Annotated in this window: 115 protein-coding genes and 1 pseudogene (1 of these 116 cut by a window edge); 45 read left to right on the top strand and 71 right to left on the bottom strand. The window is 71.4% G+C overall.

The genetic code is table 11. The annotated features are described in order from the left end of the window. Nucleotides 1-291: 291 nt before the first annotated feature. The 7 genes from ASF23_RS14090 to ASF23_RS14060 form a co-directional block, all read right to left on the bottom strand. Nucleotides 292-1,056 carry an alpha/beta fold hydrolase gene (locus tag ASF23_RS14090; protein WP_055954939.1) on the bottom strand — a complete coding sequence of 255 codons (765 nt, stop codon included), beginning with the start codon at nucleotides 1,054-1,056 and terminating at the stop codon, nucleotides 292-294. 40 nt (nucleotides 1,057-1,096) lie between these two features. Further along, nucleotides 1,097-1,666: a carboxymuconolactone decarboxylase family protein gene (locus tag ASF23_RS14085; protein WP_055954936.1), complete on the bottom strand. Its 570-nt coding sequence runs from the start codon at nucleotides 1,664-1,666 to the stop codon at nucleotides 1,097-1,099. Nucleotides 1,667-1,851: 185 nt separating this feature from the next. Next, nucleotides 1,852-2,334 carry a Fur family transcriptional regulator gene (locus ASF23_RS14080; RefSeq protein WP_055954933.1) on the bottom strand — a complete coding sequence of 161 codons (483 nt, stop codon included), beginning with the start codon at nucleotides 2,332-2,334 and terminating at the stop codon, nucleotides 1,852-1,854. Then, nucleotides 2,331-3,248 (bottom strand): metal ABC transporter permease, encoded by a 918-nt coding sequence (locus ASF23_RS14075; protein ID WP_055954930.1) that lies wholly within the window; start codon nucleotides 3,246-3,248, stop codon nucleotides 2,331-2,333. The genes ASF23_RS14080 and ASF23_RS14075 overlap by 4 nt, the downstream gene beginning before the upstream one ends. Then, nucleotides 3,248-4,093 (bottom strand): metal ABC transporter ATP-binding protein, encoded by an 846-nt coding sequence (locus ASF23_RS14070; RefSeq protein WP_055954927.1) that lies wholly within the window; start codon nucleotides 4,091-4,093, stop codon nucleotides 3,248-3,250. The genes ASF23_RS14075 and ASF23_RS14070 overlap by 1 nt, the downstream gene beginning before the upstream one ends. Beyond that, nucleotides 4,090-5,034, bottom strand: a complete 945-nt coding sequence (locus ASF23_RS14065) for a metal ABC transporter solute-binding protein, Zn/Mn family (protein WP_055954923.1) — start codon at nucleotides 5,032-5,034, stop codon at nucleotides 4,090-4,092. Before ASF23_RS14065 ends, ASF23_RS14070 begins: the two co-directional genes overlap by 4 nt. A gap of 61 nt (nucleotides 5,035-5,095) precedes the next feature. Continuing rightward, nucleotides 5,096-6,238 carry a globin domain-containing protein gene (locus ASF23_RS14060; protein ID WP_055955513.1) on the bottom strand — a complete coding sequence of 381 codons (1,143 nt, stop codon included), beginning with the start codon at nucleotides 6,236-6,238 and terminating at the stop codon, nucleotides 5,096-5,098. Between the two features lie 69 nt (nucleotides 6,239-6,307). Between ASF23_RS14060 and ASF23_RS14055 the strand changes: the two genes are divergently transcribed. Beyond that, the gene (locus tag ASF23_RS14055) at nucleotides 6,308-6,970 is read left to right on the top strand and encodes a helix-turn-helix transcriptional regulator (RefSeq protein ID WP_156364533.1); all 663 of its coding nucleotides are present in this window, start codon (nucleotides 6,308-6,310) and stop codon (nucleotides 6,968-6,970) included. An 80-nt stretch (nucleotides 6,971-7,050) separates the two neighbouring features. Here ASF23_RS14055 and ASF23_RS14050 read toward each other — a convergent pair whose 3' ends face one another. Next, nucleotides 7,051-8,310, bottom strand: coding sequence for a PTS transporter subunit EIIC (locus ASF23_RS14050; RefSeq protein ID WP_055954917.1), 1,260 nt, complete (start codon nucleotides 8,308-8,310; stop codon nucleotides 7,051-7,053). Nucleotides 8,311-8,511: 201 nt separating this feature from the next. Here ASF23_RS14050 and ASF23_RS14045 point away from each other — a divergent pair. Next, nucleotides 8,512-8,796, top strand: a pseudogene (locus ASF23_RS14045) (glucose PTS transporter subunit EIIB); the annotation flags it as partial. Beyond that, nucleotides 8,793-9,245: a PTS sugar transporter subunit IIA gene (locus tag ASF23_RS14040; protein ID WP_055954911.1), complete on the top strand. Its 453-nt coding sequence runs from the start codon at nucleotides 8,793-8,795 to the stop codon at nucleotides 9,243-9,245. The pseudogene ASF23_RS14045 and the gene ASF23_RS14040, both read left to right, overlap by 4 nt. A gap of 198 nt (nucleotides 9,246-9,443) precedes the next feature. Here ASF23_RS14040 and ASF23_RS14035 read toward each other — a convergent pair whose 3' ends face one another. Both ASF23_RS14035 and glgX read right to left on the bottom strand, forming a co-directional pair. Beyond that, the gene (locus ASF23_RS14035; protein WP_235510903.1) at nucleotides 9,444-10,211 is read right to left on the bottom strand and encodes a GntR family transcriptional regulator; all 768 of its coding nucleotides are present in this window, start codon (nucleotides 10,209-10,211) and stop codon (nucleotides 9,444-9,446) included. 91 nt (nucleotides 10,212-10,302) lie between these two features. Then, on the bottom strand, nucleotides 10,303-12,324 hold the full coding sequence (glgX, locus tag ASF23_RS14030) for a glycogen debranching protein GlgX (RefSeq protein WP_055954907.1): 2,022 nt from the start codon (nucleotides 12,322-12,324) through the stop codon (nucleotides 10,303-10,305). Nucleotides 12,325-12,462: 138 nt separating this feature from the next. On the opposite strand from glgX, the gene ASF23_RS14025 reads away from it, so the two are divergent. Then, on the top strand, nucleotides 12,463-12,882 hold the full coding sequence (locus tag ASF23_RS14025) for a hypothetical protein (RefSeq protein WP_055954903.1): 420 nt from the start codon (nucleotides 12,463-12,465) through the stop codon (nucleotides 12,880-12,882). Nucleotides 12,883-12,922: 40 nt separating this feature from the next. On the opposite strand, the gene ASF23_RS14020 is transcribed toward ASF23_RS14025, so the two are convergent. The 6 genes from ASF23_RS14020 to ASF23_RS13995 form a co-directional block, all read right to left on the bottom strand. Then, on the bottom strand, nucleotides 12,923-13,180 hold the full coding sequence (locus ASF23_RS14020) for a type II toxin-antitoxin system RelE family toxin (RefSeq protein WP_055954900.1): 258 nt from the start codon (nucleotides 13,178-13,180) through the stop codon (nucleotides 12,923-12,925). Continuing rightward, nucleotides 13,177-13,446, bottom strand: a complete 270-nt coding sequence (locus tag ASF23_RS14015) for a type II toxin-antitoxin system Phd/YefM family antitoxin (RefSeq protein ID WP_055954897.1) — start codon at nucleotides 13,444-13,446, stop codon at nucleotides 13,177-13,179. Before ASF23_RS14015 ends, ASF23_RS14020 begins: the two co-directional genes overlap by 4 nt. 64 nt (nucleotides 13,447-13,510) lie before the next feature. Next, nucleotides 13,511-14,974, bottom strand: a complete 1,464-nt coding sequence (locus ASF23_RS14010; protein ID WP_055954896.1) for a dihydrolipoamide acetyltransferase family protein — start codon at nucleotides 14,972-14,974, stop codon at nucleotides 13,511-13,513. Nucleotides 14,975-15,060: 86 nt separating this feature from the next. Further along, on the bottom strand, nucleotides 15,061-16,020 hold the full coding sequence (locus ASF23_RS14005) for an alpha-ketoacid dehydrogenase subunit beta (protein ID WP_055955507.1): 960 nt from the start codon (nucleotides 16,018-16,020) through the stop codon (nucleotides 15,061-15,063). A gap of 164 nt (nucleotides 16,021-16,184) precedes the next feature. Next, a complete protein-coding gene (locus tag ASF23_RS14000) occupies nucleotides 16,185-17,351 on the bottom strand; it encodes a thiamine pyrophosphate-dependent dehydrogenase E1 component subunit alpha (protein WP_055954893.1) in 1,167 nt (388 codons plus the stop codon). Between the two features lie 29 nt (nucleotides 17,352-17,380). Continuing rightward, nucleotides 17,381-18,451, bottom strand: coding sequence for a histidinol-phosphate transaminase (locus ASF23_RS13995; protein ID WP_055954891.1), 1,071 nt, complete (start codon nucleotides 18,449-18,451; stop codon nucleotides 17,381-17,383). A gap of 32 nt (nucleotides 18,452-18,483) precedes the next feature. On the opposite strand from ASF23_RS13995, the gene ASF23_RS13990 reads away from it, so the two are divergent. Further along, nucleotides 18,484-18,882, top strand: coding sequence for a phage holin family protein (locus ASF23_RS13990; RefSeq protein WP_055954889.1), 399 nt, complete (start codon nucleotides 18,484-18,486; stop codon nucleotides 18,880-18,882). An 82-nt stretch (nucleotides 18,883-18,964) separates the two neighbouring features. Here the strand turns inward: ASF23_RS13990 and ASF23_RS13985 are convergent, their stop codons facing one another. Next, nucleotides 18,965-19,981 (bottom strand): Gfo/Idh/MocA family oxidoreductase, encoded by a 1,017-nt coding sequence (locus ASF23_RS13985; protein ID WP_055954885.1) that lies wholly within the window; start codon nucleotides 19,979-19,981, stop codon nucleotides 18,965-18,967. Between the two features lie 152 nt (nucleotides 19,982-20,133). On the opposite strand from ASF23_RS13985, the gene ASF23_RS13980 reads away from it, so the two are divergent. Both ASF23_RS13980 and purB read left to right on the top strand, forming a co-directional pair. Then, on the top strand, nucleotides 20,134-20,655 hold the full coding sequence (locus ASF23_RS13980; protein ID WP_055954883.1) for a low molecular weight protein-tyrosine-phosphatase: 522 nt from the start codon (nucleotides 20,134-20,136) through the stop codon (nucleotides 20,653-20,655). Continuing rightward, nucleotides 20,652-22,037, top strand: coding sequence for an adenylosuccinate lyase (gene purB, locus ASF23_RS13975; RefSeq protein WP_055954880.1), 1,386 nt, complete (start codon nucleotides 20,652-20,654; stop codon nucleotides 22,035-22,037). The genes ASF23_RS13980 and purB overlap by 4 nt, the downstream gene beginning before the upstream one ends. 180 nt (nucleotides 22,038-22,217) lie before the next feature. Here purB and ASF23_RS13970 read toward each other — a convergent pair whose 3' ends face one another. Next, nucleotides 22,218-23,135, bottom strand: a complete 918-nt coding sequence (locus ASF23_RS13970; RefSeq protein ID WP_055954877.1) for a LysR family transcriptional regulator — start codon at nucleotides 23,133-23,135, stop codon at nucleotides 22,218-22,220. 71 nt (nucleotides 23,136-23,206) lie between these two features. Between ASF23_RS13970 and ASF23_RS13965 the strand changes: the two genes are divergently transcribed. Further along, the gene (locus tag ASF23_RS13965) at nucleotides 23,207-24,166 is read left to right on the top strand and encodes an EamA family transporter (protein ID WP_055954874.1); all 960 of its coding nucleotides are present in this window, start codon (nucleotides 23,207-23,209) and stop codon (nucleotides 24,164-24,166) included. Here the strand turns inward: ASF23_RS13965 and ASF23_RS13960 are convergent. Further along, on the bottom strand, nucleotides 24,123-25,133 hold the full coding sequence (locus tag ASF23_RS13960; protein ID WP_055954871.1) for an epimerase: 1,011 nt from the start codon (nucleotides 25,131-25,133) through the stop codon (nucleotides 24,123-24,125). The genes ASF23_RS13965 and ASF23_RS13960 overlap by 44 nt on opposite strands. Nucleotides 25,134-25,310: 177 nt before the next feature. After that, nucleotides 25,311-26,234, bottom strand: a complete 924-nt coding sequence (locus tag ASF23_RS13955; RefSeq protein ID WP_055954868.1) for a siderophore-interacting protein — start codon at nucleotides 26,232-26,234, stop codon at nucleotides 25,311-25,313. Nucleotides 26,235-26,302: 68 nt separating this feature from the next. Here ASF23_RS13955 and ASF23_RS13950 point away from each other — a divergent pair, with 68 nt between their 5' ends. After that, on the top strand, nucleotides 26,303-27,217 hold the full coding sequence (locus ASF23_RS13950; protein WP_055954865.1) for a cation diffusion facilitator family transporter: 915 nt from the start codon (nucleotides 26,303-26,305) through the stop codon (nucleotides 27,215-27,217). Further along, nucleotides 27,214-27,669 carry a DUF6941 family protein gene (locus ASF23_RS13945; RefSeq protein WP_055954862.1) on the top strand — a complete coding sequence of 152 codons (456 nt, stop codon included), beginning with the start codon at nucleotides 27,214-27,216 and terminating at the stop codon, nucleotides 27,667-27,669. Before ASF23_RS13950 ends, ASF23_RS13945 begins: the two co-directional genes overlap by 4 nt. Before the next feature lie 51 nt (nucleotides 27,670-27,720). Here the strand turns inward: ASF23_RS13945 and ASF23_RS13940 are convergent, their stop codons facing one another. The 17 genes from ASF23_RS13940 to ASF23_RS13860 all read right to left on the bottom strand — a co-directional run bounded on the left by ASF23_RS13940 (nucleotide 27,721) and on the right by ASF23_RS13860 (nucleotide 41,371). Beyond that, nucleotides 27,721-28,134, bottom strand: coding sequence for a hypothetical protein (locus ASF23_RS13940; RefSeq protein WP_055954859.1), 414 nt, complete (start codon nucleotides 28,132-28,134; stop codon nucleotides 27,721-27,723). Continuing rightward, nucleotides 28,131-29,324 (bottom strand): Asp23/Gls24 family envelope stress response protein, encoded by a 1,194-nt coding sequence (locus ASF23_RS13935; protein ID WP_055954856.1) that lies wholly within the window; start codon nucleotides 29,322-29,324, stop codon nucleotides 28,131-28,133. Before ASF23_RS13935 ends, ASF23_RS13940 begins: the two co-directional genes overlap by 4 nt. A 112-nt stretch (nucleotides 29,325-29,436) precedes the next feature. Beyond that, nucleotides 29,437-29,610: a CsbD family protein gene (locus ASF23_RS13930; protein WP_055954852.1), complete on the bottom strand. Its 174-nt coding sequence runs from the start codon at nucleotides 29,608-29,610 to the stop codon at nucleotides 29,437-29,439. 68 nt (nucleotides 29,611-29,678) lie between these two features. Continuing rightward, nucleotides 29,679-30,242 (bottom strand): hypothetical protein, encoded by a 564-nt coding sequence (locus ASF23_RS18420; protein WP_055954849.1) that lies wholly within the window; start codon nucleotides 30,240-30,242, stop codon nucleotides 29,679-29,681. Beyond that, nucleotides 30,239-30,814, bottom strand: coding sequence for a DUF6286 domain-containing protein (locus ASF23_RS18415; protein WP_055954846.1), 576 nt, complete (start codon nucleotides 30,812-30,814; stop codon nucleotides 30,239-30,241). The genes ASF23_RS18420 and ASF23_RS18415 overlap by 4 nt, the downstream gene beginning before the upstream one ends. 14 nt (nucleotides 30,815-30,828) lie before the next feature. Next, nucleotides 30,829-31,143, bottom strand: coding sequence for a hypothetical protein (locus ASF23_RS13915; protein ID WP_055954843.1), 315 nt, complete (start codon nucleotides 31,141-31,143; stop codon nucleotides 30,829-30,831). Next, complete coding sequence (locus ASF23_RS13910; RefSeq protein WP_055954840.1) at nucleotides 31,140-31,331, bottom strand: DUF2273 domain-containing protein; 192 nt, start codon at nucleotides 31,329-31,331, stop codon at nucleotides 31,140-31,142. Before ASF23_RS13910 ends, ASF23_RS13915 begins: the two co-directional genes overlap by 4 nt. Then, nucleotides 31,328-31,783, bottom strand: a complete 456-nt coding sequence (locus ASF23_RS13905) for an Asp23/Gls24 family envelope stress response protein (RefSeq protein ID WP_055954837.1) — start codon at nucleotides 31,781-31,783, stop codon at nucleotides 31,328-31,330. Before ASF23_RS13905 ends, ASF23_RS13910 begins: the two co-directional genes overlap by 4 nt. A 299-nt stretch (nucleotides 31,784-32,082) precedes the next feature. Continuing rightward, complete coding sequence (locus ASF23_RS13900; RefSeq protein ID WP_055954834.1) at nucleotides 32,083-33,039, bottom strand: helix-turn-helix domain-containing protein; 957 nt, start codon at nucleotides 33,037-33,039, stop codon at nucleotides 32,083-32,085. A gap of 179 nt (nucleotides 33,040-33,218) precedes the next feature. After that, nucleotides 33,219-33,575 (bottom strand): YciI family protein, encoded by a 357-nt coding sequence (locus ASF23_RS13895; RefSeq protein WP_055954831.1) that lies wholly within the window; start codon nucleotides 33,573-33,575, stop codon nucleotides 33,219-33,221. A gap of 120 nt (nucleotides 33,576-33,695) precedes the next feature. Next, nucleotides 33,696-34,409 (bottom strand): hypothetical protein, encoded by a 714-nt coding sequence (locus ASF23_RS13890; protein WP_055954828.1) that lies wholly within the window; start codon nucleotides 34,407-34,409, stop codon nucleotides 33,696-33,698. Nucleotides 34,410-34,491: 82 nt separating this feature from the next. After that, nucleotides 34,492-35,940, bottom strand: coding sequence for an MFS transporter (locus ASF23_RS13885; protein WP_055954825.1), 1,449 nt, complete (start codon nucleotides 35,938-35,940; stop codon nucleotides 34,492-34,494). A 118-nt stretch (nucleotides 35,941-36,058) separates the two neighbouring features. Continuing rightward, nucleotides 36,059-36,313 (bottom strand): hypothetical protein, encoded by a 255-nt coding sequence (locus tag ASF23_RS13880; protein WP_055954822.1) that lies wholly within the window; start codon nucleotides 36,311-36,313, stop codon nucleotides 36,059-36,061. After that, nucleotides 36,310-36,951, bottom strand: coding sequence for an HdeD family acid-resistance protein (locus tag ASF23_RS13875; protein ID WP_055954819.1), 642 nt, complete (start codon nucleotides 36,949-36,951; stop codon nucleotides 36,310-36,312). The genes ASF23_RS13880 and ASF23_RS13875 overlap by 4 nt, the downstream gene beginning before the upstream one ends. A gap of 94 nt (nucleotides 36,952-37,045) precedes the next feature. Further along, entirely contained in the window at nucleotides 37,046-37,402 is a 357-nt protein-coding gene (locus ASF23_RS13870; protein WP_156364532.1) for a hypothetical protein, read from the bottom strand. A 224-nt stretch (nucleotides 37,403-37,626) separates the two neighbouring features. Continuing rightward, on the bottom strand, nucleotides 37,627-39,597 hold the full coding sequence (locus tag ASF23_RS13865) for a lectin-like domain-containing protein (protein ID WP_156364531.1): 1,971 nt from the start codon (nucleotides 39,595-39,597) through the stop codon (nucleotides 37,627-37,629). A 133-nt stretch (nucleotides 39,598-39,730) separates the two neighbouring features. Next, nucleotides 39,731-41,371 (bottom strand): glycoside hydrolase family 13 protein, encoded by a 1,641-nt coding sequence (locus ASF23_RS13860; RefSeq protein ID WP_055954810.1) that lies wholly within the window; start codon nucleotides 41,369-41,371, stop codon nucleotides 39,731-39,733. Nucleotides 41,372-41,664: 293 nt separating this feature from the next. On the opposite strand from ASF23_RS13860, the gene ASF23_RS13855 reads away from it, so the two are divergent. Both ASF23_RS13855 and ASF23_RS13850 read left to right on the top strand, forming a co-directional pair. Beyond that, nucleotides 41,665-42,183 (top strand): Dps family protein, encoded by a 519-nt coding sequence (locus ASF23_RS13855; protein ID WP_055954807.1) that lies wholly within the window; start codon nucleotides 41,665-41,667, stop codon nucleotides 42,181-42,183. Between the two features lie 2 nt (nucleotides 42,184-42,185). Next, nucleotides 42,186-43,397, top strand: coding sequence for an NAD(P)/FAD-dependent oxidoreductase (locus ASF23_RS13850; protein ID WP_055954804.1), 1,212 nt, complete (start codon nucleotides 42,186-42,188; stop codon nucleotides 43,395-43,397). 97 nt (nucleotides 43,398-43,494) lie between these two features. Here the strand turns inward: ASF23_RS13850 and ASF23_RS13845 are convergent, their stop codons facing one another. Further along, a complete protein-coding gene (locus ASF23_RS13845; RefSeq protein WP_055954801.1) occupies nucleotides 43,495-44,697 on the bottom strand; it encodes an alpha/beta fold hydrolase in 1,203 nt (400 codons plus the stop codon). A 76-nt stretch (nucleotides 44,698-44,773) separates the two neighbouring features. After that, entirely contained in the window at nucleotides 44,774-45,643 is an 870-nt protein-coding gene (locus ASF23_RS13840) for an SMP-30/gluconolactonase/LRE family protein (RefSeq protein ID WP_055954798.1), read from the bottom strand. A 192-nt stretch (nucleotides 45,644-45,835) separates the two neighbouring features. Between ASF23_RS13840 and ASF23_RS13835 the strand changes: the two genes are divergently transcribed. From ASF23_RS13835 to ASF23_RS13810, 6 genes are all read left to right on the top strand, one after another. Further along, nucleotides 45,836-46,681: a pentapeptide repeat-containing protein gene (locus tag ASF23_RS13835; protein ID WP_055954795.1), complete on the top strand. Its 846-nt coding sequence runs from the start codon at nucleotides 45,836-45,838 to the stop codon at nucleotides 46,679-46,681. 107 nt (nucleotides 46,682-46,788) lie between these two features. Then, on the top strand, nucleotides 46,789-47,472 hold the full coding sequence (locus tag ASF23_RS13830; protein ID WP_055954792.1) for a TMEM175 family protein: 684 nt from the start codon (nucleotides 46,789-46,791) through the stop codon (nucleotides 47,470-47,472). 8 nt (nucleotides 47,473-47,480) lie between these two features. Continuing rightward, a complete protein-coding gene (locus tag ASF23_RS13825; RefSeq protein WP_082474177.1) occupies nucleotides 47,481-49,409 on the top strand; it encodes a glycoside hydrolase family 15 protein in 1,929 nt (642 codons plus the stop codon). 72 nt (nucleotides 49,410-49,481) lie between these two features. Further along, the gene (locus ASF23_RS13820) at nucleotides 49,482-50,369 is read left to right on the top strand and encodes a hypothetical protein (RefSeq protein ID WP_055954789.1); all 888 of its coding nucleotides are present in this window, start codon (nucleotides 49,482-49,484) and stop codon (nucleotides 50,367-50,369) included. Next, nucleotides 50,369-51,154 (top strand): hypothetical protein, encoded by a 786-nt coding sequence (locus ASF23_RS18410; protein WP_156364530.1) that lies wholly within the window; start codon nucleotides 50,369-50,371, stop codon nucleotides 51,152-51,154. Before ASF23_RS13820 ends, ASF23_RS18410 begins: the two co-directional genes overlap by 1 nt. Before the next feature lie 151 nt (nucleotides 51,155-51,305). Beyond that, nucleotides 51,306-51,938: a J-domain-containing protein gene (locus ASF23_RS13810; RefSeq protein WP_055954783.1), complete on the top strand. Its 633-nt coding sequence runs from the start codon at nucleotides 51,306-51,308 to the stop codon at nucleotides 51,936-51,938. 171 nt (nucleotides 51,939-52,109) lie between these two features. Here the strand turns inward: ASF23_RS13810 and ASF23_RS13805 are convergent, their stop codons facing one another. Continuing rightward, nucleotides 52,110-53,120, bottom strand: a complete 1,011-nt coding sequence (locus ASF23_RS13805; RefSeq protein WP_055954780.1) for an aldo/keto reductase family protein — start codon at nucleotides 53,118-53,120, stop codon at nucleotides 52,110-52,112. Nucleotides 53,121-53,234: 114 nt separating this feature from the next. On the opposite strand from ASF23_RS13805, the gene ASF23_RS13800 reads away from it, so the two are divergent. From ASF23_RS13800 to ASF23_RS13765, 8 genes are all read left to right on the top strand, one after another. Next, nucleotides 53,235-55,694, top strand: a complete 2,460-nt coding sequence (locus tag ASF23_RS13800) for a phosphoketolase family protein (RefSeq protein ID WP_055954776.1) — start codon at nucleotides 53,235-53,237, stop codon at nucleotides 55,692-55,694. A gap of 84 nt (nucleotides 55,695-55,778) precedes the next feature. Then, the gene (locus ASF23_RS13795) at nucleotides 55,779-56,090 is read left to right on the top strand and encodes a DUF3253 domain-containing protein (protein WP_055954773.1); all 312 of its coding nucleotides are present in this window, start codon (nucleotides 55,779-55,781) and stop codon (nucleotides 56,088-56,090) included. A 183-nt stretch (nucleotides 56,091-56,273) separates the two neighbouring features. After that, nucleotides 56,274-56,543 (top strand): hypothetical protein, encoded by a 270-nt coding sequence (locus ASF23_RS13790; RefSeq protein ID WP_156364529.1) that lies wholly within the window; start codon nucleotides 56,274-56,276, stop codon nucleotides 56,541-56,543. Continuing rightward, nucleotides 56,540-56,899 (top strand): hypothetical protein, encoded by a 360-nt coding sequence (locus ASF23_RS13785; protein ID WP_055954769.1) that lies wholly within the window; start codon nucleotides 56,540-56,542, stop codon nucleotides 56,897-56,899. Before ASF23_RS13790 ends, ASF23_RS13785 begins: the two co-directional genes overlap by 4 nt. Before the next feature lie 28 nt (nucleotides 56,900-56,927). Continuing rightward, on the top strand, nucleotides 56,928-57,806 hold the full coding sequence (locus ASF23_RS13780; protein WP_055954766.1) for an aldo/keto reductase: 879 nt from the start codon (nucleotides 56,928-56,930) through the stop codon (nucleotides 57,804-57,806). Between the two features lie 133 nt (nucleotides 57,807-57,939). Then, nucleotides 57,940-58,623 carry a fumarylacetoacetate hydrolase family protein gene (locus ASF23_RS13775; protein ID WP_055954764.1) on the top strand — a complete coding sequence of 228 codons (684 nt, stop codon included), beginning with the start codon at nucleotides 57,940-57,942 and terminating at the stop codon, nucleotides 58,621-58,623. Between the two features lie 130 nt (nucleotides 58,624-58,753). Further along, nucleotides 58,754-59,713: a sugar phosphate isomerase/epimerase family protein gene (locus ASF23_RS13770; protein ID WP_055954761.1), complete on the top strand. Its 960-nt coding sequence runs from the start codon at nucleotides 58,754-58,756 to the stop codon at nucleotides 59,711-59,713. A 71-nt stretch (nucleotides 59,714-59,784) separates the two neighbouring features. Next, the gene (locus tag ASF23_RS13765; RefSeq protein WP_055954757.1) at nucleotides 59,785-59,997 is read left to right on the top strand and encodes a hypothetical protein; all 213 of its coding nucleotides are present in this window, start codon (nucleotides 59,785-59,787) and stop codon (nucleotides 59,995-59,997) included. Nucleotides 59,998-60,062: 65 nt separating this feature from the next. On the opposite strand, the gene ASF23_RS13760 is transcribed toward ASF23_RS13765, so the two are convergent. The 7 genes from ASF23_RS13760 to ASF23_RS13730 all read right to left on the bottom strand — a co-directional run bounded on the left by ASF23_RS13760 (nucleotide 60,063) and on the right by ASF23_RS13730 (nucleotide 67,491). Continuing rightward, on the bottom strand, nucleotides 60,063-60,401 hold the full coding sequence (locus tag ASF23_RS13760; RefSeq protein WP_055954754.1) for a hypothetical protein: 339 nt from the start codon (nucleotides 60,399-60,401) through the stop codon (nucleotides 60,063-60,065). Continuing rightward, complete coding sequence (locus ASF23_RS13755; protein WP_156364528.1) at nucleotides 60,398-61,036, bottom strand: hypothetical protein; 639 nt, start codon at nucleotides 61,034-61,036, stop codon at nucleotides 60,398-60,400. The genes ASF23_RS13760 and ASF23_RS13755 overlap by 4 nt, the downstream gene beginning before the upstream one ends. Continuing rightward, on the bottom strand, nucleotides 61,033-61,590 hold the full coding sequence (locus ASF23_RS13750) for an RNA polymerase sigma factor (RefSeq protein WP_055954748.1): 558 nt from the start codon (nucleotides 61,588-61,590) through the stop codon (nucleotides 61,033-61,035). Before ASF23_RS13750 ends, ASF23_RS13755 begins: the two co-directional genes overlap by 4 nt. Nucleotides 61,591-61,853: 263 nt before the next feature. Beyond that, a complete protein-coding gene (locus tag ASF23_RS13745; protein ID WP_055954745.1) occupies nucleotides 61,854-64,421 on the bottom strand; it encodes an ATP-dependent DNA ligase in 2,568 nt (855 codons plus the stop codon). 71 nt (nucleotides 64,422-64,492) lie between these two features. Next, a complete protein-coding gene (locus ASF23_RS13740) occupies nucleotides 64,493-65,383 on the bottom strand; it encodes an SDR family oxidoreductase (protein ID WP_055954742.1) in 891 nt (296 codons plus the stop codon). A gap of 180 nt (nucleotides 65,384-65,563) precedes the next feature. Continuing rightward, on the bottom strand, nucleotides 65,564-66,934 hold the full coding sequence (locus ASF23_RS13735; RefSeq protein WP_055954740.1) for an MFS transporter: 1,371 nt from the start codon (nucleotides 66,932-66,934) through the stop codon (nucleotides 65,564-65,566). Continuing rightward, nucleotides 66,931-67,491, bottom strand: a complete 561-nt coding sequence (locus tag ASF23_RS13730; protein WP_055954737.1) for a winged helix-turn-helix domain-containing protein — start codon at nucleotides 67,489-67,491, stop codon at nucleotides 66,931-66,933. The genes ASF23_RS13735 and ASF23_RS13730 overlap by 4 nt, the downstream gene beginning before the upstream one ends. Nucleotides 67,492-67,655: 164 nt before the next feature. Here ASF23_RS13730 and ku point away from each other — a divergent pair, with 164 nt between their 5' ends. Continuing rightward, entirely contained in the window at nucleotides 67,656-68,684 is a 1,029-nt protein-coding gene (ku, locus tag ASF23_RS13725) for a non-homologous end joining protein Ku (protein WP_055954735.1), read from the top strand. Nucleotides 68,685-68,726: 42 nt separating this feature from the next. On the opposite strand, the gene ASF23_RS13720 is transcribed toward ku, so the two are convergent. Then, a complete protein-coding gene (locus ASF23_RS13720; RefSeq protein WP_055954732.1) occupies nucleotides 68,727-69,410 on the bottom strand; it encodes a serine hydrolase in 684 nt (227 codons plus the stop codon). Nucleotides 69,411-69,513: 103 nt separating this feature from the next. Here ASF23_RS13720 and ASF23_RS13715 point away from each other — a divergent pair, with 103 nt between their 5' ends. Both ASF23_RS13715 and ASF23_RS13710 read left to right on the top strand, forming a co-directional pair. Then, nucleotides 69,514-70,023: an HAD hydrolase-like protein gene (locus tag ASF23_RS13715; RefSeq protein WP_055954729.1), complete on the top strand. Its 510-nt coding sequence runs from the start codon at nucleotides 69,514-69,516 to the stop codon at nucleotides 70,021-70,023. A 59-nt stretch (nucleotides 70,024-70,082) separates the two neighbouring features. Further along, entirely contained in the window at nucleotides 70,083-70,679 is a 597-nt protein-coding gene (locus tag ASF23_RS13710) for a hypothetical protein (protein ID WP_055954726.1), read from the top strand. 66 nt (nucleotides 70,680-70,745) lie between these two features. Here ASF23_RS13710 and ASF23_RS13705 read toward each other — a convergent pair whose 3' ends face one another. The 3 genes from ASF23_RS13705 to uriH are packed head-to-tail and all read right to left on the bottom strand — an operon-like array spanning nucleotide 70,746 to nucleotide 74,175. Beyond that, a complete protein-coding gene (locus ASF23_RS13705; protein ID WP_055954723.1) occupies nucleotides 70,746-71,681 on the bottom strand; it encodes a ribokinase in 936 nt (311 codons plus the stop codon). After that, on the bottom strand, nucleotides 71,678-73,195 hold the full coding sequence (uriT, locus tag ASF23_RS13700; RefSeq protein WP_082474173.1) for a uridine transporter UriT: 1,518 nt from the start codon (nucleotides 73,193-73,195) through the stop codon (nucleotides 71,678-71,680). The genes ASF23_RS13705 and uriT overlap by 4 nt, the downstream gene beginning before the upstream one ends. Next, complete coding sequence (uriH, locus tag ASF23_RS13695) at nucleotides 73,192-74,175, bottom strand: uridine-preferring nucleoside hydrolase UriH (RefSeq protein WP_055954720.1); 984 nt, start codon at nucleotides 74,173-74,175, stop codon at nucleotides 73,192-73,194. The genes uriT and uriH overlap by 4 nt, the downstream gene beginning before the upstream one ends. Before the next feature lie 164 nt (nucleotides 74,176-74,339). Between uriH and ASF23_RS13690 the strand changes: the two genes are divergently transcribed. Next, nucleotides 74,340-75,467 (top strand): LacI family DNA-binding transcriptional regulator, encoded by a 1,128-nt coding sequence (locus ASF23_RS13690; protein ID WP_235510901.1) that lies wholly within the window; start codon nucleotides 74,340-74,342, stop codon nucleotides 75,465-75,467. An 84-nt stretch (nucleotides 75,468-75,551) separates the two neighbouring features. Here the strand turns inward: ASF23_RS13690 and ASF23_RS13685 are convergent, their stop codons facing one another. After that, nucleotides 75,552-76,112 (bottom strand): hypothetical protein, encoded by a 561-nt coding sequence (locus ASF23_RS13685; RefSeq protein ID WP_055954717.1) that lies wholly within the window; start codon nucleotides 76,110-76,112, stop codon nucleotides 75,552-75,554. A 229-nt stretch (nucleotides 76,113-76,341) separates the two neighbouring features. On the opposite strand from ASF23_RS13685, the gene ASF23_RS13680 reads away from it, so the two are divergent. Then, on the top strand, nucleotides 76,342-76,842 hold the full coding sequence (locus ASF23_RS13680; protein ID WP_055954714.1) for a hypothetical protein: 501 nt from the start codon (nucleotides 76,342-76,344) through the stop codon (nucleotides 76,840-76,842). Here the strand turns inward: ASF23_RS13680 and ASF23_RS13675 are convergent. The 4 genes from ASF23_RS13675 to ASF23_RS13660 form a co-directional block, all read right to left on the bottom strand. Then, nucleotides 76,796-78,580 carry an MDR family MFS transporter gene (locus ASF23_RS13675; protein ID WP_055954712.1) on the bottom strand — a complete coding sequence of 595 codons (1,785 nt, stop codon included), beginning with the start codon at nucleotides 78,578-78,580 and terminating at the stop codon, nucleotides 76,796-76,798. The two genes, ASF23_RS13680 and ASF23_RS13675, sit on opposite strands and share 47 nt — an antisense overlap. Beyond that, on the bottom strand, nucleotides 78,577-79,242 hold the full coding sequence (locus tag ASF23_RS18585) for a TetR/AcrR family transcriptional regulator (RefSeq protein ID WP_055954710.1): 666 nt from the start codon (nucleotides 79,240-79,242) through the stop codon (nucleotides 78,577-78,579). Before ASF23_RS18585 ends, ASF23_RS13675 begins: the two co-directional genes overlap by 4 nt. Before the next feature lie 81 nt (nucleotides 79,243-79,323). Next, the gene (locus tag ASF23_RS13665) at nucleotides 79,324-79,836 is read right to left on the bottom strand and encodes a GNAT family N-acetyltransferase (protein WP_055954706.1); all 513 of its coding nucleotides are present in this window, start codon (nucleotides 79,834-79,836) and stop codon (nucleotides 79,324-79,326) included. A 163-nt stretch (nucleotides 79,837-79,999) separates the two neighbouring features. Further along, on the bottom strand, nucleotides 80,000-80,677 hold the full coding sequence (locus ASF23_RS13660) for an HAD family hydrolase (protein ID WP_055954703.1): 678 nt from the start codon (nucleotides 80,675-80,677) through the stop codon (nucleotides 80,000-80,002). 189 nt (nucleotides 80,678-80,866) lie between these two features. On the opposite strand from ASF23_RS13660, the gene ASF23_RS13655 reads away from it, so the two are divergent. Next, entirely contained in the window at nucleotides 80,867-81,091 is a 225-nt protein-coding gene (locus tag ASF23_RS13655) for a hypothetical protein (protein ID WP_055955497.1), read from the top strand. A gap of 72 nt (nucleotides 81,092-81,163) precedes the next feature. On the opposite strand, the gene ASF23_RS13650 is transcribed toward ASF23_RS13655, so the two are convergent. The 3 genes from ASF23_RS13650 to ASF23_RS13640 all read right to left on the bottom strand — a co-directional run bounded on the left by ASF23_RS13650 (nucleotide 81,164) and on the right by ASF23_RS13640 (nucleotide 84,178). Continuing rightward, the gene (locus ASF23_RS13650; RefSeq protein WP_055954700.1) at nucleotides 81,164-81,631 is read right to left on the bottom strand and encodes a MarR family winged helix-turn-helix transcriptional regulator; all 468 of its coding nucleotides are present in this window, start codon (nucleotides 81,629-81,631) and stop codon (nucleotides 81,164-81,166) included. A gap of 1 nt (nucleotide 81,632) precedes the next feature. After that, the gene (locus ASF23_RS13645) at nucleotides 81,633-83,333 is read right to left on the bottom strand and encodes an MDR family MFS transporter (RefSeq protein ID WP_082474218.1); all 1,701 of its coding nucleotides are present in this window, start codon (nucleotides 83,331-83,333) and stop codon (nucleotides 81,633-81,635) included. Nucleotides 83,334-83,560: 227 nt separating this feature from the next. Continuing rightward, nucleotides 83,561-84,178 carry a helix-turn-helix domain-containing protein gene (locus ASF23_RS13640; protein WP_055954695.1) on the bottom strand — a complete coding sequence of 206 codons (618 nt, stop codon included), beginning with the start codon at nucleotides 84,176-84,178 and terminating at the stop codon, nucleotides 83,561-83,563. Between the two features lie 68 nt (nucleotides 84,179-84,246). Here ASF23_RS13640 and ASF23_RS13635 point away from each other — a divergent pair, with 68 nt between their 5' ends. Next, a complete protein-coding gene (locus ASF23_RS13635; RefSeq protein WP_055954692.1) occupies nucleotides 84,247-85,248 on the top strand; it encodes an NAD(P)/FAD-dependent oxidoreductase in 1,002 nt (333 codons plus the stop codon). Between the two features lie 247 nt (nucleotides 85,249-85,495). On the opposite strand, the gene ASF23_RS13630 is transcribed toward ASF23_RS13635, so the two are convergent. From ASF23_RS13630 to ASF23_RS13595, 8 genes are all read right to left on the bottom strand, one after another. After that, complete coding sequence (locus ASF23_RS13630; RefSeq protein WP_055954689.1) at nucleotides 85,496-86,149, bottom strand: pentapeptide repeat-containing protein; 654 nt, start codon at nucleotides 86,147-86,149, stop codon at nucleotides 85,496-85,498. Between the two features lie 267 nt (nucleotides 86,150-86,416). Then, on the bottom strand, nucleotides 86,417-88,180 hold the full coding sequence (locus ASF23_RS13625) for a hypothetical protein (RefSeq protein ID WP_055954686.1): 1,764 nt from the start codon (nucleotides 88,178-88,180) through the stop codon (nucleotides 86,417-86,419). 237 nt (nucleotides 88,181-88,417) lie between these two features. After that, the gene (locus ASF23_RS13620; RefSeq protein WP_055954683.1) at nucleotides 88,418-89,434 is read right to left on the bottom strand and encodes an NAD-dependent epimerase/dehydratase family protein; all 1,017 of its coding nucleotides are present in this window, start codon (nucleotides 89,432-89,434) and stop codon (nucleotides 88,418-88,420) included. Further along, nucleotides 89,434-90,621 carry a zinc-dependent alcohol dehydrogenase gene (locus ASF23_RS13615; protein WP_055954679.1) on the bottom strand — a complete coding sequence of 396 codons (1,188 nt, stop codon included), beginning with the start codon at nucleotides 90,619-90,621 and terminating at the stop codon, nucleotides 89,434-89,436. Before ASF23_RS13615 ends, ASF23_RS13620 begins: the two co-directional genes overlap by 1 nt. A gap of 75 nt (nucleotides 90,622-90,696) precedes the next feature. Continuing rightward, entirely contained in the window at nucleotides 90,697-91,521 is an 825-nt protein-coding gene (locus ASF23_RS13610) for a sulfite exporter TauE/SafE family protein (RefSeq protein ID WP_055954676.1), read from the bottom strand. Between the two features lie 113 nt (nucleotides 91,522-91,634). Further along, the gene (locus ASF23_RS13605; RefSeq protein ID WP_055954673.1) at nucleotides 91,635-92,807 is read right to left on the bottom strand and encodes a peptidoglycan DD-metalloendopeptidase family protein; all 1,173 of its coding nucleotides are present in this window, start codon (nucleotides 92,805-92,807) and stop codon (nucleotides 91,635-91,637) included. Nucleotides 92,808-93,057: 250 nt separating this feature from the next. Beyond that, nucleotides 93,058-94,050 (bottom strand): DUF1648 domain-containing protein, encoded by a 993-nt coding sequence (locus ASF23_RS13600; RefSeq protein WP_055954671.1) that lies wholly within the window; start codon nucleotides 94,048-94,050, stop codon nucleotides 93,058-93,060. Continuing rightward, nucleotides 94,047-94,415 (bottom strand): GntR family transcriptional regulator, encoded by a 369-nt coding sequence (locus tag ASF23_RS13595; protein ID WP_055954668.1) that lies wholly within the window; start codon nucleotides 94,413-94,415, stop codon nucleotides 94,047-94,049. The genes ASF23_RS13600 and ASF23_RS13595 overlap by 4 nt, the downstream gene beginning before the upstream one ends. A gap of 171 nt (nucleotides 94,416-94,586) precedes the next feature. Here ASF23_RS13595 and mgrA point away from each other — a divergent pair, with 171 nt between their 5' ends. Continuing rightward, complete coding sequence (mgrA, locus tag ASF23_RS13590) at nucleotides 94,587-95,627, top strand: L-glyceraldehyde 3-phosphate reductase (protein ID WP_055954665.1); 1,041 nt, start codon at nucleotides 94,587-94,589, stop codon at nucleotides 95,625-95,627. Between the two features lie 263 nt (nucleotides 95,628-95,890). On the opposite strand, the gene ASF23_RS13585 is transcribed toward mgrA, so the two are convergent. Next, nucleotides 95,891-96,331, bottom strand: coding sequence for a hypothetical protein (locus tag ASF23_RS13585; RefSeq protein ID WP_055954660.1), 441 nt, complete (start codon nucleotides 96,329-96,331; stop codon nucleotides 95,891-95,893). 180 nt (nucleotides 96,332-96,511) lie between these two features. Between ASF23_RS13585 and ASF23_RS13580 the strand changes: the two genes are divergently transcribed. The 4 genes from ASF23_RS13580 (at nucleotide 96,512) to ASF23_RS13565 (ending at nucleotide 99,638) form a co-directional block, all read left to right on the top strand. Next, nucleotides 96,512-96,922, top strand: coding sequence for an ester cyclase (locus ASF23_RS13580; protein WP_055954657.1), 411 nt, complete (start codon nucleotides 96,512-96,514; stop codon nucleotides 96,920-96,922). 206 nt (nucleotides 96,923-97,128) lie between these two features. Then, nucleotides 97,129-98,163 (top strand): NAD(P)-dependent alcohol dehydrogenase, encoded by a 1,035-nt coding sequence (locus ASF23_RS13575; protein ID WP_055954654.1) that lies wholly within the window; start codon nucleotides 97,129-97,131, stop codon nucleotides 98,161-98,163. 70 nt (nucleotides 98,164-98,233) lie between these two features. After that, nucleotides 98,234-98,695 carry a MerR family transcriptional regulator gene (locus ASF23_RS13570; RefSeq protein WP_055954651.1) on the top strand — a complete coding sequence of 154 codons (462 nt, stop codon included), beginning with the start codon at nucleotides 98,234-98,236 and terminating at the stop codon, nucleotides 98,693-98,695. A gap of 115 nt (nucleotides 98,696-98,810) precedes the next feature. Continuing rightward, nucleotides 98,811-99,638: a hypothetical protein gene (locus ASF23_RS13565; protein WP_055954648.1), complete on the top strand. Its 828-nt coding sequence runs from the start codon at nucleotides 98,811-98,813 to the stop codon at nucleotides 99,636-99,638. 63 nt (nucleotides 99,639-99,701) lie between these two features. On the opposite strand, the gene ASF23_RS13560 is transcribed toward ASF23_RS13565, so the two are convergent. Both ASF23_RS13560 and ASF23_RS13555 read right to left on the bottom strand, forming a co-directional pair. After that, a complete protein-coding gene (locus ASF23_RS13560) occupies nucleotides 99,702-100,469 on the bottom strand; it encodes an SDR family NAD(P)-dependent oxidoreductase (RefSeq protein WP_055954645.1) in 768 nt (255 codons plus the stop codon). A 160-nt stretch (nucleotides 100,470-100,629) separates the two neighbouring features. Further along, a complete protein-coding gene (locus ASF23_RS13555; RefSeq protein ID WP_055954642.1) occupies nucleotides 100,630-101,208 on the bottom strand; it encodes a TetR/AcrR family transcriptional regulator C-terminal domain-containing protein in 579 nt (192 codons plus the stop codon). Nucleotides 101,209-101,282: 74 nt separating this feature from the next. Between ASF23_RS13555 and ASF23_RS13550 the strand changes: the two genes are divergently transcribed. Beyond that, nucleotides 101,283-102,551, top strand: coding sequence for an FAD-dependent monooxygenase (locus ASF23_RS13550; protein WP_055954639.1), 1,269 nt, complete (start codon nucleotides 101,283-101,285; stop codon nucleotides 102,549-102,551). On the opposite strand, the gene ASF23_RS13545 is transcribed toward ASF23_RS13550, so the two are convergent. Next, a complete protein-coding gene (locus ASF23_RS13545; RefSeq protein ID WP_055954636.1) occupies nucleotides 102,515-103,168 on the bottom strand; it encodes a hypothetical protein in 654 nt (217 codons plus the stop codon). The two genes, ASF23_RS13550 and ASF23_RS13545, sit on opposite strands and share 37 nt — an antisense overlap. A gap of 518 nt (nucleotides 103,169-103,686) precedes the next feature. On the opposite strand from ASF23_RS13545, the gene ASF23_RS13540 reads away from it, so the two are divergent. The 6 genes from ASF23_RS13540 to ASF23_RS13515 all read left to right on the top strand — a co-directional run. Further along, on the top strand, nucleotides 103,687-105,255 hold the full coding sequence (locus ASF23_RS13540) for an ABC transporter substrate-binding protein (protein ID WP_055954633.1): 1,569 nt from the start codon (nucleotides 103,687-103,689) through the stop codon (nucleotides 105,253-105,255). A 176-nt stretch (nucleotides 105,256-105,431) separates the two neighbouring features. Next, entirely contained in the window at nucleotides 105,432-106,391 is a 960-nt protein-coding gene (locus ASF23_RS13535) for an ABC transporter permease (RefSeq protein ID WP_055954630.1), read from the top strand. Then, on the top strand, nucleotides 106,388-107,272 hold the full coding sequence (locus tag ASF23_RS13530) for an ABC transporter permease (RefSeq protein ID WP_055954627.1): 885 nt from the start codon (nucleotides 106,388-106,390) through the stop codon (nucleotides 107,270-107,272). Before ASF23_RS13535 ends, ASF23_RS13530 begins: the two co-directional genes overlap by 4 nt. A gap of 2 nt (nucleotides 107,273-107,274) precedes the next feature. Next, nucleotides 107,275-108,282, top strand: a complete 1,008-nt coding sequence (locus ASF23_RS13525) for an ABC transporter ATP-binding protein (protein WP_055954624.1) — start codon at nucleotides 107,275-107,277, stop codon at nucleotides 108,280-108,282. Beyond that, on the top strand, nucleotides 108,279-109,577 hold the full coding sequence (locus ASF23_RS13520; protein ID WP_082474171.1) for an oligopeptide/dipeptide ABC transporter ATP-binding protein: 1,299 nt from the start codon (nucleotides 108,279-108,281) through the stop codon (nucleotides 109,575-109,577). The genes ASF23_RS13525 and ASF23_RS13520 overlap by 4 nt, the downstream gene beginning before the upstream one ends. Then, nucleotides 109,574-110,397, top strand: the 5' portion of a protein-coding gene (locus ASF23_RS13515; protein WP_055954621.1) for a M55 family metallopeptidase. It continues 10 nt past the right edge of the window; only the first 824 of its 834 coding nucleotides appear in the window; its start codon is at nucleotides 109,574-109,576; the stop codon falls past the right edge of the window. Before ASF23_RS13520 ends, ASF23_RS13515 begins: the two co-directional genes overlap by 4 nt.

Genomic DNA, 110,397 nt, shown 5'->3' with positions numbered 1-110,397 from the left:
ACCGTGCGGCCGATCGGCCACACCCAAGGTCACTTGCCTGGCACGCACGCGCCGTGGTCCGGTCCCGAGGGGCCGGAATGCTGGCGAGGGGGTGTGCGTGCCGCCCGACTGGCCGCGGCGGTTGCGACGGCGAGGGGGCTGAACAAACTGCTCCGTCACGCAGGCGTGACGGACCAAGGGTCAAGCGTACGCGACCCGGGGTGCTCAGGCAAGCGGGCGCGGGTGCTCGGGCAAGCGGACTCGGGTGCTCGGGCAAGCGGGCGCGGCGCTCCGGCGGGCGGACGCGGGTGCTCAGACCAGCGGACGCGGCGCCAGCGCATCCACGATCAGCGCGGCGAGCTCCTCCGGGCGCGTGAACATCGCCCAGTGACCCGTGTCGAGCCCGACGATGCGCAGGTCCTCGGTCGCCGCGAGCTCGGAGGCCCACCCGGCGCCCGAGCGGATCCCCTCGGACAGCTCGTCGGGGGACATCTCACTCGCGATGACCGTCGTGGGTATCGCGTGCCGTGCTGGATCCGTGAACCGGAACGACTGCACGGCGGTGCCCCCGGGAACGGGAACCGCACGCGCGGACATCGTCGCCCACAGCTCGTCGGTCATGTCCCGGAGCATCGCGTCGCCGAACCCCGAGCGGTCCGGCCACGGGATCTCGCCGTCCACGACCGGGAACTCGTCGTTGGTGTGGTCACCCTCGGGGAACGGTGCGCTGTCCACGTGGACGACGGCACCGATCCTCGACGCCCGGCGATCGGCCGCGACGGACACGACGGTCCCTGCGGCGGAGTGCCCCACGAGGGCGATCTGCGCTGACCCCGCCCCTGCCTCGGACGCCGCCCCCGCCTCGGACCCTGCCCCTGCCTCGAACGCCGCATCGATCCGGTCGACCACGGCCTGGACCCAGTCGTCGAAGCCGATGCCGGTGCGGTCGGCGGTGCGCGAGCCCTGCCCAGGCAGGCTGAGCGTCTCGACGTCGTGCCCGGCCTGCCGGACGATCGGCGCGACCGCGTCCCACGCACTCGCGTCGAGCCACATCCCCGGGACCATGATCACGTGCATGGCGGGCAGGCTACCCCCGGTGCGTCGCGGATGGCGAGGGTCAGTCTGCGTCTGCTGGCACCGGCACGTCGTAGGCGTTGAGGAGCATCGACACGACGGCGTACTGCCCGACGAGGTGGACGAGCTCCGCGGTGCCGTCGCGTCCGAACGCCTCGAGTGCGGCTCGGTAGAGGGCTCCCGGGACGGCTCCGCCTGCGTGGAGGACCGCCGCGAGGTCATGCGCAACGACCTCCTCGGCCGACAGGGTCGTCGGGCGCTGCCCTGCCACGAGCGCCGCGACCGCCTCCGGTGCGAGCCCCTTGTCGCCTGCGACTCGACTGTGCGCGTACAGCTCGTAGCGGGCGCCGAGTCGTGCGCCGATGGTCAGGATCGCGACCTCGCGGACCGATCCGGGCAGGGTGGCCTTCCCGACGAGCACGCGCATCCACTGGAGGATCGGCTCGTGGAGCTCCGGGAAGTGCAGCATCGGAGCGAACGGGCCGATGAGGGCACCGTCCTCGTCCTCCGATGTGAAGCCCCGCAACGACTGTCCGATGAGCTCGCGGAGCGCGGCGTCGAGGTCGCGGTTCGCTTCGGTCAGGTCGGCGGGCTTGATGGGTGGCGTGCGCACGGGGTGGTCCTCACGTGGTCGGGGCCGCTGGACGCAGCCGACCGACCGGACGCTACGCGCGCACCCCGCGATGCACCGGACACGAGCGCATTCCGGACGGGAGGCACGGGTCGGCCTGGCATCGTGCCTCCCGTCCGGCGGTCGCCCAGGGGTCGCATCTGCGACCCCTGGACACCCGATGGGTCTCAGATGTGCCCACTCGTCCGGTCCGGGTCCTCGTCCAGCGCACCCGCCGCAGCGCGCGCCGAGCAGGCCGCGCACTCGCCGAAGACGTCGACGACGTGGTTTGCCCGGGTGAACCCGTGCTCGGCCGCCACGCGGTGCGCCCACTCCTCGACCTCGTCCGCCTCGATCTCGACGGTGGTCCCGCAGATGCGGCAGATGAGGTGGTGGTGGTGCGTGCCGGGGGTGCAGGCGCGCCAGAGCGACTCGCCGTCCTGCTGGAGGGAGTCCGCGGACCCGTCGGACGCCAGGTCGGACAGGGCGCGGTAGACCGTCGCGAGACCGATCGACGACCCCTCGTCCCGCAGATGCGCGTGGAGGGCCTGCGCGCTGACGAAGCCCTCGGTGGAGCCGAGCGCCTCGCGGACGGCCTCACGCTGCCAGGTGTTGCGCTTCTTGCCTGCTCCGGCGGCTGCTCCCGCTCCGGCGGCTGCGACGGCGTTCATGCGCCGACCTCCTCGAGGTTCTCCGACCGGTGGTCCGCTCGGTCCGGACGGTGGGCGGTGCGGGTGCGACCCCGTGCCTCACGGCGGGAGCCCACGATGCGGCACACCACCCAGATGAGGAACGAGATCGTCGTGACGTACGGGCTGATCGGGAGCCCGCCGCCGAGTGCGAGCAGGATCCCGCCGACCACGCTCGTCACCGCGAACGCCATCGACAGCACCGGGACGAGCACGGGGTTCACCGTGAGCCGCAGTGCCGCAGCCGCCGGGGTGACGAGCAGCGACAGGACGAGGAGCGCCCCGACGATCTGCACGGACACGGCGGTCGCGAGCCCGAGGACGAGCATGAACACGATCGCGAGGGTCCGCACCGGGATGCCCGCGGCCGCCGCGACGTCGGGGTCGACACTCGCGAACATGAGCGGACGCCAGACGACGACGAGCGTCACGACGACGATCGCGGAGACGACCAGGAGGAACCCGAGCTGCGGGTTGTCGACCGAGACGATCTGACCGGTCAGCAGCCCGAACTTGTTCGCGGCCCGCCCGCGGTACAGCGCGAGACACAGGATGCCGAGCCCGAGGCCGAACGGCATGAGGACGGCGATGATCGAGTTCCGCTCGCGGGCCCTCGACCCGAGCACGCCGATGAGCAGCGCGGCGAGGAGCGAGCCGACGAGCGACCCGGTCACGACGTTCACGCCGAGCAGCAGTGCTGCCGATGCCCCGGCGAACGAGAGCTCGCTGATCCCGTGCACCGCGAAGGGCATGTTCCGGGTGATCACGAACGGGCCGATCAGTCCGCCGACGATCCCGAGCACGGCGCCCGCGATGATCGAGTTCTTGACGAGCGCGACGAGCTCGGGGAAGTCCTGGAACGAGAACACGGTGGACAGCAGGTGCTGCGGGTCCATCAGCGCACCAGCCCCTCGTCGTGCCGCCCGGACCCGTGCGGGTCGACGTCGTGGTGGTGGTGGTCGGCGTGGTCGTGTGCGTCGGCCGAGCCGACGATCACGATGCGGCCCATCGTCCGGACGACGTCGACCGGGGTCCCGTAGAGGTCGGAGAGCACGTCCGCCCGGAGCACCTCGTCCGGGGAGCCGATCCGGAAACGACCGCCGGCGATGTAGAGGACGCGGTCGACGACGTCGAGGATCGGGTTGACGTCGTGGGTGACGAACAGCACGGCGGCGTGCCGTTCCCGTCGCTGCCGGTCGATGAGTCCGGTGACCTCGCGCTGGTGTCGGAGATCGAGCGAGATGAGCGGTTCGTCGCAGAGGAGCAGCGCCGGGTCGGACGCGATCGCCTGGCCGACGCGGGCACGCTGCTGCTCGCCACCGGAGAGTTCCGCGACCGGGGCGTCGGCGAACGCGGCGGCCCCGACCTGGGCGACGAGCTCGTCGATCCGGGTGCGCTCCGCGGGTCGCTCGCGCCGGATGCCCCAGCGGTGGCCGGTGACGCCGAGGGCGATCATGTCGCGGGTGCGCATCGGTGTGCCGGACTCCATGAGGCGCTGCTGCGGGATGTACCCGATGCGCCGGTGACCGCGGGCGACGGGCTCGCCGAGGAACGACATGGTGCCGCTCGTCAGCTGCTGCTGCCCGAGGACCGTCCGCAGGAGGCTCGTCTTGCCGGCGCCGTTCGGCCCGAGGACGGCGACGAACTCCCCCGGGGCGACGTCGAGGTCGAGCCCGCGCCAGAGCTCCCGCGCGCCGTAGGCCAGACCCGCGTCGCGGAGCTCGAGCACGGCGTCGGTCACTTGGCGAGCGCCGCCGAGATGCGCGCGATGTTCTTCTGCTGCCACGAGATGTAATCCTCCCCCTTCGGGAGGGTCTCCGTGACACCGACCACCGGCACCCCGGCGGACTCCGCGGCACGCTGGACCTTCTCGGTCTCCGGGCTCGACGTCTGGTCGTTGTACGCCAGCAGCGTGACCGGGTCACTGCCCGAGAACAGGTTCAGCGTCTGGTTGAGCGCGGCCGGGGGAACGTCGTCCCCCTCCTCGATGGCCTCGGAGAACGCCTCCGGAGTCACGTTGTCGAGTCCGATCGCGTCGAACAGGTAGCCGGGCACGGGCTCGGTGTACGACACCCGGTCGCCCTTGTACTGCTCGGCGAGCGAGGACGTCGACGACTCGAGCTTCTGCAGCTGTGCCGTGAGCTTCGTCGCGTTCGTCGCGAACGTCGCACCGTCGGCGGTGTCCCGCTGCGTGAGCTCGGCCTGGATGCGCGCCACGAACTGGGTCATCGTCGGGTAGCTGTAGAACACGTGCTCGTTGAACTCGTCGTCGCCGGCCTTCTGCAGCCCCGACAGCTTGACGACGTTCACCAGGTCGGCGTCGGAGCCCGTCGACTTCATGAGGGTGTCGATGTAGGGGTCGTACCCGCCGCCGTTCTCGATGACGATGTCCGCCTTCGAGACGGCGAGCTGGGTGCGGGCGTCCGCCTCGAACGAGTGCGGGTCCTGGGACGGGTCGTCGAGGATGCTCGTGACGTCGACATGGGCGCCGCCGATGGTCTTGACGATGCCGCCGTAGACGTTCGTGGACGCGACGACCCGGATCGCGCCGCCCCCGCCCCCGCCCCCGTCACTCGAACCGGAACCGGAGCCGCCCGTGGCCGACGAGGTGGAGCAGCCGGAGAGGGCCATGGCTGCCGCGCCCACGATGAGCGGCACGGCGAGGAGGGAACGGGTTCGCATGTCCTCGACGCTAGCGCTTGTTGATAATGATTGTCAAAACCGGATCGGAGTCCATCGCGGTTCAGCTCGACTTGAGCCACGAGTCCGGCCCGAACACCTCGTACCGGATCCGCTCGTCCGGGATCCCCGTCGCCACGGCCTGGTGCCGGATCGCCTGCATGAACCCCACCGGGCCGCAGAGCAGCAGGTCGGCGTCCCGCGGCAGTGCGACCGACGACAGGTCCATCCGCGAGCGCGGCGGCTCGTCGTCGAACCAGGTCTCCAGGGACGCGTTCGGCAGGCGGTCGACGAGCCCGGCGATCGCGGTCGAGAAGGCCCACTCCGCACGCGAGCGCTCCGCGTGCAGCACCAGCACCTCGCGCTCGCTCTCCCTGGCGGCGAGCTGCTCCAGGAAGCTGAGTGCCGGCGTGCATCCGATGCCCGCGGTCGCGAGCACGAGCGGCGTGCTGCGGTCGTCGAGCGTGAGGTCGCCGTACGGGTTCGACAGGTCGACGAGCGCGCCGGGCTCGAGCGCGTGCAGGACCGGGGAGACCTCGCCGCCCTCGTCGAGCTTGACCGCCACGCGGCGGCCAGTCCCCGGTCCGAGGAGCGAGTACTGGCGCACCTGTCGCACGCCGTCGGGCATCGTCACCCGGACACCGACGTACTGCCCGGCCGACGCCGCCGTGATCGGCGTGTCGTCCGCGGGGTCGAAGGTGAACTCGCGGACCGTGGACGAGCGCGGTGTCGTCGCGGCGATCCGCCACGGCGTCCAGTGCGCGGAGTTCGCCTGCTGCCCGTACAGCGTTCGCTCGCGGGCCGTCAGGAGGTTCGCGAAGAGCCAGTACACCTCGGTCCAGGCGGCGACCACGGTGTCGGTCGCAGCGTCACCGAGGTCTGCCGCGATCGCCGCGAAGAGGTGCTCGTACACGATCGCGTACATCGGCTCGGTGACGCCGAGCGACGCGTGACGGCCGGCGATCCGGTTGACGAGGTCGACCGGGTGGTGACCGTCGAGCAGCGCGACCGCGAACGTGACGACGCTGCCGGCGAGCGCCGACGACTGCCGACCGGATGCCTGGGTCGACCGGTTGAACATCCCGTCGAGCAGCTCGGGGTGCGCGTCGAACAGCCTCCGGTAGAAGTCCGGGGTGATCGTCGGCATCCGGGCAGCGACGACGGGAGCGGTGGCCTCGACGACCGCTCGCGCGGACGCGGACAGCAGGTGCAGGGGGTAGGAACCGTGGTTGACCATGTGCTGAGATTAGGTGTTTCACCGCGGTATTCTGGATCGATGCCCCGTCAGAAAGACCCCTCGACCCTGGACCGACGTCGACGCGGCGTGTTCTCCCGACGCCGCGGCGAGATCCTCGCCTACCTGGTCGCGCACGGCCCGGCGACCGGGCAGTCCGTCGCGGACCACCTCGGTGTACACCGCAACTCCGCGCGGCAGCATCTCGACCGCCTGGTGGCCGAGCGCTTCGTCGTCGCGGTCGTCGAGCACCGCGGACTCCGCGGCCGCCCGCGCGTCCTGTACGGCATGGGGACCGCGCATGCGCCCGACGTGCTCGGACCGTCCGGTGTCCGTTCGGCGCTCGACATCGCCCGCGCGGCCGAGCGACGGGACGGCGGCGACCCGGACGTCGCGGGGTTCGCCCAGCGGGCCCTGGTGCTCGACCACCTCGACCGGCACGGATTCGAACCGGTCGCCGAGGACAGCGTCGCCGAGGACAGCGTCGCCGAGGACGGCGCGGGGCTGACCGTGCAGTGCCCCATCACGGCCACGTGGGCCGAGGTCGGGGACGACCTCTGCGCCGCGCACCTGTCCGTGCTCGAACGGGTCCTGTCCCAGGCGGACGGCCCGCACGCCACGCTCGCCGTCCACCCGCACGTCACGCCGGGCGTGTGTCGGCTCCGGTTCACGCCGACGACGGACGCCGACGACCCGGTCGCCTGATCGCCGACGGACAGACGGGCGGGAGGCGCGGTGCCAGCTGGCACCGCGCCTCCCGTCCGTCAGGTGGTCGCGTCCGCGACCTACGCCTTGGTCGCTGCCTCCACCGACTCCGCCGCGTCGTCGTCCTCGCGCCCGGGGGTCTTGAGGTTCCACTTCTTGATCACGAACGAGAACAGGAAGTAGTAGATCGCCGCGTAGGCGAGGCCGATCGGGATGAGCCAGATCGCCCCCTTCGCCTTGCCGAAGTTGAGGATGTAGTCGATCGCACCCGCGGAGAACGAGAAGCCGTCGTGGATGCCGAGCGCGTTCACGAGCGCGAGGGCCGTCCCGGTGAGCACCGCGTGCACGACGTAGAGGGGCCACGCGACGAACATGAACGAGTACTCGAGGGGCTCGGTGATGCCGGTCACGAACGAGGTGAGCGCCGCCGAGATCATGATCGAGCCGACGACCTTGCGGTTCTTCGGCTTCGCGTGGCGCCAGATCGCGAGGGCACCGGCGGGGAGCGCGAACATCATGATCGGGAAGAAGCCCGTCATGAAGGTGCCGGCCGTCGGGTCGCCGGCGAGGAAGCGGGCGATGTCGCCGGACACCACGCCGTTCGGTCCGTTGAAGCTGCCGAGCTGGAACCACGGGAAGAAGTTCAGGAGCTGGTGCAGACCGATCGGGATGAGGAGACGGTTCGCGGTGCCGAAGATCCCGCCACCGATCACGGGCTGGGCCGCGACCTGCTCACCCGCCCATGTCAGGGCGATGTCGAAGTAGCGGTACACGAAGGACATCAGCACCGCGATGACCAGTCCGGCGACGGCCGTGAGGATCGGGACCAGACGGCGCCCGGAGAAGAACCCGAGGAAGTCGGGCATCTTCGTCCGGTGGAACCGCTGCCAGAGCGTCGCCGCGACGAGACCCATCACGATGCCGCCCAGGACGCCGAAGTTGATGGTCGCCTGGTCGCCGTTCGCGTCCTTGACCCCGGCGAGCACGATCGGGGACATGATCGCGAACACCTGGTACATGACCATGTACCCGACGACCGCGGCGAGCGCCGTCGTGCCGTCGGACTTCTTCGCCCAGCCGATCGCGATGCCGACCGCGAAGAGCAGGGGCAGCCACGTGAAGATCGCGCCACCGGCGGCACCGATCACACCGGCACCGGTCTCGAAACCGGGGATCGCGCCGAGCAGGTCCGGCTGACCGATGCGGTTGAGGATCCCCGCGGCCGGCATGACGGCGATCGGCAGGAGCAGGCTCCGCCCGAGTCGCTGCGCGTTGGCGAAGAAGCGGCTCGGCTTCTTCTGGGGCTTGGCCGTGACGTCCGTGGCGGTCGTGGCGCTCATCGGGAGTCCTCTCGTCATTGGGTGGAGTCGTCGCTCCGGGGAGCATGGGTGCAGGCTTGGAGCCACGGGTCCTGATCGGTACTGTCCAGAGAACAGCGGTACTGTCCGGTCATGACCAGTCGGTAGTCTCCACAGACCGGACACGCATGTCAAACCTGCGCCGGACACCGCACCGGACACTGCACCGGCCACCGGTCGGACGAGACGCACCGGACACACCAGTCGCATCAACCAGGAGGAACCATGTCGAAGGCAGAGGACATCATCGCCGGACTCGGCGGAGTCGACAACATCGAGGAGGTCGAGGGCTGCATCACGCGCCTCCGGACCGAGGTCTCGGACCCCTCGCTCGTCGATCAGGCAGCGCTCAAGAAGGCCGGGGCGATCGCGGTCGTCGCGATCGGCACCGGCGTCCAGGTCATCGTGGGCCCGGAGGCCGACAACCTGGCGCAGGAGATCGAGGACCTGATGGACGACGACGCATGACGGACGTCCTGACACCGTTCGCCGGACCGGTCGTCGCACTCGCGGACGTACCCGACCCGGTCTTCGCCGGGCAGCTCGTCGGAGCCGGGGTCGCCGTCGACCCATCCGACGCGCACGCCGCCGTGACGGCCGTCGCCCCCGTGGCCGGCACCATCGTCAAGCTGCACCCGCACGCGTTCGCGCTCCAGGGCACGGCCGGCACGGACGTCCTGGTGCACGTCGGCATCGACACCGTCAAGATGAGCGGCTCGGGGTTCACCCTCCTCGCCGCCGAGGGCGACACCGTCGAGGCCGGCGCGCCGATCGTCCGGTTCGAGCCCGACACGATCATCGCCGCGGGCTACTCCCCCGTCTGCCCCGTCGTCGTGCTCGGGTCCGCACCCGACTCCGTCCCCCAGACCACCGTCGGCTCGACGGTCGCCGCCGGGGACGTGCTCTTCACCGCGTAGCGGCGCTGGCACGAGACACCGCCCTCCGCACGAGACACCGCGCTGCAACGCGGTGCGGTGTGCGGGAGGCGGTGTCCTGCGCGCGGGGGCGGCGTCCCGGGTGCGGGAGGCGGTGTCCCGTGGGCGGCGGGGCGGACTGCGGCCGTGCCTCCCGTCCGGCGCGCGGGCTGCGGCAGCCCACCGGACGGGAGGCGCGGGTCAGGTCCGACCGACGGCACGCGGCTCCGACGCACGCACCTCCATCTGCACGCGGTACCGATCACTCCGGTACCAGCTCCGGGTGTGCTCGACCGCACGGTCGCCCGAGAACGAGACCCGGTCGAACACCAGGACCGGCGAGCCCGTCCGTGTCCCCAGGAGCGTCGCGACGTCGTCCGACGCCGGGTCTGCCGCGACGGTCTGCTGCGCACGGTCGATCGGGGTGTCGTAGCGATCGGCCACGAGCGAGTAGATCGACCGACTGAGGTCGTGGTCGAGGAGCCCCGGCATCAGGTCGCGCACGAACCAGGCGTCGTCGATGGAGACCGGGACGCCGTCCGCGAGCCGGAGCCGCTTGACGTGGAACGCCGTCGCCCCCTCGTCGACGTGCAGCGCGGCAACGGTGTCGGTCGGTGGCACAGCCTCCTCGCGGACCAGCACGACCGTCGTCGGCACGTGGCCGAGTGCGCGCATCTCCTCGGTGAAGCTCGCGAGGTGCAGCGTCGACTGGACCGGTCGGTGCGCCACGAAGGTCCCCTTGCCGCGGACCCTGGTGAGGTAGCCCTCGTTGACGAGCTGGCCGAGCGCCTCGCGGACCGTGATGCGGCTCACGCCGTACTCGGCGATGAGCTGGCGCTCGGACGGGATCGCCGCACCCGGCTGCATGTGCCCGGTGGCGAGTTCGAGGAGGATCCGCCGCAGTTGCTCGTGCTTCGGCACCGCTCCCTCGGTGATGCGTTCCGCCATCGGGTACCGCTCCTCGGTCATCGCACTGTTGATGTCAACTGGTCCTGTGCGGACATGACCAGTTGACACCAACAGTAGCGGCACCGATGCAGGGAGGGCCCTGGCCCGGTGCTCAGACCAGGACGGTGAACGACGCGTCGCGCACGAGCAGGGTCTCGCCGGAACCGTCGACCTGCTGCCCGGGGTCGCTCGACAGCCCGAGGCGCCACGCGTGCTCTCCGGCACCGGGGCGACCGGGCAGGCTGAACTCGACGGTCGTCTGCGAGGCGTTGACCAGGATCGCGACGGTGTCGTCCCCGTCGCTCACGACGAGCGTCACGGCGAGGTTCCCCCCGTCGGCCCAGTCCGCGTCCTCGAACGGACGCGCGTCGGCACGGAGCACCTGGACGGTCTCGGTCGCGCCGTCGGCCGGTGCGGTCCGGAACCACTCCGGGGTGAGCGCGGTGTGCTCGCGCCGGAACGCGATCGCCCTGCGCGTGAACTCGAGGAGGTCCTGGTCGGCGGCCGCCCAGTCGAACCAGGAGATCTCGTCGTCCTGGCAGTAGGCGTTGTTGTTGCCACCCTGCGTGCGAGCGATCTCGTCGCCACCGAGGATCATCGGCACGCCGGCGGACAGCAGCAGGGTGCCGAGGAGGTTCCGGCGCTGCCGGTCCCGGTACTCGTTCACGGCACCGTCGTCGGTCGGGCCCTCGATGCCGCCGTTGAACGACTTGTTGTCGCTCTCGCCGTCGTTGTTGTCCTCGCCGTTGGCCTCGTTGTGCTTCTCGGCGTACGACGTCAGGTCCGCCAGGGTGAACCCGTCGTGCGCGGTGATGAAGTCGATGCTGCACATCGGGGACCGACGCGACCCCTCGTAGACGTCGGGGCTGCCGAGCACGCGCTGGACGAACGCGCCGAGCGTGCCCTGCTCCGCGCCCCAGAACGACCGGACGTCGTCGCGGAACTTGCCGTTCCACTCCGACCAGTCCGCGGGGAAGCCACCGACCTGGTACCCGGCGGTGTCCCACGGCTCCGCGATCATCTTGACGTTCCGGAGCACCGGGTCCTGGTGGATGATGTCGAGGAACGCGGAGTGCTTCTCGGCCTCGCCGTCCTGCCGCGTGAGCGTGGTCGCCAGGTCGAACCGGAAGCCGTCGACGTGCATCTCCTCGACCCAGTACCGGAGCGAGTCCATGATGAGCGCGAGCGCCGCCGGGTGCGACACGTTGAGGCTGTTGCCGGTGCCCGTCGTGTCGAAGTAGTTCGCCTCGTCGCCCTCCACCAGGCGGTAGTAGGTGGCGTTGTCGATGCCCTTGAAGGACAGCGTCGGGCCCATGTGGTTGCCCTCGGCGGTGTGGTTGTAGACGACGTCCATCCACACCTCGAGGCCTGCCGCGTGGAGCGCCTTCACCATCTCCTTGAACTCTCGGACCTGTGCGCCGGGCACGCTCGCGTACTCGTTGTGCGGGGCCAGGAAGCCGATGGAGTTGTACCCCCAGTAGTTCCGGAGCCCCTTGTCCTCCAGGGTGGAGTCCTGCACGAACTGCTGGGTCGGGAGGAGCTCGACCGCGGTGATGCCGAGGTCCGTCAGGTGCTCGATCGCCGCCGGGTGCGCGAGCCCCAGGTAGGTGCCGCGGACGTCCTCGGGAACGTCGGGGTGCTGCTTCGTGAAGCCCTTGACGTGGGTCTCGTAGACGACGGTGTCGGACAGCAGCGTGCCGGGAGCGGTGTCGTCGCCCCAGTCGAAGGAGCGATCGGACACGACGCACTTCGGCATCGCGGCCGCGGAGTCGGTCTCGTCGATGGTGTCCGGGTCGTCCACGTCGTGTCCGAACACAGCCTGACCCCAGTCGTACCCGCCGTCGATCTCGGTCGCGTACGGGTCGAGCAGCAGCTTCGCGCCGTTGTGCCGGAGTCCGGCCGCGGGATCCCACGCGCCGTGTACGCGGAGCCCGTACCGGGTGCCGACGGCGACGTCCGGCACGATGCCGTGGAACGTGTACCCCGTGCGGTCGGTCAGTTCGGTGCGGTGTTCGGTGCCGTCGTCGTCGAACCGGCAGAACTCGACACGGTCGGCGGTGGAGGAGAAGACGGCGACGTTGGCGCCACCGTCCACGAGCGTGACACCGAGCGGGTGTCGCGAGGAGGTCGTCATGTCCTCGATTCAACCGGGAACGCGACGGCGGTGCTCAGTCTCGCGCGACCGCACGTACCCCGAACGCACCCCGCATGGTCCGTCGCGACCTGATCGGCCCCTCGGAAGCTGCGGGACGGGCGGGGTACCGTGCACCCCATGTCGGATCAGGAGCAGGGCCAGCCGGACGAACCGGAACAGGAACGCCTGCAGCGTGTCCAGGAGGAGGCCGCGCGCCTCGGACTCGCCGTGATCGCCGAGGCGACGGCGATGTCCTCCGGGGACCTCGCCATGGTCGAGGCGAGTGAGGCGAACCTGAAGGACACGGTCGACACGCTCGTCGACGAGCCGCTCACGGAGCGCCAGGAAGAGGTCTTCGAGACCCTGGGAGCGATGGGCGGCAGCATCACGGCCGGCCTCGGTTCGGCGCTCGCACATGCGCAGGGACGCGAGCCCGAAGCCGTCCTGAGCGGGGCGGCGGCGAGCATCGTCTGGCAGCAGCGACTGGCCACGGGCGAGCTGGCCGATGGCACCCTCGCGGACGCCGAGCGCGACCGCCGCGAGGACGACGACCGCTGATCCGAGGCCGCGGCGAGCAGGTGTTCCGGAGCGCTGGACGTCAGCGGTAGACAGCCCTCCGGTGTCCTGCGGCGAGCACGAGCACGAGCAAGCGGTCGTCCTCCACCTCGTAGACCACCCGGTAGTCCCCGACCCTGACACGCCACGCTCCCCCGCTGTTCACGAGCATGGTCGCGGCTGGCGGTCGAGGTTCGTCGGCGAGGAGCTCGACCGCCGCCTGCACCCGCCGCCGCGCGACAGCGTCGAGCTTGCGGATCTGGCGGAGGGCGACCGGAGCGATCTCGACCTCGTAGGTCACACGAGACCCAGTTCGGCCTTCACGTCATCCCACGGCACGGGGGTCTGTTCGGTCTCCGCCATCTCCCGACGCGCTGCGATCGCGGCGATCGCATCCTCGGCGTCCTCGGCCAACCGCAGCAGCCGGTCGAACTCGATCGCGTCCACGATCGCGACCACCGGGTGCCCGCGCCGTGTCAGGTAGACGGGGTCGTGCGCGAGGTGTGCCCGATCGATGATCGCGCCGAGCTGACGCTTTGCTTCTGAGACGGCCAGAACTGTCGACATGACCCGATCGTACCGAATGGTCGTTTGGACCACAACGATCCCCGCACGCCCCACCTGTGCACAGTCAGTCGAGGAGCAGCGCCGGCTCCTCCATCACCGAGGCCACGTCCGCCACGAAGCGGCTCGCGACGTCGCCGTCCACGACGCGGTGGTCGAAGCTCGCCCCGATGGTGGTGACCATCCGCGAGCGGACGTCCCCGTCGACGACCCACGGCTTCGGCTTGATGGTGCCCATCGCCACGATGCCGACCTCGCCCGGGTTGAGGATCGGCGTCCCGGTGTCCATGCCGAACACCCCGATGTTCGTGATCGTCACGGTGCCCTGCGCCATGTCCTCCGGCGTGGTCTTGCCGTCGCGCGCCGTGAGCGTGAGCTGCTCGAGGGCCTGCGCGAGCTCGAACAGCGACATGTCCTGCGCGTTCTTGACGTTCGGCACGATGAGGCCCCTGGGTGTCGCGGCGGCGATCCCGAGGTTCACGTAGTGGTGCACGAGGATCTCGCGGTCGGTCCACGTCGAGTTCACGGTGGGGTTCCGTCGGACGGCCCAGATGATCGCCTTCGCCATCACGAGGAGCGGTGAGACCTTGACGCCGGCGAACGTCGCGGAGGTCTTCAGCCTGGCGACGAACTCCATCGTGCGGGTGGCGTCGACGTCGACGAACAGGCTGACGTGCGGCGCGGTGAACGCGCTCGTGGTCATGGCCGTCGCGATGGCCTTGCGCACGCCCTTGACGGGGATGCGCTCCTCGCGGTCGGTGGCCCACTCCGGCGTCTCGATGTTCCGGAACAGGCTCGCCTGCGTGGCGTGCCGGATGACGTCGTCACGGGTGACCTCGCCCGCAAGACCGGTCGCCTGCACCGACGCAAGGTCGACGTCGAGGTCCTTCGCGAGCTTCCGGATCGGCGGCTTCGCCACGACCGGGAGCGCGGAGGCGGCCGGCACGCTCGACGGGCGGCGCTGGACGGACTGCTCGGCATCGGCCCGACTGGAGGCACGGCTCGCCTCGAGCGCGGCGGCCGCGGCCCGGCGGGCACCGGGCTTGCGACGCGACGTGGCGCCGGTCGGGGATCCGTAGCCGACCAGGTTCGCGCCGGAGGTCTCGGGCGCCGGGGTCTCGGCCGCCGGGGTCTCGACTGCGGCGGTGCCGGGGGCGGAGGTGTCGCGGGCCGGAGCGTCGACGGATGCTGCGGGGGCGACCGCCGGGGTGGCGGGCGCGACCACCTGCGCGACGGGAGCCGGGGACGCGTCCTGCACCGTGCCTCCCGGGCGGTCCTGTGGCGCGTCCGCGGAGGAGTCCACACGGATGATCGGCACGCCGACCTCGACGGTCGCCCCCTCCTCGACCAGGAGGTGCGTGACCGTTCCGGCGAACGGCGACGGCAGCTCGACCAGCGACTTGGCGGTCTCGATCTCGACGATCACCTGGTCGATCTCGATCACGTCCCCGAGCGCGACACGCCACTGGACGATCTCGGCCTCGGTGAGGCCCTCTCCCACGTCGGGGAGGGGGAATTCTGCGACGGACATCGTGTTCCTTGCGTCTCGTGCTCCGACTCGGAGTCCCGGTCGTGCGGTCGTGTCCCGGACGGCCGCGTGCCGTCCGGGCGCTGGTGTCAGTAGGCGAGTGCGCGGTCGACGGCCTCGAGGACGCGATCGGCATCCGGCAGGTGGAGGTGCTCGAGCTTCGAGACCGGGAACGGGATGTCGAACCCGGACACCCGGAGCGGCGGCGCCTGGAGCGTGAAGAAGGTCTTCTCGGCGATCGTCGCCGCGATCTCGCTGCCGAGGCTCACGAACTGTGAGGCCTCCTGCGCGATGACGACCCTGCCCGTCTTCCGGGCCGAGGCCAGGATCGGCTCCCAGTCGATCGGGGACAGGGAACGGAGGTCGAGGACCTCGAGGCTCGTGCCCTCGTTCGCCGCCAGGACGGCAGCGTCGAGGAGCGTCGCGACCATCGCGCCGTGGCCGATGACCGTGACGTCGGTGCCGGGCCGGGCGACCCTGGTCGTGTGCAGCGGGACCCGACCGTCGACGAGGTCGACCTCGCCCTTCGGCCAGTACCGGCTCTTCGGCTCGAAGAAGATCACCGGGTCGTCCGAGCGGATCGCGTCCTGCATCATCCAGTACGCGTCGTTCGGCGTGCTCGGGCTCACCACCCGCAGACCGGGGGTGTGCGCGAAGTACGCCTCCGGGCTCTCCTGGTGGTGCTCGATCGCCCCGATGTGCCCGCCGTACGGGATCCGCACGACGACCGGCAGCGACATGTGCGCCGGCAGGCGGTTCGCCATCTTGGCGAGCTGCGAGGTGATCTGGTCGAACCCCGGCCAGACGAAGCCGTCGAACTGGATCTCGACGACCGGCCGGTACCCGCGGAGTGCGAGCCCGATCGCCGTGCCGATGATCCCGGCCTCCGCGAGCGGGGTGTCCATCACGCGGTCGGCGCCGAAGCGCGCCTGCAGGCCCTCGGTGATCCGGAAGACCCCACCGAGCGTGCCGATGTCCTCGCCCATGAGCAGGACCTTCGGGTCGTCCTGCATCGCTCGCGCAAGACCCGCGTTCAGCGCCTTCGCCATCGCCAGGGTCTGCACCGGCTCGCCGTCCGGCAGGGACCCGGCGCCCGCGTGCGCGCGCAGCGTGTAGTCGAAGAGCTGCTCGGTGTCGGACACCGTCGTGTCGGACACCGCAGTGTCGGCGGCTGTCGTGTCGGCGGCTGTCGTGTCGGCGGCTGTCGTGTCGGTCATCGGGTCGATCCCTTCGCTGCGGTGCCGTCCGCTGCCGACGAGTCCCCGTAGGACTCCTCGTACGCACGGATCCAGGCGCGCTGTTCGTCGATGAGCGGGTGCGGCTCGCGGTACACGTGGTCGAACATCGCCTCGGCGTCCGGGCCGACGAGCCCGGTGATGCCACGACGTGCGTCGGCCGCGACGTCCTCGGCCTCCTGGTCGATCGCGGTCAGCCACGACTCGTCGACGCCGCGGGAGCGCAGGTACTTCTCCGAGCGGGCGATCGGGTCGCGGGCCACCCAGCCCGCCAGCTCGTCCTCGCCGCGGTACTTCGTGGGGTCGTCGGAGCTCGTGTGCGCGCCGATGCGGTAGGTGTCGGCCTCGATGAACCGGGGCCCGCCACCGCTCCGGGCGGCCTCCGTCGCGGCGAGGGACACCGCGTAGGACGCCAGGACGTCGTTGCCGTCGACGTGGATGCTCGGGATGCCGAAGCCCCGTGCGCGCTCGAACAGCGGGGTCCTGGACTGCACGGTGACCGGCACCGAGATCGCCCAGTGGTTGTTCTGCAGGAAGAACACGACGGGGGCCTGGTTGCTCGCCGCGAACACGTAGGCCTCGTTGACGTCGCCCTGGCTCGTCGCGCCATCGCCGTAGTAGACGATCGAGCACGCGTCGACGGCCGGGTCGCCGGTCCCGACCACGCCGTCGAGCTTCTGGCCCATGGCGTACCCGGTGGCGTGCAGCGCCTGGGACCCGATGACGAGCGTGTAGATGTGCGTGTTGCCGCGCTCGTCCGGGTCCCAGCCGCCGTGCTTGTTGCCGCGGAACACCTGGAGGATCTCGAGTGGCTCGACGCCGCGGGTCAGGGCGACGGCGTGCTCGCGGTACGACGGGAAGACGTGGTCCTGCTCCCGGAGGGCATGCGCGGAGCCGACCTGCGCGGCCTCCTGCCCGTGGCTCGGCGCCCAGAGGCCGAGCTGCCCCTGCCGCTGCAGGTTCGATGCCGCGTGGTCGAAGCGCCGCGTCACCACCATGTCGCGGTGCAGGGCGAGCAGCTGGTCGTCGGAGAGGGCACGCGCGACGGCGGCGAACTCGGCGTTGGCGTCGTCCTCGACGAACCGTCCGTCGGCATCGAGGAGGCGGATCGGGGTCGTCGCTGTCTCCGCGGCGCTGAATGGCATGCCGACCAACCTAGCCGCCCCCACCGGACCTACTGTGTGAGGGCACGCACAAGGTCGGCGGCGGTGCGGAGGAGCCTGTCCACAGCCTCGGGCTCGCCGATCGAGATCCGGATGCCCTCCGGGTCGAACGCGCGGACGATGACACCGGCGGCGGCGAACGCCTCGGCTGCGTGCGCCGTGTGCTCTCCGGTCGGCAGCCACACGAAGTTGCCCTGGGCCGCCGGCACGTCCCAACCCTGCTCGACGAGCGCGGTCCGCACCCGGTCGCGGAGCGCGACGATGCTCGCGACCCGCTCCAGCAGCTCGGTCTCGTGCTCGAGGCTCGCGATCGCGGCGGTCTGCGCCTGCGCGGTCACCGAGAGCGGGATGGCGGTCGACCGGACGGCGTCGAGGACGTATGCCGGTCCGAGCGCGTACCCGACGCGGAGGCCGGCGAGTCCGTACGCCTTCGAGAAGGTGCGGAGGACGACGAGGTTCGGGAACCGCTCGAGGAGGCCGGGACCGCGGACGGCGTCGGGATCGGTGACGAACTCCGCGTAGGCCTCGTCGAGGACGACGAGCAGGTCGCTCGGCACGGCGGCCATGAAGCCGAGGAACTCGTGCTCGGTGACGATCGGCCCCGTCGGGTTGTTCGGGGAGCAGACGATCACCATGCGGGTGCGGTCGGTGACGGCGGCGGCGAGGGCGTCGAGGTCGTGCCCGCCGTCCGGACGGTTCGGCACCTGCACGCTCGTCGCGCCGGCCACCGTGACGAGCCCCGGGTAGGCCTCGAACGACCGCCACGCGTAGACGATCTCGTCGCCGGGGGCCGAGGTTGCCTTCGCGAGCTCGTGGAGGATCGAGACGCTCCCGGGGGCGACGTGCACCTCGTCGACGGTGAGGCCGAACCGGGCCGCGAGCGCGACGCGGAGCGCGGTGGCCGATGCGTCCGGGTAGCGGTTGTACGCCGTCTCGGCCTGCACGCGCTCGACGACCCCGGGCAGCGGGTCGAAGGGGTTCTCGTTGCTCGAGAGCTTGAACGCGTCGGCGGCGGCCTGCCGACCCTGTCGGTAGGCGGGGAGCGCGGCGATCTCGGGACGGAGACGGACGGGACTGGTCACGCTCTCAGCCTACCGACGGGCAGAATGATGCCATGCGCTTCTTCGTCCGGCTCGTCATCAACGCCGTCGCCCTGTGGCTCACGACCCTCATCGTCAGCGGTGTCGAGGTCGTCGCCTTCGGGGACCACGGTGTCGTCCAGACCGTCCTCACGTACCTGCTCGTGGCCTTCGTCTTCGGCCTCGTGAACGGCGTCATCGGCACGCTCATCCGGATCGTGGCGTTCCCGATCTACATCCTGACCCTCGGGCTGATCTCGTTCGTCGTGAACGCGGTACTCCTGCTGATCGTCGACGGCATCTCCGACCTGATGGGCTTCGGGCTCCGGGTCGACAGCTTCGGCTGGGCCATCGTCGGTGCGCTCGTGCTCGCGGTGTTCGCCTGGCTCATCGGCCTCGTGCTGCGCCCGGTCACCGGCCGCGGGCGCGCGTAGCCGCACCAGCGGACCACATGACGGACGGGAGGGACGGTGCCAGCTGGCACCGTCCCTCCAGTCCGTCACCTACTTGCGTCCGTCAGGGGAGCGTGACCGGCTGCGGGCGGTTCGTCCGGAGCGACTCCGTCGCGGCCTCGGCGATCGCCTGCGCCCGCAGGCCGTCGCGGAGGCTCGGCCCCACCGGGTGCTCGCCGTCGAGCGCACCGACGAAGTGCCCGAGCGCTGCCGCGTACGTCGGCTGCACACGCTCGAACCACCCCGCGTGGAACGGGCTCCCCACCAGTCCCTCCGCGCCGTAGCGCACGACGTTCGCGGACTGCTGCCGACGGGACTCCACGAGGCCGGTCGACCCCATCGCCTCGATCCGCTCGTCGTAGCCGTACCCGGTCCGCCGCACGCTGTCGATCTGGACGAGGGCGCCGTTCGCGAGCCGCATCGTCACGACCGAGGTGTCGACGTCCCCGTGCTCGACGAGCCGCGGTTCGGCGAGCGCGGAGCCGGCCGCGAACACCTCGACGGGCGTGGTGTCCCCCGCACCCGCGGTGGCGATCCAGCACGCGAGGTCGAAGAAGTGCACGGTCTGGTCACGCATCTGCCCGCCCGACACCGCGATGTAGGACAGCGGCGGCACGCTCGGCCCGCGGTTCGTCAGCTGCAGGAGCTCGACGTCACCGACGCCCCCTGACGCGACCACCTCGCGGAGCGCCGCGTGGTCGCGGTCGAAGCGGCGGTTGAAGTCGACCATCGCCGTGATCCCCGAGGCCTCGACGTGCTCGACGGTGCTGACGGCGGCCGCGAGGTCGAGGTCGATCGGCTTCTCGCAGAGCACCGCGATCCCGGCGTCGGCGGCCCGGCGGAGGTGCTCGGCGTGCGTGTCCGTCGACGAGGCGATGTAGACCGCGTCGATCTCGGCCGGGTCGAACGCCTCGGCGAGGTCCGTCGTGGCCTGCGCACCGTGCCTGCTCGCGAGCGCCTCGGCCCTGGCGGCGTCGATGTCGTAGACGAACCGGAAGTCGATGCCGGGGTGCGCGGCGAGGTTCGCGGCGTGGACGGAACCGATGAACCCGGCCCCGAGCAGGGCGAAACGATGTGGCATCGTGTGACTCCTTCGTCTGCGGGCGGGGGTCGAGCCGCTCGTCGCCAGCAAGTCAAGCACATCCATGTCACGACATGAGGGCGAGGCCCGCCGATGACGCTGAGCAAGAGTCAGGTCTCGCGCGCAGAGCGGTCGTGCGTCATGATGTGCAGATGCCCCTGGACGCCGACGCCCCGCCGTCGCTGTTCCGTATCTCGTTCGTCTGCAGCGGCAACATCTGCCGCTCCCCGATGGCCGAGATCGTCTTCCGCAAGGTCGTCGAGGACGCCGGGGTCGCCTCCCGCTTCCACATCGAGTCCGGCGGCACGGGCGACTGGCACGTCGGCGAACCGGCCGACGAGCGGACGATCGCCGCCCTCGCCGCGCGCGGATACGATGGGAGCAGGCATCGCGCCCGTCAGTTCGATCCGGACCGGTTCCCGGACTTCGACCTGGTGGTCGCACTCGATCGGTCCCACGAACGCGCACTGCGCTCATGGGCACCGACGATGGACGATGCCGCCAAGGTGACGCTCATGCTGCGGTACGACGCCGCCTGGCCAGAACACGCCGACGTCCCCGATCCGTACTACGCGGACCGGCGGGAGTTCGACCGGGTCCTCGCGACCATCGAGCGGGCGTCGGAGGCCCTCTTCCACCAGATCGAACCGGCAGTCCGTCAGGGAGCCTCATGACACCTCTTCCCCCGCAGCCGATCAGCCCGCTCGACGGGCGGTACTTCCCGATCGTGCACAGGGTGGGAGAGCACCTCTCCGAAGCGGGCCTGAACCGCGCCCGCGTCCGGGTGGAGGTCGAGTGGCTGGTCTTCCTGACCGATCACGCGATGTTCACCACGTCGCCGCTCTCGATCGACCAGAAGGCCGCGCTCCGCGCCGTGGTCGAGGACTTCGGCCAGCCGGCGATCGACGAGCTCGCCCGCCTCGAGGCCACCACCCGCCACGACGTCAAGGCGGTCGAGTACTACGTCCGGGCGCGGCTCACCGAGCTCGGCCTCGACAGCATCGCCGAGCTGACGCACTTCGCGGCCACGAGCGAGGACATCAACAACCTCTCGTACGCGATCACGGTCAGGGACACCGTCGCCGACGTCTGGCTGCCCGCGTTCCGCGCCGTGATCGACCAGCTCGGCGAGCAGGCCGTCGCGCTCCGAGCCGTCCCGATGCTGTCCCACACGCACGGGCAGCCGGCGACCCCGACCACGCTCGGCAAGGAGCTCGCGGTGGTCGTCTACCGCCTCGAGCGGGTCCTCGCGCAGATCGAGGACAGCGAGTACCTCGGCAAGTTCTCCGGCGCGACCGGCACGTTCTCCGCACACCTCGCGGCCGATCCCGAAGCCGACTGGCCGACGCTCTCGCGGGAGTTCGTCGAGTCCCTCGGGCTCACCTGGAACCCGCTGACGACGCAGATCGAGTCGCACGACTGGCAGGCCGAGCTCTACGACCGGGTCCGGCACGCGAACCGCATCCTGCACAACCTCGCGACGGACATCTGGACGTACATCTCGATGGGGTACTTCACGCAGATCCCGCAGGCCGGCGCCACCGGGTCCTCCACCATGCCGCACAAGATCAACCCCATCCGCTTCGAGAACGCCGAGGCGAACCTCGAGATCTCGACCGCGCTGTTCTCGACCCTGTCCGAGACCCTCGTGACGAGCCGGCTCCAGCGGGACCTGACGGACTCGACCACGCAGCGCAACATCGGCGTCGCGTTCGGCCACTCACTCCTGGCGCTCGACAACCTGCGCCGCGGGCTCGGTGAGGTCCTGGTGAACGAGACCAGGCTCGCCGAGGACCTCGACGGCAACTGGGAGGTGCTCGCCGAAGCGATCCAGACGGTGATCCGGGCCGAGGTCACCGCCGGACAGTCCGACATCGAGGACCCCTACGCCCTGCTCAAGGAGCTCACCCGCGGCAGGCGTGTCGGTCGTGCCGAGCTCGTGTCGTTCGTGAACGGGCTCGACATCTCCGACGGTGCGAAGGCGCGCCTGACGAACCTGACGCCCGGCACCTACACGGGTCTCGCGGACGAGCTGGTCAGCCAGCTCGACGCGTAGGCGCCACTGGTTCCGGCGCCGACGTCGGCGCGACGGACGGTGTTCTGAACACGGGGGTCCGGTGAGAACACCCGGAGCCGGGTGTTCCCGGTGGACGCGCGTGTTCGGGAGCGCGCGCGTGTTCAGGAGCACGCGCCGGACTGGAGGGACGGTGCGGGCCGGCACCGTCCCTCCCGTCCGTCAGGCGGTCACGGACCGCGCCTCGGCCACCAGTGCGTCGAGCACGGTGCGCACCGCGGGCCGGGCCGCACGGTCCGGACGCACCAGCGCCTCGATGTGCCGACCGGCGCGGACGTCCGCCAGGACCGCGAGGTGGAACCGCCCGACGGCCCGGGTCCGCGAGGTGTACCGCGGCAGCAGTGCGATCCCGTGCCCGGCGGCCACGAGGTTCTCGAGCACGGCGAGGTGGATCGACCGGAACGCCACGGTCGGGGCAATGTCGGCACGGGCAGCCATCGCGGTGAGCGTCCGGTCGATCGGGTAGTCCACGGGCACGCCGAGCCAGGTGTCGCCGATCACCTCCTCGACGCCGACGCGCTCCCGCCCCGCGAGCGGGTGGTCCGGCGGCACGGCGACGTCGAGCGGCTCCCGGAGCAACGGCACCGTCGTGAGCGCGGCGCGGTCCGCGGGTGGGACGCCGTCGGAGCGGTGCCCGATGACGACGTCATGGTCGGCCGCCAGGGGTGCGAACGACGCCTCGGAGACGTCCTGGTCGGCGAGCTCGACGCGGATCCCCGGGTGCTCCCGCATCCGTGTCAGGAGCCCGGGCAGGAGCAGCTCCGCCGCCGAGGGGAACAGGGCGAGACCGACCGTGCCGGTCACCCCTGCCCGGTAGGCATCCCACGCCGCCTCCGCCTCAGCGATCGCGGTCGCCACCCCGACGGCGGTCCTGGCGAGTGCGTGCCCTGCGTCGGTGAGCCGCACGCCGCGGCCGACCCGCTCGACCAGGACGACGCCGACCTGTCGCTGGAGGGTCTGCAACTGCTGGGAGACAGCGCTCGGGGTCCGGTGCGTGGCGACGGCGACCGCGGTGACGCTCCCCCGGTCGGCGAGCTCGCGGAGCACAGGGAGCAGCTGGACGTCGAAGGCCGTGTGCATGAAGGCACCCTACAAGGACGGTTCACGAACATTCGCTGGTCCTGACACGTCGGACGCAGCATGCTCGGACCATGGCCGTCCGCGATCGTCTCCTCGCCGTCGTCGTCGCCGTGGTCTGGGGCCTCAACTTCCCGGCGACGGCGCTCGCACTCGACCACTTCCCGCCGTTCCTCCTGGCCGCGGTCCGGTTCTCGCTCCTCGCGATCCCGACCGTGCTCCTCGTGCCGCGTCCGAGGATCCCGTTCCACCGGCTCGTGCTCGTCGGCGTCGGGCTCGGGATCCTGCAGTTCGGGTTCCTCTACCTGGGGATCGTCGCCGGGATGCCGTCCGGGCTCGCCTCGCTGGTGCTGCAGGCGAGCGCCCCGTTCACCGTGCTCATCGCCGGGGTGTGGCTCCGCGAGCGGGTCACCCGACGACAGGGCATCGGCATCGCGATCGCCGTGCTCGGCCTCGCCGCGATCGCCGTCCACCGGTCGCAGGCGGCGGCGCTGCTCCCCGTCGTGCTGACCCTCTGCGGCGCACTCGGCTGGGCCCTCGGGAACGTGGCGACGAGGAGGGCGCAGGCACCGAACCCGTTCCACCTGACGCTCTGGTGGTCGATCGTGCCACCGATCCCGATGTTCGTCGCCTCGTTCGTGTTCGAGGGGCCGGCACGGATCGGCACCGCACTCGGGACCGCGTTCACGGCGTCGGCGCTCCCCGCGGACCTCGGGCTGCTCTACATCGTCGTGCTCGCGTCCCTCGTCGGGTACGGCATCTGGACGAACCTGCTCTCGCGGTACCCCTCGAGCATCGTCGCGCCGTTCTCCATGCTCGTGCCGGTCGTCGGGGTGCTGGCGTCGTGGCTGGCGTTCGGTGAGGTCCCCGACGCCGTCGAGGTGGTCGCCGGGGTCGTCGTGGTCGGCGGGGTGCTCGTGGCGAGCCTCACGCGACGTGCGCGGCCCGCCGGGGCCGAGCCGGGCCTCCAGTCCGAGCCAGGGCCCGCGCTCAGTGCTGGCGCTGGTGCTGGTGCTGGCGCTGCTCCGCGATGACCGCGGCGAGCGCGCCGCGGAGCTTCGGGTACCGGAACTCGTAGCCGGCCTCGACGAGGCGCTCCGGCACCACCCAGCGGCTCTTCAGGACGAGCTCGGACTCGGTGCGGATCACGGCCGACCCCACCTCGAGCATCCACCGCCACGTCGGCAGCCCGAAGCGCTGGCCGACGGCCTCGCGGAGCGTCCGCATCATCGTCCGGTTGTCCGACGGGTTCGGTGACGAGACGTTCACCACGCCGTCGATCGACGGGTCGTCGCGGATGAACTCGATCGCGCCGAGGACGTCCGCGAGGTGCACCCAGCTGAACCGCTGTCGCCCGCGCGTGTGCCGGTCCTGGTGGAAGGTCCCCGCACGACGCCTGGCTGCGGTCGAGAACCACGGGCCGTCGAGCTGCGGGCCACCGAGACCGGCGCGCGCGAGGCGGATGAGCGGCACGAGCGCACTGCCGTCGCCGAACACGATCGCCATCCGGAGGGCCACCCGACGCGTACCGGGGAGGTCGCCGTCGAAGAACGCCTCCTCCCATGCGCGGGCGATCGACACCGAGAACCCCTCGCCGAGCTCGCCCGTCGACTCCGTCTGCGCGTGGTCCTCGGCGTGCCGGTAGATCGTCGCGGTGGAGGAGTTGACCCAGAGCGGTGGCGGGTGCTCCGCGGACCGGATGGCCTCGGCGAGCTCGCGGGTGGTGTCGACGCGGGAGCGCAGGATCTCGGCGCGGTTCCTCGCGGTGTACCGGCAGTTGACGCTCTTGCCGGCCATGTTCACGACGAGGTCGGCGCCGTCCACGAGCTCGGTGATGCGGAGCGTGTTGCCCCACACGGCGTCGCCGGTCCGACCGACGGTGCGGACGTCGGCGCCCGCTGCGCGGAACGCCCGGACGAGGTGCTGGCCGATGAACCCGGACGCCCCGGCGATCACGACCCGCTGGTGCTGGTCGTCGGGCTGGTGCTGGTCGTCGGTCACGGCGTCCCCTCGTCGTCGTCCGGGAGGATCGCATGGGTGAACGATCCCTCGTACCGGTAGATGGTGCCGACGAGCGGTGCGGTGAGCGTCAACGACACGCGCTGCACGTCGGCTTCGTCATCGAATCGTTCCGTCAGGACCACACGCGGTCGACACCGTCCGGCTCCGCACGTGCGGTCAGCTGCCCTCGGCCCGCCCGGCGCGCCAGTACCCCATGAACGCGACGGCCCTGCGGTCCACACCGAGGGTCCCGACGAGGTGACGGCGGATCGTCTTGATGACCCCGGCCTCCCCGGCGAGCCAGGCGTAGAGCGGGACGCGCTCGGTGCGCTCCGAGGCCTCGGGGACCTCCCAGAGCAGGTCGTGGTCGACGTCGATGTCGTCGAGCGCGGCGCTCACCGCGGCCGCGGCGTCCACCGCCGCACCGGCTGCACGCTGCACGGCGGGGACGAGCAGGGTGCCGACGTCACCGCCCCCGCGCGCCAGGACGACGACCTGCACGCCGTCGGGGTGCTGGCCGATGGCCGCACCGTCGGCGTGGTCGGGGACCTCGACGATCGCGGTGCCGACGGCGTCCGCGGGGAGCCGCTCGAGGATGCCGGCGATCGCGGGGAGAGCGGTCTCGTCACCGGCGAGCAGCACCCGGTCCACCCGGGACGGCGCGTGCCAGTCGACACCGCCTGCCGGGGTGTCGGCACGCGCGTCGGGGACGCACGCCACGATCTCGTCGCCGGGCTGCGCGTCCAGCGCCCACGAGGACGCCGGTCCGATGCGCCCGTGCAGGGCGACGTCGACGTCGAACTCGTGGCGGTCGGCCCGGACCTCGCGGATCGTGTAGGTGCGGATCACGGGGCGGACGGCGTCGTCGAGCTCCCGCCACGCCGCGTACCAGTCCCCGCCGGTGGGCATGGCGTCGAGGGACCCGTCGGACGTCGGCAGGATGAGCTTGATCCGCTGGTCGTGGCGGTTGTCGGCGCAGTGCCGCACGTCCGGTCCGGTGAAGGTGATCCGTCGGTAGGTCGGCGAGATCGTCGCCACGCGGGCGACCCGGACGCGCTGGATGGCGAACGGCCGGACGGCGACGGGGGTCTCGGAGGTCATGGTGAGGTAAGGCTACCCTCACAACATTCCCGCCGCCACCCCGCAGCCAGGATGCCTACGATTGCAGCATGGGCCACGACCACGCGCACGGAGCCACCTCGACCACCGGTCGAGCGCTCCTCATCGCGTTCTGCATCTCGGCGGGCATCCTGCTCGCGGAGGTCGTCGGCGCCGTGGTGACCGGGTCGCTCGCGCTGCTCGTCGACGCCGGACACATGGTGGTCGACACCGGCGGACTCGCGATCGGGCTCACCGCCGTCCGGCTCGCTCGACGGTCCCCGACGTCACGGCGGACCTGGGGCTACCAGCGGGCCGAGGTCCTCGGTGCCACGGCGCAGGCAGCGATCCTGCTCGCGGTCGGGGTCTACGTCATCATCGCGGCGGTCCAGCGGCTCGTCGTGCCCGAGGACCTGGCGTCCACACCGCTCCTGGTGTTCGGCATCGTCGGGCTCGTCGGCAACCTCGTCGCCTTCGTCGTGCTCACCCGCGCCGAGGGCGAGTCGTTCACGTCGCGCGCCGCTCGGCTCGAGGTGCTGAACGACTCACTCGGCTCCGTCGCGGTCATCGCTGCCGCCGTCGTGATCGCCACCACGGGCTGGGCGCGCGCGGACTCCGTCGCCGCGATCCTGATCGGCGCGCTCATCCTGCCGCGGGCACTGCGCCTGCTCCGGGAGACCGCCGACGTGCTGCTCGAGTCCACCCCGCGCGGGCTCGACCTCGACGCCGTCCGGGCGCACATCCTCCGCCTCGACCACGTGCGGGCCGTCCACGACCTGCACGCCTCGCTCGTGGCGACCGGCTCCCCGACGCTCACGGCGCACGTCGTCATCGACGACCACTGCTTCACGAGTGCGCACGCCCCGGCGATCCTCGACGAGCTGCAGCAGTGCGTCGCGGAGCACTTCGACGTCCCGGTCGAGCACTCGACGTTCCAGCTCGAGCCGGAGACACATCGTCGCCACGAGCACGACGTGCACGCATGACCGTCGAGGTGACCGCGTTCCTCGCCGACTCGGCCGAGGCCGTCGGCGGCAAGCTCTACGTGCTGGGAGCGGGGTGGGACATGGTCGCGGTCCGGGCACTCCCGGCCGTCCAGTCCCGGGTCGCGCTCGGCCTGCTCGTGCACACCGGGTGGAACGACACGGACGCCGAACACGACATCAACGTGCACCTGGAGACCGAGGACGGCGCACTCGTCCCGCTCGTCCGGCAGGGCCCCGGGGTCGAGCCGGGGAACGTCATCGGGGAGATCGGCCACCGCTTCGTGGCGCAGCGGCCGCCGCTCCTCCGACCCGGGGACACCCAGACCCACCCGGTGACGTTCACCGTGAACGACCTCGTGCTCGACCACGTCGGCGGGTACTCGTGGGTGATCCGCGTCGACGGCGAGATCGCGAAGCGCCTGCCGATGCGCGTGGTGTTCGCCGACTCGTAGCCGCGACGAGACCCGCACGCCGGCGACACCTGCGCGGGGACCTGTCCTCGGTCAGCCTCCGGTGATCCGCTGCCAGATGTCCGCGACCGTCGGCCAGAAGTCCGCGGCACGGTCAGCCGAGCCGATCGCGACGGCGACCACCGGGAAGACGACGACCCCGACGGTGACGATCATCGCCAGGGCCGACGCGAGCCACGCGGGTGTCGCATGCCGCCGGGTGACCGCGAGCACGAGCAGCGCGAGGACGATGACCCCGCCGAGCACCGTGACGGCGATGACGCTGCCGGCCGGGAACGGGACGAGTCCGGCGGTGCCCGCAGTGATCCCCGCGAGGAGACCGACGAGCGGCAGGAAGGCGACGAGGAACAGCACGACGGCGACGACGAGCCCGGTCCCGGTCGCGAACCACACGCCGCGGGCACGGGGCCGCCGGGCGAGCGCCCGGCGGCGTGACCAGCCGCTCACGCGGGATCCGTCCGACGATCCTCCGACTCCGCGGCGATCGCGTCCGCTGCGGAGTCCGCGGCGTCGGCGACTCGGTCGGCGGCGTCACGGGCCGCGGTCGCGGCCGAGGCATCTGCCGCGGTGTCGGCGGCAGGCATCGCGGCGGGGACGTCGTCGGCAGGAGCGCGCGTGGCGTCGGCGAGGTCGTCGGCAGGAGCGCGCGTCGCGTCGGCGACGTCGGCAGCAGCAGCGCGCGTCGCGTCGGCGACGTCGTCGGCAGCAGCGCGCGTCGCGTCGGCGACGTCGTCGGCAGCCGTCCTGGAGGCGTCCCGGGCGTCCTCGACGACGGTCCGGCCGGCGTCGACGGCGCGTCCGGCAGCCTCGGCCGTTGAGTCCGCGGCGGACGCGGTTGCGTCTGCGGCGGCATCACCGGCCTCGACAGCGGCGTCCTTCACGGCCACGGCCGAGTCGCGCGCGGTGTCCGCGGCGGCCCTGGTCGTCTCCGCCGCGGCGACCGCAGCGTCCTTCGTGGCGTCGGCAGCCCGGACGGCAGCGTCCTTCGTGGCGTCCGCAGCGGTGACACTGGCGTCCCTCGCGGCACCCGCGACGTCCTTCGTCACGTCGGCCGTGCGGACCGCTGCGTCCTTCGTGGCCTCGGCAGCGCGGACCGCGGCGTCCTTCGTCGCGTCCGACGCGCGGACGGCAGCGTCCTTCGTCGCGTCGGTCGCGCGGACGGCTGCGTCCTTCGTGGCGGCCGCGGCCCCCTGGACCGCGTCGGCTGCCGAGTCGATGAGGTCGGCGGGTTCGGTGTCCCGGTCGAACGGACCGTGCACGTCGATGACGCGGACGTCGACGGAGATCGGGGCGTCCGAGAGCTGCGTGACCGCGTGCTCGACCTGGGTGCGGACCGCGTCGGCGACGCGCGTCACGACCTCCGGGTACTCGACGACGATCGCCACCGTGACCTCGGTGCGCTCGTCCGTGATGTCGACCCGGACACCCGGGGCACCGGCGTTCTGGCCGAGACGCTCACGGAGACGGTCGGCAGCGCGGGCGGCGATCCCGCCGAGGCCGTGGACACCGTGGACGGCGGAGGCCGTCTCCGCTGCGGTGCGTGCGAGCCGGGTCGCCAGCGTGGCGTCGTCCGGCAGTGGTTCGGTGAGCGCGGTCGGCAGTGCGACCGGGGTGACGGTGTGGTGTTGGTCGGTCATCAGACGACCTCCTTGCGGTGATGGGTGACGAAGCGGTGGTGGGTGGCGGACGAGGAACGGCGCCCCGCTCCGCGTTCATGCGGAGCGGGGCGCCGGGGTGCTGCGGAGTCGATCAGTTCTTGAAGACGTCCTTGACGTCCTCGCCGGTCTTCTTCGCGCTCGCGGCGGCCTGGTCCTTCTTGCCGTCCGCGACCTTGCTGTCGTCGTTCGTGGCGTTGCCGACGGCTTCCTTCGCCTTGCCGGCGAGGTCCTGTGCAGCGTTCTTGATCTTGTCGTCGAGGCCCATGTCGGACTTCCTTTCAGTGCTGGTGAGGTGGTGTTCGCGATACGGAGCTGTGCCGGTGGTACCGCGACCTACTGGACGCGGACCTTCTTGGCGAGGACCGACTTCGTGCCACCGGTCAGGTGGACGAGGGTCGGGACCTGCCGGCCGAGGACGCGGTCGAGCGTTGCGAGTGCACGGTCGACCGCATCGAGCACCGTCGCGGCGTCGCCACCGCGGCGGACCGAGATCCGGACGCGGGCGGCGCGCTGCTTGCGGACCCGGTAGAGATCGACACGGGTGCCGACCACGTCGCGGACCTCGTCGAGCTCGTGCTCGATGACGTCGCGGACCAGACCGACGTTGACGGTGACCTGGTCGTCGCCCTTCTCCTCACGGAGTGCGATGGACGTGCCACCGCGGCCTCGCGTGACGATCCAGATGATCGACAGGACGATCACGACGACGCACACGACGGCGACGATCCAGAGGGTCGTCGTGTCGAGGGTCACGCTCTTCGGCAGGGTCACGTACTGCGACAGTGCGTCGCGGACGGGCGGCAGCACCCCGGCACCGCCGACGAGGGCAGCGACGATCGCGACGAGACCGAGGATGAACAGCACGATCCGGTTCATGGTGCGGTTGCTGCTGGTCATGCGAGCACCCCCTTCGAGGCGATGTCGACGGACACACGATGCGCGAGTCCGCTGTCGAGGGACTTCAGGCGGTCCTCGATGGCCGCCTTGACGACGTGCTCGTCGACGGGGAAGCCCGAGGTCGGGACGATCCGGACGCCGATGCGACGACCCTTGGACCACGCATCGACCTGGTCCGGCGAGATACCGGCCGCGAGCGACGCTGCGGACACCGCGGTGGAAGCCACGATGTGATCGTCGACGACGACCACGGCACGGTCGTTCGGCACGGAGCGGCGGTGCTGCCGTCCGGGCTTGAGTGCCAAGACGATCAGCCAGACACCGAGGACCAGCAGGACGACGGCCGAGGCCACCGCGATGGTGGTGCCGGCGGCGTCCGGGCGGAGCGCGGCGTTGACCGCGTCCTGCGGTGCCACGAGGAGTGGTGCGGTGCCCATGGCGGCGAGCACTGCCTCCAGTCCGATCCATGCTGCGACCAGGACGAGCACGACCAGCGCGATCGACACGGCCGTGGAACGGCTCCGGTGGACGGAGCGACGCCGGAGGCGGCGCTCGAGAGATGTGTTGCTCATGCGGTTCGCCTCCTTCAGCGAGTGCGGTTGGTCGAGGTCCGGACGATGCCGGTGAGCTCGATCCTGGCGGCCCCGACACGACGTCCGATGAGCGACGAGAGCCGCTCACGGATGGCGACGGCGCCGTCCCTGGCCCCGTCGACGATCCCGGAGGAGTCGCCGATCGGGCTTGCGATGTCGAGGGCGATCCCGCCCTCGTGGTCGTCGAGCGAGACCCGGACACGACCCGCGGGAACGCCGAGCCGCTCGGCCGTGACGGCCCGGGCGCACGACGTCAGCGCGCGCGTGCTGATCTCGACGTGTCCCGGGATGGCCGGGCCCCCGGTCACCGGGAGCTCCGGCGACCGGTCAGGACGTCCCGGAGGGCAGCGAAGTCGATGCGGCCCGTGGCGAGCGCTGCCACGAGGGCACCGATCGCACCGAACACGATGACGAGCACGAAGCCCCAGAAACCGAACTGGAGGGCGACGACGGCGAGGATGGCGCCGATCAGGGCGCCGATGAGGGGGGTGCTCATGCGACTCGCGACTCCTTCTTGTCGTCGTCGTTGTCGTCGTCACCCGGGATGTGGACGTCCTGGATGGTGACGTTGATCTCGGCGATCTCCATGCCGATGATGTGCTGGATCGCGTTGCCGACCGACTTGCGCACGCCCTCGGCGACGTCCTGGAGCGACACGGGGTACTCGGCGACGATCGTGACGTCGGCGGCGACCTGGCGCTCGCCGACCTCGACCTTGACGCCCTGGCCGTGGTCCTCGTTGCCGATCGCGGAACGGATCGCACCGATCGCGCGGGCTGCACCGCCACCGAGTGCGTAGACGCCGCTGACCTCGCGCGCCGCGATGCCGGCGACCTTGGCGACGACGGTGTCGTCGATGACGGTCTTGCCGGAGCCGGACTGGCTGGTCGATGCGGCGGAGCCGGGCACGACGCTCTTCGGGGTGGTGGGGGTGGTGTTCTCAGCCATGATCTCTCCTTGGTTCGAGGTGTGTCTGCAGTGACCCGACTGCGTCTCCGAGCGGGTTCACGGAGAAGACGGGCATGGACCGAGAATCGTCACACGGCCCTCACCGTTCCCAGGCAACTTCGAGGATGAGGACACATCGGGGTACAACTGCGGCAGCGTCGGACCGGTTCCTGCGCGATGCGGCCGCGACTACCCCCGTGCGAGGGGTACGTCGATGGGCACGTCCGCGGCACGTCTTCGACACCTCGTGGGGCACGTCGGGGGCACGTCCGGGACGCATCGGCGCACGTCGGCAGGCGTCACTGAGAACGACGGAGTGTCTCCATCGGCAGCTCGCCGAACCGTTCGCGGTACGACCCGGAGAACCGGCCGAGATTCCCGAACTGCCAGCGTCGGGCGATCGTCGTGACGCGCATGGTCCCCGGTGTCCCGTCCAGGAGCTCACGACGGACACGCTCGAACCGGACGTCGGCGAGGTGGTTCATCGGCGTCGTCTCGAGCGTCCGCCGGAACAGCAACTGCAGCCCGCGGACGCTGAGCCCGGCGGCGTCCGCGATGTCGGCGAGCACCACCCGGTCGCCGGCGTGGTGCTGCACGAAGGCGAGCGCCGCACTCAACCGGTCGGCGGCTCCGGAACGCCCGCCGGGACCGGTCACCACGTCGCCTCCGCCTCCGGCGGCCACCGCCCGGATCGGGAACGTGTCGAGCACGACGGTGGCGACGCGACGGTTCAGCACGGCACGCTCCTCCGCCGATGTCGCCGGGTCGACCAGCTGCGGCCCGATCGTCCGGATCAGCGTCCGGAGGGGCGCGAGCGCGACGACCTGGTCGTCCTGCTGCTCGAACAGGATCGGCCCGCTCGGAACGCGCATCCCGAGGTCCTTCGCGACCGCCCGGATGAACTCGTCGTTGACGTGCACGCCGTTGTACCGCGTCTCGTGGGAGTCGAACCGGCGGGCGACACCGGCGGAGACGATGGTCGGGACACCGGGCAGCACGGTGCGGACGTGGTCCTCGAAGTGCAGGTCGACCCGACCCTCGCTGAGCCAGAACACCACGTGGTCGGCCAGCGGTCCGATGACCCCGCCACGACGACCACCGCCCGAGCGCATCGTGCGCAGGGAGACGTCGTCGTCGCCGGCGATCGTGTACTCGAACGTGGTGGTCGATTCAGCGAAGGCCGACGCCGTCAGGTCGGTCCCGGCGTACTCCTCCTCGAAGATCGCCCGGTAGTCGACGCCGTCGTCGCTCGACATGCGTGTCCGACGAAATCCGTTCCGTGCTCCTTGCTCCACGCGGAGATCATGGCAGATCGAGGACGATGTCAGGGCCTGTCGACGCTTCTGGCGCCGTCGGACCACCCCGTCGGACCATGCCGTCGGACGGATTCGTCCGACCACGCCGTCGCACGAATGTGTCGGACCTTGCCGTCGGATCAGAGGAGCGACCGTACCTCGAGCTTCCGGTTGCACGCGGCGGACGCGTCCTCGACGAGGGCGGACACGGTGTCGACGTCGACTGCGTCCAGGATCCAGAAGCCGGCGACGTGCTCGGGGGTCCGGACGAACGGCCCTGCCGTCCGCGTGACGGCGGAACCGTGCGCGGCACCTCGTGCGTCGACGACGAACGCCTCGTCCGGGTCTGACACCCCCGCTGCGAACACCCAGTGCCCTCCGGCCCGGAGTCGGTCGTTGAACGCGTCGATCGCAGCCGCCTCCGCGTCGGTCGCTGAGGCGGTCGTGGCTGCCGCTGCCGCCTGCCCGTCGTCGATGACGGACACCAAGAACTGCACGGGATCGCCCCTGTCTGCGCGCGGCCGCCGGATGGTCGCCGATTGCCGCGAGGATACCCCCGGACCGCACCCGCGCGGAAGGGACCGACGGCTGATCGGCCGCGGTCGTCCCTCGCCTGCTCAGCAGTCCTCGCGCGACGTCGGGTAGGCCGTGATGACCCGGTCCGTCGTCGCCGAGACGATGACCTTGACGAAGGGATCGCGCGGTGTGCCTCCATCGGCGAAGCGGATCGGTGCGGAGTAGCAGACCTTGCCGTCACCGGCGTCGGCAGGCAGTCCCGACCCGGGTTCGGTGAGTGCGATCCGCACCGCGGTCAGCATGAGGTCGTCCCAGTCGCGCTCGGTCCGGGTGCTCGCGAGTTCGTCGTCCCAGTCGCGCTCGTGCCGCATCTCGATGTGCTGGTACCCCTGACCGCTGTCACCGCACTGCAGGGTCACCGCGCCGAGCGCCGCCGTGTCGTACCGCGCCACCGCGGACCGACGGTCAGATCCGCAGCGAGCAAGGGTCGTCGCTCCGGGCAGATCGGCGCCGCTCGGTGCGAACACGGCCGTACCCCGATGTCCTGCCGTGTCGGTGGCGTCGTCGGGGTCGTCGTCGGGGTTATCCGAAGCTGCATCGGAACCGGCTGTGGGTGGATCGGCCGTCGGCTGCCGAGACGGCTGTGCCGACGCCGCCGTCGACGACGATCCGCTCGCAGCGTCCATCGTCGTCGCGCTCGGCGTGTCGGAGCCGTCGAGTCCCCGGAGCGCGAGCGCACCACCCACCACCATCACGGCCGCGACGACCGCGACCGCCGCGGCCCGTGGTCCGCGGGGACGTCTGCGCTCGGCCATCGGTCTCCTGTTCCTCGGACCCAGTATGGCGCGGACGGCGTCCGGACTGGAGGCACGCACCGGCCCCGCCACGCACGTCCGGTCAGGCCGGGGTCGGCTCCTCGAGCAGCGGCGCGATCGCCTCGACCGAGCGCTTCGCCGCGGCCGAGTTCGACACAAACCCGATCGCCAGGATGCTCGCCGCGATCCCCACGACGATCCACCACATCGCATGGGTGGCGACCGCGAAGTCGGCCCCCACCGTGGCGACCGCACTCGCGCCGGTGACCGTCCCCGCGAGCGCCACGCCGAGCGACACCCCGGTCTGCCGGCTCGTCGAGGCGACCGCCGCCGCCGACCCGGACTGCGCCCGCGGCATGCCGGACACGGCGGTGTTCGTGATCGGGGCGTTCACCATCCCGAACCCGAACCCGAAGAGGACGAACGCCACCACGAGGACCCACATCGGGGTCGTGGCGGTGATCGTCGTGAGCACGAGTCCACCGGCTCCGATCCCGATCCCCGCGAGGACCAGGGGGATGCGCGTGCCGAAGGAACCGACGAGGCGACCGGAGATCGGGGACGTCACCATCGTCGCGACCGCGGCCGGGAGGGTCCAGAGACCGGCCTCGAACGGCGACATCCCCCGCACCTCCTGCAGGTACAGGGCGTTCAGGAACAGGAACGCCCCGTTCGCGCCGAATGCACCGATCGCTGCGACGACGGCCGCGGAGAAGGGGATGCTCCGGAAGAACCGGACGTCGATCAAGGGTTCTCGCCGCCGACCCTCGACGCGGACGAGCCCGTACAACGAGACGGCGGCGGCGATGAAGAGCCCGAGCGTCGCCGGAGCGGCCCAGCCGAGCCTCGGTCCCTCGATGAGTCCCCCGACGAGCGTGGCCAGGAGGACGATCACGAGCGCTTGGCCCACGGGGTCGAACCGCTTGGGCCGTGACGACCGTGACTCCGGCACGAAGCAGAACGTCAGGACGATCGCCGCGATGCCGATCGGGATGTTGATCCAGAAGATCGCCCGCCAGCCGACGCTGTCCGTCAGCGCGCCGCCGACGAGCGGTCCGAGTCCCATCGACACACCGACGACCGCGCCCCACACCCCGACCGCGCGAGCACGCTCTCGGGCGTCGTCGAACGTGGCCGTGATGATCGACATCGCGACGGGGTTCATCATCGATCCGCCGACCGCCTGCACCATGCGGAACACGACGAGCCACCCGACGCTCGGCGCGATCGAGCAGAGCAGTGACCCGAGGGTGAAGAGCGCGAGTCCGAGCTGGAACGTCCGGCGGCGGCCGATCCGGTCCGCCGTCGACCCGGAGAGCATGAGGAGGCTCGCGAGCACGAGGGTGTACGCGTCGATCGTCCACTGCAGCCCCGCGATGGTGCTGTGCAGCTCGCGCCCGATCGACGGCAGGGCCACGTTCACGACCGTGGCGTCGAGGGACACGATGAACAGGCTCAGACAACAGACCGCGAGGATCAGGTACCGGTGCCGGAACCGCGCCGGGAGATCAGGATCACCGGCCGAGTGCACCCCTGGGCGCCCGGACCGAGGACGCGTCGCACGGTGCCCGTGCGACCGCGCGTCGGGCGCGACGTCAGCGCGGGATGCATCGTGCTCGTCAGCAGCGCCGCCGGCGGCGCTGTCCGTGTCAGTGGAAGTCGTCGCCGTCACCCTGCTTGTTGCCGCCGAGCATGTCGTTGTCGTCCTGGTCGCTCGTCGAGGCGAGCTGCAGCATCGCGAGCACCACGACGACCACGATGAACGCGACGCAGAGGAAGATCCCCGCGAGTTCCACCTCGCGCGTCGCCATGAGCACGACGAGCCCGACGAACACGGCGACGATCGCGGAGATCGCGAGCAGTTCGACGGGACGGAGGCGATCGCGGCGGCTGGGGGTGGTCATGCGTGTGGTGCTCCGTCCGGGGAGACCGGCGTGGGCGCGGTCGTTCCCCACTTGTGCGAGAGACCGGCGATCAGGTGGAAGACCGCCGTGAGTGCGAGGTAGGCCCCGAGGAGCCCGACGAGGATGATCGACGAGTCGAGCGTGCCCGTGACGTGTTCGACGCCGCCGAGGTCCTTCGAGTAGTTCGGCGGTGTGACGAGGAACGCGATCGCCAGCACGACCGTCAGGCCACCGACCGTGATCCAGTCTCGGGCGAACGGCGACGATCGACGTGCGCGGACGCCCTGGACGAGCTCGATGACACCGGTGATCACCGCGAACACGGTGACGATGGCGAGGAACGCGGGGAGTCCGACGTCCGCGAGACCGAAGGCCAGCACACCGGCGACGATCGTCACGACGGCCTGCAGCACCGCCAGCCGACGGGAAGACGGGTCGTCGAGCCGACGGAGACTGCCGAGCCCGAGGACGAGGCCCTCGACCACGGCGAAGACACCGAAGAGGACGAGTCCGTAGGTCGTGGAGTGGTTCGACGAGAACGTGATCACCATCGCGATGACCGCGGCGGGGACGGCCCGGAGGATCGGGACCGGCCAGTACCGGGCACGCGGCGCGACGTCGTCCACGGTGTCGGACACGGAACCCCTTCCGAACAGGTGCGATCGAACGGTCAATGGTACCGCGGTGGCACGAGCCGGACGCCCGCCGGGGCAGCGGTCCGCCTGAGGATGCTCACCGTTCGCCGGTGGCACTCCGGCGGTGTCGCGCCATGGTCGCGGCGCGCGATGCGTGGATCGCAGCGGCGAGGGTGAGGCGTGCATCCGTATCCACGTCGACGTTCCCGAGCTGTGCCCAGGCGTGCCGCGCCTGGCTGTCGACCTCGCCGATGGAGCGAGCCGCCCGACCGGTGCTGCGCGTCAGGACCTCGTCCCCCGCACGGCGGGTCCGGGCGGATTCGGCGGCACGTGCGCGGGCGAGTCGATCGTCGCGGGACTGCTCGGGCACCGTCACCCCGCGGAGTTCTCCGCCGGCCACTCGTGCCCGCTCGGCGTGCCGGGCCGAGGCCGCGGCGAGTTCTTCGTCTCGCATGCTCCGACCGTACCCGCGGCCCCCGACACCTCGGGTCGGGCACCTCGGGTCGGGCACGCCGGGTCGGCCACCTCGGGCCGGACACCGCAGGCCCGACGCACGTGGTCCCGACACCCGCCCGGGTGCCCCGGACCCCGACCCCGAAGGCCGCCGCGGCCGACCGGTCCCGGTCATCGGACCCGGCCCGGTCGGCCACCCGTTCACGCGGTCGGTCGGTCGGCCGGTCAGCGCACCGTGTCGGCCTCGGTCACCGCGGCGGTCCGTCGACGCCGGCGCACGATGGTGAGCAGCACACCCGAGGCCGTGACCACGACCGCCAGCGCGACGAGCATGCTCGTGCCCGCCGCGCCGGTGAAGGCGAGGGAGCCCGTTGCACGTGTCGGTCGATCGGCGCCTGCCGGCCCGACCGCACCCCCGCTCCCCGAGGCGGGTGCGGTCTGGCCCGGACGCGGTGTCGGTGATGACGTCGGTGTGGGCGACGGCGACGGCCCGGCCGGATCGACGACCACCAGCGAGACCGGGTCGGACGGGTCGCCGCCGTCCGGATCGTCCGGTGACGTGGCCACGGCGATGTTCACGACGTCGGAGCCGTCACCGGTGTAGTCGGACGACAGGGTCGCGCGGAACCGGAACGCGTGCTCGCCGTCCGGTGCGAGCGCCACGTCGGAGCGGCACGTCACGAGCTGCCCCACGGCCGTGCAGTCGTCGACGGAGTCGAGGAACGTGAGCTGCCCGGGCAACGCATCCGTCGCGCCGACGTGCGTCGCGGTCGAGGGACCGTGGTTGACGGCCGTGACCACGTACCCGACGCTGTCCCCCGGTGCGACGGTGGACTCCCCGTCCGCGGTCTCGACGGCCTTCCATGTGCCGAGCGCCGTGCCCGCCGTGATCGTCGCGCGGACCGTCGAGGTGTTGTCCGCCTCGTCGGTGTCCGCCCTCGTCGCGGGTGGCGCCACGGTCCCGGTGCTCGCGATCTGGCCCGTCGCGTCCGCCCGGAGGTCCCCCTGGATCGTGTAGGTCGTCGTGGCCCCCGGGTCGAGGTCCGCCGTCGTCTCGATCTCGTTCCCGGTGCCGTCCGCGGCTCCGCACGCTGCACCGGTCGACGCGGAGCAGGTCCAGGAGACGTCCTCGAGCTCCGGCGGGACGACGATCCGGACCGCGCTGCCGTCGCTGTCGTTCCGTCCCTTGTTCGTCGCGGTCGCCGTGTACGTGACCCGGGTGCCCGCGACGACCTGCTCCTGCAGGTCCTGCGTGATCGCGAGGTTCGTCGGGATCGACACCGTCAGGTCGTCGATCTCGTGGAAGTTGGTCGACGACCCGGTCGACGCGGCGAACCCGAGCCGGAGCGTGGGCGGGAGTGCGGCCTGGCCGGGCCCGTCGAGCTCGACGTCGTCGAGGACCGTCCGCATCCGCGTCCCCGGACCCTCGTCCGACCGGACCGTCATGCCGAGCGTGCCGTCGGCGCCGGGCTCGAGCGTCACCCTGATGGTGCGCTCACCGGCCCGCGAACCCGTGTCGAGGTGCCCGCCGGGAGCCGACGCGCGCTGCAGGAACCGGTACCCGAGCAGCCCGTCGCCCGAGCCCCGGACCACGATCTGCTCCGGGATGCGCTTGCGGCCGTCTCCGGAGCCGTTGATCTCACGGGCGAAGTTGCCGAACTCGTCGAACCCCAGGCCGACGAACGCCCCGGGCATGCCCGGCACGTCGCACGTGCCGTACGCCCCGGTGTCGTCGTAGCAGTTGTACCCGAGCGAGGCTCCTGGCCGCCCGACGCCGGGAGCCACGGAACCGTCGGACAGGGATATCAGGAAGCCGTCCGCGCCGGAACCGCCGTGGGTCGCCGCGTGGAACTCGATCTCGAGCCCGAGGTCCGACGGGAAGACGTCGTCGGTCAGCCAGGATCCGGCCTGGCTCTGGTCGGCCGACGTCAGGCGGAGCCATCCCCCGTCCGTGACGGCATCGCCGGACAACGTGCCGCCGGCCGGGGTGTCGAAGTCGGTGTGGAACGGGAACGCGAGCTCCCCCGCCCCTGCCCCGGTCGCGGGTCCGACGCCGATCGCGGCGGCCACCGCGACGGCGACCCCGACGACGGCGACCCCGCGGCGGGCGTGGCGCCCGGCCCGAGGTCCGGCGCCCGGCGGCGCATCGGGACGGGCTGGATCGGTCGTGTGGATTCGGTTCGATGTGGTGTGCATGCGGACCATGGTCGGGATTCCCGGCCAGCCACGAGGACGCCGTCAGCCGACCTGTGGAGCGGTGATGCGTCCCTCCAGTCTGTGCAGGACGAGGCGCCGGACCACCGTCAGCCGACGAGCCGCCGGACCACCGTCAGTCGACGAGCCAGACCGTCGTCTCCCCCGGCAGGACGCCGGACTCGACCCGCCCGGACGCCACGGCCACCGTGCCCACGGGCATCGGCACCGGGCCCGTGCCGAAGTTCGTCACCGACCGCCAGCCGTCGTGCCGAGCGAACGCCACGACGCCCTCGGGCGCATCGAGCCACGTCAGCGTCTCGCCGGACTGCGTCGACCGCCGGAACGCGAGCGCCGCACGGTACATCGCGAGCGTCGAGTCCGCATCGAGGGACTCCACCTCGACGCTCGACGCCCCGAAGTCCGCCGGTTGCGGCAGGTGCGGTGCGACGGAACCGAACCCGAAGGACGGCCCAGAACGCGTCCACGGGATCGGCACCCGGCAGCCGTCCCTGCCCTTCGTGGTGTGCCCGCTCCGGATCCACTGCGGGTCCTGGAGGTCCTCTTCCGGGATCGCTGCGGCCTCGAACAGGCCGAGCTCCTCGCCCTGGTAGACGTACGACGACCCGGGCAGCGCGAGCACCAGGAGCGACGCGGCACGCGCCCGACGGAGCCCCCGGGCGGCGTCGAGCGCCGGCTCCTGCCCGTCCGAGAGCAGCCACGCGACGGTGTCCGTCCCGCTCGGCAGCCCGTAGCGCGACGCGTGCCGGACCACGTCGTGGTTCGAGAGGACCCAGGTGCTCGAAGCCCCTGAGTGCTCCGCCTGCGCCAGGTTCCGCTCGATGGTCTCCCGGAAGTGCGGCGCGTCGAACGGGGCCTCGAGCAGGTCGAAGTTGAACGCCTGGCCGAGTTCGTCCGGCCGCGCGTAGAGCACCCGCCGTGGCGCGGGGACCCACGCCTCGGCGACGGCAGTCCGCGGCGGGTCGTACTCGTCGAACACGCGTCGCCAGGACGCGAAGATCTCGTGCACCTCGTCACGGTCGTAGAGCGGGTCCGAACCGTCGAGCGGCAGGTCGTGCTGGTTCGAGGTCCGGTACGGCACCGTGAGGTCCTTCGCGAGCCCGTGCGCGACGTCCACGCGGAAGCCGTCGACACCGCGGTCGGACCAGAAGCGGAGCGTCCGCTCGAAGTCGGCCCTGACCTCCGGGTTCTCCCAGTTCAGGTCGGGCTGCTCCGGCGCGAAGAGGTGCAGGTACCACTGTCCGTCGGGCAGGCGGCTCCACGCGCTGCCGCCGAAGTTCGAGACCCAGTCGGACGGCGGCTCCGACCCGTCCGGACCGGCGCCGTCGCGGATGACGTAGCGGTCGCGCGCCGGATCCCCGATCGGCGCGGCGACGGCCTCCTGGAACCAGGCGTGCAGGTCGGAGGTGTGGTTCGGCACGATGTCGACGACGATCCGGATGCCGGCGGCGTGCGCGGCGGCCACGAGCGCGTCGAAGTCCTCGAGTGATCCGAGCTTCGGGTCGACGTCCCGGGGATCGGCGACGTCGTAGCCGCCGTCGGCGAGGGCGGACGGGTAGAACGGGCTCAGCCAGATCGCGTCGACACCGAGTTCCCGCAGGTAGCCGATGCGGCTCGTCACCCCCGCGATGTCCCCGAGTCCGTCGCCGTCCGTGTCGGCGAAGCTCCGCGGGTAGACCTGGTAGACGACGGCTTGACGCCACCAGTCCGGGTCGGTCGAGATCGGCTGGGTCACGGGGCTGGCGTTCGAGGACACAGGCCAACGCTACGCGAGGCTCGCGCCGGACGGGAGGGACGGGGCGGGCCGGCACCGCGCCTCCAGTCCGTCAGGTGCGGACGGGAGGGACGGGGCGGGCCGCCACCGCGCCTCCGGTCCGCCAGACGGGAACCGGGAAGCGGGAACCGGGAAGCGGGAACCGGGGGACGTCACCCCGGGCATGCGCTGAACGCGCGCCACCACGCCCCGAGTAGACCGGGATGTGCCGTCCAGGGGCCCGCATCGACGTGCGGTCCGATGACCGGACGGCCAATCGAACGAAAGGGTCCATCATGCACGCATCGGACAAGCTCGCCGGCAACCTCCAGCGGGTCCTCGTCGACCTCATCGACCTCCACGTCCAGGGCAAGCAGGCGCACTGGAACATCCTCGGACACAACTTCCGCGACCTGCACCTGCAGCTCGACGAGATCGTCGACGAGGCCCGCGAGTTCTCCGACACCATCGCGGAGCGCATGCGCGCGCTGTACGCGACGCCCGACGGCCGCTCGAAGACGGTCGGCGCGACGTCGAGCCTCGACGAGTTCCCCGAGGGCGAGGTCTCCACGCACGACGCCGTCGACATGGTCACGCTCCGCCTGTACCAGGTGGCCGGCACGATCCGGACCGTGCACGACGAGGTCGACGACGAGGACCCGGCGACCGCCGACATCCTCCACGCGATCATCGACCGCCTCGAGCAGCTCGCCTGGATGGTCAGTGCCGAGAACCGCACCCCGAAGCAGAAGCTGTCGGCGGCGACGACCTCCTCGAACGCCGAGAGCTTCGCCGAGGCCACCGCGGGCAAGTGAGCATGACCGACTACAAGTACCTCGTCCTCGGCGGCGGGATGGTCGCTGACGCGGCCGCTCGCGGGATCCGGGAGCTGGACGAGCACGGCACGATCGGCATCCTCAGCGAGGACCTCGACGCCCCGTACGCCCGCCCGGCACTGTCCAAGAAGCTCTGGACCGACCCGGACTTCAGCTGGGACGAGAAGGTCGACCTGCACACCGCGGACGCGACCGGGGCGACGGTCCACCTGACGACCGTCGTGACCGGGATCGACCGCGACGCCAAGTCGGTCAGCACCCGCCCGGCCGGCGACGACGGGGAGCCCGAGCAGTTCGGCTACGAGCGTCTCCTGATCGCCACCGGCGGACATCCGAAGGGCCTCGGCCTGCCGGAGTCCGAGCGGGTCATCGACTACCGGAGCGCCGAGGACTACCGGCGCACCCGGGCGCTCGCGGACCGGCACGCACACATCGCGGTCGTCGGCGGCGGGTACATCGGGACCGAGATCGCGTCCGGACTCGTGCAGAACGGTGCCGCCGTGACGCTGGTCGACCCGGACGAGGTCGTCGGTGCGGGCATGTTCCCGTCAGACCTCGCTGCGGCGTTCCAGCAGCGGTTCGTCGACGCCGGGGTGACGCTCCGGACCGGTCGTCGGGTGACCGGTGGCTCGGAGACCGAAGACGGCGTGCACCTGACGCTCGACGACGGTTCGTCGCTCGACGTCGACGCCGTGGTCTCCGGACTCGGGATCGAGCCGAACACCGACCTCGCCGAAGCCGCAGGACTGTCCGTCGACGACGGCGTCATCGTCTCGGCGACGCTCGTCACGGACGACAACGCGATCCTCGCCGCGGGGGACGTGGCCTCCTACCCGGACCGGATCCTCGGACGGCGCCGCGTGGAGCACGTCGACAATGCCAAGGAGCAGGGTCGTCAGGCGGGCCGGAACCTCGCCGGCGCCGGTGAGGTCTACGAGCACACGCCGATGTTCTACTCGGACGTGTTCGACATGGGCTACGAGGCCGTCGGCCAGGTCACGTCCTCGCTCCGCACCGTCGAGGACTGGATGGAGCCGCAGACGACGGGTGTCGTCTACTACCTCGACGACGACGACACCGTCCGGGGCGTGCTGCTCTGGAACGTCTGGGACAAGACCGACGAGGCCCGGAAGGTGCTCGCCGAGGCGACGGCACTCTCGCCGGACATGCTCATCGGTCGCATCACGCCGTAGCACCCCTCCGCAGGACACCACGTTGGCCGCTTCGCGCAGGGATATTTCTCTGTGCGATGCGGCCAACGTCGTGTTTTGCGGGGCGGGGGCGGCGGGATCAGCGGCGCTCGGGAGCCTCGAGTGCGTCCTCGGCAGGTCCGCCGTCGTCGGGAGTGGTGACGTCCGACGAGTCCGCGGCGTCGTCCGCGAGGTCCTCGATCGCGGTGTCCGGGGCCTGGGTGTCCGCGACGGCTGCGGCATGGGCGGACTTGCCCTCGGCGAGGACGTCGTCGTCGCGCCGGGCCATGCCGAGGACCTCGAGGAAGCGGGACTTCACGACGAGCCCCGCGTCCCGCCATGTCAGCCGGTCGAGGTCCTTCGCGGTCGAGGTGTCCCGGACGCGCTGCAGGGAGACCACCCCACGGTCGGTGATCTCGCCGCGGGCATGCGCCACGGCGAGTGCGGCGACGGCGTCGGCCTGCGCGTGCATCACCGAGTGCGCCCCGTCGACGACCTCGCGGAGCACCGCGTACGGGAACGCCCTGGCGAGCTTCCGCAGCCAGTCGCGCGGCACGAGGGCGTCGTGCTCGCCCCGGATGATGAGGGTGCGCGCCTCGACGGCACCCCCGCGCTCCTCGATCGGGAACACGAGCATCTTCGGCAGGACCTTCCGGAACCAGTGCCACCCGCACAGGACGTACGCCGTGACGGCGTGGAAGCGCACCGCCGAGGGCTCGTGGACCGCCGACTTGACGAACCGGACCATCGACTCGCTGACCGTACGCGCGCTCGCGTCGATCACGGGACTGATGAGGACGAGCGTGGAGAGGTGCGGGCGACGTGCCGCGACCTCGGTCACGACCTGCGTGCCCATCGAGTGGCCGACGAGCACCGGGTCGTCGAGGCCGAGCGAGTCGATGACCGCCTCGACCGCGTCCGCGAAGCGCTCGATCGTGACCTTGCCCTTGAACGCCGGGACGCCCGCGAACCCGGGCAGGTCGAGGGCGTGCACGGGGCCGAACTCGTTGAGGTTCGGGGCGAGCCGCTCGTAGTAGGTGGAGGCGACGCCGAGGCCGGCGACGAGCACGAAGGCCCGGGTCCCCGGGGTCCCGATGGAGCTGACGCGCACGTACGTCTTGCCGACCCGGACCCGGTCGACCTCGACGGTGACGTCCGCGTCCGGTGCCGACTCGAGGGCGTCCGCGTGCCGCGGGCCCTGGTCCTCGTGCTGCTCCGCGGTGACGTCGTCGTCGAGTCGCTCGTCACCGGCGCGCGAGTCGCCGTCGCGCGAGTCGCCGTCGCAATGTTCGTCGTCGGGCACGATCTGACCTCCGGGAGTGGGCTCGGACGGGTGCCAACACTAGCGCGTCACCCCCGCCGGCCCTCGTCACCCCTCGTCACCCCCGGAAGGCGTGGGCCGGGAACCCGCGCACGGTCGTCGGCACCGCGAAGATCCCGCCGGAGGACGGCGACGCCTCGAGCTGCTCCTCGGTGAGGTTCTCCCGCGCGGTCGCGATGAAGAGCGTCGACATGTCCGGGCCGCCGAACCCGACCGAGGTGACGTTCGGCGCCGGGACCTCGATCGTCTCCAGGTGTTCGCCGTCCGGGGAGTACCGCTCCACCCGGCCGCCGCCGTAGATCGCTCCCCAGAAACACCCCTCGTCGTCACGGACGAGCCCGTCGTGCGCGTCCCCGACGATGAACGGCTCGAGGTCCCCGAGCACACCGTCGGGACCGTACGGCGCCCGGTAGATCGTCGACACCGAGGTGTCCGTCACGAACATCTCGTCGCCGGCGTCGGACCACTCGAAGCCGTTCGTGGTCCCGAAGCCACCGCGGAGGAGGGTGGCGGTGCCGTCCGGGTCGATCGACCACAGGGCCGCGTCCGGGTCACCGCCGAGGTTCATCCCACCGATCACGAACCGGCCGAACGGGTCGCACTTGCCCTCGTTGAACCGGCTCCCCACCGTGGCGTGGTCGACGTGGGCGAGCTCCCGCTCGACGACCCCGTCCCGGTCGGTCAGCACCACGACGTCCTGGAGCGCGGCGACGAACCCACCACCGACGCGCGGCTGGAAGGACGCCAGCGGTGGCGGCAGCTGTGCCGTCGCGCGGACGACACCGTCGCGGTCGGCCGTGACGAGCGTCCCGAGCGTGATGTCCGTCCACCGGAGCAGGTTCTCCGCCCGGTCCCAGACGAGGCTCTCGGCGAGCACGGCTCGGGCGTCGGAGAACAGGGTCACGGGACCGGTGGTCGCTGATGGCATGCGGCCTGTCTACGCGTCGGCGGCTCGGCCCGGCCCAGTTCCAGGACCGGCCGTCCGGTTCTGCGACCGGCCGCCAGGTTCTGCGACCGGCCGTCCGGTTGTGCCCCAGGGGGCGTCGACTGGCCGAGGGACTCCCTGGCACAGTTGACGCTCCCTGCTGGAGAACCGATCCGGCACCATAGGCTCGGTCCCATGAGCACTGCGTCCACCACGGCCGGGAGGCCCGACCTCCGTGCCGACTGCGGCTCCTGTTTCGCACTGTGTTGCGTCGCGCTCGGGTTCGCGCGGTCGGCGGACTTCGGGTTCGACAAGCCCGCCGGGGAGCCGTGCGTGAACGTGCAGGAGGACTACCGCTGCGGCATCCACGCCGAGCTGCGTCCCCGTGGCTTCCCGGGGTGCACCGTCTTCGACTGCCACGGCGCCGGACAGCGGGTCGCACAACGTTCCTTCGGAGGCCGCTCCTGGCGGGAGGACCCCGCGACGCGCGCGAGCATGTTCGCCGTGTTCCCGGTGATGCGGCAGCTGCACGAGCTGCTCGCCCATCTCGACGACGCGAGCCGGCTCGCGGAGGGTGATCCGGGCCTCCAGTCCGATGTGCAGGCGATGGCCGACGTCGTCGACCGGACCGGCGACCTGCCGCCGGAGGAACTGACGGCCGTCGACGTCGACGCGCTCCGCGACCGTGTGGCCGTGGTGCTCCGTCGGGTCGTGGCGCCCGTCGTGGCGCGTGGTTCGGCGGAGCGACCTCGCCCGCTCCCGAACCGTGTCGAGCCGGGTGGCGACCTCCTCGGAGCCCGTCTCGCCGGCGCCGACCTGCGGGGTGCAGACCTCCGGGGCGCTGTGCTCATCGCCGCCGACCTGTCCGGGGCGGACCTCGGCCACGCGGTGCTGCTCGGGGCGGACCTCCGCGACACCGACCTGTCCGGCGCTGACCTGTCCCGTGCGGCGTTCCTCACCCGGCCGCAGGTCGCCGCCGCGCGGGGCGATGCCCGGACGCGGCTGCCCGAGGGGTTCGAGCGCCCCGGCCACTGGAGCTGACCCGCCCGAGGCCCGGTCCGTGCTGACGACAACCGCGCGGACGCTGCCACGTCCCGGTGTCGTCTGCGCGAGCAGAACTGATCCGAGGTGTACGCCATACTGGCCGCGTGCGCAGACCCGAGACGAACGCCGAACGCCTCATCACGTTCACGGACGGCGTCGCCGCGATCGCGATCACGCTCCTGGTGCTCCCGCTCGTCGACCTCGTGCCGGAGTCCCAGGCCAAGGGGCAGTCCGTCGGCGACCTCCTGGCCGACCACACGAGCGAGATCATCGCGTTCGTGGTCAGCTTCGCCGTCATCGCGCGACTGTGGTGGGCGCACCACCAGCTCTTCCGGCACGTGGAGTTCCTGTCCACCCGACTCGTGATCGAGAGTCTCGTCTGGACGTTCACCATCGTGGTGCTGCCCCTGCCGACGGCGGTGATCACCGCGTACTCCACGAGCCCGGCCACCCTCTGTCTCTACATCGGGACGCTGATCGTCTCGAGTGCGGCGCTGGCCTCGGCCTCGATCAACCTCCGCGCGCACCCGCAGCTGAGCGGGGACCGCGAGCCAGTGGGCCGCTCCGGGGTGCTCGGCATCGCGCTCACCGCCGTGTCGTTCACCCTGGCCCTCGTGCTCTCGCTGGTGGTCCCCGGGCTCGGGTTCTGGTCGCTTCTCCTCGCGGCGGCCACCGGGTTGGTGCAGACGCCGATCGAGCGACGGTGGCAGCAGCAGCAGCAGCGTCGGGACGGCGTGACCGGGCCGGGGGACGCCAGCCCCAGCCCCGAGGCACCTCCGCGGAGTTGACTCGGGGGATGCCCGCCCACCACGAGCCCACCTCCGCCACGACCGCCGACCAGCTGGCCGCCGCACCGCAGGACGTCGACGAACGCATCGACGGGTACGCCGCCCTCCGCTCCTACGCCGCGATCGGTGACGGCCGGACCGTCGCACTGATCGCCCGCGACGGCCGCATCGACTGGCTCCCCGTGCCGGACCTCGACTCCCCCGCCGTGTTCGCCGCGATCCTCGACGCCGAGCACGGCGGCCACATCGCCCTCCGCCCGACCGACGACCACGGGCCCGTCCGGATGGAGCGGGCGTACGAACCCGGCACGAACGTGCTCGTCACGACGTGGACGACCGACACCGGCACCGCGACCGTCACCGACGCGATGGTCACCGGCGTCGCGGGACGCCTCCCGTGGGCGGAGATCGGGCGGTGCGTGCAGGGTGTCACCGGCACCGTGGAGTTCGCCTGGGCGGTCGAGCCGGGGACACTCCTCGGACAGGCGACCCCCGAGCGGCTCGACACCGTGAACGGCGCGGTGATCGCCATCGACGGCGTCACCATCGCGATCGTCGAGGAGGGCTTCGACCCCGTCCACGAGGACGGCGCCCGGTTCTCCGGACACTTCCGCACGACGGGTGCCACCGACACCGAGGCCGGCTCGAAGAGCATCCTGACGATCGTCGGAACGCACGACGAGCCGATCTTCATCCCCGAGCCGCACAACACCATGCGCGGCATCGACCGGACGATCCAGAACTGGCAGACCTGGTCGGAGGCGTTCTCCTACGACGGACCCTGGGCCGCCGCCGTCGAGCGGAGCGCCCTCGCCCTGAAGCTCCTCATCCACTCCCCCACGGGCTCGATCGCCGCAGCGGGCACCACGAGCCTGCCGGAGAACCGCGACGGCGGGAAGAACTGGGACTACCGGTTCGCCTGGGTCAGGGACCTCGCGTACACGGTCCGCGCCCTGAACCGCTTCGGCCTCCGCGAGGAGACCCACGCGGCGGTCTCCTGGCTCATGCGGACCATCGCGCACCACGACGACGGCATGCCGATCTTCTACACGCTCGGCGGCGAACGCTCCGACGAGGTCGAGGAGCGCGACGCCCCGGGCTGGCGCGGCATCGGCCCCGTCACCGAGGGCAACCGCGCTGGCGACCAGCTCCAGCTCGGTGTCTGGGGCGACATCTTCGACATCATGCGGCAGTACGTCGACGAGGGGAACGTCCTCGACCGGCAGACCGCGAAGACCCTGGAATCGCTCGCGGACGAGGCCTGCACGAAGTGGGAGCAGCCCGACTCCGGCATGTGGGAGCTCGAGGACATCCAGCACTACGTCACGAGCAAGATCGGCTGCTGGCAGGCGCTCGACGCCGCGATCACCCTGTACGACGTCGGCCAGCTCCAGGGGTCCCGCGACATGTGGGCGAAGAACCGGGACCTCATCGTCAACTGGATCGCCGAGCACGGGTGGAACGAGGAACTCGGCTACTACGTCATGTACCAGGGCAGCGACAAGCTCGACGCGTCGATCCTGCTGCACGCACCGTCCGGGTTCGACCGCGGCCCGCGCATGGCGGCGACGATCGAGGCGGTGAAGCAGCAGCTGAGCTCAGGCCCGCTCGTGTACCGGTACTCGGGTGTGCAGGACGAGGAGTCGCCGTTCGTCGCCTGCTCGTTCTGGCTCGCGTCGGCCCTCGCCTGCGTCGGACGCGAGGACGAGGCCCGCACGCTCATGGACGACATGGTCGCCCAGGGGAACGACGTCGGGATGTTCGCCGAGATGATCAGCGCCGACACCGGCGACTTCATGGGGAACCTCCCGCAGGGGCTCTCGCACCTCGCGCTCATCAACGCGTCGATCACCATCGAGGAGCTCGCCGGGGGCGGTGCGGACGACGTGAAGCACGTCCTCCCCGACGTCGGCGCCGAATCACACACGCGGGTCTGACACACGTCGGCCCGACGGATCCGGGCTGGCGAGACCTGCCTCCGCGGACGATGATGGCGACGGAGGCAGCGCATGGGCGAGCGACGGACCGGCACGGGGTCACCTGACTTCCGGGCGCTCGACGACGGCGCCGTCGAGGCCCTCGCATTCGGACCGGAGACCCCGGCGGACACCGCGGCGGCCGCGCGGACGGAGCTGCTCCGGCGACGCGCCGGACGGGAGGCACGGCGCACCCCCGCCCCGCAGGCTCCGGACACGGAGGCGGTCCTGTCCGTCCCCCGCGGTGCCGAACCGACGGCGGCGGCGCTGGTACCGGACGCGACCGACCATCGGACCGACACCGACGGGGCGGACGCAGCCCCGACCCTCCCGTCCGTGTCCGCCGAACCCCGGCCGGACGCTCGCCGCGCTGCCGGACCGGGGCGGCGACGGACCGTGGCGTGGTCTCCGCGCCCGGTGTGGCCCCGCGGTCTGGTGCGGCTCCGGGCTCGCCTGTCGCGGACCTGGGTGCTGGTGCTCGGGACCGCGGTCGTGGCCGGCGCCCTGGGGGCCGTCGGGACCGTGGCCGTCGGACGGCTCGGTCCGGCCGTCGTGCAGGACGGGTCGAGCGACTCGGGGAGTGAGACCCTGACCCGGGTGCTCGCCAGGGGCCAGACGGCCGAGGACGAGCTCCCGTCGACGCTGCAGGCGCCGGTCGACCGGTCGAGCGCGCGGCTGCTGTTCGCCAACTACGCCGACCGACCGCCGGTGCCGTGGGCGGTCTGGATCGCCAGGGCACGGTCGGGCGGGGACGTCTGCTTCATCGCGTCGCCGGACCGGTACGCGACCGACATCACCTGCCTGCCGGGTCGTCAGGCGCTCGGCGGACACGTCTCCTACACCACGCGCGACGGTGCGCAGGGGCTCGCCGTGCGGGTCGACGGCGGTGTCGCGCGGATCGACCTCATCGGCGGGGACTGATGGACGAGCTCGGGGCGGAGCGGGAGCGGCTGCAGCGGGTCGCGTACGGGCCGGACTCGTCTCCGGCGGACGCAGCGGCGGCGGCACTCGCGCTCGGGCGGCTCGCACCGGTGCGGCCGGGGCGGGACGGGGTGGTGGCGGACGCGCCTGATGCTGCTGGGGGTGCTGCTCCTGCTGGTGCCGGTGCTGGTGCCGGTGATGGTGCTTGTGGTCCTGCTCCTGCTCCGGGTGCCCGTCCTGCTGATGCTGCTGCGCCTGCTCGCACCGGTCCGGTCTCGGGCGACTCCGGGGCGCGGACCGCGTCGATCGTCCGGTCGCTCCTGCTGCACCCCGTGGCCCTGGTCGCCGGCACCGCGGTCGTCGCGTTCCTGCTCGGCGGACTCGCCACGAACCTCCTGCGCGCGCAGGCCCCGGCGGCGGACGGACCGAACTCGACCGTCGCCGAGCAGACGCTGCTCGCGCGGATCCTCCCGCGGATCCAGACGGACGCCGACCGCCTGCCCGAGGCGCTCCGGTCGGACATGCAGCCCGGCACGGCCCGCCTGCTCTTCGCCAACGGTGCCGACGCGCCGAGCACGCCGTGGGAGGCGTGGGTCGTCCGTCGCGATGACGGGGAGCTCTGCTTCCTCGCGTCCCCCGACCGGCGTGCGACGACGTCGTCGTGCGTGCCCGCCTCCGTCGCGTTCGGGTCCTCGGTGTCGCTCGTGGCGCGGGCCCGCAGCGACGTGCTCACGGTGCACGTCGACCGGGGCAGTGTCGAGGTGGTGCTCGTCGGGCCCGGTTGAGGGGTGTGCGAACGGGTGTGCGAGCGTCTGCGCGGGCGGGTGCTCCGGGCGGGTGGGCACCGCACGGGTGCGCGCTCCGGACCGCCCTGGATGACATCCGCGGCGGCACGGGAGAACATGGAGGGGACCGCACAGCACGGGAGGACGCGCGATGAGCGATGCCGACGCACGGATGGACCGCCTCCGGAAGGCCGCACGCTACCGGTTCGCCCAGCAGGTCGAGGCCGAGGAACGCGCCGGTGTCGAGCCCAGGAGCAGATCCCTCGACCCCGACGAGGTCCGCGCGGAACGTCGGCTCCAGGGTGCGCGGGACATGGTCGCGCACGCGAACGCCCTCATCGACGACGGGCTCGAGCGCGGTGTCTTCGAGGACAACCCTCTCCGGGGCAAGCCGCTGCCGGACAACGACGGCCGACACGACCCGGACTGGTGGATCAAGCGCTACGTGGAGCGCGAGGAGCTCACCGGGCTCGGTCCGCCCGCCCTCGCGCTCCGCAAGGAGGACGCCGAGCTCGACGACCGGCTCGACGCGGAACCCGGTGAGGCGCGCGTGCGGGAGATCGTGCAGGACTTCGACGACCGGGTGATCGAGGCACGACGGCAGCTGCTCGGCGGACCACCGGTGGTCACGCGGGTGCGCGACGTCGAGGTCGAGGTCGCCAGGTGGCGCGACCGCCGGGAGGCACGGCTCGCCCTCGAGCGGTCGGCCGCCGATGAGCAGGCGGTCGCGGACGCGGCGGAACGTCGTCGGCGGCGCTGGTGGCGGCGGGCGCGCTCGCGCTGAGCTTGTCCCGTCCCGTCCCGTCCCGCCCCGCACCGCCCGCCCGCCCGCCCGCCCGCTCTGCCGTACTGTCCGTTTGCGGCGAAAGCGACACAGTGCGCGGTTGTTTCCCCGCACTGTGTCGCTTTCCCGGTGTCTCGCAGGCCCGCCGGCTCGTGGCGAGCGGCCGCTGGGTTACGCCTCGCGCTGCTTCGGCGAGCTGTCCTTCGTCTTCGCCGGGTCGCGCTCGATGACGTCCCCGAGGGCGTCGTCGATGCGGGTCATCAGCTCGGCGGGGATCGTCACACCGGCGGCACCAGCGTTGTCGTGCACCTGCTCCGGGCGCGAAGCGCCGATGATCGCCGACGCGACGTTCTCGTTCTGCAGGACCCACGCGACCGCGAGCTGCGCCATCGAGAGGTCGAGTTCGTCCGCGACGGGCTTGAGTGCCTGCACGCGCTCGAGCACCTCGTCGCGCATGAACCGCTCGATCATCTTCGCGCCGCCCTTGTCGTCCGTGGCGCGCGAACCCTCGGGCAGCGGCTGCCCCGGCGCGTACTTGCCCGTCAGGACGCCCTGTGCGATCGGCGACCAGACGATCTGCGAGACCCCGAGCTCCTTCGAGGTGGGGACGACCTCGCCCTCGATGACCCGCCAGAGCGCGGAGTACTGCGGCTGGTTCGAGATGAGCTGCACCCCGAGGTCCTTCGCCAGGGCGTGTCCGGCGCGGAGCTGCTCTGCGGTCCACTCACTCACACCGATGTAGAGCACCTTGCCGGCGCGGACGATGTCGGCGAAGGCCTGGAAGGTCTCCTCGAGCGGGGTCTCGACGTCGAAGCGGTGCGCCTGGTAGAGGTCGACGTAGTCGGTCTGCAGGCGCTGCAGCGAGCCGTCGATCGACTCGAGGATGTGCTTGCGGGACAGGCCGGTGTCGTTGTGTCCCTTCGGACCGGTCGGGCCGAAGACCTTCGTGGCGATCTCGAGCGACTGCCGGCGTTCGCCCTTCAGCGCCTCGCCGAGGACCGTCTCGGCGCCCGTGTTCGCGTACACGTCAGCGGTGTCGAACGTCGAGATGCCGACGTCGAGCGCGGCGCGGACGCAGGCGATCGCCTGGTCGTTCTCGACTTGGGAGGCGTGCGTGAGCCAGTTGCCGTAGGTGATCTCGGAGACCTTCAGGCCGGAGTTGCCCAGGAAGCGGTGTTCCATCGTGTGTCCTTCCGGTGCGCAGCGGCGCGCACACCGGTTCGACGGTACGCCGTCGTCCCGGCAGGTGCCGTCCTCCCTGGGATGCCGCAGCATGCCGCCGAATACGGTGGAGGCATGGTCACCCGCCCCACCTCGACGTCCGAACGACTCCGCGCGATCGACGCGTGGTGGCGAGCCGCGAACTACCTCACCGTCGGACAGATCTACCTCCTCGACGACCCACTGCTCCGCAGGCCGCTCACCCGCGACGACATCAAGCCGCGGCTGCTCGGACACTGGGGCACCTCGCCGGCGCTCAACCTCGTCTACGCGCACCTCAACGCGCTTATCAGCGAGACCGACCGCGACGTCCTGTACATCTGCGGCCCGGGGCACGGCGGCCCGGCGATGAACGCCAACGCCTGGCTCGAGGGCACCTGGACCGAGCTGTACCCCGAGATCACGCCCGACGTCCCGGGGCTCACGCAGTTCTTCAAGCAGTTCTCGTTCCCCGGCGGCATCCCCTCGCACGCGGCCCCCGAGACCCCCGGCTCCATCAACGAGGGCGGCGAGCTCGGCTACTCCGTCGCGCACGCGTACGGCGCCGCCCTCGACAACCCGGACCTCGTGGTGGCCTGTGTGGTCGGCGACGGCGAGGCCGAGACCGGCCCGCTCGCGGCGTCGTGGCAGGCACACACGTTCCTCGACCCCGAGAAGGACGGCGCAGTGCTGCCGATCCTGAACCTCAACGGGTACAAGATCGCGAACCCGACGATCCTCGCGCGGATCCCGGAAGAGGACCTCGTCGCGTACTTCCGCGGCCTCGGGTACGCCCCGATCATCGTCGACTCGGCCCGCGTGGACCACGAGCCGTTCGCGGTGCACGCACTCCTCGACGGCGCGATGCGTCGGGCCTTCGCCGAGATCGACGACATCCAGGCGGCGGCCCGTTCCGGCAACGGCGGGGCCCCCGAGCGCCCGCGCTGGCCCCTCATCGTGCTGCGGACCCCGAAGGGCTGGACCGGCCCGAAGACCGTCGACGGCGTCCAGGTCGAAGGCACCTTCCGCGCGCACCAGGTCCCGCTGCCCGGCGTTCGCGACGACGAAGGGCATCGGGAGCAGCTCATCGAGTGGATGCAGTCCTACCGACCGGACGACCTGTTCGACGAGGACGGTCTGCCGATCGGCGTGCTGCGGGGCATCCGCCCGGACGGCGACAAGCGCATGAGCGCCACGCCACACGCGAACGGCGGCCGACTCCGGACGGCGCTCGACCGGCCGGACCTGGAGCCGTACGCCGTCGAGGTCGACGACGACCGCTCGGTGACGGCCTCGTCGACCGGCACCCTCGGACCGTGGCTCCGTGACCTCATCGCGCGGAACCCGGACAACTTCCGGCTGTTCGGCCCTGACGAGACCGTCTCGAACAAGCTCGACGCCGTGTTCGAGGACACGAACCGCGTTTGGCGTGCCCGCACCGACGAGAACGACGAGCACCTGGCACCGCGGGGTCGCGTGACCGAGATCCTCTCCGAGCACGTCCTCGAGGGCATGCTCGAGGGCTACGTCCTGAGCGGTCGTCACGGGATCATCAACACGTACGAGGCGTTCGCGCACATCATCGACTCGATGGTCGGCCAGCACGCCAAGTGGCTCGAGTCCTCGGTGGACATCGACTGGCGCGTCCCCGTCTCCAACCTGACGATCCTGCTCTCGAGCCACGTGTGGCGGCAGGACCACAACGGCTTCTCCCACCAGGACCCCGGGTTCATCGATGTCGTCGCCTCGAAGCAGCAGGACCTCGTGCGGATCAAGTTCCCGCCGGACGCGAACTCGCTCCTCGCCGTCGCCACGCACGCGATGAAGACCACCGAGCGGATCGAGGTCATCGTCGCCGGCAAGCACGAGGAGCCGGTGTTCCTGAGCCTGCCGGACGCCGTCGCACACGTCGCGGCCGGGGTCGGCAGGTGGGACTGGGCAGGAACCGAGGTCTCGGCCGGTGGATCGGACGGCACCGGGGTCGACGTCGTGCTGGCGTGCGCCGGCGACGTGCCGACGGTGGAGACGGTCGCCGCCGCCGACATCATCCGGCAGCACGCACCCGACGTGATCACCCGCGTCGTGAACGTCGTGGACATCCTGACGCTCGGCGATCCGCGTCGGCACGAGCACCCGATCCCCGACGAGGAGTACGACGCACTCTTCCTGCCCGGGACGCCGACGGTGTTCGCCTTCCACGGGTACCCGAACCTCGTGCACCAGATGACCTACCGTCGGCACGGACACGACGACCTGCACGTGCACGGATTCATGGAGCAGGGCACGACCACGTCGCCGTTCGACATGCTCATGCGGAACGACATGGACCGGTTCGCGCTGGCCCACGACGCCCTGACCCGGGTCGCGGACGGCTCTGACCGCTTCGACGACCTGCTCACCACGCTCTCCGAGGCCAGGACGGCCGCCCGTGCGTTCGCGTACGAGCACGGCGAGGACCACGCGTCCGTGGCCGGATGGCGCTTCGACGGGTGGCCGCAGGACGAGCCCTCGACGGACGACGCCGGCGAGTCCGGTGGCCACGAGTCGGAGGGCTGAGCCACGGGCAGACAGTCGCGGGAGTCGCTCGAGGCGAGTGCAGCGGCGCACGCGGAGCGCACCTGTGCCTCGTGCGGCCGGCGGATGCCGTCGTCGGCTGCGGCCGACGCGAAGTACTGTTCCGACGCCTGCCGCCGACACCGGATCGACGACACCGACCGGGCGCTCGAACGGGCGATCTCCGACATCCTCGACGCGCGAGCCCTGACGTCGAGCACCTGCCCGTCCGAGGCCGCCCGCCGCGTCGCGCCGGATGACTGGCGGCCGCTCATGGAGCCCGCTCGTCGCGCCGCACGCCGGATGGTCGCGCGCGGCGAGGCCGAGATCACGCAGGGCGGGTCGGTCGTCGACCCGTCGACGGCCAAGGGACCGATCCGGATCCGCCGACCCCGCTGAGCGTCGGGCGCACCTCGCGCACGTGGTCGGCTCCTCCTGCACAGCCGGGAGGCACGGCACACCCTCCACAGGCCAGGTCCCGCCCGCCTCGCGGCCGGTCCCGGTCGGGCAGGTTCGTCGCAGGAGGTGGCGATGGACGGTGGATGGACGGCGCAGGCGATCGCGACGTTCGCCGCGGCGGTGATGAGCGCGATCGTGGCGGCGGCGGCCGTGGTCGCGTCGGTTCTGGTCGGGCAGGAGACACGTCGGCAACTCGCGGTCGATCGGCGGCGGGACCGGTGGTGGGAGCAGTGGTCGTGGATCGCGGAGCATGCATTCTCCAAGCACCCCGGAGAACAACAGGCGGGGGTGGTCATGTTGGAGACCCTCACCGAACTGGCATGGTCCGACGGGGATGATGTCCGGATCGCGGTCGCGATCCAGGTGGAGCGGATGAAAGGGGAGGCACCATGACGTGGGATCCGACGCGCGATCCGATCATGCTGCGAGCATCGATCGGCATCCTCGAGAACGCCATCAAGAAGCTGTCGAAGGGGTCGAAGGCCGATCGACAGTGGTTGATCGACAAGGACGTCGCAGGACAACTTGTGCAGCGCAAGGCCACCCTGGCCGAGGTCTTCGCCGAGCGCTCCGCGGCGAGGTCGTCGGCAGCTGCTGCAGCGGCGGCAGCAGCTGCCGCAGCAACTCCGTTGGCTGCGTCGGCTGCGTCGGCTGCGTCGGCTGCGTCGGACTCAACCACCTCGGGAACAACGGCGCCGACGACCGGAACCGGTGCGACGGCCTCGGGGTACGGACTCCCGGAGGAATAGCCAAGCGGGCACGGCGTTGTCTGGAGACATGACCGACACGACCGACACCACCCGTCCCGCAGCAGCATCCGGCACGTTCCGGATCGGTGGGGACATCGAGATCAACCGCCTCGGCTACGGCACGATGCAGCTCACCGGACCGGGTGTGTGGGGCCCGCCGAAGGACCACGACGAGGCGATCCGCGTCCTGAAGCGCGCCGTCGAGCTCGGCGTCAACTTCTTCGACACCGCGGACAGCTACGGCCCGTACGTCGCCGAGGAGCTCCTCCACGAGGCGCTGCACCCCTACGGCGACGACGTCCTCATCGCGACGAAGGCCGGGCTGACCCGCACCGGACCGAACGAGTGGCCGCCGGTCGGACGCCCGGAGTACCTCCGCCAGGAGGCCGAGATGAGCCTCCGCCGCCTCGGGCTCGAGCGCATCGACCTCTTCCAGCTGCACCGTATCGACCCGAAGGTCCCGCTCGAAGACCAGGTCGGCGAGCTGAAGAAGCTCCAGGACGAGGGCAAGATCCGCCACATCGGCCTCAGCGAGGTCGGCGTGGACGACGTCAAGGCGGCCCAGGAGATCGCGACGATCGTGTCCGTGCAGAACCTCTACAACCTCACCGACCGGTCCGCCGAGGAGCTCCTCGACTGGTCGACGGAGCAGGGCATCGGCTTCATCCCGTGGTTCCCGCTCGCGACCGGCAAGCTCACCGGCGAGGGTTCTCCGCTCACCGAGCTCGCGAAGCAGCACGACGCCTCGCCGTCGCAGCTCGCCCTCGCCTGGCTCCTCAAGCGCTCCCCGGTGATGCTCCCGATCCCCGGGACGTCGTCCGTGGACCACCTCGAGGACAACCTCGCCGGTGCGACGATCGAGCTGACCGATGACGAGTTCGCGGCGCTCTCGAAGGCCGGCGAGTAGCACCACCGCCTCGGCGGGGGCGGGACACCCGCCCCCGCACACCCCGATCCGGCGGGAACACCTGCATCACGGTGTTCCCGCCGGATCGCCGTGTGCAGGGCGAGCGCGGCGGGGACCCGGCCATGATGGGACCGTGACCGATCTCGTGATCCCGGCCCCGAGCCTCCCGTCCGTGCCCACGAGCGCCGGCGGCGCGTTCCCCGTGCGGCGGGTGTTCTGCGTCGGCCGGAACTACGCCGCCCACGCCAGGGAGATGGGCCACGACCCGGACCGCGAGGCGCCGTTCTTCTTCGGCAAGCCCGCGGACGCGATCGTCGTCGGCGGGGCCGACCTGCCGTACCCGACGCACACCGAGCAGTTCGAGCACGAGGTGGAGCAGGTCGTCGCGATCGGCGTCGGCGGTTCGGACATCGCCGTCGCCGACGCCCTCGACCACGTGTGGGGCTACGGCGTGGGCCTCGACATGACCCGCCGCGATCTGCAGGCCGAGGCGAAGTCGCTCGGGCGCCCGTGGGACATGGCGAAGGGGTTCGACGCCTCAGCCCCGATCGGCACGCTCGTCCCCGCGGCCGAGGTCGACCCGACGCGCGGCGCGATCGAGCTGCGTGTCAACGGCGAGCTCCGGCAGTCCGGCGACCTCGCCGATCTGATCTGGTCCGTCGCCGAGACCATTGTCGTCCTCTCGACGTTCGTCCGACTGGAGCCGGGCGACCTGCTGTTCACCGGCACTCCGGACGGCGTCGGTCCGGTCGTCCGCGGCGACGTGCTCGAGGGGCGCCTGGCCGGTGTCGGGACGGTCACGACGACGGTGGTCTGAGCCACGCCCGTGTTGCGCACATGCGTCGCGCCGCTGTGAGCGTGCGCAGGTCCGCGGGGTATCCATGAGCCGGACGCCGCGGGGGCGACGCCCGGGTCAGCGGAACTGACGGATCGGGAGGCCAGGGGCGATGGAGGAACACGACCTGCTCGCGACGTCCTGGACGTCCGCGGGTGCGCTCCGGGCGGGCGACGGCGAGGACCGCGCGCCGAGCCCCGTCCCGATCGACGTCAGGATCCGTGCGGTGGTCGATGCCGGGTTCTCCGGCATCGGACTCGACACCGAGGACCTCTGCCAGGCCCGACAGACGATCGGTTTCTCGGTGCTCCGGCGCAGGCTGGACGACGCCGGGATCGTGTGGATCCAGCTCGGCACGCTCGACGACTGGTGGACCGACGGCCCACGGCGCGCGGCGAGCGACGCCGATCGGGTCCTGCTCCTCGAGGCCGCGGCGATGCTCCGCGCGACGCAGATCCTCGTCGCGGCGGACACCGTGACCCCGTGCACGAACCCGGGTGCGATGACGCGGGACTGGCTGCGACTCGCCGACCAGGCCGAGGAGGTCGGCGCCGAGATCGTCCTCGAGGCGGTCCCGTGGTCGAACCTGTCGACAGTGGAGCAGGCGTCGCGGTTCGTCGCGTCGGCCGGACATCCGAACGGCGGCATCCTGGTCGATGCGATGCACGCCTTCCGGGGCGGATCGACCCTGGCTTCCATGCGGTCGGGCATCGACCCGTCGACGCTCCTCGCCGTGGAGCTCTCCGACGGCGTCCTCGTCCCGACGCCCGAGACGGTGCCGGCCGACGAGTCGCGCGACGGCCGGATCGTTCCCGGATCCGGAGCGTGGGACCTCGTCGGGTTCATCCGCGTGATGCGCGAGCTCGGGTTCGACGAGCCGTGGGGGGTCGAGGTCGCGAACCCGGCGCATCGTGCGCTGCCGGTGCAGGACGCGCTCTCGCGCGCAGCCGCCGCGACACGCGCGGTCCTCGACGCGTCCGATGCGATCGGGACGCCGGCCGTGCCGCCCATGCCGTCGACGCCCGCACCGGTGTCGGCGGTCGACCTCGACCTGCCCTCCACCCCGGTCTGAGGGATGCTGCGCGGCCGGACCCGTCCCTCGCGAGCTGTGCCCCCGTCGGGCATCGGGAGCAGGATGGCACCATGACCGATACACAGCCGGAGTCCACCGAACCCCAGAACCTCGCACCGCAGGCCGACGACTCGTCGCTGCGGGAGAGCCAGGCGGCCATCGACGACGCCAAGCACCACGCCGCCGCCGAGCTCGACGTGTCCGAGGACGAGGAGCTCGCCGCCGACGGAGCACCCGTCGCGGGCGACAGTGCGCCCGCCGACGGCCCGGCGCCGGCAGCCTGAACCGAAGCCGACACCGCGGCCGAGGCCGACACCGAGCCCGAGCCCGAGCCCGAGCCCGAGCGGTCCTAGCGGATCTCGACCACGCGGACCGTCGTCGCGACGAGGATGACGCCGGTCGCGCCGGCCACGACCTCCACGACGACGTCCCGGACCGCTCGGACCGCGTCGAGTGCCGAGGTCGAGGCGCGGACCTCGACGACGACCCGGACATCGACGCCACCCGGCACGGCACGGACGACGACCGCACCGCCCTCCCGCGGGACGTCGAGGGCTCTCCGGGCGTTCTCGACGAGCACGGCGAGCGCCGGTCCAGGGGGGACGACGGCGAGTACGGCCGGGAGCGCCTCCACCGCGTTCGTGATGGCGCTGGACAGCCCCCCGGCGGTCGTCGACTCCCCGGTCATGCCCGGTCCTCCGGTCCGTGCACGTCGACCACGTGCACGGTGAGTGTGCCGACCGGGAACGGAGCGTGCTGCCCGATCGCCTCGGCGGCGGCGGCATGCAGCGCCTCGGTGATCGGCGCGATCGGTCGTCCGACCTCGATCGACGCGGTCACGTCCACGTCGATCGGGACGCCGGGGATCGTCACGTCGCCCCGGAGCCGCACCCGCCGGACGACCACTCCCTCGACCGCGTCGCCAGCGTGCCGGACCGCCGCTCGGATCGCTCCCTCGGTGACGATCAACCGCGCCGCCGGGTCCGGGTCGGGCACGGGGACGTCCCGTCCGGCCCGCGCCGTGCCCCGCACCGATGCGAGGACGCGGTCGATCCACGCGCGGTCCGCGGTCTCGTGGGCGGTGGCGTCGGCCTCGAGCAGCTGCCACGACGCGTCCCGGAGTGCGGCGAGCCGGTCGAGCACGCGACCGGCCTCGGGACTCGCGTCGATCGCCGGGTTCGCCGGGGTCCGGTCGTCGTCCAGGTAGTCGTTCAGCTCGTCGAGGGTGAACCCGTCGTACCGAGCGCCGTCGTCCCGAGCGCCGTCGTCCCGAGCGCCGCCATCCCGTGCGCCGTCGTCCCGAGTGCCGTCGTCGCCGTTCATCGCCACCCCTCCATCCGGTCCATCACTCGCCGTCGAGCCCTCGCCAGCATCCCCCTGACCGTCGCCGCCGGCATGCCGGTCTGCTCGGCGATGTCCGCGTACGACGCCCCGCCGACCTCGCGCATCACCCAGACGGCTCGCTGCGCGTCGGGGAGCTCCTGCACGATGCGCGCGACCTCCTCGACCTGCATCCGGACCGCCACGACGTGGTCGGGTCGGCTCGCCACCGGGTGCTCGAGGTCCGCCACGTCGGTGAGGTCGTCGTGCGGGTGCCGGCGGCGGAGTCGGTCGAACGCCTTGTTCGCGGCGATCCGGAACAGCCACGCACGGACGTTCGCCGCGTCCGCGAGCGAGTCGATCCGCTGCCACGCCTGCAGCACGGCCTCCTGCACGACGTCGTCCGCGTCGGCCTCGTTCCCGAGGATGCGCGCCACGTACGCCCGCATCAGCGGCCCGTGGCGGCGGACGACCACGCCGAACGCGGCGGTGTCACCGTCAGCGGCACGGCCGACGAGGACGACGTCGGCGATGTGGTCGAGCGGTTCCCGCGGCATCCGCTCCTCGTGGCGTCGGGTGGTGCTGGTCGGTCCGGACAGGGCGTTCCCGAGAATTCTCGCATCTCGCGTGACGTTTCCATCACGGATGACGTCTTACTGAGTGACCCCCACACTGGCCTGGGTCCGGAACCCGAACCCGGATCCGCCGATGTGGCTCGACGCGCCGTGGTCGACCTTCCCTGAACGTCGGTCGTCCACGGTGCTCCAGGGATGCTCCCTGCGCCACCTGATTCGGCGCGGGGAGCATCCTCCCTGGTCCCTCACCCCTCGCGGACGACCTCGTCCGGGTGCTTGTCCGGGCGCCATCCGCGCCAGGACGGCTGCCGGAGTCGCCCGCCGGCCGTCCACTCGGCGAACTCGACCTCGGCCACGAGTGTCGGCGTCACCCAGGTGGCGTCGCGGGCATCGGGTCGGGGGACGTCGACGAACGGCGACCCGTCCGCGCCGATCCCCGCGAGCACATCCTGGATCTCATCGAGGTCGCGGTCGCGGAACCCGGTGCCGACCCGCCCGACGTAGTCGAGTCCGTCAGCACCGGGCACCCCGAGCAGCAGCGACCCGATGCCGCCGGCGCGTCGACCGGCGCCGGGACGCCACCCGCCGACGACGACCTCCTGGGTGGCGTGGTGCTTCACCTTCACCCAGGCCTCGGAGCGCGACCCGTCCGAGTACCGCGAGTTCCGTCGCTTGGCGACCACGCCCTCCAGTCCGCGGTCGAGGCTCTCCGCCATCGCCTCGTCGAGCGTGCCCGCGAACGCCGGCGGCACGTCGACGGCTCCCCCGGGCTCGACGACGGTGCCGAGCGCCTCACGCCGGTGCTCGTACGTCATGCGCCGGAGGTCGTGCCCGTCCGCCTCGAGCGCGTCGAACACCAGGTACCGGACGGGGGTGCGCTTCCGGGCGGCGGCGATCTCGCGCGGCTTCGTGAGCCCCATCCGGTCCTGCAGCAGACCGAAGTCCGGCCGGCCGCGCTCGTCGAGCGCGACGATCTCCCCGTCGAGGACCGCGTCGACCCCGACCCGCTCCGCCAACGATGCGAGCTCCGGGTACTGCGCGGTGAGGTCGTTGCCGTTGCGGCTCGTCAGCGTGACGGATCCGTCGCGCACCGCGGCGAGCGCCCGGACCCCGTCCCACTTCATCTCGAACGCCCAGTCGTCCGGGGTGAGCGCGCCGGGGATCCGCACCGGGGAGGCCAGCATCGGCCGGTGGTCGGTGGGCTCGGTCGACGAGGTCGACGAGGAGGAGGTCGACGCACCACGCGACGTGGTCGCGTCGGACGGCCGGGAGGCACGGTGCGAGCCCGCCCGACCGGCTCCGCTCCCCGAGCCGGTCGAGTCGGGACGGGCGGGCTCCGCGATGCTCGACGACGGACCGGCCGGGTCCTGACCCGGCTGCTCCTTCGTGCGGTGGATGAGCCAGCTCTTCTCGTCGCCGCCGCGGCCCCTGGTGTGCAGGAGTGCGAGCCGACGGTCCCCGCGGGAGAACCCGTGCAGCGTGACGATGACCTCCTTGCCGTCCCGCCACTTCTCGTACTCGGCGGTGCCGGCGTCCCAGATCGTCACGGTGCCCCCGCCGTACTGGCCTCCGGGGATCGTGCCCTCGAAGCCGCCGTACTCGAGGGGGTGGTCCTCGGTCATCACCGCAAGGTGGTTGTGCCCGGGGTCGTCCGGCTCGCCCTTCGGCAGCGCCCAGCTGACGAGCACCCCGTCGTGTTCGAGCCGGAAGTCCCAGTGCAGCGCCGAGGCGTGGTGCTCCTGGATGACGAACGTCGGCACGCCGTCGGTCCGGACCGTGGGCGCGTCGCTCGGCACCGGCTCCGGGGTGCGGGACGCATCACGCTTTGCACGGTAGGCCGACAGGCGGTCGTGCCCCGTCCCTCCCGGCCGCTCGTGCTCGTTCGCCTCCTCGGTCCGGTCGCTGTCCCAGTGCCCGCCGTCCGCGCGGCCGACCGCGAGCGACGCGGCGGCCACCGGGTGCAGCAGGTCCCCCATGGTGCGCACGCGATCGACGACCTCGTCGATCGTGAGCTGCGCGAGCCGCTTGTCGGCGAGCTCGTCCCAGCTGCGCGGCGCCGCGACCGTCGGTGTCGACCGGCCGCGCATCGAGTACGGCGCGATCGTGGTCTTGTTGCCGTTGTTCTGCGACCAGTCGACGAAGACCTTGCCCTCGCGCGCCTTCCGGGACATCGAGGACAGGACGAGGTCCGGCATGTCCTGCTCGAGCGCCTTCGCGAGTTCGTGCGCGACCTCGCTGACCTGGTCGGTCGTGGTCCGGCCGTCGAGCGCGGCGTGGAGGTGGATGCCCTTGCTGCCGCTCGTGACGGGGTAGGGGTCGAGGCCCATGCCGTGCAGGACCTCCCGCGCGGCGAGGGCGACCTCGACGCACTCCCGGAGGCCGACGCCGTCGCCGGGGTCGAGGTCGAGCACGAGCCGGTCCGGCCTCTGGATGCCGCCCCGAGGACCGAACCGCCACTGCGGGACGTGGAGCTCGAGCGCGGCCTGCTGGGCCATCCAGGTGAGCGTCGGCAGGTCGTCGACGACCGGGTACTCGTTGTCGTGGTCGGTGTGCTCGATGGTGTGGTGCCGGATCCAGTCCGGCGCACTCGACGCCAGGTTCTTCTCGAAGAACACCTGGCCGTCGACGCCGTTGGCCCAGCGTTTCCTCGTGGCGGCCCGGTCCTTGCAGTGCGGGAGCATCCACGGGGCGACGGCGGCGTAGTACGCCAGGACGTCGCCCTTGGTGGTGCCGGTCTCCGGGTAGAGGACCTTGTCGAGGTTCGTCAGGGTCATGGTGCGTCCCCCGACCACGACGCTGCGTCCGCGTGCCATGCCTGCTCCCCGTGTCCCGTCGGTCGTCGGTCGTCGGTCGGTGTTCGTCGTCCGTGTTCGCCGGGTCCGCGTCAGACGGCGACGCCGGTCGCCCCGGCGATCGTCAGCGTGGACCCCGAGGTGTAGCTCGACTCCGGTCCCGCCAGGTGCACGTACGCGGCCCCGAGCTCGACGGGCTGCCCGGGGCGGCCGAACGGCGCGGACTCGCCGTAGTGCTCGATCTCGTCGCCTGGGTAGGACGACGGCTGGAGCGGCGTCCAGATCGGGCCGGGGACGATCGTGTTGGCGCGGATGCCCTTGCTCGCGAGCTGCCCGGCGAGACCGTTCGTGAACGTGATGATCCCGGCCTTGGTGAGCGCGTAGTCGATCATCCGGGACTGCGGCTGGTACGCGGAGACCGACGCCGTCGTGACGATCGTCGACCCGGGTGCCATGTGCGGGACCGCTGCTCGGCACAGCCAGAACATCGCGTAGAGGTTGACCTTCATGGTGCGGTCGAAGTCCTCGGTCGAGTGCTCCGTGATGTCCTCGTTGACCTTCTGGTGTCCGGCGACGAGCACCAGGGAGTCGAGACCGCCGAGCTCGCTGACCGCGTCCGTGACGAGCTGCTGGCAGGTGTCCTCGTCGGTCAGGTCGCCCGGCAGGATGACGGCGCGCCGTCCGAGGTCGGCGATGACGTCGCGGACCTCCTCGAGCTCGGCATGCTCGTCCGGCAGACCGCTCAGGGCGACGTCGGCGCCCTCCTTGGCCATCGCGATCGCCGCCGCCCGGCCGATCCCGGAGTCCGCACCCGTCACGAGCACCCGGTAGCCGGGCATCCGGCCGGTGCCGAGGTAGCTCGTCTCACCGTGGTCGGGCTTCGGGTCCATGGCGTTCGTGTCCCCGGTGCCGCCCTGCGTCTGCGCGGGGAACGGCGGTGCGGGGAACTGCGTGCGGGGGTCCTGCTTGTCGAGCTGGCTCATGGGTCCATCGAACACTCGCGGGTCGGACGCCGGTCGCCGCGGGCGTCGCTTTCCCCGCAAAGCGACAGGCTGCCCCGGAACCCCGCGCGGATCGGTCGCTTTCCCCGCAAAGCGACAGCCGGTCTCCGCGGCTGGGCCGGGCGGGCCGGCGGGGTGGCGGGCCGGTGGGCCGCTACCGGCTCACCCGTGTGCGCGCTCCACCCGCGGCAGCATCACCGCCGCGATCACCGCCGCCACGACGTACGCTCCGGCCTGCACCTCGAGGAGCGGCATCGTCCCGACGACGTCCTGCAGCGTCCCGGCCGTGAGCATCCCGATCGCCTGCCCCACCGCCACGACGAGCCCGAGTGCGCTGAACACCGCGCCGCGTGACGCCGACGTCGTCACGCGCTGCAGGAGACTCGTCAGCCCGGTCCCGATGAGCACGCCCGGCGCACCGACGAGCGCGAACAGGAGCACGTACGGCCAGAGCGCGTGCGTCGCGTACGACAGGTTCCAGACGACGAGCGTCAGCACCGCGAACCCGCTCACCCCGACGATCGCGACCTTCGCCACCGGGAACCGCGACGCCGCGAGCGCGAGCACACCGCCGGCCGCGATCGCACCGACGGCCTGCACGCCGCGGAGGAGCCCGACGTCGGCGTCGTTCCCGCCGATCGAGTCCGTCACGAAGAACACGAACAGCACCACGAAGAGCCCCTGCGCGATCGAGGCGACGAACAGCACCAGGAACGGTCCGCGGGTCGCGGACGCACCGAGCGCGCGGAGGACGCCGTGGGGCCGGGCGGGTGGCGCGGCCGCCGGCACGTGGTCGGTCGGCACCGACGGACGGGAGGCGCGGCTCGGCCCGGCCACGGACGCTGCAGCCCGGCGTCGGTCGTGTCCGGATGACCGCGCACGTCGGCGCCTGTCCCCACGTGGCGCGGCCGGGTCCGAGGCCACGGACGGCACCGTCGCGAGCAGGATCGCCGACCCCACGTACGTCACGAGGTCGGCCGCCGCCACGAGCTGCAGGTGCCCCACCGCCAGGAGCACCCCGCCGAGCGGACCGCCGACGAGCCGCCCGATGTCCTGCCCGAGCCCGACGAAGGCGTTCGCGGAGACGATCCGGTCCGCGTCGACGAGGTCCGGGAGCAGGGAGTTCTTGGCCGGCTCGAAGACCGCGCTGCACGCCGCCTGCGCCACGATCACGCCGTAGACGATCGGCAGCTGGGCCGACGTCTCGACGAGGAGCAGCGGGGCGAGACAGCACGCCTGGACGATGTTCACCGCGACCATGAGCCGCTTGCGGTCCACCCGGCCGACGAGCCGCGCGACGAACGGTGCCAGCACGATCGGCGGCAGCAGTTCGAGCAGGAACGCGATCGAGGTCGTCAGCGCCGATCCGCTCAGCTGGAGCACCACGAGCGGCAGTGCGATGAAGAGGAGCCAGTCCCCCGAGTCCGACACCACCCCGGCTGCCCAGAGCCGTCGGAACGCGGGGACGGCGAACGCGGACGGATGCTGCACGCGTTCCGGGGTGGGCGTCGTCGTCGGCGCGGGCGTCGTCATCGGTCGAACCGTGGTCGCGGGAACGCCGTCACCCCGAGGTGGACGTGGCCGGCCTCCTCGGGAGCGTCCAGACGGGTCGAAGCCACGTACGGCCGGATGACCGCGTCGAGCTGCGCCGCGATGTCCCGCAGCTCGGCGGGGGTGACGACGAGCCCGTACTGCGCGTGCACCTCGATCTCCCGCCACGCCTCCGGCAGGGTGTCCCGCGTCCGCAGGTGCTCCCGCGCCAGGTGGTGGTCGAGCTCGAGCGACGCGGCGAGCATCGCGTCGGCACCGGCCTGGTCCTCGGGGTCGACCTCGTTCGTGAACCCCGTGATCGTCGCGCGCCACGGCCTCGTCCTGCCGTCGGACGACCCGACCGCCTCGACGAGCCCGTGCCGCGCGAGCACCCGGACGTGGTAACTGCAGTTCGACGGGGTGTCACCGACTGCACGGGCGCACTCCGAGGCGGTCGCGGGGCCGGACGACATCAGGAAGCCGAGCACGTCGAGTCGGACCGGGTGCGCCAGTGCGTCGAGGACCGCGGGGTCGGCGAGGTTCGGGCGTGTCTCGTCCATCGGGACTCCGTTCTGAAAGGCTGTTTCAGGACTGTAGTCCGAGGCAGGCCGATCTGCAAGACGTTTTCAGATCCTCCAGGCTGTCCAGGCGCGACGCGGCACCGGACCGAGGCCCCACGATCGCCAGACGGACGGTGGCCGACGGATCAGGGCATCATGGCCGCATGAGGTCGATCTGGAAGGGCTCCATCGCGTTCGGGCTCGTCAACGTGCCGATCAAGGTGTACGCGGCCACCGAGACGCACGACGTGTCGCTCCACCAGGTCCACGGCGAGGACAAGGGCCGCATCCGCTACAAGCGCGTCTGCGAGCTCGGTCACGAGGTGGAGTTCGCCGACATCCAGCGCGCCTACGACGACGGCGACAAGACGGTCGTGCTCACCGCCGACGACCTCAAGTCCCTGCCGACCGAGCAGTCGCACGAGATCGAGGTGTTGGAGTTCGTGCCGACCGACCAGGTCGACCCGATGCTCTTCGAGAAGTCGTACTACCTCGAGCCGGACTCCCGCTCCCCCAAGGCGTACGTGCTGCTCCGACGCACCCTCGAGGAGACGGACCGCACCGCCATCGTGTCGTTCACGCTCCGGCAGAAGACCCGGCTCGGGGCGCTGCGCGTGCACGGCGACGTCCTGCTGCTGCAGGGGCTCCTCTGGGGCGACGAGGTCCGGGCCGCCGACTTCACGGCCCTCGACGAGAACGTCAAGGTCTCCGCGAACGAGCTGAAGATGTCCTCGTCACTGGTGGAGAGCATGTCGACGGACTTCGAGCCGGAGAAGTTCACCGACGACTACCAGGCGCAGCTCCAGCAGCTCATCGACGCCAAGCTCGAGGCGGGCGACGACGTCGACACCTCGGACACCTTCGCCGCGTCGGACGATGACGACGACAGCGAGGGCGGGGACGTCATCGACCTGATGGCGGCGCTCCGCGCCTCGGTGGACAAGAACCGGGCGAGCAAGGGCGGCGGATCGCGTTCCGGCTCCGCGTCGGGTTCCGGCTCTGCCGGCAAGCGGACGGGAGGCGCGGCTGACGACACCGACGACGCTCCCGCTCCGAAGACCCGCGCGTCCGGCACCGCGAAGAAGGCGGCTCCGAAGAAGACCGAGTCCGACAGCGACGAGAAGGCCCCGGCGAAGAAGGCCCCCGCCAAGCGTGCGGCACCCAGGAAGACGTCCGCGAAGAAGGCCAGCTGACCCCGCGCTCACGTCGTGGACCGGCCCCGCCGGTACGTCGCGTCAATCCTCCTGGCGGAGCAACTCGACCGCCATCGCGTCCGTGGCAGGTCCGAGGCCGAGCGAGTGCACGACGGCGACCCTGCCGTCGTCGATCCTCCTGACGATGATCGCGCGCGCATCGCGGGTCGCCCCGATGATCAGGTCGGCGCCACGGTCGCGAGCCCATCCGGGAGGGCAGCCCTCCTCGCGCGTCGCAGCCTGCGCGAAGCCGGTCAGGTCGTCGAACGTCGACCAGGCGCCGCCGGCTGAGGCGAAGGGCCCCTCCGCGAGTGACCACGGCTCTAGGGCCACACCCGATCGACCGACGAGGAGCGCTCGGCCCGCTCGGCCCGGCTCGAGTGTCAGGGACGTGCTGCGGCCCGCTCCCGGCACGGTGTCGCGCACCGAGCTCCACCAGCTCCCGGTCACGGTGTCGAGCACCTCGCCGAGGACCGCATAGCCGGTGTTCGAGTAGACGAACGCTCCGCGATCACCGATCGGGCGCGTCCAGCGCTCCGGCAACGGGCGGTCCCGGACGCGCCGGTACGGGTCTCGGGCGGGCCGGACGAGCATCTGCCACGGCACGCGGAGCAGACCGCTGTGGTGCTCCAGCAGATCACGCGCGGTGTACCGGGCCGAGGACAACCTCGGCACCACAGACCGGACCTCGGTGTCGAGGTCGAGGAGACCGCGTCGACCCGCCACTAACATGTCAAGTATCCCCCTCCCCTGGCCGGAACTGCGTGAATCGGCATGCTCGCTGCGGTGGAGCGTGACGGGCCGGACGGCCGAGGGGTAGCACGGGTGCGTGACCCTCCACGAGCACCGCAGCGTCCGGGGCGTGCTCCTCGGGCACGTGGGCTCCATGGTCCTCGACCCCGAGGCCGATGCCGACGGGCCGACGGCCGACGCAGCGCGACCAGGAGCCCGACGTGCGGTGAACGCCCTGCGCACCGCGGGCCTCCCGGTCGGCGCCGTCGCAGAGCGGCCGTCCTCGGACCATCGTGTCGAGGCGCTCGTCGGTCCGCTCGACGGCTGGTTCCCGATGCACGGCGGCGCAGCCGACGAGTCCACCGTCCGGGGCGCGGCGGCGGCCCTCGGAGTCGCACCGGCCGAACTCGTCGTCATCGGTGACGGCGGCCCGGACATGCGCGCGGCGCACGCGGCCGGAGCGGCCGGGATCCTCGTGCCGTCCGAGCGGACCCGCGACGACGCTGTGGACGATGCCGACGTCGTCGTGCCCTCGCTCGTCGATGCCGTCGCGCTCGTGCTGCACGCGATCCGTCGTGGGGTGCCGCGAGCGGTCGACATGCGCTAGCCACAGGCGTCCCCGCAGCTCGTCACGTGGCCGAAACACGCGCGAGCGATACTGCTGCCATGACTCCAGCCGAGCCTGGGGAAGCCGCGTCGCCACGAGCGACCACGGGGCTCCCCGTCACCGTGTCCATCACCCGCCTCGTCGAACCCGACCGCATCCCGGAGGTCACCCGCTGGGTACAGTCCGGGGTGAACCTCGCGAACCGCTACCCGGGGTTCCTCGGGTCGGGATGGGTCCGCTCGCGCGCGGACTCGCTCGAGTGGCACATGCTCTACCGGTTCGCCGACCCCGGCATGCTCGCGACGTGGGAGAGCTCCGACGACCGGCTGCGGTGGCTCGACCTCGGCCGCGACCTCGTCGTGGAGTCGCGGATCGAGAAGCGCACCGGCATCGAGGGCTGGTTCGACGTGCCCGCGGACGCCCCGGCCACCGCGGCGCCGCCGCGGTGGAAGCAGGCGGTGAGCATCTGGACGGGGTTCTTCCCGGTCAACCTCGTGTTCACGCTGCTCGTCACCGCGTTCGTGCCGTTCTGGGGTGCCGTGCCGGTGTTCCCGAAGGTGCTCGTCACGACGCTGATCCTCACGCCGATCATGACCTACTGGGTGCTGCCGCTCGCCACGAGGCTCCTGCGCCCGTGGCTCCTGCGGTCGCGCTAGCTCGGCGCGTCGGGGGACGCCGGCAGCCGTGCGGGGCGTCGACGGGGTCAGCGGGCCTCGACGGGGTCAGCGGGCGGCCAGGAACTCCTCGAGCTCGGACCGGGTCGGGTAGGACGCCTGTGCGCCCGGACGCGTCGCGGCGAAGGCCCCGACACCCACCGCGAACCGCGCTGCGTCGACCAGGGCGTCGCCGTCCGCGAGCCGGAGTGCGACGGCCCCCATGAACGCATCCCCGCAGCCGGTCGTGTCGACCGCGTCCACCCGGACGGACGCGACCGTCTCCGGGGCCGCGTCGCCGTCCAGGACGACGCAACCAGCGCCTCCCGTCGTGACGATGGTGCGGTGCACACCGCGCTCGGCCAGGAGGCCCGCCAGGGCCCGCCAGTCGCGCTCGCCGGACGAGTCCACGAGCTGAGCGGCCTCGTGCTCGTTGACGAGGAGGACGTCGGTGTGTCGGAGGAGCTCGGGCGGGACCTCGCCGAACGGGGACAGGTTCGTGAGCACCGTGACCCCGGCGTCGTGCGCACGACGGGCGGCTTCGAGGACCACGTCGACGTCGACCTCGAGGCAGAGGCCCAGCACCGACGCTCCCGCGAACACCTCGTCCGCCGCGTCGACGTCCGCCGGGGTGAGCCGACCGTTCGCCCCCGCGGAGATGACGATGGTGTTCTCGCCGTCGGCATCGACCGTGATCACAGCGGTGCCCGTCGCCACGTCGTCGAGCACCCGGACGGCACGGACGTCGACGCCGGCGTCGCGGACGCTGTCGAGGAGCATCGTCCCATTGCCGTCCGCGCCGACCGCGCCGACGATCGCCACCGATCCGCCGAGCCGTCCGGCCGCGACCGCCTGGTTCGCGCTCTTGCCGCCGGGGAGGATCGCGAGGTCCTCACCACGCAGGGTCTCCCCCGCCTTCGGGAAACGGTCCGTGCGGACGACGAGGTCGGCGTTCAACGAGCCGACGACGACGATGCGTCCGTGGTCCTGGGCAGGTGCGGTCATGCGTGCTGCTTCCTCGTGGTGGTGGGGCCGTGTGCGGTGTCCGATCCCGTCGTGCTGGTGCTGCTGCGCCCGCTCGGGGTCTCGGCGTCGCTCGGACGCGGGATCAGGAACGAGACGGCGAGCGCCCCGATCGTGATCGCCGCTCCGAGCAGCATGCCACCGCTGTACCCGGTCGTGGTCGCCTGCCCGGAGCCGGACGTCGCACCGAGTGCCACCTGGAGCGCCGGCAGTGCCGCGAAGCTCAGCCCGGCGCCGAGGTTGAACGCCCCCGCGTTCAGCCCCGGCAGGAACCCGGGGTTGTCCGCGGGCGAGAGCACGATCCCGAGCCCGTTGAGCATGATGTTCGCGATGCCCGCGTACGTGATGCCGATCAGCACCGTCGCCGCGATGAGCACCGGGAGCGAGTGCACCCCGACGAACGCCATGAGCAGCGTGCCGACGATGCTCCCGGCGAGCCCGATCCGCAGCATGAACCGGTACCCGAGTGTCGGTGCGAGTCGACCGGCGAACGGTCCGACCAGCCATCCGACGAGGGCGTACGGGGTCAGGAACGCCAGCGACGTCAGGTCCGCCTGCATCGAGAAGCCGACGGTGGTGTTCTGCGCGAGCGAGGTCACGAGGCCGTTCACGACCGCGAACACCCCGGTCATCGTCAGCAGCGTCGTGAGGAGCAGCGCCCACGTCGACCGACGGCGCAGGTACCGCGTCGGGATGAGCGGCTCGCGGATGCGGTCCTCGAGCCACCAGAACACCGCGAACGCCAGGATCGCGACGACCGCGCCGCCGATCACCAGCGCCCAGTTCGCGGATCCGAGCTTGCCGGCCTCGTTGCAGGCCGTCAGCAGTGCGCCGATCGAGACGACGAGCGGGAGCACACCCCACCAGTCCATGCTCGTGCCGGCGGACGGTCGGGAGTCGACGCCCCACACGACCACCATCACGACGGCGACCACGGCCACGGCAGCGATCACCCAGAACACCGACCGGAACCCGAACGACGTCGCGAGCCACCCGCCCGCGAGGGCGTCGATCCCGGCGATGCCACCGTTCACCGCGGTGAGGAGCCCCATCGCGGCGCCGTAGCGCTTCGGGTCGGTGATCTCGGCGCGGAGCATGAGCAGGCAGATCGGGACGACCGGGCCGGCGACACCCTGGATGATCCGGCCGGCGAACAGCATCGGCACGTTGACGGCGAGGGCCGCCACGACGCTGCCGACGAGCATCACGGCGAGCATGCCGACGAGGACCCGCTTCCGGCCGACGATGTCGCTCAGGCGTGGGAGGAACAGCGAGAACAGCGCGGCGAGCGTGAAGAACAGCGTCTGCGAGAGGCCGATGGTGGCGTCGTCCGTGTGCAGGTCCTTCGCCATCGTGACGAGGACGGGGCTGAGCATGCTCGCGTTGAGCTGGAACGCGACGCAGGCCGCGAGGAGTGCAGCGGTGAGCGCACCGATGCGGACGGCCGGACGGCCGGTGACCGGGGCTCCGTTGCCCGCGGTGGTGTGGTTCGTCACGCCCGCACCTCCGCCGTGCCGGTACCGAGCTCGCCGGTGCCGCCCTCGCCGATGCGTTCGAGTGCGTCGACGACGAGCCCCCAGAAGCGGTCCTGGTCGAGGTCCATCGCGGCCCAGGTCCGGCAGTCCGCCGGAGCGGGTGCGCGGAAGTCCGCGACGGTCATGCCGAGGGTGAGTGTGCCCGTGGTCTCGATGCCGATCGGCACCTGCACGGCCCGGACGATCGTCGGGTCGATCACGTAGGCCACGGCGCAGGGGTCGTGCACGGGCGGCGAGTCGAAGCCCTGCACGTCGCGGTAGGTCTGGCCGAAGAACTCCAGCAGCTCTCCGACGAACCGCGCGGGGCCGGTGCCCACCGCGGCGATGTCGGCGGCGACCTGCGGGGTGGCGAGCGCCTGGTGGGTGAGGTCGAGCCCGACCATGACGACCGTCCAGCCGGCGCTGAAGACGATGTGCGCCGCCTCCGGGTCGATGACGATGTTGAACTCGGCGACCGGGCTCCAGTTGCCGACGTGCACGCCACCGCCCATCAGGACGACCTGCTTGACGCGCTCGACGATGCGCGGCTCCTTGCGGGCGGCGAGCGCGATGTTCGTCAGTCCACCGGTCGGCACGAGGGTGACGGTGCCCGGCTCGTGGGCCATCACGGTGTCGATGATCAGGTCGACCGCGTGCCGGTCGTCGAGCTCGATGTCGGGCTCAGGGAGCTCGGGGCCGTCCATGCCGGACTCGCCGTGGATGTCCGGGGCGGTCTCGATGGTGCGGAGCAGCGGACGGTCGGCACCGGCGGCGAACGGCACTCCGGTGATGCCGGCGATCTTGGCGACGGCGAGGGCGTTCCGCGTGACCTTGGGCAGGGTCTGGTTGCCGACGACGGTCGTCACCGCCAGCAGCTCGATCTCGGGGCTGCCGTGTGCGAGGAGGATCGCGACGGCGTCGTCGTGCCCGGGGTCGCAGTCGAGGATGATCTTCTCGGGCATGCTTGCTCCACATCGTCGGGGTGGTGGTGGGTCGAGCGCGATGGGGATCTCAGGCTGGCCCGACGCGGTTGGAGCCGCACGGGTCAAGCGTTTGACGCGCTCGACTTCCGATAGTGAGGCGTCAAACGTTTGACGTCAAGCGGTCGGCACGTACGATCGGTGCCGTGGCGAACACCAGGACCAAGCGCGTGACGGCGGCCATGGTGGCCCGTCGCGCCGGGGTCAGCATCTCCGCCGTGTCGCTCGTCGTCAACGGCAAGGACGCCGGTCGGATCTCCGCCGCCAACGCCGAGCGCATCCGGTCCGCGGTCGACGAGCTCGGCTACGTCGTCGACCGGATCGCGGCCACCCTCGTCCGTGGCCGGAGCGACCTCGTGATCCTGGTGGCCCCCGACCTCGCGAACCCGTTCTTCGGGCAGGTCATCCGAGGCATCCGCGCCGAGCTCGGGGACCGCTACCGCCTGCTCCTGTCGGTGACGGACAGCGGCGTGCAACCCTCGGCCGCCGACGTCCGGCAGTTCGCCGCGCTCCGGCCGGCGGGACTGCTCGTCGACGCACCCTCGGCGGCGTTCCTCGACGAGCTCGGGGCCGAGGAACCGATCGTGCTGCTCGACGCCCCGGGGCTCGAGGACCGCGCGACGGCCGTCAACTACGACATCGCGCCGGGTGTCTCGGCACTCGTGGACCACCTGCACGCGCTCGGACACCGGACGATCGGCTACCTCGACGCGAGCACCGGGACGGAGACGTTCGCGCGGCGCCGGACCCTCCTGCTGCGTGCCGCCCGGCGCCTCGGCATGACGGTCCTCACCGACCGGGACAACGATGCGGCCGTCACCGTCACCGACGCCGACGCCGACGCCGACGCCGACGCGGGCGCGGCCGTCGCCGGCGCACCCGTCGACAGCACCACACCGGCCGCCGCCGACCTCGACCTGGCCGCGGCGGCCGAGGTCGCGGCACATGTCCTCCCCACGTGGCGGGCAGCGGGTGCCACCGCGGTCGTGTGCGCGGCCGACACCCTCGCGTACGGGTTGCTCGCCGCGGCAGCGGGTCTCGGCATCCGCGTCCCCGACGAGCTCGCGGTCGCGGGGTTCGACGACCTGCCCTCGTCGGTCGTCACGGCACCGCCCCTGACGAGCGTGTCGCTCCCGGGTGGCGCACTCGGCAGGTCGGCCGCACGACGCCTCCTGGCCGCGATCGACGGCGACGGGCCCGACTCCGACGGGGCCCACCACGACACTGAGCTGCTCACGGCGACGCTCGTGATCCGGGCCTCGACCGCGGGATGACGACGTGTTCCGGACACGCCCCGGCCCCGGCGTCCCAGGTGTTCTGAACACGCCCGTCCGTCCCGAACACCCGGATCCGCGTGTTCACCGTGGACGCACGTGTTCAGACCGCCCCGCCCCGGCCGGTCCCGCCCCGCTCCGGCCCGCCCCGCCCCCCACGGCGCCGGCCCGCTCGGCACGCCGCCGCACCAGCACCACGAGCCCCGCGAGCACCCCCGACGCCACCATCGCACCGAGCGCGGTGAGCCTCGGGTCGGCGAAGCCCACGACGGTCCCCAGGTAGCTCCCGAGGAACCCCGACCCCACCGCGATCACCAGGACCGCCAGCACCTCGGCGACGATCCGTGCGACGCCGCGTCGTCCGGCGAGCGTCACGAGGCCCGCGAGCGCACCGAGCACCGCGCCGACGGACACCCAGATGAGGATCCCGAGCCCGGTGATGAGGAACACGATCCCCACCGCACTCCCGACGTGGAACCCGGTGTCGGCGGTCGACTCGTGCACCTGCGGCACGAGGACCACGACCACGAACACGACGGCGAACACCGCGCCCCACATCGCGCCGAACAGCGGGAACAGCTGCGTGAGGGGCCGCTCCCAGAACGGCCGGCTCCGGAGGCGGCGCCACGACTTCGGTCCTCGCACGCCTTCATCCTCCCGCGAAGCGCCCCACAACGCGAGGGTTCGTCCGGTCCCCCGAACGGGGGACACCCGACGACATCGCCCCGGCGGGCTCGGCCGCGGAACGACGGACGGTCACCGGCTGCCTGGAGGCACGAGTAACGTCGCGGATCCAGCCGCACCTGGGCCGGACACGGCGCAGGCAGGCGCGATCGAGGGACCCCGACACCGTCGGGCCGAGGAGGCAACCACCGTGACCGACGAGGGCAACGACATCATCGCCAGGGCAGCGCGGAAGGTGCACGACGCGATCGACGCCGCCGGCACGCTCCCGGACGGCAGCCGACACGCCCTGCACGACCTGGCGGGCCGCGCGCAGGACGCAGCGCACGCCGTGGTCGCGAGCGACACCGTCCGCGACCTCGCGGACCGCGCCGAGCACCTCGTGCAGGACGTGACGGACCGGGCCGAGGCCGTCGTGCACGACGTGACGGCGCGAGCCGAGACGGTCGTGGACGACGTCGCCGATCGTGCCGAGACCGTCGTGCACGACGTCGCGGACCGCGCCGAGACGGTCGCGCAGGACCTCGCGGACCGAGCCGGGAGCGCGGCCGAGACGGTCGCCCTCGTCGCGATGGACGCCGCCGACGAACTCCGCCGCCACTACCGCCGCGGCGTCCGCATCGGCGGCGCCGTCGGCGTCGGCGTCATCGCCCTCCTGGTCGTCGTCCTGCTCCGCTCGCATCGCCGCTGACCAGGGCTCCATCCGCGCGCTCGGAGTCGGACGCGTCCGCTCCCGAGTCTGCGTCCGCGTCCGCCGTGCCAGAGCCGGCGCTCGTGCCGGTACCGGTTCCGCTGCCCGCACGATGCGCCCGCTCGAGCTCGTCCGCCTCCGCACCGCCGACCGCCTCGCCACGCGCGACCATGCCGGCCACGTCCGCGAGCGTGATCTGCGGCAGGAACAGCGCGAGGAGGAACGCCGCCGCGACGAACGGCAGGAGGTACCAGAACACCGGGGCGAGCGAGTCGGCGTAGGCGTTCACGATGCCGTCCTGCACCGCCTCGGGGAGCTTCGCGACGGTCGCCGGGTCGATGCTCCCGGCCGATGACGCCGCCCCGGACGCCGAGCCGCCCGCGTTCGTGAACACGTCGGTGAGCGAGGACGTCAGGCGCGAGGTGAACAGTGCCCCGAAGACCGCGACGCCGAGGGAGGCGCCGACCTCGCGGAAGTAGTTGTTCGTGCTGGTCGCGGTGCCGACGACCTGCGCCGGCACCGAGTTCTGTGCGACGAGCACCACGACCTGCATGATGAGCCCGAGTCCGGCGCCGAAGACGAACAGGTAGACGCAGATCAGCCAGATCGGCGTGCTCGCGGCCAGGGTGGTCATGCAGAGCATCGCGACCGCGACGAGGATCGTGCCCACGATCGGGAACATCCGGTAACGCCCGGTCTTGGTGATCAGGTTCCCGGAGACGATCGAGGTCCCGATGAGCCCGACCATCATCGGGAGCATGAGGAGCCCCGAGACGGCAGCCGAGGTGCCGGACGACATCTGCAGGAACGTCGGGACGAAACCGATCGCGGCGAACATGCCGACACCGAGCACGAACCCGATCCCGGTCGCGGTGAGGAACGTGCGGTTGCGGAAGAGCGACAGCGGGAGCACCGGGTCCTCGGCGCGCGCCTCCACGAACACCAGGAGCGAGGCCGCCACGACGAGACCAGCGGCCCAGAGCCAGGTCACGCCGGCTCCCCACCCGTGGTCCGCGTTGCCGCCGGACTCGGTGAAGAACACCAGGCACGCGGTCGCGGCGGACATCAGCACGACCCCGAGGACGTCGACCTTCTTCTCCGCCGTCTTGCTCGGCAGGGTCAGCGCGAACCAGGCGATGAAGAACGCCGCGATGCCGACCGGGATGTTGATGTAGAACGCCCAGTTCCAGGTGAGGTGGTCGACGAAGAACCCGCCGAGCAGCGGACCGCCGATCGCGGAGAGGCCGAAGATGGCGCCGAGCGGGCCGAGGTACTTGCCGCGCTGCGAGGCGGGCACGATGTCCGCGATGATCGCCTGCGAGAGGATCATCAGGCCACCGCCGCCGAGGCCCTGCAGCGCGCGGAAGACCACGAGCTGCCAGAAGTCCCCGGCGAACGCGCATCCGGCGGACGCGATCGTGAAGAGCGCGATCGCGATGAGGAACAGGTTGCGGCGGCCGAGGACGTCACCGAACTTGCCGTAGATCGGCATCACGACGGTCGATGCGAGCAGGTACCCGGTCGTCAGCCACGCCTGGTGCGCGACGCCGCCGAGCTCGCCGACGATCGTCGGCATGGCGGTCGACACGATCGTCTGGTCGAGGCTCGAGAGGAGCATCCCGGCGATGAGCGCGGAGAAGATGATCCAGATCCGACGCTGGGTGAGGAGGAGCGGACCGGACGCGCTCGCTCGCGGGGTGCGGCGCCCTGGACGGGTCGGCGCGGTGGGGGTGCTCATGCGGTGGTCTCCAGGGTGATGGGCGACGCGGCGATGGGTGACGCGGCGGTGAGTGACGGCGTGACGGCGTCGACGGCGGCACGGAGGGTGTCGAGGACGAGGGTGTCGAGGTCCCCGGGCAGGTCGGTGTCCGGACCGGGGTGGACGAAGTACCGGGACGCCGCGGTCTGCATGATCGCGGTGGTCATGGCGACCGCGACGGCGGGGCGCGGGTCGTCGGGCGACAGACCCTCGCGCTGGCGGAGCGCGTCGACGAGGAGCCGGGACTGCTCCTCGCCGTTCGACATCGCCCTGGGCAGGAGGCTCGGCTCACGGTCGAGCGCGGCCTTGAACCGCAACCCCGCCTCGCGGGTCAGACCGTGCCGCTCGACGTGCACGAGGACCGCACGGCAGACCGTCTCGACGAGGCTCGCACCACGCGGCACGAGCCCACCCGACCGGAACTCGTCGAGCAGTGCGTCGTCGGCGCCGATCTCGATGCCGACGACGGCGTCCTCCTTCGAGGAGAAGTGGTTGAAGAACGTCCGGCGCGAGACCCCGACCTCGTCGCAGAGCTGTTCGATCGTGAACCCCGAGAGGCCCTGCTCGGCCGTGCGTCGGCGCGCCACGAACATCAGGTTCTGGCGGAGCGCACGGGTCCGCGCAGCGAGGGTCGGAATCACGTCGAACAGAATTGCACTGTCACCGCAACAGTGCAAGATGCAGTGACTGCAAGAATGCCGAGAGTTAGCGCGACCGCCTGGTCAGACGTCCTTCGCGAAGCAGAGCGAGAACGGCATGACGGCCGCGTAGGGCTCGTAGTTCTGGATCCGACGCCACCCGTGCTTGCCGTAGAGCGCGACGGCCTCGGGCTGCTTGTCCCCGGTCTGCAGGACGAGCCGTGCAGCGCCGTCCTCGCGGGCGACCACCTCCGCCTCGTCGAGCAGTGTCGTCGCGACGCGCTGCCCCCTGGCCGTCTCGAGGACCATCAGGCGCTTGACCTCGAGCTCGTCCGTCGGCGCAGCGCCGTCGATCGCGGTGCGCAGGCGCCGCACCGCGACGTGCCCGACGGCTTGCCCGCCGTCGTCGATCGCGAGGATGCTCGCCACCACGCCCGCCGGGTCCACCGCGAGCGCGCGGTCCCGGGCGTCGGTGACGTGCTGCGGCTCCGGGTCGTCGGCCGGCCGGGCGTACCGGACGTGCATGTCCTCGTCCATCGCAGTGCGGAGCGCGACACCGCGCGGGTCGTCCCAGGAGACACGTTCGATGGTGATCACGATCGACCATTCTCGCGCACCGCGGCGCGGTCGGTGGACGGACGGACGGGCGGACGGGAGGGACGGGGCGGGCTGGCACCGCGCCTCCAGGCCCACAGTGCGGGCGGACGGGAGGGACGGGACGGGCTGGCACCGCGCCTCCAGGCCGTCCGATGGTCGCGACCTACGGGCGCAGGTCGGCCAGCGGGCTGTCGTCGAGGTGCGCGAGGAGGTCCGCCGGGTCGTCGTAGACCGCGATCGCGCCGGCGTCGGTCAGCTCGGAGTCCGAGACACCGCCGCTCCGCACGCCGATGCAGCGGACCCCGGCACGACCGGCGGCCCGGACGTCCCACATCGCATCGCCGACCATCACGGCGTGGTCGGCATCGACCCCGGCCTGCGCGAGGGCGTTCTGGACGATGCCCGGGTCGGGCTTGGCGGCCTCGACGTCGTCGCCACCGGTGACCGCCCAGAGCGCACCCTCGATGTCGAGCAGCCCGCGGAGGACCGCGAGCTCGTTCTCCGGCGCACTGGTGGCGAGGACGACGGCGTGCCCGCGGTCGCTCAGGGCCCCGAGGAGCTCGCGCGCCCCGGGGAGCAGGTGCAGCCGGTCGAGGTGCTCGGCGAAGTACGCGGTCTGGAACGCCTTCGCCTGCTGTGCGGCGTCGGACTCGCTGGTGCCGAGCAGTTCCTCGAGGAGCATCGAGCCGTCCATGCCGATCAGCCGGTGGATCCGCCAGGCGTCGACCCGCTCCCCGACGGCGTCGAAGGCCCGTGTCCAGGCATCGACGTGCTGGAAGTTCGAGTCGACGAGGGTGCCGTCGATGTCGAAGAGGACGGCCGTGCCGGGTGAGTCTGCCATGGGACCAGCCAACACCGTGGGGTCCGTGCGGCGGGCCCCGGACGACGCTCCGACTGCGGTTCCTGTCCAGGCTGTGTGCCGAGGGGCCTGTCTGTGAACACGAGTGGTCCCGCCCGAGCATGATCGGCAGTGCACCGGTCGTGCGCACCCCGCGCCCGCATGGTCGCACCCGGACAGGAAGGCTTCATCATGGCGAACCCCGTCAAGTACCTCTCGAGCGTCGGCGTCAAGAGCGACTACGCCTACATCGGCGGCTTCGCCTCGATCGCGCTCGCACTGCTCTCCTGGGCCGTCTCGCGCGGCAAGAAGGGCGACGACAAGGCCCAGTCCGACCGCTGGGGCATCTTCATCGGCCACTGGGCACCGACGTTCATGGCGCTCGGCGTCGCGCTGTCCCTCGAAGAGAAGCGCTGACTCCTCCGTCAGACGAACCGCGGCCCCGATCCTCATCAGGATCGGGGCCGAGGTTCTTCGTCGTGGATCCCGTCAGTCGCGCATGGCGCGGAGCTTGCCGAGCAGGCGGACCAACTCGGACAGCTCGTCCCCGTCCCACTTCATGAGCCTCGACCGGAAGTCGCCACGCTCGGTCGCCCGGAGCTCCTCGACCCGCTCGACCGCGGCCGGGGTGGCGGTGAGGACCACGGCTCGCCCGTCGTTCGGGTCGTGCGCACGTTCCACGAGCCCGAGCTCCTCGAGCTGGTGCAGCTGGCGACTCAGAACGCTCTTGTCGTAGCCCAGGACGTCGGCCAGGTTCTTCGCCCCGCAGGACCCCTGGTGAATCAGGACGCTCAGCGTGCGGAACCCGGCCGGCTGCAGGACGGGGTCGATCCGCGCCGCGAAGTCCTTGGCCCGGAGCCGGTACGCCTCGAAGAGGATGACGAACTCCTCCTCGAGCCGGTCGACGTCCGCGGAGGTGACGCCGGTGGCGGTCGCGGCGGGGCGGTCGATCGTCATCTCAGGAGTCTGCGGCACGACCAGCACCGACCGGCTGGGAATCACGGTCCGCGTCCTGAGGGTCCTCGGCGGCTGTACCTGCGCCCGCAGCGGTCGCCACCGGTGCGGTCACGCTCGCCTGGTTGGGCATCCCGGGGGCCACCGACGCGGGGTCGATGCCGGGCTGCTCCGCGGCACGCTCGGCGACCGTCTGGGTGGTGAGCTCCTTGTTCGGCAGGAACGCGACGGCGATGATCGCGATGATCGCGATCGGTGCCGCGATGAGGAACACGTTCGCGATCCCCGTGCCGTACGCCGACTCGACGATGATGCGGACCGCTCGCGGCAGCTCTGCCACATTCGGGATCGATCCGCTCGCGAGCTCCTTGGCCACCGTGGCACCCTGGGCACCGAGCGACCTGACGGCCTCGGTCATCTCGGTCTGCTTGTCGCCGAGCAGCGTCGTGATGCGCGACCCGAGGATCGTGCCGAGGACCGAGACGCCGATGGTGCCGCCGAGCGAGCGGAAGAACGCGACACCGGCACTGGCCGACCCGATGTTCTTCGCCTCGGTGGTGTTCTGCACGACGAGCACCAGGTTCTGCATGACCGCACCGATGCCGGCACCCATGAGGAACATGAACACCCCGACGATCGGGTACGGGGTGTCGTAGGCGATCGTCCCCATCAGGAACATGCCCACCACCAGCGAGATCGTCCCGCCGACCATGTAGCGCTTCCACTTGCCGGTCTTGCTGATGATCGACCCGACGACGGTGCTCGAGAGCAGCAGACCGACGATCATCGGGAGCGTGAGGAGTCCGGACTCGGTGGGTGTGGCGCCACGGGCGAGCTGCATGTACTGCGCCAGGTAGACCGACGTGCCGAACATCGCGATGCCGACGACGACGCTCGCGATGACCGCGAGGGTGAACGTCCGGTTCTTGAACAGCGTCATCGGGAGGATCGGCTCCTCGGCACGGATCTCGACGACCACCGCGAGGACGAGCGCCACGACGGCACCGCCGACCATGAGGACGGTGGCGAGCGACGCCCAGCCGAACTGCGATCCGGCGAGGGTGACCCAGATGAGGAGGAGCGACACGCCACCGGCGATGAGCACGGCACCGAGGTAGTCGATCTTGACCTTGCGGGCCGCACGGGCCCGGAGCTTCAGCGTGAACTGCAGCAGGATGATCGCCGCGATCGCGAAGGGCACGCCGACGAAGAAGTTCCAGCGCCACCCGAGACCATCGGTCAGGAAGCCACCGAACAGCGGCCCACCGACCGTGCCGACCGCCATGACCGCACCGAAGAGCCCCATGTACCGACCGCGCTCCCGCGGGCTGATGATGTCGGCCATGATGATCTGGCTGAGGGCCGTGAGGCCACCGGCACCGACGCCCTGGAGCACGCGGAAGGTGATGAGCGTGCCGGGGTTCTGCGAGAAGCCGGCGAGGGCCGATCCGAGCACGAAGATCACGAGCGCGAGCTGGATCAGCAGCTTGCGGTTGAAGAGGTCGGCGAACTTGCCCCAGACCGGGGTCGTGACCGTGGTCGCGAGGAGCGTCGACGTGACGACCCACGTGTAGGCCGACTCACCGCCGCCGAGGTCCCCGATGATCCGAGGCAGGGACGTGCTGACGACGGTCGAGGCGAGGATCGCGACGAACATGCCGAGCAGGAGGCCGGAGAGGGCCTCGAGCACCTGACGGTGGGACATCTTCACCGGGGTGTCGTCGAGTCCGGCGGGGGCGCCCGCGGATCCGGAGGAGACGACCGCGGGTTCCGCGGTCAGAGCGTGCCGTGACATCGAGTTGCCAATCCGGTCCGCACTCGGCGGACCTCTCTACGGGGGTTGCGCGATGCCACGCTGCATCGTTTGGTTGATCTATGTCAACTATGCGCCGCTGGTTGATGAATGTCAACTACATGGTTGACGAGAGTGAACTACTTCGTCGTCGGACGCGCCCGCACGTGCGCCCGCTCCCCCTGCGGCCCGTAGAGACACAGCACCTCCGCCGCCTCGTCCGACTCGTTCGCGAACCAGTGCGGTGTGTGCGTGTCGAACTCCGCGACCTCTCCCGGCCCGAGCACGAGGTCGTGGTCGCCGAGCACGAGACGCAGGCGCCCGGACAGCACGTACATCCACTCCCATCCCTCGTGGGTGTTCGGCGTCGGGGCACCACCGGGCCAGTGCGGCGGGATCAGCTGCTTGAACGAGCGGATGCCGCCCGCGCGCCGGGTCAGTGGCACGACCGTCATCCCGTGGTGCCGCTCCGGCTTCAGGTGCACGAGCGGGTCACCCGTCTCGGGCGCTCCGACGAGGTCGTCGAGCGGGACACGGTGCGCGCGCGCGAGGGGCAGCAGGAGTTCGAGCGTCGGTTTCCGCTGCCCGGACTCCAGGCGCGACAGGGTGCTCACCGAGATGCCGGTCTCCGCGGCGAGCTGCGCGAGCGTCTGGTTCCGGCGGGTGCGCTGGGCACGGAGGCGTGGGCCGACCGCGTCGATGACGGAATCCGTCGTGACGGGGCCGGTGCGGGCCTCCCGGCTGTCTGGTTCGACCATGCTCCTGATCTTGCCACTCCGGCAACGAACGTTGCTGATCTGGCCCGGGCTGGTCGACACTCGTCGGCATGACAGCAATCGCAGATCAGTACGACGTGGTCGTCGTCGGCGGCAGCGCCGCCGGCCTGAGTGCAGCACTCACCCTCGGACGCTCGCGGCGGTCCGTGCTCGTCGTGGATGCGGGCGAACCGCGGAACGCGCGTGCTGCGGGCGTGCACAACTACCTGGGGCAGGAGGGCACGAGTCCGGCGGAGCTCGCCGAGATCGGGCGGGCGGAGGTCCGGCAGTACGGCGGGCTCACCACGGACGGAAGGGTCGTGGCTGCGTGGCTCGTCGACCCTGCGACTGCCGGAACGCACGACGGCATCGCGTTCCGGGTCGACCTCGAGGACGGACGCTCCGTCGTGGCCCGCCGTCTCGTCGTGGCGAGCGGCGCCGTCGACGTCCTGCCCGACGTGCCGGGACTCGCCGAGTTCTGGGGCACCGGGGTCGTGCACTGCCCGTACTGCCACGGGTGGGAGGTCCGGGACCGCGCCATCGGGGTGCTCCTCACCTCGGCGATGCAGGTCCATCAGGTGCACATGTTCCGGCAGCTCAGCGAGGACGTGACGGTGTTCGTGACGGACCCCGCGCTCGTGGACGAGGAGGCCCGGGTCCGGATGCGCGCTCGTGGCATCCAGGTGATCGACGGGCCGGTGGTGTCGGTGATCGGCTGCGGATCGGGTCCGGAGCGGCGGCTCGCCGGGGTGCAGCTCGGGGACGGTTCGGTCGTGGCGGTCGAGGCACTCGCGGCGACGAGCTCGGTCGAGGCTCAGGTGGACTTCCTGGCGGGGCTCGGGCTGCACGCCGAGGACCAGGTGGTGAACGGCATGCGATTCGGGAGCGTGCTCGCCGTCGGGCCGACCGGGGCGACGACGGTGCCGGGGGTGTACGCCGCCGGGAACGTCACGAACGCGGCGACGATCGTCGTCGCCGCGAGTGCTGCCGGGGCCTGGGTGGGCGCGGCGGTGAACGGCGACCTCGTGCTGGCCGACGTCGAGACGGCGCTCGCCGGGACGCTCGCGGGCTGAGGGACGCGGGCTGACCGGCGCGGGCTGACGGGCGCGGGCTGACGGGCGCGGGCTGACGGGCGCGGTGGGCTGCTCGCTCGGCTTGTCGGCCCGGAGGATTCGCGTGGTTGGACGTCCCCCCATGCTCGACGTCCAACCGCGCTCTGCCACGGTTTCACGCGACGGTCGTCGGAGCAATGGTCCGAGAGGATGAACTGCCCCCGCCGTCGGACCCAGTTCAGGGGACGTGCTGCCCCGTACCCGGTCGTCAGTCCTCGACGATCACGCCCGCCGCTCGTGCGAACGCCGCCGCCATGAACACCACCTGGTCGCCGCTCAGCACAGCGCCCCGGAGTTGCGCGGCGTCGGTCACCCCGTCGAGCGACGCGCTGCGCAGGTCGACGTCGCGGAGCCTCGCACCGCCGGCACCGAGCTCGCGGATCGTGCACCCGGGGAACGCGACCCGCTCGAGCTGGGCGGAGCCGAGGTCGAGCTCGTCGATCACGCAGTCCTCGAACGTGACGTCGTGCATCGTGGTCGAGCGGAGGTTCACGAAGCCGAGCTTCGCGCCGACGATCCGGACGTCGTCGAGCACGGAGTCGTAGAGCTCGGCGGAGCCGATCCGACCCGAGGCGATCCGGACGCCGCGCCAGGTCGAGCGGGGTGCGCGGAGGACCGGGGCGTCGAGGACCTCGATCGTGGAGTCGCGGATGCGGAGCCCGCGGAGGTCGGCGTCGGACGCGGCGAGGGTCCCGAAGGTGCAGTCCTCCACGTCGAGCTCGGTCAGGTCGCGCCCTGCGATGTCGAGGTCGCCGACCATCCGACCCTCGAGCGCGTCGCCGGGGAGCAGGTCGTCCGCGCCGCCCGGCTCGAGCCCGGGGAGCGTGATCCGGTTGTGTCGAGGGGCCTGAGTCGCGCGCATGGGTCCATCGTGGCAGGGGTGCGTGCCTCGGCGTGCGCGAGTGCCGGCCGGTGCCGGTGCCGGTGCGTGTGCTGGTGCCGGTGCGTGTGGGTGCCGGCGCGTGTGGGCATGCCGACGACGGTTGCTCGTGCGGACGACCGAGCAGCTGTCGTCCGCACGCGCGGATGCCGAGCAGCCCCGTGTGCGGACACCGCGCACGCCCCGCACAGCACGAACGCCCCTGCCGGATCCGGCGGGGGCGTTCGGCGTCTGTGGGCCGTCCGGGTGTCAGTCCGTGCGGGTCTCGAAGCCCGCACGGTCGACCCGGCGGTGGTACGGCATGCCGAGTGCGCCGCCGGCGATCGCGCCGAGGAGCGTCAGCGCGAGGACGACGACGATCGCGCCGATGCCGATGAGCACGCCGTTGTCGCCCTGGAACACGGTGTCCATGGCCGGGGTGGTGCCGCCACCCATGGCGAGGGGGGTCTTCGAGCCGTACGCCCACCCGAGCAGACCGACGACGATGAGGAAGAACAGCCCCCAGAACCACGTCGCGAGACCCTGCTTGACGCCGGCGAACCGTGCCATGCGACCGGCCACGTACCCGCCGCACATCGCGGAGACGAACAGGATCACGGCGATGACCACGACCAGGACGATCGACTCGACGCCCATGCTCCCGCTCGAGATCGACTGCACGCTGCCGAGGCCGAACAGCCCGACTCCGAACCCGACGAGCGCCGACAGGATGACGAAGACCCCGGTCATCGCGATGGCCCCGTAGAACCCGGAGCCCCATTTGAAGCCCGCGTAGGCCTCCCGCTGGCGATCGAGGACCTCCTCGTGGGTGATCTGCGCGGGCACCGCTGCGGGGGTCGGCTCCGGGAACCGGCCGCGGGCCGGCTCCTGGTCACTGACCGGCTCGGGGCGACGGTCGTCCTGACTGATCGGGGGCAGGGGTGCTGCGGCGGGGAACCGGGTCGTCTCGGCCTCGGAAGCCCGGTCGGCGTCGGAGGCTCGGGCGGCGTCGGAGGCTCGGTCGGCGTCGTCGACCGACGATTCGGCCGGAGAGGTCGGGCCCGCGACCGTGTCGGAGATGGGGACGTAGGCACCGATCGGCGTCGTCCGCTCCGGCTCGACGGGCTTCGCGGGCTCGACGAGGGGCGGAGCGGCTGCGGCGGCTGCCGGCAGCCGGTCGTACGCCGCGGTGGGCGCGTCGGTCCGGTCGTCGATCACGTCGGTCTCGTCGGCGCGGCTGGACGCGTCGTACTGGTCGGTCGCGTCGTGCCGGTCGGTCGCGTCATGCTGGTCGGTCGCGTCGTGCTGGTCGGTCGCGTCGTACCGGTCGGTCGCGTCGTGCTGGTCGGTCGCGTCGTGCTCGTCGGTCGCGTCGTCTCCGACGGCCGGGAGGACCGTGGTGCTCTGGTCGTCGTGCCGCGCCTCCGCCGAGTGGGGCGCGTCCGTCCCCGTGGGCAGGCCGAAGGTCGGCTGGTCGTCGTCCTGCTGCCCCGCATCCTGCACGGCCGGCGCGTCGACCATCGGGTTCGGGCGGGTGTCGCTCGCGTCCGGGTGGTCGATGTCGATGGTGGCCGGCGGGGTGCCGGGGGCCCCGAGGGAGTCGTCGCCGGCCCGCTGCTCGTTGTTCGCGAAGTCCGGGTCGTGCTCGACGTCGCGGAGCTCGTCCGGCTGGCCGTCGTCGTCGCGATCAGCACGCTCGTCCGAGCCGCCGAAGTCCACCGCAGGACGGTCCGCACCCTCGTCCGAGCGCTGGTCCGAGCCGCCGAAGTCCACCGCGGGACGGTCCGCGCCCTCGTCGGCACGCTCGTCCGAGCCGCCGAAGTCCACCGCCGGACGGTCCGCGGGCACGGACTCGTCGGAACCCGGCTCGACCGGCGGCTCACTCGCGGGCTCCGAGCCCTGCCCGTGTTCCGCCGGCACGGTGAACGGGTCGTTCGTGGGTGCAGCGGGGTGTCCGCCGTCGTGGTCGGCGCCGTTCGCGTGGTCGATGCCGTCCTCGTGGTCCGGGCGTCGCTCGTCGTCGGGGTTGCTCATGTGGGCCTCCTCGGGCTGTGCATGGATCTCACGCGCTGACACCCAGCAAACTCGGAACGCCCGCGGGGTGTTCTCCCACGGTAGGGCTGGCCGACCCCGCCACCGCGCCGAACACCCCGTCCGGCGCGAACCCCCAGCTCCCCGGCGCCGCTCGGAACACCCTCGTCCGCCGCGAACACCCGCGTCCACGTGTTCGCGCCGGACGCGGGTGTTCGGAACACGTCGCACCCCGATGGCCTACCCGCGGAGCGGCCCCGACGCCGGCACTGACACCCCGTCGGCGAACCCGGCCACCAGGTCGGCGAGCGCGTCGACGGAGGTGTGTCGCGCCTCCCAACCGAGCTCCTCGCGCGCACGGTCCGTGCGCATGATCGGGACGCCGGCGGCGATGTCGATCCACCCGGCATCCGTGGGCTGGAGGCGCAGCCGCCACGTCAGCGTGACGATCCCGCGGAGGAGCCCCAGCGGGATCCTGACCGCGCGCCGCATGCCGAGCACCTCGGCGATGATCGGCGGGGTGAGGACCGGGGACGCCGCGATGTTGAAGGCCCCGGCGGCGCGCTTCGCGACCACGAGCCAGTACGCCTCGGCGACGTCGTCGGCGTGCACGGCCTGGAACACGAACGGTCCGGGGAGCGGCAGCACCGCCCACTTGATCCAGTTCACGGCACGCATCGGGACGACTCGGCCGAGGAACAGTCCACGGATCTCGGCCGCGGCCTGTCGCTGGAAGATCAGTCCCGGGCGGAGCCGTGTCACGACGATGTCATCGTGTGCTGCCGCGAACACGTCGAGCGCCGCCTCGTTGATGGCCTTGTGCACGCTGTATGTCGCGGACGGGATGCCGTCGACCGGCCATGACTCGTCGACGCGGAGACGCTTGTCCGTCGCCCGGTACGCACCGACCGACGACGCGACGACGACCTGCGCCACCCCTGCCCGCGCGACCGCGTCGAGGACGGCTTCCGTCCCGTCGACGTCCACCGCGTACTGCACCGGGATGTCGTGGGTCGGCTGGAGTGCCCACGCCAGGTGGATCACGGCGTCGACGCCGTCGAACAGCCTCGTGAGCGCGTCCGCCGCCGCCGGCAGTCCGATGTCGACGCTGTGCCACTCGACACCGTCGTAGGGCAACACCGACCGGTCGGGGATGCGCCGTGCGATCCCGACCACCTGCACGTCCGGCTCGGCGTGCAGGCGTCGGAGCACCGCGGTCCCGACGTTCCCCGTCGCGCCGACGACGGCGATCCGCATCAGGACGCGCTGCCGGGGCTCAGGACGACCTTGACGCAGCCGTCCTGCTTCTTCTGGAACACCTCGTACATGTGCGGGGCCTCCTCGAGACGGACCCGGTGCGTCGTCAGGTCGAGCGCTCCGAGCGGATCCGACGAGTCCTCGAGCAGCGGCTGGATCTCGTCGACCCAACGGAGGACGTTGCACTGCCCCTCACGGAGCGTGATCTGCTTGTCGAACATCGTCTTCAGGGGCATCGGGTCGGCGACGCCGCCGTACACGCCACTCAGTGAGATCGTGCCGCCACGACGGACGACGTCGATCGCGGTGGTCACGGCTGCGAGCCGGTCGACGCCGACCGTCTCGAACGCCTTCTGCGCGAGTTTGTCGGGCAGGAGCCCCGCCACGGTCTGGACGGCCGACGCTGCCGGGCTGCCGTGCGCCTCCATCCCGACCGCGTCGACGACGCCGTCGGGTCCGCGACCGTCGGTCAGGTCACGGAGCCGGTCGGCGATGTCGTCCTGCATGTCGAACACCTCGACGCCGTGCCGCTCGGCCATCGCACGGCGGACCGGCTCCGGCTCGACGGCGAGCACCCGGTAGCCGCGGTGCACGCCGATCCGGGCCGCGAATTGCCCGACGGGTCCGAGCCCGAGCACGACGAGGGTGCCGCCGTCCGGCACGTTCGCGAAGTCGACGCCCTGCCACGCGGTCGGGATGATGTCGCTGAGGAACAGGTACTGCTCGTCAGGACCCTCCGGCGGGATGACGATGTGGTTGTTGTCCGCGAGGGGGACGCGGAGGAACTCGGCCTGACCGCCGGGGACCTGGCCGTACATCTTCGAGAAGCCGAACAGCGAGGCCCCGGAACCGTACTCGGTGACCTGGGTGGTCTCGCACTGCGACTGGAGCCCGCGCATGCACATCCAGCAGTGGCCGCACGCGATGTTGAACGGGATGACGACGCGGTCGCCGACCTTGAGTCGTGAGACGGCCGAGCCGACCTCCTCGACGATGCCCATCGGTTCGTGCCCGAGGATGTCACCCTTGTCGAGGTACGGGCCGAGCACCTTGTACAGGTGCAGGTCCGATCCGCAGATCGCTGTGGACGTGATCCGGATGATCGCGTCGGTCGGGAGTTCGATCGTCGGGTCTGGGACCGTCTCGACGCTGACCTTCTCGGTGCCCTGCCATGTGAGTGCTCGCATCGTGCATGGTTACGCCCCTCGCCTCCGAGCGCGTCCGTCGCAGTCCTCAACGCGCATCCGCGTCCGTCGCAGTCCTCAACGCGCATCCGCGTCCGTCGTCGCCACCCGCCGTCCCCGCCGCAGCACGATGACCGCGACGACGACCAGGAACGCGGCGAAGAGCCACGAGCCGACCCGGGGATCGACGGCGCGCGCGAGGACCGCCCCGAACGGCGAGACGACGGCGGCGGTGATCCCCACCGTCAGCCCGATGCGCAGGTCGACCGAGCCCCGACGCAGGTTCGCGATCGTGCCGGACACCGACGTCGGGATCATGGTCAGGAGCGAGGTGCCCTTCGCGAGCAGGTCCCCCGCGCCCAGCACCAGTTCGAGACCGGGCACGATCACCACCCCGCCGCCGACGCCCACGAGCCCCGACAGGACACCGGAGAGCAGCCCGATCCCGAGGAGCACGATCGCCTCGACGAGGCCGTACCGCACGTCCCCACCCCGCGACGGCACCGCGACGACGAGCGACACGAGCACCACGGCGATGAACCCGACGAAGATCCACGGGAGCACGCGGAGCGGCAGTCGCCGGAGGAGCCGCGCGCCGAGCGGTGCGCCGGCGACACTGCCGACCGCGAGGGTGAGGGCGGCGAGCCAGTCCACCTCGCCCTGCAGTCCGTACGTGAGCGCCCCGACGACGGCAGCGGGCGCGATCGCGACGAGGGAGGTCGACGACGCTCGGCGCTGGTCCATCCCGACGAAGGCCATGAGCGCCGGCACGACGATGACGCCGCCGCCGACGCCGAAGAGTCCGGAGAGGACACCGGCGACGACGCCGATCGCGACGAGCACGACGAGTGCTCTCACGGACGGGCGACGGGATGGGCGAGGCGGACGGGAGGCGCGGGTCACCGCTCCAGGCTAGGCGTGCGGTCGCGGAGACGGGAGCGCTGCGAGGGACGGGCGCGCACCGTGCGCACCGCACTCGTCGTGCGCATCCCTCCCGTCGTGCGCACCGCGCGCTCCTACCGGAAGGAGAGGATCGTGAGCGGGTCGACGAGCGTGCCGTTCACCCGGGTCTCGACGTGCACGTGGGGCCCCGTCACCTGGCCGGTGTTCCCGGACAGGCCGATCACGGTGTTCAGCGAGACCGTCTGGCCCTTCGTGACGTTGATCGCGCTGAGGTGCGCCGTGAGCACCGTGGTGACCCCGTAGGTCACGACGACGTAGTTGCCGTACGTGGCGTTGCCGGTGATGGTCGTCGTCACGGTTCCGGTCCCGGAGGCGTACACCGTCGTCCCGATGCCGACCCCGGCATCGGCGCCCTGGTGGTAGCGCGGCACATGTCCGACGCCGCGATCGTCGCCGTAGCGACCGGTGATCCGCTGGCTGACGACGGGCCACCGGAGGCCGGCCACGGGCCGGCTCGACCACGCGAGCGTCCCGGAGGCGCCGTAGAGGACCACACTGCCGTCGACCTGCATGAGGAGCTGTCCCGCTCCGGCGCGGGGTGTCCCGCTCGACCAGACCGCGTGCCGGTCGGCGGCGTACACGACGAAGTTCCCGTCGGCCTGCACCGCGGCCGTGGCACCCGGCCATCGAGAGGTCCCCGTCGACCACGTCGCCCGCGTGCCGTCGTACTGCACGAGGTTGCCGTCCGGCTGCATCACGAGGCGGAGCCCGCTGTTCGCCGCAGCGCGGAGCGTCGTGTTCGGCAGGAGGACCTGGCCGGCGGCGACGCGGTCCTGGTACGCGCTCGCGTGCCAGGCGTTGGCGCCGCTCGCCTGGCGCATGGCGAAGTCACCGTCGTCGCCGACGACGAGGGACACCGCGCCACGACCGCTCGACCCGGTCGACCAGACCGCCTTGCCGGCGCGGTAGATCACGAGGTTGCCGTCGGCCTGGGGCACGAACGTGGCGCCGGATGCCTTCGCGGTGTTGCTGGCCCACAGGACGCGGTTCCCGATGCCGTACATGACGAGGTTGCCGTCGCCCTGCGCCGTGAGCCGGAACTGGCCGTTCGGGCTCGTCACGACACTGCCTGCGACGAGGACGGTGCCGGCCGGGACGCTGCCGACGAAGGGCGCGGTCGCGGCCTGCGCGGGGACACCCACGACGAGGGCGACCGCGGTGAGCGCGATGCTCACCAGGAGGGCGAGGATGAGCGGCAGTGTCCCGCGCTGGCGTGTGCTGGTCATGACGAAGGTCCCTGGAAGTCCACGGACTCCCGTGTCGGGCCCGTCAGAGCATGCTCGTCGCGATGACTCCATGCCGGCAGTCCCACCTCGGGGGGCTGTTGCGCTCGCCACCACTGTGCAGGCCACTCCGCGTGTGCAGGCCGCCCCCCGCGGGTGACGGGCGCTCTCGCGGGTCAGGCGGGGCGCGCGCGGGTCAGTGTGCGGCGCGGATCAGGCGGGGCGCTCGCAGGTCAGGCGGAGTGCGCGCAGGTCAGTGTGCGGCACGGTGTCGGACGAGGAGCGCGGCGGCGACGGCAGCGGCCTCGTCGGCATCGCGCGTGGTGATCGCGGAGAGGCCGCCGCTGACGTTCGTCACGACGATCCCGGGGCCCCGACGCGACACGTAGGCACGACGGCCGGGTGAGGTCCGCCACCCCCAGCCGCCCCATGCCATCGGCTCGATGACGTCGACGTCGACCGACTCCATGGCGTCGAGCGGGATTCGCATGAGCGGGATGCCGAACATCGCCGTCACGAGTCGGACCCCGCGCTGGTCCACCGTGAGCCGCACGCGGCCGATCACGATGACGGCGACCGCAGACACGAGCATCGCGACCATCGCCACGACCGGGATCCCGGCGCTGCCGAACACCGTGGTGAGCAGCATCACGACACCGGCGAGGAACAGCAGGGCCCCGACCCACTCGAAGAGGAGCGATCCCGTCCGGCCGGTCCAGGCCAGCCGTTCGCCGGGGCGGGTCTGGACCGGCACCACGCGGTCGGCGTCGGGGACTGGCGCGAGCTCGAACGGGAGCAGCAGCCACGGGACCCCGCCCCAGAGCAGTGACGCGATGACCACGGCCAGCCCCCACCCGAGCACGGCGTCCTCCGCGGAGCCGGCCTGGACGGTGACCGAGGCCGACACGATCCACGCAGCGCCGATCACCGCCGCCGTCGACGCGATGACCGTCGCGAGGGCACGCGCCTGTCGGCCGTCACGGCTCCGCACCAGCACGATCGTCCCGATGACGGCGAGTGCGGCGGTGATCGCCATGGTCACCGCGAAGAAGCTCCACGTCCCGCTGAAGCCGTCCGGACGACCGGTCGCCGGCCAGTGGCTCGCGATCCGGTCCGGCAGGCTCGCGCGGAGTGACGTCGCCGCGACGAGCAGCGCCACCACCGGCCCCCAGAGGGACACTCCCGCGGCTGTCCGTCGGAGCGCTACCGGTCCGATCGTCGTCGAGGCCCGCGGTGTCGTCGTCATCGTTCCATTCCCTTGATCATCGTCGCGAGGTCGTTCGCGCTCATCCCGAGCGCTCGGGCCTGGTGCACGAGCGCAGCCGCCGCCGCCCGGAGCCCGATCGTCCGATCGGACCCGTCTGCCGCGGGGTCGCCCGCCAGCACGACCGCACCCCGACCCCGACGGAGTTCGATGAGCCCCTCGGACCGGAGCGCGTCGTACGCCCGGAGCACGGTGTGCATGTTGATGCCGAGTCCCGCGGCGAGCTCCCTGGCGGCCGGGAGTCGCTCGCCGGCGACGACCGAGCCGTCGGCGATGCCGCCCCGGATCTGCGCCGCGACCTGCTCGGCGAGGGACACCCTGGCGTTCGGCTCGACCCGGATCAGCATGTTCTAGTTCTATGCGAACAACACCCGAAGGTCAAGAGGCAAGGGGAATCTGATGTACCAGTATGCACCGGTCCTCCACAGGCCGACGTTGTCCACAGATCAGTGCCAGTGCGCTCGCGACCGCCGTCGACCGGGCACAGTGGAGGCATCCGCTCGAAAGGACCGCACCACATGACCTACGCCGCCTCCCCCGACCGCTACGACTCCATGCCCTACCGGCGCACCGGCCGCTCGGGGCTCGACCTGCCGCTGCTCTCGCTCGGCTACTGGCACAACTTCGGAGACGACCGGTCGTTCGAGTCCCAGCGGGCGATCAGCCGTCGTGCGTTCGACCTCGGCATCACCCACCACGACCTCGCGAACAACTACGGGCCGCCGTACGGGTCCGCCGAGGTGAACTTCGGCCGACTGATGCGCGAGGACTTCCGCCCCTACCGCGATGAGATGGTGATCTCGACCAAGGCGGGCTGGGACATGTGGCCGGGGCCGTACGGGCAGGGCGGCGGTGGGCGCAAGTACATGCTCGCCTCGCTCGACCAGTCGCTCGACCGCATGGGCCTCGACTACGTCGACATCTTCTACTCGCACCGCCTCGACGCCTCGACACCGCTCGAGGAGACGATGGGCGCGCTCCACACCGCCGTCCAACAGGGCAAGGCGCTGTACGTCGGCATCTCCTCCTACGACGCCGAACGCACCCGGCAGGCTGCGGCGATCCTCCGGGAGCTCGGCACACCGCTGCTCATCCACCAGCCCTCCTACTCCATGCTCAACCGCTGGATCGAGACGGAGGGCCTGCTCGACGCCACGGCAGAGATCGGCGCCGGCGTCATCGGGTTCACGGCGCTCGCGCAGGGACTCCTGACGGACAAGTACCTCGACGGCGTCCCGGACGGCTCGCGCGCATCGAAGGGTGACTCGTTCGATCCGTCGGTCATCACGGACGAGGTCGTCGGCCACCTGCGCGCTCTGTCGGACATCGCAGCGGCTCGGGGTCAGTCGCTGGCGCAGCTCGCTCTGGCGTGGGCGCTGCGCGACGAGCGGGTCACCTCGCTCGTGATCGGGGCGTCCCGCGTCGAGCAGCTCGAGCAGAACGTCGCGGCACTCGGCAACCTGTCCTTCACCGAGGACGAGCTCCGCGCGATCGACGAGCACGCGGTCGAGTCGACCGGCGTCGACCTGTGGGCGGGGGCACGCGTCGGCGAGATCTGAGCGCGCACGTCGGCGACATCTGAGCGCACGCGTCGGCCAGATCTGAGCACGCGTCGGCCAGATCTGAGTGCGCGCGTCGGCTCCATCTGAGCAGGTAGGTCGGCCAGATCTGAGCGGGTGGTCCGGAGAGATCTGAGCGGGTAGGTCGGCGAGACCTGAGCGGGTCGGTGCAGGTGACCGGTCTTGGTCACCTGCACCGCGCCTCCAGTCCGGATCGCGCATCAGCGCATCAGCGCACGTGGGTCAGCGCCTGCGCATCCGCGTCAGTGCGTGGTCGAGATGAGGTACGAGACCGACGTACCCGGGGTGCTGATGCTCACCGAGTAGTCGTCGTCGGTGTACGTGGCCTGGGTCTTCGAGCCGCCGTCGCTCTTGTCGAAGCCCGCCTTCTCGAGCGCCTTCGCAGCACGGGCGAAGCCGCCCTTCGTCGCGGGCGAGATGGTCGCGCTCCAGCCGTTGTCCGCGTCCCCGCGGGCAACGATGACGTCGCCGTCGACGAGCGGGACGGCCTTCGGGAAGTTCGCCGGGACCTGCTGCGACGCCGGGGACGACGAGGCAGTCGACGCCGAGGCGGACCCCGACGCAGAGGAACTGCTCGAACCGGTCGCGCAGCCGGAGAGGAGCGCGGCCGCCGCGAGGACGGTCGCACCGACGGTGACGATCTTGACGGAGGTGGAACGGGTTGTGGAGCTGAGGTGGAACATGTGACCTTCTGTGCGAGTGGTGCGTTTCGTGTGAACACCCCAGCGTCCCGCATGTCGGCTGGACGTTCCTCGAACCGGTGCAGTATCGCCCGTGGGGTACGCCCACCTGAGGCTCTCGGAACACCTGCGGCGTAGCAACGGACGCGGCGCGGAGAGACCGAGCCGCGAGAGGAGCACCACATGGCGACCGAGATCACCGAGGGCGGCCAGGCCACACTCGACGCACGCGACCGCATGCGCGACCAGGACGCACCGCTCGAGGAGCGCTTCGACCCGGAGTTCACCGACCACGACCCGGCGCCGGGGCAGCCGGAGGACGGCAGTGGCATCGCCTGGTTCTGGGAGCAGTTCGGCACGTCGTTCTCCGACCTCGAGCGCGACGTCATCGAGACCATCGCGACCCCGACGAAGATCATCACGGTGATGGACCTCTCCGGCACCCACACCGGCGAGTTCATGGGGCATGCGCCGACCGGCAAGCGCTTCACCGTCCGGAACGTGCAGGTCATCGGGTACCGGGACGGCCGCGCGGTCGACCGATGGGGTGCGACCGACCAGCTCGGCATCCTGCAGCAGCTCGGGCTCATCTGAGCGGTCGCGCCTCCGGCCGTCCGTGTCGCACCACGATCGGCGCATCGCCCCATCCGTGGTCGGTGGTGCCACGCGGCAAGAGTGGTGTCACGCGGCAAGAGCTGTGCCACGCGGCAGGGGTGCCGCGCGGCAAGAGTGGCGCCACGCGGCAAGAGTGGTGCGGGGCCCTTGCGCTGGAGTGGACTCCAGCGCATAGCGTCACCCTCATGCGATCAACCACGGGGTACGCCCTCCTCGAACCCGGCACCGAACTGCGGGAGTGGGCCTTCGACCGTCGCGACCCCCGCCCGGACGACGTCGTCGTGCGCGTGACACACACCGGGGTGTGCCACTCCGACATCCACACCATCGACGACATCGGGGCCGATGGCCTGCCGCTGGTCCCCGGACACGAGTTCACCGGCGAGGTCGTCGCCGTCGGGGCAGAGGTCACCGGGTTCGCGACCGGGGACCTCGTCGCCGTCGGGAACATCGTCGACTCGTGCGGTGTGTGTGAGAACTGCCTCGACGCCGAGGAGCCGTACTGCCTGGAGTTCCCGACCACGACCTACAACGGCCGCGACCGGGTCGACGGCTCGATCACCCGCGGCGGGTACTCGCACGAGTACGTCGTCCGGGAGCGGTTCGTGTACCACCTGCCGACATCGCTCGACCCCGCGGGCGTCGCGCCGCTGATGTGCGCCGGGATCACGGTGTGGCAGCCGCTCTCCCGGTACGAGGTCGGTCCGGGGACCGAGGTCGGTGTGGTCGGACTCGGCGGACTCGGACACCTCGCGGTGAAGTTCGCGAAGGCGCTCGGTGCCCGCGTGACGGTGTTCACGACCTCGCCGTCGAAGGCAGCGGACGCCCGGGAGCTCGGTGCGGACGACGTCATCGTGTCGAGCGACGCCGACGCGATGGATGCTGCCGCTCGCCGGTTCGACTTCATCCTCGACACCGCGGCGGGCAAGCACCCGATCACGCCCTATGTCAGGACGCTCGCGATGGACGGGACGATCTGCATGCTCGGCATCCCGGACCAGTACGAGGTCGACGCCTTCACCCTGCTGAACGGTCGGCGCCGGTTGACCTCGTCGGGCTCCGGCGGGACCCGTGACACCCAGGCCATGCTCGACTTCGCGGGTGCGCACGGGATCGTGGCCGACGTGGAGGTCCTCCCGGCGGCGCAGGTGAACACCGCGCTCGACCGCCTCCGCGCGAACGACGTGCGTTGGCGGTTCGTGCTCGACTTCACCGCGTGAGCCCGCACGCAGGCCGCACGCCGCACGCCGCACGCCGCACGCCGCACGCCGCACTGGGTAGCGTGAGCGCATGAGCACCGTGATCGAGTCCTCGGTCGGCACCCTCGGCATCCGTGAGGTCGCCGAGCGGACCGGCATCAGCGTCGACGCCCTCCGTTGGTACGAACGCGAGAGACTCATCCCCGACGTCGGCCGCACCTCCGACGGGCGCCGCCGCTACACCCCGGCGGCGATGCGCTTCGTCCGCCTCGTCCAGGCACTCCGTCGCACAGGCATGCCGGTCGCCGAGGTCCGTGAGTTCGTGCAGATCGGTCGCGGCGAGCTCGCGAACCACCCGCCCCGTCTCGCGATCCTCGAACGACAGGCTGCGGCGATCGAGGAGCACCGCCGCCAGCTCGACGAGGACCAGGCGATCATCGACGCCAAGATCGCCGACTACCACCGGCTCATCGCCCTCGGCATCGACTGCGAGGACGAGACCGCCGCGCAGGCCGCGCGCGCGACACAGGCCGTCATGGACTGCACCACCTGACGGACGGCCGGCGGTGGAACGACCGGTGTCGTGCCTCCAGACCGGGCGCCCGGAACACCGGGATGGGCCGGTCGGCCGATGCGGCCGACGCGACCCGCCTCGTATCGTCGGACCCATGCTCCGACGCTCCACCATCACCGCCACAGCCCTGACGCTCATGCTCGCCGGTGCGGTCTGCGGATGCGCGACCGGGCCGGGAGGCACGACCTCCTCCGCCTCGTCGGCGGCGGTCCCGCAGCTGGACCCGCAGGTCGCGTCCACCCTCGACGACGCACTCGGCGCGGTCCGCGCGAGCACGGGGGTCGACTCGGCGACGAAGCGCGTCGAGCTCCACCAGAGCTACACCGCGGCGGACGGGACGGACGTCACACCCGAGGGACTCGACGCGTGGAACAACCGTGACGCCGGCCCCGAGGCACCGCGACCGATCGGTGCCGTCGACGAGGACGACGGGGCCCTCCCGCCGGTACCGACCCCGACCGCACGGCCCATGCCACCGGCGGGAGCGACCGAGCGGCACACCCTCTCGGCCGAGTTCGTCGTCACGATGGACGCCGCTTCGACACCGGCGCAGGCAGCAGCGGTACCGGTCGCGATGGCGAAGCGGATCGCGTGGACCGGCGTCGCCCTGTCGCTGCAGGTCCCCGCCGGGCCCGGCCGGGTGCTGAGCTCTGTGACCTACTCCGGCACGTTCGACCAGACGATCCCCGACGCCACCGCCCTCGGCGTCGCAGAGGGACTCGCCACCCTCGCGGCAACCCCCGGTGTGACCGGACTCGAGGCGAGCATCCCGCAGACGATGCGCGTCGACTACGGCTCGCTGACGATCGGGGTCGCTCCCGCCGACGACGCGACCCTGGCCCGGGTCCGCTCGGTCATCGACACGACGGCGTTCGCGGAGACGACGCTGCACGGGTCGTTCGGCAACGGTGCGAAGCCCTGACGTCGTCCCGGACCCGAACGCACCGCACCGCACCACACCGCACCGACCGGTGGACCGTTCCGGTCAGAGCCCGACGCTGCCCTGTGAGATCCCTCCATCGATGGTGACCGTCGTGCTCGTCATGTAAGACGCCTTGCCGGAGGCGAGGAACACCACGACGTCGGCGATGTCCTCGGGTTCGGCGAGACGACCGAGCGGGATCGCGGCGTCGAGCTTCCGCAGCTTGTCCTCGTCCGAGGTCGTCGCCGTGTTGATCGGGGTGTCGACCGCCCCGGGAGCGATGTTGACGATCCGGACACCGTGCGGCCCGAGCTCCACGCCACCGCTCCGTGCGAGCATCCGCATGCCGCCCTTCGAGATGCAGTAGGCGAGGTTGCCCGGCATCGGCCAGTCCTCGTGCACGCTCGAGATGTTGAGCACGAGACCGCCGTCGCCCTGCGCGATGAACTGCTTCGCCGCGTGCTGGGTCGCGAAGAACGCACTCTTCATGTTGACGGCCATCACACGGTCGTAGCCCTCCTCCGTCTCCTCGAGGAGGGACTTCCGATCCTCCATCCCGGCGTTGTTCACCAGGACGTCGAGCCGACCGAACCGACTGACCGCCGTCTCGATCATCGTCGCGAGGTCACCCGCGCTGGTGATGTCCGCGTCGACGCCGACGGCCTTGCCGCCCGCCTCCTCGATCCGGGCGATGAGTGCGTCGGTGGCGTCAGCGTGCGCGACGTAGTCGATGACGATGTTCGCCCCCTCGGACGCCGCGGCGATGCAGATCTGTTCACCGATGCCGCTGTTGCCGCCGGTCACGACGATGGTCTTGCCGTCGAGGAGCATGGGGATTCCTTCCGAGGGGGTCGAAGCGGCGCCGTCGGCACCGCTGGCACTGCCGCACCAGCATCCACCCGCCGTTCTGAGCGACCGCAGAGGCGATGCCGCACCGCGGTTCGAGACCGCTCAGGACCTTTCGAGACCGCTCAGGACCTCTCGAGACCGCTCAAGGCCTCGACGTGACTTCGAGACCGACGAGGATCATCCGGAGCCCTGCCTCGAACGCCTGCTCGTGCGTCGGGATGCCGAGGTGCTCCTCGGCGGCGACGGCACGACCCTCCGCCTGGTCCGGGTCTGCCTGCTGCTCGAGCGCACTGCCGACGGTGAACCGGCTCGCCGCGAGCATCCCGGCGATCGCGTCGGCCTGCGGGAGCCCGGACTGCTCGAGGAACCCGAGTTTCTGCACCAGCCGATCCCTGGTGTCCCCGGACGGCGTCGAACCGGCATGCAGCCGAGCGCCGTCGCGATGGTCGAGGAGTGCGATGCGGAAGCGCCGGTGGTTCTCCAGGAACCACGCACGCCAGTCTTCGCCGACGGTCGGCAGCGGTACGTCGTCGAGCGGCTCCACCGCGGCGTCCGCCATCGCCGTCAACAGCTCCTGCTTGTTGCGGAAGTGCCAGTAGAGGGACGGCTGCTCCACCCCGAGCCGGCGTGCGAGGGCCCGGGTGCTCACGCCGTCGAGCCCGACCTCGTCGAGGAGCGCGAGTGCCTCGTGCACCACCGCATCGCGCTCGAGCTTCGCCATGGTTGACAGCCTATCAGCGATAGGCGCACACTGTGGATCGACCGACTATCACCGATAGGGAACGAGTGGGAACCATGGAGCAGGAACAGCAGCGACCGTTGAACGTCCTCATCGCCGGTGGAGGCATCGCCGGACCGGCCCTGGCCTTCTGGCTCGCGAGGGCGGGGCATCGGGTCACCGTCGTCGAGCGGTACCCCGCACTCCGGGCGACGGGTGCGCAGGTCGACCTCCGGGGGCAGGGCATCGACGCCGTCCGGGCGATGGGCCTGCTCGACGAGGTCCGTGCCCATCTCGTGCACGAGCCCGGGGTCGCCTTCGTGGACCCGGCCGGCCGCCAGCTCGGAGCGATCATGGCGAACACCTCGGGAACCGGACGACAGACCCTCACATCGGAGTTCGAGATCATGCGCGGCGACCTCGTCCGGATCCTGCACGAGGCCACGAAGGACGACGTCGAGTACCGGTTCGGCCTGAGCGTCGACGGGTTCGACCAGGCTCCGGACCACGTCACGGCGCACTTCTCGGACGGATCGTCGGGGGACTTCGACGTCCTGGTCGGTGCGGACGGGCAGGGGTCGCGGATCCGCCGCGCACTGCTCGCGGGGCGAGCTGAGACCGGGGCCGAGCCGTACTGGCGGACCGGTCTCCACATGGCGTACTGGTTCGTCCCGCGCATCGCGTCGGACGGCGACCTGCGCGAGACGTACGCAGCGACGCGCGGACGACAGGTCATGCGCCGGAGCCACAACCCCGACGAGACGCAGGCGTACTTCGTGCTCCGCGAGACCTCGGACGAGGCGTCGGCGATCCACCGCGCACCGGTCGAGGAGCAGCAGCGCTTCTGGGCCGAGCGGTTCCGCGATGCCGGGTGGCAGACGGAGCGGTTCATCGACGGCATGGCCGATGCGCCGTTCTTCTACTCCCAGGAGGTCCTGCAGGTCCGCACGGACACCTGGTCAGCGGGTCGCGTCGTGCTCCTCGGGGACGCGGCGCACTGCGCGTCGCCGTACAGCGGGATGGGGATCTCGGGCGGACTCGTCGGCGCGTACGTCCTGGCGGGCGAGCTCGCCGCGACACCGGACGACCTCGCGGGGGCGTTCCGTCGCTACGACACGACCCTCCGCCCGTTCGTCGACGAGATCCAGGCAGCGGTCAAGCCCCGTCTGCTCGCGCTGGGCATGCCGACGTCGACACTGGGCGTGGCAGCGCTGCGGCAGGCGTTCCGGATCGCGACCGCACTGCGGATCCCGGAGCGCATCGCGGGACGGGCGACGACCGACCGGGGAGGGGCATGGGCACTCCCGGCCTACGCCTGGGACATGCCGGAGCCGTCGGTGCGCTGAGGCGCCTGCCCCAGCGGGCGGTCCGGCACGCCCGCCCGGCGGAGAGCGATCCGCGCGAGCGTCGACACCGCCGCGGGATCCCCGGCCCGCCATCGCTCGACGAGCGAGGCGTCCGCGTCCCGGAGCGACCGGGCGTCGGCGTGCGCGAGGGCCCTGGCGGCGAGCGCCTCCACCCCGAGCGGCGTCCGGAGGAGGGCCCGGATCGCTGCTGCTCGGCGGATGAACCCGCCGCGGGCGAACGCCCAGAGCGCGAGGACGACGAGACTCGGCAGGATCGCGATGACGAGCCCGACGAGGATCGCGGTGTGCTCGGCGGCCGCCTGCTGGTCGCGTCCGGCCGAGGCGAGACCCGCGGCGGCGTCGCTCGCCTTCCGGAACGGTGCACCGAGGGCCTGTCCACCGAACGGCACGTCCGCCAGACGCTTCGCCGCGTCCGACATCGTCGACCGGAACCCGGACCCGGCGGACTCCATCCGCTCGCCGACCGCGCCGAGGGCGGCGATCGACCTGCCGACCGCGGTCCCGAGGACGATCGCGAGCACGATGACGACGATCGCGACCACGTCCGCCAGCACCTGTCGGATCCGTCGGCTGGGCGTGGTCGCGTAGAACTGCATGCTCCTGGATACTCCGCGCCTCCGGCGCAGGCGCGGCTGCGGCCATCGGACTGGAGGCGCGGGACGGCCCCGCACCGCGCCTCCAGTCCGGACGGGGTGCGTCGGATCGTGCCCCTGTGGGCGGAAGTGCCGACATGACGGACGCCGCAGGCGCCGGATACCGTCGACACCAGGGGGCGGGTCTTCCCTGGGATCTGCCCCTGCAACCGTCAGCGCGACGTCGTCGTCGCGCGTGGAATGAGGACCCGGGCGAGACGTCCGGAGGATGCGCGAGCGCGCTCGAGACCGATCATCGGTCGAGTGGCTGCCCCGGCCCGCCCCGAGCGCGCCGATCCGCGATCCCCCATGTCGGCGCGCGATGACCTGCGCCGACTCGAGGCGCCCGAGGGCCTGTCGCCATCTTCTTCCAATCGTAACAAACGAGGGAAGAATTGGCCCTACTGTAATCTTCTGTACAGCACCTCCCCCGAGTTCGACGACGAAGCACCCGTTCGGTGCACGGAAGTGAAGAGGCAACCATGAGACATCGGAACCGGATCGCCGTGGCCGCTGTGACGGCCGCCGCAGCCCTGGTCCTCGCCGGCTGCAGCAACGGCGCATCTGCCGGGTCGGACGCGTCCTCGAGCGGCGGCCACACCAAGGGCGGCACGCTCACGATGGCCCGCTCGGCCGACATCATCTCGATGGACAACACGACGACGTTCGACAACAACTCCATCCACGTGCAGCAGCAGATCATGGAGCCGTTGTTCAACGTCAGCGCCGACGGCAAGAAGCTCAAGCCGTGGCTCGCGACGAGCTACGACATCTCGAGCGACAAGAAGGACTACACGATCCACCTCCGCAAGGGCGTGAAGTTCTCCAACGGCGACACGATGACCGCGAAGGACGTCAAGTTCTCGATCGACGCCGACACCGCGACCGGTTCGTCCGGCTGGGGCTACATCAACGCCGCGATCGACTCCGTCTCCGTGGTCGACGACGACACCGTCGACATCAAGCTCAAGTACGCGTGGGCCCCGCTCATCGCCGACCTGTCCCTCTTCAGCAACGGCATCGTCCCGGCGAACTACGGCGGCGAGTCGAAGGAGCAGTTCTACACGCACCCGGTCGGCACCGGCCCGTTCGTCTGGGACTCCTGGAAGAAGGGGCAGTCGCTCTCGCTCACCAAGAACGACAGCTACTGGCAGTCGGGCAAGCCGTACCTCGACGGCGTCAAGTGGACCGTCGTCCCGGACGCGAACACCCGGAAGCTCCAGGTCCAGGGCGGTCAGGTCGACATCGACGACACCCCGGACTGGTCGAGCCTCGCCTCACTGAAGTCCGCTTCGGGCGTCAAGGCCGAGACGTTCGACTCGACGCAGCTCGACTACATCGCGTTCAACCAGACCCGGAAGCCGTTCGACGACGTGCACATCCGCCGCGCGATCGCGTACGCACTCGACCGCAAGGCCATGGTCAAGGCGGTGCTCTTCGGCAACGGCTCGGCGGCGAACTCGCTGCTGTCCCCCGGTACCCCGTACTACGACGAGGACGCCGACGGCCCGAGCTACGACGTGTCGAAGGCCAAGGCGGAGCTCGCGAAGTCCTCGCAGCCGGACGGGTTCACCACGACCCTGCTCATCCGCTCCGGTGACCCGAACCAGACGTCGATCTCGCAGATCATGCAGTCCGAGCTGAAGAAGATCGGCATCACCATGAAGATCAAGCAGCTCGACCCGACGGCGAACAAGCAGGCCCGTCTCGCCGGCGACTTCGACATGGCGTGGTCCGCGTGGACGATGGACATCCCGGACCCCGACGAGTGGACCTCGTTCGCAGTCGACCCCGACGGCGGCTCGGACTCGGCGTTCACGCACTACGACAACCCCGACGTCATCGCGATCAACAAGCAGGCGCAGCAGGAGACCGACTCCTCCAAGCGTCAGGAGCTGTACTCCGAGCTGCAGCAGAAGACGGGCGACGACGCGTTCCTCGCCTACCTCTACTACTCGCCGTACGTGTTCGCGACGACCGACAAGGTGTCCGGCTTCCACGTGACGCCGCTCGGCAACTACCAGCTCGAGGACGTCTCGAAGTCCGAGTAGCCGTCGCGATCGCGGACGCGCACTGAGACCCGGTGGGGTCCGGTCCTCCTGCCGGGCCCCACCGTTCCAGCCCTGCCATCTGCTCGCTGTTCGCCCGCTCCACCCGCTCGCCCGCTCCACCCGCTCGCCCGCTCCACCCGCTCCACCCGCTCGCCCGCTCCACCCGAAAGGCCGTCATGATCCATCGGCTCCGGTTCATCCCAGGACGACTCGTCCAGGCGATCCCGGTCGCGTTCGGCGTCACGATCATCGTGTTCTTCCTGTCGCACCTGCTCCCCGGGAACGCCGCCCTCGCGCTCCTCGGCGAGCGCGCGACGAAGGCGAGCGTCGCCGCACTCACCGAACAGCTCGGCCTCGACCAGCCGCTCTGGGAGCAGTACTTCCGGTTCCTCGGGCAGATCCTGCACGGCAACCTCGGTACGAGCCTCACCTACCAGCTCCCCGTCGGGCAGCTCGTCATGCAGGCCGTCCCGGTGACGCTGTCGCTGCTCGGGCTCGCGCTCCTCATGTCCCTGATCATCAGCATCCCGCTCGCCGCGATGGCCGCGACCCGTCCGAACGGTGGCCGCGACCTCATCGCCCGCGGGTTCACCCTCCTCGGCCAGGGCATGCCGCAGTTCTGGGTCGGCATCATGCTCATCCTGCTGCTCGGCGTCACCGTCCGGGCATTCCCCGTCGGCGGCTACGGCGACGGGGCGGGCGAGCACCTCTACTTCCTGTTCCTGCCGGCGCTGACGCTCGCGATCGCGATGTCCCCGACGATCATCCGCAGCCTCCGCGCCTCGATGATCGGCGTCCTCGAGTCCGAGTACGTCGGGACCGCCAAGTCCAAGGGCGCCTACGGGTTCCCGCTGTTCCGCGACCACGTGCTCCGGAACGCCGCGATCCCCACGGTGTCGATCATCGGCGTCAACCTCGGGTACCTGGTCGGCGGATCGCTCGTCATCGAGAAGGTGTTCGCGCTCCCCGGGCTCGGCTCGCTGATGGTGAACGCGATCTTCGCCCGCGACTTCCCGACGATCCAGGGCGTGACGCTGTTCGTCGCGATCTTCGTCGTCGTGGTCGGGATCCTCACCGACGTCGTCTACACGCTCCTCGACCCGCGGGTCGACCTCGCCGGAGGTGCCGCCGCATGACGACCCCGACCGCCGCACTCGTCGGCTTCAAGCAGCGCCGCCGGGCGACGAAGAGCCGCTCGCTCCGCGCCTGGTACCGCAACGGCTCGCTCATGGCGGGCATCGTGATCACCGGTCTGCTCGTGCTCGTCGCCGTCCTCGCCCCGGTCATCGCGCCGTACGACCCGATCGAGCAGCACCTGCAGCAGGCGCTCCAGTCCCCGAGCGCGGCGCACTGGCTCGGCACGGACAAGTACGGCCGCGACGTGCTCTCCCGACTCATCTGGGGTGCACGGGTCGACCTCCGCGTCGGGTTCCTGGCGGTCCTCATCCCGTTCGTCGTCGGGAGCATCGTCGGGGCGATCGCCGGGTACGTCGGCGGCATCGTCGACACGGTCCTGATGCGCATCGTCGACGTGTTCTTCGCGTTCCCCTTCTACGTCATGGTCATCGTGCTCGTCTTCGTGCTCGGTGCCGGCGAGACGAGCATCTACCTGGCGATCGCCGCCGTGTCCTGGGTCTCGTACGCCAAGATCGTCCGCGGCGAGGTGATCGTCGCCCGCCAGCAGGACTACGTCGTCGCGGCACGGCTCGGCGGGATGTCGCACACGCGGCTCCTCGTCCGGCACATCGCCCCGAACGTCATGTCCCAGGCCGTGATCTACGCGATGAGCGACATCGTGATGGACATCATGGCGATCGTCACCCTCGGGTACCTCGGCCTCGGCATCGAGCCGCCGACGGCCGAGTGGGGCTCGATGATCGTCGACGGCCAGGAGTTCATCACCACGCAGTGGCAGCAGACGACGATCCCGGGACTCGTCGTGGTCGTCACGAGCCTCGGGCTGTCGTGGCTCGGCGACGGCATCAGCGACCTGCTCAGCCCCGACCGGAGGAAGTGACCATGGACACGAACACCGCCCCCGCACCCCTGCTCGAGGTCGACTCCCTGACCATCGGCATCCGACGCCGCGGGCAGCAGGACGTCCGGATCGTCGAGGACCTGTCGTTCACGATCGCGGCCGGCCAGCGCTTCGGCATCGTCGGCGAGTCCGGCTCGGGCAAGTCGCTGACGCTGCGGGCGATCGCCGGGCTCCTGCCGAAGGGCGTCGAGGTGCTCTCCGGGTCGATCCGGTACGCCGGGCAGGACCTTGCCGGCATGTCCGTGCACGCCAGGCGCCGACTCATGGGTCCACAGATCGCCATGGTCTTCCAGGAGCCGATGACCGCCCTGAACCCGGTCATCCGCGTCGGCGACCAGATCGCCGAGGGACCGCGCCGGTACCTCGGCCTCTCCAAGAGCGACGCCATGGACGTCGCGGTCGAGATGATGCGCCGCACCGGCATCCCCGACCCCGCACGTCGACTCAGGGCGTACCCGCACGAGCTCTCCGGCGGCCTCCGCCAGCGCGTCATGATCGCGATGGCCCTGTCGTGCTCGCCCCGCCTGCTCCTCTGCGACGAGCCGACCACCGCGCTCGACGTCACCGTGCAGCACCAGGTGCTCCAGCTCATCGAGGAGCTCTGCGAGGAGACCGGCACCGCGCTCGCGTTCGTCACCCACGACCTCGCGGTGGTGAACCAGACGTGCACCGACCTCGCGGTGATGTACGCCGGGCACCGTGTCGAGGCCGGCCCGGTCAAGGAGGTCTTCCGGGACCCGCGCCACCCGTACACCCGCGGGCTGCTCGAGTCCGCCCCCGACTTCGACGACCCCGACCGCGAGCTCGTCCCGATCCCCGGGTTCCCGCCGAACCTCGCCGCACGCCCGTCCGGCTGCCCGTTCGCCCCGCGCTGCCGGTTCGCGATCGAGGAGTGCACCACGGCGATGCCGCCGCAGGAGGACGTCGGCCCCGGCCGCACCGCCGCCTGCATCCGGACGCACGAGCTCGCGAAGGAGACCGTCGCATGACCGAGGCGACCAGCGCCCAGGCGACCAGCGAGGGTGCCAGCGCGACCACGCTGCGGGACCGCCGGCCGACCGACGGGGCCGCACCGGTCCTCCAGGCCGTCGGCGTGACCAAGCGCTACCAACTCCCCACCACCGTCATCGACCGGGTCCGGAAGGCGGGCCGCACGGCCCTCACCGCACTCGACGGCGTGGACCTCGAGCTCCGGAAGGGCGAGATCCTCGCCCTCGTCGGCGAATCGGGGTCCGGCAAGTCGACCCTCGCGAAGATCCTCGTCGGGAGCGTCCCGGCCTCGACCGGCACGCTCGACGCCGACGGCTCACCCGTCCCGGCGCACCGCGACCGCGAGGCCGCGCGCCGCATCCAGATGGTGTTCCAGGACCCGTACTCGTCCCTGAACCCGCGGATCTCGGTCGGGTCGATGCTCCGCGAGCTCCTGCTGCTGCACCGGATCGTGCCACGGAGCGAGGTGCGTGCCGAGAGCATCCGCATCCTCAACCTCGTGGGGCTCGAGGAGGACGCGCTCGATGCCTACCCGAGCCAGTTCTCCGGCGGACAGCGGCAGCGCATCGCGATCGCCCGGGCCATCGCGGTCCGGCCGGAGGTCCTCATCGCGGACGAGCCGGTGTCGGCGCTCGACGTGTCGGTGCAGGCGACGATCCTCGAGCTGTTCGCCGAGCTCCGACGGACGCTCGGGCTGAGCATCCTCTTCGTGGCGCACAACCTCGCCGTCGTGCAGCACCTGAGCGACCGGGTCGCCGTGATGTACCTCGGGCGGATCGTCGAGGTCGCGGACACCGAGGAGCTGTTCCGGAACCCGCGGCACCCGTACACGCGGGCGCTCATCGACTCGATCCCGCGGATGGGTGCGGAGAGCGTCAACGCGCGGCTCGCGCTGCAGGGCGACCCGCCGAGTCCGTTCGACATCCCGTCCGGCTGTCGGTTCCACCCGCGGTGCCCGTACGCGGTCGACGCGTGCCGGTCGACGGACCCGTCGCTCACGGCGGTCCCGCTGGTGCTCGGGCAGCGGCCTGCGGCCACCGATCGGACGGGAGGAACGCCCTCCCCCGCCTCGTCGGTCGCGTCGTCCCCGCTCGGGTCCGGCACCGCCGGGTCGGGGGCCGCTGTCGGGTCCGGCACGCATGTGGCCGCCTGCATCAGGTCCGCCGAGCTCGGCGACGTCGACCCGCTCCACGCTCCGGCGATCGAGCTCGACGACCCGGCACTCACCCACGAGGACGTGTTCCTCGACCCATCCGCGGTCGCACCGCACCACCAGGAAGAAGGCCGCGCATGAAGATCTGGATCTCGTACGACATGGAGGGTGTCGCCGGCATCGTCGACTGGGACCAGTGCCGACCGGGCAACCCCGAGTACCCCCTCGGCTGCGCGCTGCTCCTCGACGAGGTGAACGCCGCCATCGAGGGTGCCGTCGCCGGCGGTGCGACCGAGGTGCTGCTCAACGACTCGCACAGCAAGATGTCGAACCTCGACCCGCGGCTCGTCGTGCACCCGGACAAGGTGCGGATGGTGACCGGCCGACACAAGCCGATGTACATGATGCAGGGGCTCGACGAATCGGTCGACGGGGCGTTCCTCGTGGGGTACCACGGATCGATCTCGGGCAAGCCGTCGACGATGTCGCACACGTACAACCCCGAGGTGTTCTCCGGCGCACGCGTGAACGGCACCTGGGTCGGCGAGAGCGGCATCAACGCCCTCGTCACGTCGCACTTCGGCGTCCCGATCGCCCTGGTCACCGGCGACGAGGTGACCTGGGACGAGACCGAGCCCTTCGCCCCGGACGCCGAGCACGTCCTCACGAAGACGTCGATCACCCGCGCGAGTGCGGACAGCCTGCACCCGACCGAGTCCTGCCGCCGGATCCGCGCGGCCGCGCAGTCCGCGGTGGAGCGGGTCGCGTCGATGGAACCGCGTCCCCTGACCGGTACCGCGACCCTCGAGCTCGACGTGCAGACCGCCGACATGGCCGACGTCGCCACCTGGGTCGGCGGAGTCGAGCGGATCGCGGACCGCACCGTGTCGATCTCCGGCGAGGACCTGCTGTCGGTGTTCACCCGGTTCGTCGCCGTGAACTACATCACCCGTCAGGCCGG

Origin of the sequence: Curtobacterium sp. Leaf261 (assembly GCF_001422205.1) — a bacterium.
In the GTDB taxonomy this organism is placed as follows: domain Bacteria; phylum Actinomycetota; class Actinomycetes; order Actinomycetales; family Microbacteriaceae; genus Curtobacterium.
Note: the sequence above shows the minus strand (reverse complement) of the source record. Positions and strands in the feature narration are given on the sequence as shown.

Excerpts from the sequence above, each read along its gene's own strand:
- ASF23_RS14090 (WP_055954939.1), bottom strand. The coding sequence starts at position 1,056 with ATGCACGTGATCATGGTCCCGGGGATGTGGCTCGACGCGAGTGCGTGG.
- ASF23_RS14080 (WP_055954933.1), bottom strand. The coding sequence starts at position 2,334 with ATGAACGCCGTCGCAGCCGCCGGAGCGGGAGCAGCCGCCGGAGCAGGC.
- ASF23_RS14075 (WP_055954930.1), bottom strand. The coding sequence starts at position 3,248 with ATGGACCCGCAGCACCTGCTGTCCACCGTGTTCTCGTTCCAGGACTTC.
- ASF23_RS14065 (WP_055954923.1), bottom strand. The coding sequence starts at position 5,034 with ATGCGAACCCGTTCCCTCCTCGCCGTGCCGCTCATCGTGGGCGCGGCA.
- ASF23_RS14055 (WP_156364533.1), top strand. The coding sequence starts at position 6,308 with ATGCCCCGTCAGAAAGACCCCTCGACCCTGGACCGACGTCGACGCGGC.
- ASF23_RS14050 (WP_055954917.1), bottom strand. The coding sequence starts at position 8,310 with ATGAGCGCCACGACCGCCACGGACGTCACGGCCAAGCCCCAGAAGAAG.
- ASF23_RS14040 (WP_055954911.1), top strand. The coding sequence starts at position 8,793 with ATGACGGACGTCCTGACACCGTTCGCCGGACCGGTCGTCGCACTCGCG.
- ASF23_RS14035 (WP_235510903.1), bottom strand. The coding sequence starts at position 10,211 with ATGACCGAGGAGCGGTACCCGATGGCGGAACGCATCACCGAGGGAGCG.
- glgX (WP_055954907.1), bottom strand. The coding sequence starts at position 12,324 with ATGACGACCTCCTCGCGACACCCGCTCGGTGTCACGCTCGTGGACGGT.
- ASF23_RS14025 (WP_055954903.1), top strand. The coding sequence starts at position 12,463 with ATGTCGGATCAGGAGCAGGGCCAGCCGGACGAACCGGAACAGGAACGC.
- ASF23_RS14015 (WP_055954897.1), bottom strand. The coding sequence starts at position 13,446 with ATGTCGACAGTTCTGGCCGTCTCAGAAGCAAAGCGTCAGCTCGGCGCG.
- ASF23_RS14010 (WP_055954896.1), bottom strand. The coding sequence starts at position 14,974 with ATGTCCGTCGCAGAATTCCCCCTCCCCGACGTGGGAGAGGGCCTCACC.
- ASF23_RS14005 (WP_055955507.1), bottom strand. The coding sequence starts at position 16,020 with ATGGCGAAGGCGCTGAACGCGGGTCTTGCGCGAGCGATGCAGGACGAC.
- ASF23_RS14000 (WP_055954893.1), bottom strand. The coding sequence starts at position 17,351 with ATGCCATTCAGCGCCGCGGAGACAGCGACGACCCCGATCCGCCTCCTC.
- ASF23_RS13990 (WP_055954889.1), top strand. The coding sequence starts at position 18,484 with ATGCGCTTCTTCGTCCGGCTCGTCATCAACGCCGTCGCCCTGTGGCTC.
- ASF23_RS13985 (WP_055954885.1), bottom strand. The coding sequence starts at position 19,981 with ATGCCACATCGTTTCGCCCTGCTCGGGGCCGGGTTCATCGGTTCCGTC.
- ASF23_RS13980 (WP_055954883.1), top strand. The coding sequence starts at position 20,134 with ATGCCCCTGGACGCCGACGCCCCGCCGTCGCTGTTCCGTATCTCGTTC.
- purB (WP_055954880.1), top strand. The coding sequence starts at position 20,652 with ATGACACCTCTTCCCCCGCAGCCGATCAGCCCGCTCGACGGGCGGTAC.
- ASF23_RS13970 (WP_055954877.1), bottom strand. The coding sequence starts at position 23,135 with ATGCACACGGCCTTCGACGTCCAGCTGCTCCCTGTGCTCCGCGAGCTC.
- ASF23_RS13965 (WP_055954874.1), top strand. The coding sequence starts at position 23,207 with ATGGCCGTCCGCGATCGTCTCCTCGCCGTCGTCGTCGCCGTGGTCTGG.
- ASF23_RS13955 (WP_055954868.1), bottom strand. The coding sequence starts at position 26,234 with ATGACCTCCGAGACCCCCGTCGCCGTCCGGCCGTTCGCCATCCAGCGC.
- ASF23_RS13950 (WP_055954865.1), top strand. The coding sequence starts at position 26,303 with ATGGGCCACGACCACGCGCACGGAGCCACCTCGACCACCGGTCGAGCG.
- ASF23_RS13945 (WP_055954862.1), top strand. The coding sequence starts at position 27,214 with ATGACCGTCGAGGTGACCGCGTTCCTCGCCGACTCGGCCGAGGCCGTC.
- ASF23_RS13935 (WP_055954856.1), bottom strand. The coding sequence starts at position 29,324 with ATGACCGACCAACACCACACCGTCACCCCGGTCGCACTGCCGACCGCG.
- ASF23_RS13930 (WP_055954852.1), bottom strand. The coding sequence starts at position 29,610 with ATGGGCCTCGACGACAAGATCAAGAACGCTGCACAGGACCTCGCCGGC.
- ASF23_RS18420 (WP_055954849.1), bottom strand. The coding sequence starts at position 30,242 with ATGACCAGCAGCAACCGCACCATGAACCGGATCGTGCTGTTCATCCTC.
- ASF23_RS18415 (WP_055954846.1), bottom strand. The coding sequence starts at position 30,814 with ATGAGCAACACATCTCTCGAGCGCCGCCTCCGGCGTCGCTCCGTCCAC.
- ASF23_RS13910 (WP_055954840.1), bottom strand. The coding sequence starts at position 31,331 with ATGAGCACCCCCCTCATCGGCGCCCTGATCGGCGCCATCCTCGCCGTC.
- ASF23_RS13905 (WP_055954837.1), bottom strand. The coding sequence starts at position 31,783 with ATGGCTGAGAACACCACCCCCACCACCCCGAAGAGCGTCGTGCCCGGC.
- ASF23_RS13900 (WP_055954834.1), bottom strand. The coding sequence starts at position 33,039 with ATGTCGAGCGACGACGGCGTCGACTACCGGGCGATCTTCGAGGAGGAG.
- ASF23_RS13890 (WP_055954828.1), bottom strand. The coding sequence starts at position 34,409 with ATGGCCGAGCGCAGACGTCCCCGCGGACCACGGGCCGCGGCGGTCGCG.
- ASF23_RS13880 (WP_055954822.1), bottom strand. The coding sequence starts at position 36,313 with ATGACCACCCCCAGCCGCCGCGATCGCCTCCGTCCCGTCGAACTGCTC.
- ASF23_RS13870 (WP_156364532.1), bottom strand. The coding sequence starts at position 37,402 with ATGCGAGACGAAGAACTCGCCGCGGCCTCGGCCCGGCACGCCGAGCGG.
- ASF23_RS13865 (WP_156364531.1), bottom strand. The coding sequence starts at position 39,597 with ATGCACACCACATCGAACCGAATCCACACGACCGATCCAGCCCGTCCC.
- ASF23_RS13855 (WP_055954807.1), top strand. The coding sequence starts at position 41,665 with ATGCACGCATCGGACAAGCTCGCCGGCAACCTCCAGCGGGTCCTCGTC.
- ASF23_RS13850 (WP_055954804.1), top strand. The coding sequence starts at position 42,186 with ATGACCGACTACAAGTACCTCGTCCTCGGCGGCGGGATGGTCGCTGAC.
- ASF23_RS13840 (WP_055954798.1), bottom strand. The coding sequence starts at position 45,643 with ATGCCATCAGCGACCACCGGTCCCGTGACCCTGTTCTCCGACGCCCGA.
- ASF23_RS13835 (WP_055954795.1), top strand. The coding sequence starts at position 45,836 with ATGAGCACTGCGTCCACCACGGCCGGGAGGCCCGACCTCCGTGCCGAC.
- ASF23_RS13825 (WP_082474177.1), top strand. The coding sequence starts at position 47,481 with ATGCCCGCCCACCACGAGCCCACCTCCGCCACGACCGCCGACCAGCTG.
- ASF23_RS13820 (WP_055954789.1), top strand. The coding sequence starts at position 49,482 with ATGGGCGAGCGACGGACCGGCACGGGGTCACCTGACTTCCGGGCGCTC.
- ASF23_RS18410 (WP_156364530.1), top strand. The coding sequence starts at position 50,369 with ATGGACGAGCTCGGGGCGGAGCGGGAGCGGCTGCAGCGGGTCGCGTAC.
- ASF23_RS13810 (WP_055954783.1), top strand. The coding sequence starts at position 51,306 with ATGAGCGATGCCGACGCACGGATGGACCGCCTCCGGAAGGCCGCACGC.
- ASF23_RS13805 (WP_055954780.1), bottom strand. The coding sequence starts at position 53,120 with ATGGAACACCGCTTCCTGGGCAACTCCGGCCTGAAGGTCTCCGAGATC.
- ASF23_RS13800 (WP_055954776.1), top strand. The coding sequence starts at position 53,235 with ATGGTCACCCGCCCCACCTCGACGTCCGAACGACTCCGCGCGATCGAC.
- ASF23_RS13795 (WP_055954773.1), top strand. The coding sequence starts at position 55,779 with ATGCCGTCGTCGGCTGCGGCCGACGCGAAGTACTGTTCCGACGCCTGC.
- ASF23_RS13790 (WP_156364529.1), top strand. The coding sequence starts at position 56,274 with ATGAGCGCGATCGTGGCGGCGGCGGCCGTGGTCGCGTCGGTTCTGGTC.
- ASF23_RS13785 (WP_055954769.1), top strand. The coding sequence starts at position 56,540 with ATGACGTGGGATCCGACGCGCGATCCGATCATGCTGCGAGCATCGATC.
- ASF23_RS13780 (WP_055954766.1), top strand. The coding sequence starts at position 56,928 with ATGACCGACACGACCGACACCACCCGTCCCGCAGCAGCATCCGGCACG.
- ASF23_RS13770 (WP_055954761.1), top strand. The coding sequence starts at position 58,754 with ATGGAGGAACACGACCTGCTCGCGACGTCCTGGACGTCCGCGGGTGCG.
- ASF23_RS13765 (WP_055954757.1), top strand. The coding sequence starts at position 59,785 with ATGACCGATACACAGCCGGAGTCCACCGAACCCCAGAACCTCGCACCG.
- ASF23_RS13760 (WP_055954754.1), bottom strand. The coding sequence starts at position 60,401 with ATGACCGGGGAGTCGACGACCGCCGGGGGGCTGTCCAGCGCCATCACG.
- ASF23_RS13755 (WP_156364528.1), bottom strand. The coding sequence starts at position 61,036 with ATGAACGGCGACGACGGCACTCGGGACGACGGCGCACGGGATGGCGGC.
- ASF23_RS13750 (WP_055954748.1), bottom strand. The coding sequence starts at position 61,590 with ATGCCGCGGGAACCGCTCGACCACATCGCCGACGTCGTCCTCGTCGGC.
- ASF23_RS13745 (WP_055954745.1), bottom strand. The coding sequence starts at position 64,421 with ATGGCACGCGGACGCAGCGTCGTGGTCGGGGGACGCACCATGACCCTG.
- ASF23_RS13740 (WP_055954742.1), bottom strand. The coding sequence starts at position 65,383 with ATGAGCCAGCTCGACAAGCAGGACCCCCGCACGCAGTTCCCCGCACCG.
- ASF23_RS13735 (WP_055954740.1), bottom strand. The coding sequence starts at position 66,934 with ATGACGACGCCCGCGCCGACGACGACGCCCACCCCGGAACGCGTGCAG.
- ASF23_RS13730 (WP_055954737.1), bottom strand. The coding sequence starts at position 67,491 with ATGGACGAGACACGCCCGAACCTCGCCGACCCCGCGGTCCTCGACGCA.
- ku (WP_055954735.1), top strand. The coding sequence starts at position 67,656 with ATGAGGTCGATCTGGAAGGGCTCCATCGCGTTCGGGCTCGTCAACGTG.
- ASF23_RS13710 (WP_055954726.1), top strand. The coding sequence starts at position 70,083 with ATGACTCCAGCCGAGCCTGGGGAAGCCGCGTCGCCACGAGCGACCACG.
- ASF23_RS13705 (WP_055954723.1), bottom strand. The coding sequence starts at position 71,681 with ATGACCGCACCTGCCCAGGACCACGGACGCATCGTCGTCGTCGGCTCG.
- uriH (WP_055954720.1), bottom strand. The coding sequence starts at position 74,175 with ATGCCCGAGAAGATCATCCTCGACTGCGACCCCGGGCACGACGACGCC.
- ASF23_RS13675 (WP_055954712.1), bottom strand. The coding sequence starts at position 78,580 with ATGAGCACCCCCACCGCGCCGACCCGTCCAGGGCGCCGCACCCCGCGA.
- ASF23_RS13660 (WP_055954703.1), bottom strand. The coding sequence starts at position 80,677 with ATGGCAGACTCACCCGGCACGGCCGTCCTCTTCGACATCGACGGCACC.
- ASF23_RS13655 (WP_055955497.1), top strand. The coding sequence starts at position 80,867 with ATGGCGAACCCCGTCAAGTACCTCTCGAGCGTCGGCGTCAAGAGCGAC.
- ASF23_RS13650 (WP_055954700.1), bottom strand. The coding sequence starts at position 81,631 with ATGACGATCGACCGCCCCGCCGCGACCGCCACCGGCGTCACCTCCGCG.
- ASF23_RS13645 (WP_082474218.1), bottom strand. The coding sequence starts at position 83,333 with ATGTCCCACCGTCAGGTGCTCGAGGCCCTCTCCGGCCTCCTGCTCGGC.
- ASF23_RS13640 (WP_055954695.1), bottom strand. The coding sequence starts at position 84,178 with ATGGTCGAACCAGACAGCCGGGAGGCCCGCACCGGCCCCGTCACGACG.
- ASF23_RS13635 (WP_055954692.1), top strand. The coding sequence starts at position 84,247 with ATGACAGCAATCGCAGATCAGTACGACGTGGTCGTCGTCGGCGGCAGC.
- ASF23_RS13630 (WP_055954689.1), bottom strand. The coding sequence starts at position 86,149 with ATGCGCGCGACTCAGGCCCCTCGACACAACCGGATCACGCTCCCCGGG.
- ASF23_RS13625 (WP_055954686.1), bottom strand. The coding sequence starts at position 88,180 with ATGAGCAACCCCGACGACGAGCGACGCCCGGACCACGAGGACGGCATC.
- ASF23_RS13620 (WP_055954683.1), bottom strand. The coding sequence starts at position 89,434 with ATGCGGATCGCCGTCGTCGGCGCGACGGGGAACGTCGGGACCGCGGTG.
- ASF23_RS13615 (WP_055954679.1), bottom strand. The coding sequence starts at position 90,621 with ATGCGAGCACTCACATGGCAGGGCACCGAGAAGGTCAGCGTCGAGACG.
- ASF23_RS13605 (WP_055954673.1), bottom strand. The coding sequence starts at position 92,807 with ATGACCAGCACACGCCAGCGCGGGACACTGCCGCTCATCCTCGCCCTC.
- ASF23_RS13600 (WP_055954671.1), bottom strand. The coding sequence starts at position 94,050 with ATGACGACGACACCGCGGGCCTCGACGACGATCGGACCGGTAGCGCTC.
- ASF23_RS13595 (WP_055954668.1), bottom strand. The coding sequence starts at position 94,415 with ATGCTGATCCGGGTCGAGCCGAACGCCAGGGTGTCCCTCGCCGAGCAG.
- mgrA (WP_055954665.1), top strand. The coding sequence starts at position 94,587 with ATGACCTACGCCGCCTCCCCCGACCGCTACGACTCCATGCCCTACCGG.
- ASF23_RS13585 (WP_055954660.1), bottom strand. The coding sequence starts at position 96,331 with ATGTTCCACCTCAGCTCCACAACCCGTTCCACCTCCGTCAAGATCGTC.
- ASF23_RS13580 (WP_055954657.1), top strand. The coding sequence starts at position 96,512 with ATGGCGACCGAGATCACCGAGGGCGGCCAGGCCACACTCGACGCACGC.
- ASF23_RS13575 (WP_055954654.1), top strand. The coding sequence starts at position 97,129 with ATGCGATCAACCACGGGGTACGCCCTCCTCGAACCCGGCACCGAACTG.
- ASF23_RS13570 (WP_055954651.1), top strand. The coding sequence starts at position 98,234 with ATGAGCACCGTGATCGAGTCCTCGGTCGGCACCCTCGGCATCCGTGAG.
- ASF23_RS13565 (WP_055954648.1), top strand. The coding sequence starts at position 98,811 with ATGCTCCGACGCTCCACCATCACCGCCACAGCCCTGACGCTCATGCTC.
- ASF23_RS13560 (WP_055954645.1), bottom strand. The coding sequence starts at position 100,469 with ATGCTCCTCGACGGCAAGACCATCGTCGTGACCGGCGGCAACAGCGGC.
- ASF23_RS13555 (WP_055954642.1), bottom strand. The coding sequence starts at position 101,208 with ATGGCGAAGCTCGAGCGCGATGCGGTGGTGCACGAGGCACTCGCGCTC.
- ASF23_RS13550 (WP_055954639.1), top strand. The coding sequence starts at position 101,283 with ATGGAGCAGGAACAGCAGCGACCGTTGAACGTCCTCATCGCCGGTGGA.
- ASF23_RS13545 (WP_055954636.1), bottom strand. The coding sequence starts at position 103,168 with ATGCAGTTCTACGCGACCACGCCCAGCCGACGGATCCGACAGGTGCTG.
- ASF23_RS13540 (WP_055954633.1), top strand. The coding sequence starts at position 103,687 with ATGAGACATCGGAACCGGATCGCCGTGGCCGCTGTGACGGCCGCCGCA.
- ASF23_RS13535 (WP_055954630.1), top strand. The coding sequence starts at position 105,432 with ATGATCCATCGGCTCCGGTTCATCCCAGGACGACTCGTCCAGGCGATC.
- ASF23_RS13530 (WP_055954627.1), top strand. The coding sequence starts at position 106,388 with ATGACGACCCCGACCGCCGCACTCGTCGGCTTCAAGCAGCGCCGCCGG.
- ASF23_RS13525 (WP_055954624.1), top strand. The coding sequence starts at position 107,275 with ATGGACACGAACACCGCCCCCGCACCCCTGCTCGAGGTCGACTCCCTG.
- ASF23_RS13520 (WP_082474171.1), top strand. The coding sequence starts at position 108,279 with ATGACCGAGGCGACCAGCGCCCAGGCGACCAGCGAGGGTGCCAGCGCG.